Source organism: Bacillus sp. IT-79MI2 (assembly GCF_949768135.1).
Classification (GTDB): domain Bacteria; phylum Bacillota; class Bacilli; order Bacillales; family Bacillaceae_G; genus Bacillus_A; species Bacillus_A pseudomycoides.
The window spans coordinates 1-115,343 of record NZ_CATKPV010000044.1 but is presented as its reverse complement, the minus strand read 5'-3'; the positions used below and the strand labels follow the sequence as shown (position 1 = coordinate 115,343).

At 35.9% G+C, this 115,343-nt stretch carries 101 protein-coding genes, 2 pseudogenes and 1 riboswitch (1 of these 104 running past the window's edge); of the genes and pseudogenes, 30 read left to right on the top strand and 73 right to left on the bottom strand.

Translation table 11 applies throughout. The annotated features are described in order from the left end of the window. The 5 genes in view from ACM6HU_RS03340 to ACM6HU_RS03320 are tightly spaced (at most 18 nt apart) and all read right to left on the bottom strand, a layout consistent with a single transcriptional unit that may run on beyond the window. Positions 1–2,087 carry the 5' portion of a non-ribosomal peptide synthetase gene (locus tag ACM6HU_RS03340; protein WP_275857841.1) on the bottom strand. Its footprint begins 4,342 nt before the window's first position, so only the first 2,087 of its 6,429 coding nucleotides appear in the window; it begins with the start codon at positions 2,085–2,087; the stop codon falls past the left edge of the window. After that, positions 2,087–6,733 carry a non-ribosomal peptide synthetase gene (locus ACM6HU_RS03335; protein ID WP_275857840.1) on the bottom strand — a complete coding sequence of 1,549 codons (4,647 nt, stop codon included), beginning with the start codon at positions 6,731–6,733 and terminating at the stop codon, positions 2,087–2,089. Before ACM6HU_RS03335 ends, ACM6HU_RS03340 begins: the two co-directional genes overlap by 1 nt. 14 nt (positions 6,734–6,747) lie before the next feature. Then, complete coding sequence (locus ACM6HU_RS03330; RefSeq protein WP_414847988.1) at positions 6,748–12,543, bottom strand: amino acid adenylation domain-containing protein; 5,796 nt, start codon at positions 12,541–12,543, stop codon at positions 6,748–6,750. Positions 12,544–12,561: 18 nt separating this feature from the next. After that, positions 12,562–13,464 (bottom strand): hypothetical protein, encoded by a 903-nt coding sequence (locus ACM6HU_RS03325; RefSeq protein WP_275857838.1) that lies wholly within the window; start codon positions 13,462–13,464, stop codon positions 12,562–12,564. Further along, on the bottom strand, positions 13,464–14,813 hold the full coding sequence (locus ACM6HU_RS03320) for a tryptophan 2,3-dioxygenase family protein (protein WP_275857837.1): 1,350 nt from the start codon (positions 14,811–14,813) through the stop codon (positions 13,464–13,466). The genes ACM6HU_RS03325 and ACM6HU_RS03320 overlap by 1 nt, the downstream gene beginning before the upstream one ends. 1,472 nt (positions 14,814–16,285) lie before the next feature. Between ACM6HU_RS03320 and ACM6HU_RS03315 the strand changes: the two genes are divergently transcribed. Next, positions 16,286–16,738, top strand: coding sequence for a GNAT family N-acetyltransferase (locus ACM6HU_RS03315; protein WP_098873592.1), 453 nt, complete (start codon positions 16,286–16,288; stop codon positions 16,736–16,738). Positions 16,739–17,101: 363 nt separating this feature from the next. Here the strand turns inward: ACM6HU_RS03315 and ACM6HU_RS03310 are convergent, their stop codons facing one another. Continuing rightward, complete coding sequence (locus tag ACM6HU_RS03310) at positions 17,102–17,737, bottom strand: hypothetical protein (RefSeq protein ID WP_414847987.1); 636 nt, start codon at positions 17,735–17,737, stop codon at positions 17,102–17,104. Positions 17,738–17,883: 146 nt separating this feature from the next. Here ACM6HU_RS03310 and ACM6HU_RS03305 point away from each other — a divergent pair. After that, positions 17,884–18,587: pseudogene (locus ACM6HU_RS03305) on the top strand (IS6 family transposase). A 518-nt stretch (positions 18,588–19,105) separates the two neighbouring features. After that, positions 19,106–19,867, top strand: a complete 762-nt coding sequence (locus ACM6HU_RS03300) for a CsxC family protein (protein ID WP_275857835.1) — start codon at positions 19,106–19,108, stop codon at positions 19,865–19,867. 624 nt (positions 19,868–20,491) lie between these two features. On the opposite strand, the gene ACM6HU_RS03295 is transcribed toward ACM6HU_RS03300, so the two are convergent. The 10 genes from ACM6HU_RS03295 to ACM6HU_RS03250 form a co-directional block, all read right to left on the bottom strand. Further along, complete coding sequence (locus ACM6HU_RS03295) at positions 20,492–20,863, bottom strand: hypothetical protein (RefSeq protein WP_275857833.1); 372 nt, start codon at positions 20,861–20,863, stop codon at positions 20,492–20,494. Between the two features lie 275 nt (positions 20,864–21,138). After that, positions 21,139–22,590, bottom strand: coding sequence for an MFS transporter (locus ACM6HU_RS03290; RefSeq protein WP_275857746.1), 1,452 nt, complete (start codon positions 22,588–22,590; stop codon positions 21,139–21,141). A 356-nt stretch (positions 22,591–22,946) separates the two neighbouring features. Beyond that, positions 22,947–24,170 carry an L-2-hydroxyglutarate oxidase gene (lhgO, locus tag ACM6HU_RS03285; protein WP_275857747.1) on the bottom strand — a complete coding sequence of 408 codons (1,224 nt, stop codon included), beginning with the start codon at positions 24,168–24,170 and terminating at the stop codon, positions 22,947–22,949. Between the two features lie 72 nt (positions 24,171–24,242). Continuing rightward, positions 24,243–25,181, bottom strand: coding sequence for a glutarate dioxygenase GlaH (gene glaH, locus ACM6HU_RS03280; protein ID WP_275857748.1), 939 nt, complete (start codon positions 25,179–25,181; stop codon positions 24,243–24,245). Between the two features lie 341 nt (positions 25,182–25,522). Further along, entirely contained in the window at positions 25,523–25,780 is a 258-nt protein-coding gene (locus ACM6HU_RS03275; protein ID WP_077295161.1) for a hypothetical protein, read from the bottom strand. 110 nt (positions 25,781–25,890) lie between these two features. After that, positions 25,891–26,031: a hypothetical protein gene (locus ACM6HU_RS03270; protein ID WP_016133150.1), complete on the bottom strand. Its 141-nt coding sequence runs from the start codon at positions 26,029–26,031 to the stop codon at positions 25,891–25,893. A 196-nt stretch (positions 26,032–26,227) separates the two neighbouring features. Then, positions 26,228–26,581 carry a DUF3870 domain-containing protein gene (locus ACM6HU_RS03265; RefSeq protein ID WP_275857749.1) on the bottom strand — a complete coding sequence of 118 codons (354 nt, stop codon included), beginning with the start codon at positions 26,579–26,581 and terminating at the stop codon, positions 26,228–26,230. A 35-nt stretch (positions 26,582–26,616) separates the two neighbouring features. Beyond that, positions 26,617–28,059, bottom strand: a complete 1,443-nt coding sequence (locus tag ACM6HU_RS03260) for an aldehyde dehydrogenase family protein (RefSeq protein ID WP_414847986.1) — start codon at positions 28,057–28,059, stop codon at positions 26,617–26,619. 23 nt (positions 28,060–28,082) lie between these two features. Then, positions 28,083–29,411, bottom strand: coding sequence for a 4-aminobutyrate--2-oxoglutarate transaminase (gabT, locus tag ACM6HU_RS03255; protein ID WP_016113295.1), 1,329 nt, complete (start codon positions 29,409–29,411; stop codon positions 28,083–28,085). 16 nt (positions 29,412–29,427) lie between these two features. Continuing rightward, complete coding sequence (locus ACM6HU_RS03250; protein WP_414847993.1) at positions 29,428–30,876, bottom strand: amino acid permease; 1,449 nt, start codon at positions 30,874–30,876, stop codon at positions 29,428–29,430. A gap of 438 nt (positions 30,877–31,314) precedes the next feature. Between ACM6HU_RS03250 and ACM6HU_RS03245 the strand changes: the two genes are divergently transcribed. Then, a complete protein-coding gene (locus tag ACM6HU_RS03245; RefSeq protein ID WP_016113293.1) occupies positions 31,315–31,461 on the top strand; it encodes a YflJ family protein in 147 nt (48 codons plus the stop codon). Between the two features lie 13 nt (positions 31,462–31,474). Beyond that, positions 31,475–31,783, top strand: coding sequence for an IS66 family transposase (locus tag ACM6HU_RS03240; RefSeq protein WP_267864774.1), 309 nt, complete (start codon positions 31,475–31,477; stop codon positions 31,781–31,783). Between the two features lie 117 nt (positions 31,784–31,900). On the opposite strand, the gene ACM6HU_RS03235 is transcribed toward ACM6HU_RS03240, so the two are convergent. Beyond that, the gene (locus tag ACM6HU_RS03235) at positions 31,901–32,854 is read right to left on the bottom strand and encodes a TRM11 family SAM-dependent methyltransferase (protein WP_033671809.1); all 954 of its coding nucleotides are present in this window, start codon (positions 32,852–32,854) and stop codon (positions 31,901–31,903) included. 514 nt (positions 32,855–33,368) lie between these two features. Here ACM6HU_RS03235 and ACM6HU_RS03230 point away from each other — a divergent pair. Genes ACM6HU_RS03230 through ACM6HU_RS03220 form a run of 3 tightly spaced genes read left to right on the top strand, consistent with a single transcriptional unit; the run spans position 33,369 to position 37,124 of the window. Next, complete coding sequence (locus ACM6HU_RS03230) at positions 33,369–34,916, top strand: spore germination protein (protein WP_016113291.1); 1,548 nt, start codon at positions 33,369–33,371, stop codon at positions 34,914–34,916. Between the two features lie 4 nt (positions 34,917–34,920). Continuing rightward, the gene (locus tag ACM6HU_RS03225; RefSeq protein ID WP_016113290.1) at positions 34,921–36,009 is read left to right on the top strand and encodes a GerAB/ArcD/ProY family transporter; all 1,089 of its coding nucleotides are present in this window, start codon (positions 34,921–34,923) and stop codon (positions 36,007–36,009) included. Positions 36,010–36,020: 11 nt separating this feature from the next. Next, complete coding sequence (locus ACM6HU_RS03220; RefSeq protein WP_016133157.1) at positions 36,021–37,124, top strand: Ger(x)C family spore germination protein; 1,104 nt, start codon at positions 36,021–36,023, stop codon at positions 37,122–37,124. A 223-nt stretch (positions 37,125–37,347) separates the two neighbouring features. On the opposite strand, the gene ACM6HU_RS03215 is transcribed toward ACM6HU_RS03220, so the two are convergent. Then, positions 37,348–38,397, bottom strand: a complete 1,050-nt coding sequence (locus ACM6HU_RS03215) for a M42 family metallopeptidase (protein WP_016133158.1) — start codon at positions 38,395–38,397, stop codon at positions 37,348–37,350. A 158-nt stretch (positions 38,398–38,555) separates the two neighbouring features. Between ACM6HU_RS03215 and ACM6HU_RS03210 the strand changes: the two genes are divergently transcribed. Next, positions 38,556–38,759, top strand: coding sequence for a hypothetical protein (locus ACM6HU_RS03210; protein WP_016113287.1), 204 nt, complete (start codon positions 38,556–38,558; stop codon positions 38,757–38,759). A gap of 45 nt (positions 38,760–38,804) precedes the next feature. On the opposite strand, the gene ACM6HU_RS03205 is transcribed toward ACM6HU_RS03210, so the two are convergent. From ACM6HU_RS03205 to ACM6HU_RS03190, 4 genes are all read right to left on the bottom strand, one after another. Beyond that, the gene (locus tag ACM6HU_RS03205) at positions 38,805–38,990 is read right to left on the bottom strand and encodes a hypothetical protein (protein WP_000431742.1); all 186 of its coding nucleotides are present in this window, start codon (positions 38,988–38,990) and stop codon (positions 38,805–38,807) included. A gap of 40 nt (positions 38,991–39,030) precedes the next feature. Further along, entirely contained in the window at positions 39,031–39,357 is a 327-nt protein-coding gene (locus tag ACM6HU_RS03200) for a nucleoside triphosphate pyrophosphohydrolase (protein WP_003195533.1), read from the bottom strand. A gap of 56 nt (positions 39,358–39,413) precedes the next feature. Next, entirely contained in the window at positions 39,414–39,737 is a 324-nt protein-coding gene (locus ACM6HU_RS03195; RefSeq protein ID WP_016113286.1) for a hypothetical protein, read from the bottom strand. Positions 39,738–39,806: 69 nt separating this feature from the next. Then, on the bottom strand, positions 39,807–40,595 hold the full coding sequence (locus ACM6HU_RS03190) for an enoyl-CoA hydratase (protein WP_016113285.1): 789 nt from the start codon (positions 40,593–40,595) through the stop codon (positions 39,807–39,809). 274 nt (positions 40,596–40,869) lie between these two features. On the opposite strand from ACM6HU_RS03190, the gene ACM6HU_RS03185 reads away from it, so the two are divergent. Beyond that, a complete protein-coding gene (locus tag ACM6HU_RS03185; protein WP_016133160.1) occupies positions 40,870–42,270 on the top strand; it encodes an O-antigen ligase family protein in 1,401 nt (466 codons plus the stop codon). A 56-nt stretch (positions 42,271–42,326) separates the two neighbouring features. Here ACM6HU_RS03185 and ACM6HU_RS03180 read toward each other — a convergent pair whose 3' ends face one another. Then, on the bottom strand, positions 42,327–43,805 hold the full coding sequence (locus ACM6HU_RS03180; RefSeq protein WP_016113283.1) for a SulP family inorganic anion transporter: 1,479 nt from the start codon (positions 43,803–43,805) through the stop codon (positions 42,327–42,329). A gap of 205 nt (positions 43,806–44,010) precedes the next feature. Between ACM6HU_RS03180 and ACM6HU_RS03175 the strand changes: the two genes are divergently transcribed. Next, positions 44,011–44,481: a hypothetical protein gene (locus tag ACM6HU_RS03175; RefSeq protein WP_016113282.1), complete on the top strand. Its 471-nt coding sequence runs from the start codon at positions 44,011–44,013 to the stop codon at positions 44,479–44,481. A 34-nt stretch (positions 44,482–44,515) separates the two neighbouring features. On the opposite strand, the gene ACM6HU_RS03170 is transcribed toward ACM6HU_RS03175, so the two are convergent. From ACM6HU_RS03170 to ACM6HU_RS03160, 3 genes are all read right to left on the bottom strand, one after another. Then, positions 44,516–46,072, bottom strand: a complete 1,557-nt coding sequence (locus ACM6HU_RS03170) for a fatty acid--CoA ligase (RefSeq protein ID WP_016113281.1) — start codon at positions 46,070–46,072, stop codon at positions 44,516–44,518. 591 nt (positions 46,073–46,663) lie between these two features. After that, a complete protein-coding gene (locus ACM6HU_RS03165; RefSeq protein ID WP_016113280.1) occupies positions 46,664–48,154 on the bottom strand; it encodes a coproporphyrinogen III oxidase in 1,491 nt (496 codons plus the stop codon). A 139-nt stretch (positions 48,155–48,293) separates the two neighbouring features. Next, positions 48,294–49,166, bottom strand: coding sequence for a Cof-type HAD-IIB family hydrolase (locus tag ACM6HU_RS03160; protein WP_016113279.1), 873 nt, complete (start codon positions 49,164–49,166; stop codon positions 48,294–48,296). A 135-nt stretch (positions 49,167–49,301) separates the two neighbouring features. Between ACM6HU_RS03160 and ACM6HU_RS03155 the strand changes: the two genes are divergently transcribed. Then, positions 49,302–49,916, top strand: coding sequence for a DNA-3-methyladenine glycosylase (locus tag ACM6HU_RS03155; RefSeq protein ID WP_016113278.1), 615 nt, complete (start codon positions 49,302–49,304; stop codon positions 49,914–49,916). A 26-nt stretch (positions 49,917–49,942) separates the two neighbouring features. On the opposite strand, the gene budA is transcribed toward ACM6HU_RS03155, so the two are convergent. The 4 genes from budA to ACM6HU_RS03135 form a co-directional block, all read right to left on the bottom strand. Beyond that, positions 49,943–50,701 (bottom strand): acetolactate decarboxylase, encoded by a 759-nt coding sequence (gene budA, locus ACM6HU_RS03150; RefSeq protein WP_016113277.1) that lies wholly within the window; start codon positions 50,699–50,701, stop codon positions 49,943–49,945. A 21-nt stretch (positions 50,702–50,722) separates the two neighbouring features. After that, positions 50,723–52,411, bottom strand: a complete 1,689-nt coding sequence (alsS, locus tag ACM6HU_RS03145; RefSeq protein WP_016113276.1) for an acetolactate synthase AlsS — start codon at positions 52,409–52,411, stop codon at positions 50,723–50,725. 392 nt (positions 52,412–52,803) lie between these two features. Continuing rightward, positions 52,804–53,157 carry a YlbF/YmcA family competence regulator gene (locus ACM6HU_RS03140; protein WP_016113275.1) on the bottom strand — a complete coding sequence of 118 codons (354 nt, stop codon included), beginning with the start codon at positions 53,155–53,157 and terminating at the stop codon, positions 52,804–52,806. A 533-nt stretch (positions 53,158–53,690) separates the two neighbouring features. After that, entirely contained in the window at positions 53,691–54,848 is a 1,158-nt protein-coding gene (locus ACM6HU_RS03135; protein ID WP_033671373.1) for a DUF445 domain-containing protein, read from the bottom strand. 765 nt (positions 54,849–55,613) lie between these two features. On the opposite strand from ACM6HU_RS03135, the gene ACM6HU_RS03130 reads away from it, so the two are divergent. After that, positions 55,614–57,002, top strand: a complete 1,389-nt coding sequence (locus ACM6HU_RS03130) for a YheC/YheD family protein (RefSeq protein WP_414847985.1) — start codon at positions 55,614–55,616, stop codon at positions 57,000–57,002. A gap of 18 nt (positions 57,003–57,020) precedes the next feature. On the opposite strand, the gene ACM6HU_RS03125 is transcribed toward ACM6HU_RS03130, so the two are convergent. After that, positions 57,021–57,266: a hypothetical protein gene (locus ACM6HU_RS03125; protein ID WP_016113272.1), complete on the bottom strand. Its 246-nt coding sequence runs from the start codon at positions 57,264–57,266 to the stop codon at positions 57,021–57,023. Positions 57,267–57,685: 419 nt separating this feature from the next. Here ACM6HU_RS03125 and ACM6HU_RS03120 point away from each other — a divergent pair, with 419 nt between their 5' ends. Further along, entirely contained in the window at positions 57,686–57,883 is a 198-nt protein-coding gene (locus tag ACM6HU_RS03120; protein ID WP_003195499.1) for an alpha/beta-type small acid-soluble spore protein, read from the top strand. A 48-nt stretch (positions 57,884–57,931) separates the two neighbouring features. Here ACM6HU_RS03120 and ACM6HU_RS03115 read toward each other — a convergent pair whose 3' ends face one another. From ACM6HU_RS03115 to ACM6HU_RS03090, 6 genes are all read right to left on the bottom strand, one after another. Continuing rightward, positions 57,932–58,666, bottom strand: a complete 735-nt coding sequence (locus ACM6HU_RS03115; RefSeq protein ID WP_077295149.1) for an amino acid ABC transporter ATP-binding protein — start codon at positions 58,664–58,666, stop codon at positions 57,932–57,934. A 31-nt stretch (positions 58,667–58,697) separates the two neighbouring features. Further along, entirely contained in the window at positions 58,698–59,396 is a 699-nt protein-coding gene (locus ACM6HU_RS03110; protein WP_016113270.1) for an amino acid ABC transporter permease, read from the bottom strand. Continuing rightward, entirely contained in the window at positions 59,383–60,183 is an 801-nt protein-coding gene (locus tag ACM6HU_RS03105; protein WP_077295147.1) for an amino acid ABC transporter substrate-binding protein, read from the bottom strand. Before ACM6HU_RS03105 ends, ACM6HU_RS03110 begins: the two co-directional genes overlap by 14 nt. A gap of 72 nt (positions 60,184–60,255) precedes the next feature. Continuing rightward, on the bottom strand, positions 60,256–60,528 hold the full coding sequence (locus ACM6HU_RS03100; RefSeq protein WP_414847984.1) for a hypothetical protein: 273 nt from the start codon (positions 60,526–60,528) through the stop codon (positions 60,256–60,258). Between the two features lie 254 nt (positions 60,529–60,782). Beyond that, positions 60,783–62,783, bottom strand: a complete 2,001-nt coding sequence (locus ACM6HU_RS03095) for an ABC transporter ATP-binding protein (protein WP_077295145.1) — start codon at positions 62,781–62,783, stop codon at positions 60,783–60,785. Next, on the bottom strand, positions 62,780–64,534 hold the full coding sequence (locus ACM6HU_RS03090) for an ABC transporter ATP-binding protein (RefSeq protein ID WP_077295143.1): 1,755 nt from the start codon (positions 64,532–64,534) through the stop codon (positions 62,780–62,782). The genes ACM6HU_RS03095 and ACM6HU_RS03090 overlap by 4 nt, the downstream gene beginning before the upstream one ends. 843 nt (positions 64,535–65,377) lie before the next feature. Here ACM6HU_RS03090 and ACM6HU_RS03085 point away from each other — a divergent pair. The 3 genes from ACM6HU_RS03085 (at position 65,378) to ACM6HU_RS03075 (ending at position 70,208) form a co-directional block, all read left to right on the top strand. After that, positions 65,378–66,817, top strand: a complete 1,440-nt coding sequence (locus tag ACM6HU_RS03085) for an NADP-dependent glyceraldehyde-3-phosphate dehydrogenase (protein WP_016113266.1) — start codon at positions 65,378–65,380, stop codon at positions 66,815–66,817. Positions 66,818–67,174: 357 nt separating this feature from the next. Further along, a riboswitch (Lysine riboswitch) is annotated at positions 67,175–67,357 on the top strand. 151 nt (positions 67,358–67,508) lie between these two features. Then, complete coding sequence (locus ACM6HU_RS03080) at positions 67,509–68,933, top strand: amino acid permease (protein WP_016113265.1); 1,425 nt, start codon at positions 67,509–67,511, stop codon at positions 68,931–68,933. A gap of 69 nt (positions 68,934–69,002) precedes the next feature. Beyond that, positions 69,003–70,208, top strand: coding sequence for an ABC transporter permease (locus ACM6HU_RS03075; protein WP_077295141.1), 1,206 nt, complete (start codon positions 69,003–69,005; stop codon positions 70,206–70,208). Between the two features lie 88 nt (positions 70,209–70,296). On the opposite strand, the gene ACM6HU_RS03070 is transcribed toward ACM6HU_RS03075, so the two are convergent. The 4 genes and pseudogenes from ACM6HU_RS03070 to sigI all read right to left on the bottom strand — a co-directional run bounded on the left by ACM6HU_RS03070 (position 70,297) and on the right by sigI (position 75,888). Next, positions 70,297–73,641, bottom strand: coding sequence for a glycosyltransferase (locus ACM6HU_RS03070; protein ID WP_077295139.1), 3,345 nt, complete (start codon positions 73,639–73,641; stop codon positions 70,297–70,299). Positions 73,642–73,801: 160 nt separating this feature from the next. Next, positions 73,802–73,987 (bottom strand): annotated as a pseudogene (locus tag ACM6HU_RS03065) (IS6 family transposase); the annotation flags it as partial. Next, a complete protein-coding gene (locus tag ACM6HU_RS03060) occupies positions 73,983–75,173 on the bottom strand; it encodes an anti-sigma factor domain-containing protein (protein ID WP_077295137.1) in 1,191 nt (396 codons plus the stop codon). The gene ACM6HU_RS03060 and the pseudogene ACM6HU_RS03065, both read right to left, overlap by 5 nt. Further along, entirely contained in the window at positions 75,166–75,888 is a 723-nt protein-coding gene (sigI, locus tag ACM6HU_RS03055; RefSeq protein WP_077295135.1) for an RNA polymerase sigma factor SigI, read from the bottom strand. Before sigI ends, ACM6HU_RS03060 begins: the two co-directional genes overlap by 8 nt. Positions 75,889–76,493: 605 nt before the next feature. Here sigI and ACM6HU_RS03050 point away from each other — a divergent pair. Beyond that, positions 76,494–76,697, top strand: a complete 204-nt coding sequence (locus tag ACM6HU_RS03050) for a hypothetical protein (protein ID WP_016113258.1) — start codon at positions 76,494–76,496, stop codon at positions 76,695–76,697. Between the two features lie 60 nt (positions 76,698–76,757). Here the strand turns inward: ACM6HU_RS03050 and ACM6HU_RS03045 are convergent, their stop codons facing one another. After that, positions 76,758–78,017: an MDR family MFS transporter gene (locus ACM6HU_RS03045; protein WP_088093929.1), complete on the bottom strand. Its 1,260-nt coding sequence runs from the start codon at positions 78,015–78,017 to the stop codon at positions 76,758–76,760. Positions 78,018–78,123: 106 nt separating this feature from the next. Here ACM6HU_RS03045 and ACM6HU_RS03040 point away from each other — a divergent pair, with 106 nt between their 5' ends. After that, positions 78,124–79,875, top strand: coding sequence for an SgrR family transcriptional regulator (locus tag ACM6HU_RS03040; RefSeq protein ID WP_016113256.1), 1,752 nt, complete (start codon positions 78,124–78,126; stop codon positions 79,873–79,875). Positions 79,876–80,164: 289 nt separating this feature from the next. Here ACM6HU_RS03040 and ACM6HU_RS03035 read toward each other — a convergent pair whose 3' ends face one another. Both ACM6HU_RS03035 and ACM6HU_RS03030 read right to left on the bottom strand, forming a co-directional pair. Continuing rightward, complete coding sequence (locus ACM6HU_RS03035) at positions 80,165–80,719, bottom strand: NAD(P)H-dependent oxidoreductase (RefSeq protein WP_016113255.1); 555 nt, start codon at positions 80,717–80,719, stop codon at positions 80,165–80,167. 74 nt (positions 80,720–80,793) lie between these two features. After that, the gene (locus tag ACM6HU_RS03030; RefSeq protein ID WP_016113254.1) at positions 80,794–81,375 is read right to left on the bottom strand and encodes an ester cyclase; all 582 of its coding nucleotides are present in this window, start codon (positions 81,373–81,375) and stop codon (positions 80,794–80,796) included. Positions 81,376–81,541: 166 nt separating this feature from the next. Between ACM6HU_RS03030 and ACM6HU_RS03025 the strand changes: the two genes are divergently transcribed. Then, a complete protein-coding gene (locus ACM6HU_RS03025) occupies positions 81,542–81,880 on the top strand; it encodes a winged helix-turn-helix transcriptional regulator (protein ID WP_016113253.1) in 339 nt (112 codons plus the stop codon). 522 nt (positions 81,881–82,402) lie between these two features. Here ACM6HU_RS03025 and ACM6HU_RS03020 read toward each other — a convergent pair. The 8 genes from ACM6HU_RS03020 to ACM6HU_RS02985 all read right to left on the bottom strand — a co-directional run bounded on the left by ACM6HU_RS03020 (position 82,403) and on the right by ACM6HU_RS02985 (position 88,134). Then, complete coding sequence (locus tag ACM6HU_RS03020; RefSeq protein ID WP_016113252.1) at positions 82,403–83,605, bottom strand: MFS transporter; 1,203 nt, start codon at positions 83,603–83,605, stop codon at positions 82,403–82,405. 279 nt (positions 83,606–83,884) lie between these two features. After that, entirely contained in the window at positions 83,885–84,463 is a 579-nt protein-coding gene (locus tag ACM6HU_RS03015) for a TetR family transcriptional regulator (RefSeq protein WP_033671375.1), read from the bottom strand. A gap of 130 nt (positions 84,464–84,593) precedes the next feature. Then, positions 84,594–84,908: a DMT family transporter gene (locus tag ACM6HU_RS03010; protein ID WP_003195471.1), complete on the bottom strand. Its 315-nt coding sequence runs from the start codon at positions 84,906–84,908 to the stop codon at positions 84,594–84,596. Between the two features lie 2 nt (positions 84,909–84,910). Next, the gene (locus tag ACM6HU_RS03005) at positions 84,911–85,264 is read right to left on the bottom strand and encodes a DMT family transporter (RefSeq protein WP_016113250.1); all 354 of its coding nucleotides are present in this window, start codon (positions 85,262–85,264) and stop codon (positions 84,911–84,913) included. Between the two features lie 80 nt (positions 85,265–85,344). Continuing rightward, entirely contained in the window at positions 85,345–85,923 is a 579-nt protein-coding gene (locus ACM6HU_RS03000) for a TetR family transcriptional regulator (RefSeq protein ID WP_303745121.1), read from the bottom strand. A gap of 421 nt (positions 85,924–86,344) precedes the next feature. Continuing rightward, positions 86,345–86,800 (bottom strand): N-acetyltransferase, encoded by a 456-nt coding sequence (locus tag ACM6HU_RS02995; protein WP_098116854.1) that lies wholly within the window; start codon positions 86,798–86,800, stop codon positions 86,345–86,347. A gap of 309 nt (positions 86,801–87,109) precedes the next feature. Next, the gene (locus ACM6HU_RS02990; protein ID WP_016113247.1) at positions 87,110–87,439 is read right to left on the bottom strand and encodes a hypothetical protein; all 330 of its coding nucleotides are present in this window, start codon (positions 87,437–87,439) and stop codon (positions 87,110–87,112) included. 200 nt (positions 87,440–87,639) lie between these two features. Further along, positions 87,640–88,134: an Lrp/AsnC family transcriptional regulator gene (locus ACM6HU_RS02985; RefSeq protein ID WP_016113246.1), complete on the bottom strand. Its 495-nt coding sequence runs from the start codon at positions 88,132–88,134 to the stop codon at positions 87,640–87,642. A gap of 391 nt (positions 88,135–88,525) precedes the next feature. Here ACM6HU_RS02985 and ACM6HU_RS02980 point away from each other — a divergent pair, with 391 nt between their 5' ends. Next, positions 88,526–89,437: a DMT family transporter gene (locus ACM6HU_RS02980; RefSeq protein ID WP_098116855.1), complete on the top strand. Its 912-nt coding sequence runs from the start codon at positions 88,526–88,528 to the stop codon at positions 89,435–89,437. A gap of 51 nt (positions 89,438–89,488) precedes the next feature. On the opposite strand, the gene ACM6HU_RS02975 is transcribed toward ACM6HU_RS02980, so the two are convergent. From ACM6HU_RS02975 to ACM6HU_RS02930, 10 genes are all read right to left on the bottom strand, one after another. After that, on the bottom strand, positions 89,489–89,974 hold the full coding sequence (locus ACM6HU_RS02975; protein ID WP_016113244.1) for a DUF6241 domain-containing protein: 486 nt from the start codon (positions 89,972–89,974) through the stop codon (positions 89,489–89,491). A gap of 84 nt (positions 89,975–90,058) precedes the next feature. Continuing rightward, positions 90,059–90,463, bottom strand: a complete 405-nt coding sequence (locus tag ACM6HU_RS02970; protein WP_016113243.1) for a nuclear transport factor 2 family protein — start codon at positions 90,461–90,463, stop codon at positions 90,059–90,061. Continuing rightward, the gene (locus tag ACM6HU_RS02965; RefSeq protein WP_016133178.1) at positions 90,463–90,711 is read right to left on the bottom strand and encodes a hypothetical protein; all 249 of its coding nucleotides are present in this window, start codon (positions 90,709–90,711) and stop codon (positions 90,463–90,465) included. Before ACM6HU_RS02965 ends, ACM6HU_RS02970 begins: the two co-directional genes overlap by 1 nt. Before the next feature lie 295 nt (positions 90,712–91,006). Further along, the gene (locus tag ACM6HU_RS02960) at positions 91,007–91,411 is read right to left on the bottom strand and encodes a DoxX family protein (RefSeq protein ID WP_088093931.1); all 405 of its coding nucleotides are present in this window, start codon (positions 91,409–91,411) and stop codon (positions 91,007–91,009) included. A gap of 200 nt (positions 91,412–91,611) precedes the next feature. Then, positions 91,612–92,673 carry a DUF871 domain-containing protein gene (locus tag ACM6HU_RS02955; RefSeq protein WP_016113241.1) on the bottom strand — a complete coding sequence of 354 codons (1,062 nt, stop codon included), beginning with the start codon at positions 92,671–92,673 and terminating at the stop codon, positions 91,612–91,614. A gap of 56 nt (positions 92,674–92,729) precedes the next feature. Further along, complete coding sequence (locus tag ACM6HU_RS02950; RefSeq protein ID WP_016113240.1) at positions 92,730–94,094, bottom strand: PTS transporter subunit EIIC; 1,365 nt, start codon at positions 94,092–94,094, stop codon at positions 92,730–92,732. 23 nt (positions 94,095–94,117) lie between these two features. Continuing rightward, positions 94,118–95,002, bottom strand: a complete 885-nt coding sequence (murQ, locus tag ACM6HU_RS02945) for an N-acetylmuramic acid 6-phosphate etherase (protein ID WP_016113239.1) — start codon at positions 95,000–95,002, stop codon at positions 94,118–94,120. A gap of 161 nt (positions 95,003–95,163) precedes the next feature. Further along, the gene (locus tag ACM6HU_RS02940) at positions 95,164–96,027 is read right to left on the bottom strand and encodes a MurR/RpiR family transcriptional regulator (RefSeq protein ID WP_016113238.1); all 864 of its coding nucleotides are present in this window, start codon (positions 96,025–96,027) and stop codon (positions 95,164–95,166) included. Positions 96,028–96,056: 29 nt separating this feature from the next. Further along, entirely contained in the window at positions 96,057–96,386 is a 330-nt protein-coding gene (locus ACM6HU_RS02935) for a hypothetical protein (protein ID WP_016113237.1), read from the bottom strand. A gap of 128 nt (positions 96,387–96,514) precedes the next feature. Next, on the bottom strand, positions 96,515–97,642 hold the full coding sequence (locus tag ACM6HU_RS02930; protein ID WP_016113236.1) for a cation:proton antiporter: 1,128 nt from the start codon (positions 97,640–97,642) through the stop codon (positions 96,515–96,517). A gap of 242 nt (positions 97,643–97,884) precedes the next feature. Between ACM6HU_RS02930 and ACM6HU_RS02925 the strand changes: the two genes are divergently transcribed. Then, the gene (locus ACM6HU_RS02925) at positions 97,885–99,288 is read left to right on the top strand and encodes an amino acid permease (protein WP_016113235.1); all 1,404 of its coding nucleotides are present in this window, start codon (positions 97,885–97,887) and stop codon (positions 99,286–99,288) included. A gap of 31 nt (positions 99,289–99,319) precedes the next feature. On the opposite strand, the gene ACM6HU_RS02920 is transcribed toward ACM6HU_RS02925, so the two are convergent. The 3 genes from ACM6HU_RS02920 to ACM6HU_RS02910 form a co-directional block, all read right to left on the bottom strand. Further along, complete coding sequence (locus ACM6HU_RS02920) at positions 99,320–99,469, bottom strand: RpiR family transcriptional regulator (protein ID WP_229165982.1); 150 nt, start codon at positions 99,467–99,469, stop codon at positions 99,320–99,322. 23 nt (positions 99,470–99,492) lie between these two features. Continuing rightward, positions 99,493–99,696 (bottom strand): hypothetical protein, encoded by a 204-nt coding sequence (locus ACM6HU_RS02915; RefSeq protein WP_033671378.1) that lies wholly within the window; start codon positions 99,694–99,696, stop codon positions 99,493–99,495. A gap of 138 nt (positions 99,697–99,834) precedes the next feature. Next, the gene (locus ACM6HU_RS02910) at positions 99,835–102,324 is read right to left on the bottom strand and encodes a LamG-like jellyroll fold domain-containing protein (RefSeq protein ID WP_098116856.1); all 2,490 of its coding nucleotides are present in this window, start codon (positions 102,322–102,324) and stop codon (positions 99,835–99,837) included. Positions 102,325–102,796: 472 nt separating this feature from the next. Between ACM6HU_RS02910 and ACM6HU_RS02905 the strand changes: the two genes are divergently transcribed. Further along, the gene (locus ACM6HU_RS02905; protein ID WP_016113232.1) at positions 102,797–103,501 is read left to right on the top strand and encodes an HAD family hydrolase; all 705 of its coding nucleotides are present in this window, start codon (positions 102,797–102,799) and stop codon (positions 103,499–103,501) included. Between the two features lie 105 nt (positions 103,502–103,606). Here ACM6HU_RS02905 and ACM6HU_RS02900 read toward each other — a convergent pair whose 3' ends face one another. The 5 genes from ACM6HU_RS02900 to ACM6HU_RS02880 all read right to left on the bottom strand — a co-directional run bounded on the left by ACM6HU_RS02900 (position 103,607) and on the right by ACM6HU_RS02880 (position 106,571). Continuing rightward, positions 103,607–104,212, bottom strand: a complete 606-nt coding sequence (locus ACM6HU_RS02900; protein WP_016113231.1) for a DedA family protein — start codon at positions 104,210–104,212, stop codon at positions 103,607–103,609. Positions 104,213–104,222: 10 nt separating this feature from the next. Beyond that, positions 104,223–104,504 carry a YkvA family protein gene (locus ACM6HU_RS02895; protein ID WP_016113230.1) on the bottom strand — a complete coding sequence of 94 codons (282 nt, stop codon included), beginning with the start codon at positions 104,502–104,504 and terminating at the stop codon, positions 104,223–104,225. Positions 104,505–104,746: 242 nt separating this feature from the next. Beyond that, positions 104,747–105,301: a spore coat protein gene (locus tag ACM6HU_RS02890; protein WP_016113229.1), complete on the bottom strand. Its 555-nt coding sequence runs from the start codon at positions 105,299–105,301 to the stop codon at positions 104,747–104,749. Positions 105,302–105,400: 99 nt separating this feature from the next. Further along, positions 105,401–106,180 (bottom strand): DUF2935 domain-containing protein, encoded by a 780-nt coding sequence (locus ACM6HU_RS02885; RefSeq protein WP_016113228.1) that lies wholly within the window; start codon positions 106,178–106,180, stop codon positions 105,401–105,403. A gap of 19 nt (positions 106,181–106,199) precedes the next feature. Beyond that, positions 106,200–106,571 carry a VOC family protein gene (locus tag ACM6HU_RS02880; RefSeq protein ID WP_033671368.1) on the bottom strand — a complete coding sequence of 124 codons (372 nt, stop codon included), beginning with the start codon at positions 106,569–106,571 and terminating at the stop codon, positions 106,200–106,202. A 111-nt stretch (positions 106,572–106,682) separates the two neighbouring features. On the opposite strand from ACM6HU_RS02880, the gene ACM6HU_RS02875 reads away from it, so the two are divergent. The 4 genes from ACM6HU_RS02875 to brnQ2 all read left to right on the top strand — a co-directional run bounded on the left by ACM6HU_RS02875 (position 106,683) and on the right by brnQ2 (position 109,311). Further along, positions 106,683–106,898 carry a spore coat associated protein CotJA gene (locus tag ACM6HU_RS02875; protein WP_016113226.1) on the top strand — a complete coding sequence of 72 codons (216 nt, stop codon included), beginning with the start codon at positions 106,683–106,685 and terminating at the stop codon, positions 106,896–106,898. A gap of 8 nt (positions 106,899–106,906) precedes the next feature. After that, the gene (locus tag ACM6HU_RS02870) at positions 106,907–107,170 is read left to right on the top strand and encodes a spore coat protein CotJB (RefSeq protein WP_003195420.1); all 264 of its coding nucleotides are present in this window, start codon (positions 106,907–106,909) and stop codon (positions 107,168–107,170) included. Between the two features lie 12 nt (positions 107,171–107,182). Then, positions 107,183–107,752: a spore coat protein CotJC gene (cotJC, locus tag ACM6HU_RS02865; RefSeq protein WP_003195416.1), complete on the top strand. Its 570-nt coding sequence runs from the start codon at positions 107,183–107,185 to the stop codon at positions 107,750–107,752. Positions 107,753–107,991: 239 nt separating this feature from the next. Further along, positions 107,992–109,311 carry a branched-chain amino acid transport system II carrier protein BrnQ2 gene (gene brnQ2 / locus ACM6HU_RS02860; RefSeq protein WP_098116857.1) on the top strand — a complete coding sequence of 440 codons (1,320 nt, stop codon included), beginning with the start codon at positions 107,992–107,994 and terminating at the stop codon, positions 109,309–109,311. 111 nt (positions 109,312–109,422) lie between these two features. Here the strand turns inward: brnQ2 and ACM6HU_RS02855 are convergent, their stop codons facing one another. From ACM6HU_RS02855 to ACM6HU_RS02845, 3 genes are all read right to left on the bottom strand, one after another. Next, entirely contained in the window at positions 109,423–110,427 is a 1,005-nt protein-coding gene (locus ACM6HU_RS02855; protein ID WP_098116858.1) for an ABC transporter permease, read from the bottom strand. A 3-nt stretch (positions 110,428–110,430) separates the two neighbouring features. Then, positions 110,431–111,291 (bottom strand): ABC transporter permease subunit, encoded by an 861-nt coding sequence (locus ACM6HU_RS02850; protein WP_016113223.1) that lies wholly within the window; start codon positions 111,289–111,291, stop codon positions 110,431–110,433. Between the two features lie 106 nt (positions 111,292–111,397). Next, entirely contained in the window at positions 111,398–112,132 is a 735-nt protein-coding gene (locus ACM6HU_RS02845) for a TIGR02206 family membrane protein (protein ID WP_016113222.1), read from the bottom strand. 234 nt (positions 112,133–112,366) lie between these two features. Between ACM6HU_RS02845 and ACM6HU_RS02840 the strand changes: the two genes are divergently transcribed. Genes ACM6HU_RS02840 through ACM6HU_RS02830 form a run of 3 tightly spaced genes read left to right on the top strand, consistent with a single transcriptional unit; the run spans position 112,367 to position 115,322 of the window. Further along, positions 112,367–113,467, top strand: a complete 1,101-nt coding sequence (locus ACM6HU_RS02840) for an efflux RND transporter periplasmic adaptor subunit (RefSeq protein ID WP_414847983.1) — start codon at positions 112,367–112,369, stop codon at positions 113,465–113,467. Continuing rightward, positions 113,464–114,138: an ABC transporter ATP-binding protein gene (locus ACM6HU_RS02835; protein ID WP_016113220.1), complete on the top strand. Its 675-nt coding sequence runs from the start codon at positions 113,464–113,466 to the stop codon at positions 114,136–114,138. Before ACM6HU_RS02840 ends, ACM6HU_RS02835 begins: the two co-directional genes overlap by 4 nt. A 26-nt stretch (positions 114,139–114,164) precedes the next feature. After that, positions 114,165–115,322, top strand: coding sequence for an ABC transporter permease (locus tag ACM6HU_RS02830; protein ID WP_414847992.1), 1,158 nt, complete (start codon positions 114,165–114,167; stop codon positions 115,320–115,322). Positions 115,323–115,343 lie beyond the last annotated feature (21 nt).

The window sequence follows — 115,343 nt, the reverse complement described above, 5'->3', positions numbered from 1 at the left end:
TTAACTATGCACACCCTAAACAATGGCCCTTCTTTCAGATCAAATTTGTACTCTGACTCCTCTAAAAGTAATTCTTGTTTCATTCTCCCTTGTTCACTCTTATTGTGATGTCTCCAATCTAAAACAGGGATATCAAGGATTAATTTTTCATGAATAGTCTGTACAGGTCGATATCCATTCAAAGCAAAAGTTGCTCGTAGTTGCTCATGTCTATCAATCATACTTTGAATAACGCTTTTAAAAAGCTCCAAATCTAGTTTTCCATGTAAAACCATAGCAGCTGGAAGATTATATAGAGTTTGATCTTTATGCATTTCATTCAGAAAGAATATGCTTTGTTGAGAACTCGATAAGGCATAAGTTTGTTGTTTAGGCAAACTAGCTATATTCTTAATTGGAGATTTATTTAATTCGTCTTTTATTTCCTTTTGAAGTTTTTTAATCTCTACTGTCACGTTCTCAATATTTCTTAACTTAAATAGATCAGCTAGTGTAAAATCAACAGAAAATTCTTTACGAATTCGCGCCTGCAATTGAATAGCGTTAAGCGAATCTCCTCCCAATTCAAAAAAGTCATCCTTGAAATCAACATCTTTCACGCCCAAAATTTCATAAAAGAAAGAACGCAATACCTCTTCAATATTAATATTAGATTTTATTTGTAAACTATTTTGTTGCACATCATTATTGTTAATACTTAAGGTATGGGGTACTGTACTGTTATTAACTACTTCTGTTTTCTGATTTATATTATATACTTTATCTGAAAATGGATATGTTGGTACATGTACCCGTCTGTGTGAATAGTCAGCACCCAATGCTTGTAAGTCCACATCAACACCATAGGCCCAGGCTTTACCTACCATGGAAAGTAACATATACCACTCTGGCTTTCGAGCGTCTAATGATTTTAAAAAGAGACGATCTCCTTCAACTTCTTTTATAGCTAGATTATGCAAAATAGGTTGCGGACCTATTTCTAAAAATACATCCATGTCAGATTTATCAAGCCACTTTAAGCCTTTTAAAAATTGAACAGGATTTCGTAACTGCCTACACCAATAATCACTCCCATCAATAGTCTCCATTAATTCACCTGTTAAATTAGATACTATAGGGTACTTTAGCGGTTTCCAATCAATGTTTTCTAAGTGTTTAGAAAACTCCTTAAGCATTGGCTCCATCATGAATGAGTGAAACGCATGAGACACAGAGAGCCGTTTACAAATTCCCCCATCCTGCTCCCATCTTTTACATAGACTATTCACGGATTCTAGAGTTCCAGAAATCACCACTTGATTTGAACTATTAATAGCTGAAATCTCGACGAGCCCATTAGTAAAATTTAAATAAGGTTCTACCTCTTCAACACTAGCAATTAACGAAGCCATCGCTCCTTTTTCACATAACTCATGCATCAATCTACCACGATGCATGACCAGCAGTAAACCCTCTTCCAAGGTAAGGCTTCCACCAATACAAGCAGCAACGTATTCTCCTAAGCTATGACCAATCATTAGTGACGGTTGAATCCCCCAAGATATCCACAACTTCGCCAAAGCATATTCGATAGTAAATAAAGCTGGTTGAGTAATTCGAGTATCATTAAGTTCCTTTCCAAGTTGTTCAGAAAAAAGATATTGTAAAAATGGCTGAGGAAAATATTCTTCTAAAATTTTTGCACATTGATCAAATATTTCTCTTACCACAGATGAACTTTCGTACAAGGTTTTCCCCATACCACTGTACTGTGAACCTTGTCCAGTAAACATAAACACTACATTTTTCTTTGATTTTTTATTTGCATAGAACGTATCCGGAACATTACCATTGGTTCTAGAGATTTCTTCGCATAGCTGAGACAACTCTTTGGTACTGTTAACAGTTAGAGCTATACGGTGATCAAATATTCTCTTACCAATTTGATATGTATACGCTAAGTCAGACAATGACTGTTTTGGTTCTAAGAGGAGATGCTTAGAAAGTCGGTCCGCAACTTGACCCAACTCATACGAATTCTTGGCAGAAATAGGGAACAGTTGATAATTAGGGGTTTTTCTTACTGTCTGAGCATTATCTAATTGCATTAATTCTCTTCCTTTCCTGACATTACTTCTTCTAAGATAACATGTACATTTGTCCCACCAATTCCAAAGGAACTTACTCCTGCTCGACGCAGTTTATTATTAGTACCCCAAGGAGTCTTACTAGAGCAAACATAGAAAGGGCTGTTAGCGAAATCAATCTCAGGATTTGGCTCCATATAATGTAGGCTTGGTGGAATTTCTTTATATTTCAAAGCGAGCGTAGTTTTAATTAATCCAGCAATACCTGCTGCAGAACCAAGATGGCCTATATTTGTTTTAACAGAACCAATCCCACAAAATTGTTTTTGATTCGTTTGGGATCGAAACACTTTAGTTAGCGCTTCTATCTCTATAGGGTCACCTAATTTCGTACCCGTTCCATGTGCCTCAATATAAGAGATACTGTCAGGACTGACATTTGCAGCCGCCTGAGCTCGAGCGATAACATCAGCTTGTCCTTTTAAGCTTGGAGCTGTATAACCTATCTTCATATTTCCATCATTATTGATTGCTGAACCTTTAATTATAGCATATATTGAGTCACCATCTTCCAATGCATCACACAAGCGTTTTAATAAAACAACTCCGCCACCGTTTCCTTCTACAGTACCTGCCGCATCTTTATCAAACGCTCTACAATGTCCATCGGGTGAAAGAATAAAGTTTGGTTCATACAAATAACCAGTCTTTTGTGGAAACCTAATTGATATTCCTCCTGCCAATGCATAATCAGATTGTCCAAGTATTAAACTTTGGCATGCCATGTGTACAGAGACTAGAGAGGTAGAACAAGCGGTATCTACTAACATACTTTCACCAGTAAGATTTAACTTATATGACACACGAGTAGTTAAAAAGGTCGAGCGAGACATAAGGTCTTTTTGGAACTGATCGGCAATTGATACGTCTCCTGACGTTTGTGAAAGATATGTACCAGTTGCACATCCCGCATACAAGCTAACAGGCCGGTCTAGTGTATCTAAGTTATAACCTGCGTTTTCAGCTGCTTCCCATGCACACTCAAGGAAAATACGATGTTGTGGATCCATATACTTAGCTTCCTGTTCGGATATCCTAAAGAATTCTGGATCAAAGGAGAGTGCATTATCAATAAATCCCCCTGCACGTACGATACTGTTGAATAACTTGGGATCTTTATGGAAAGAAGCTGGATCAAGATCCTCATCTGAAATTTGACTAATGCTTTCCTTACCATTACGTAGATTTTCCCAAAATTCATAAGGATTATTAGCTCCAGGAAATCGCAATGACATCCCAATGATTGCAATAGATGTGTCTTCATCTAACCTTTTCCTTGGCGCATTAACTAAAGAAATAACCTTCTCGTTCGGTAATTCCTGAGTAATCAATTGACTAAGGGCACTAACTGTCGTGTACTGGAAAAGATCCATTATGCGAATTTCTACATTTAGTTCTTGTTTCAGAGCTGTTTGAACCTTAACTACCAATAGAGAATGACCACCAAGGTCGAAAAAGTTATCTTCAAGTCCAATACGATCTACTTTAAGAAGACGCTTCCAGATTTCTGTAATTTTGATTTCTACCTCTGATTTTGGTTCTTTATATTCCCCCCTAAAGTATGTTTCTGCAGTTGGAGATGGTAATTGATGTCGATTTACCTTACCGTTTATATTAAGTGGGAGGTCGGTTAAGGGTATCAAATAACTAGGAACCATATATTCAGGTAATTCACTTTTCAAAAAGTCTCTAACCTCTTTTATCTTACTCTTTGGCCATTGAATGACGTTAACCTTATTATCAATGTGCAATTTTTTTGTATCTTTAGGTACAAAATAAGCTGCCAATCTCTTTCCATCATCTGAATTATTGATTACCGTGACAAAACATTCCTGTACCATCGTCGATTTTCGTAATACGCTCTCTACTTCACCAAGTTCTACTCGCTGACTTCGGATTTTCACCTGATTATCATTACGACTAATAAATTCTATATTCCCATTTTTTAAACGCCGCGCACGATCACCTGTTTTATAAAGGCGAGCTCCAGGTTTCTTAGAAAACGGATGCGGTATAAACACTTTTCCCCCACGTTCTTCATCATTTAAGTAACCAAGGGCAAGCCCCAAACCAGAAAGGTATATCTCACCTACTACGCCATATGGGACCGGTTCAAGATTGTGGTCTAGAATATATATTTCCGTATTTGATACAGGTTGTCCAATCGGTATTGTCCATACTTGTTCATCAACCTCATGTATTGGAAAATAACAGGAAGTAAATGAATTTTCTGTTGGACCATAAGTATGTAATAGCGTACCTGGTTTACAATACTTTAGCGCTTTTTTTATATGCTGTTTGGATATAATTTCTCCTCCAAAAATCACCCTGCGTAATGGTGTTAATGACTCTGGTGCATCTTCAATTAAGCGATTAAGGAGGGGAGTAGTTACTAATAAAGTAGTGACACCGTGTTCGTAAATATTTGTACACAACTCTTTTGGAGCAAGGACAATTTCCTTTTTGATTATTAGCAGCGTACTACCATTACATAATGCCCCCCAGATTTCAAATGTTGCACCGTCAAAATTCAATGGAGAAAGCTGAGGTATCACATCACTACTATTCAAGTTTACAAAATTTGCTTTATAAACTAATCGAATTACACCTACGTGAGGTAATTCAACACCCTTTGGCACACCAGTTGATCCGGATGTGTACAGCACATTCGTTAAATTATTTCCATTTATTAAAGTTGGCAAATTATCTATCGATTCACCCTCTATACTTTTCCAATCTTGATCAAGCAAAAAGTACTCGCCAGCATAGTCAGACAACAAGTGTTCTAAATGAGATTGGGTCAATACTACAGATGCCTTAGAATCCTCAATCATGTAATTAAGGCGCTTAACAGGATAACTTGGATCAAGTGGTATGTAAGCACCACCTGACTTTAGAACTCCTAACATCGAGACAATCGATTCAATTCCTTGGTCACATAATATTACTACAATTTTGTTCGCGCCTATACCACGCGACTGCAACCAATGTGCTAACTTGTTAGCACGGGCATTTAACTCCGCATATGTTACTTGATGCCCCTCAAACTTTAGTGCAACGTTTAGGGGATGTAATTCCGCTTGCTTTTCAAACAATTGATGAACGCATAATTCCTTTGGCAGCGGATTTGTTGTTTGATTAACCTCTATTGTTAGCTCATGCTTTTCTTTTTCAGAAAGTATCGGAATTTGATATATACTTTCTGTTGGATTTTTTACTATCGATTTGAGTAATTGTTCCATATGCTTTAATAACAAACCAATGGTCTTACTTGAGTAAAGGTCTGTTCGATAGTCTATTGCCAACTTCAATCCGTCAATATTTTCAGTAAAGCCGAATCCAACATCAAACTTGACCGTCTTCACTGAGACTGGCATACTCTTAACCTTTACATCTCCTAATTCCATAGTTTTTGAAAGATCAGCATAAGTCATAATCGTCTGAAAGATCGGCGAACGACCTAATTCTCGCTCAGGATTAAGTTGTTCAACAAGTAATTTAAATGGGTATTCCTGATTATCTAATGCTTGCAGAGACTTTTCTTTTACGTACTTAATTAAGTCCACAAAGCTTGTATCATCTTCGATATTACACCTTAGGGGTAATGTATTAACAAAGTAACCAATTGTATTGGAAATTTCATCTCTAGTCCTTCCTGCAACAGGTGTACCAATAATTAAATCCTTTTGGCCAGTGTAACGTTTTAGTAAAAGATTAACGGCTGACAAAAGTAACATGTTCATGGTAACGCCATTTTTTTTACATAAATTATGCAACTCTTGAGTTAATCCCGAACTAAACTTCAACTCTCTTGCATCACCTTTATATATTTGCTCTCTTGGACGTATAAAATCTGTTGGTAATTCTAAGCTAGGCAGATCACCTGTTAATTCGTTAAACCAGTAGTCTCTCTGATTATCTAATGAACCACTATTTATACGCTCATTAAACCATTGTACATAATCAGTAAAATCAGTTGTTATATCAGGTAGTTTAAGGCTCTTATGCTCATTATAAGAGCGATAAACTTCAGAAAGTTCTTGTAAAAATATATTAACTGACCATCCATCAAAAACAATATGATGAATATTGATTAATAATACATAGCTATCTTCCTTTTCTTTCAAAATTTTAACTCTAATAAGGGGCCCTTTTTCCAGATCGAATCCAGTACTCAATTCTTCTTCAATTAGAGCATCACACTTAGCTTTTCGTTCTTCAGTTTTGTACTTTGTCATATCAATTAATTCACATTTTAATTCCAAGAAATCGGCTATAACCTGTACAGGCTCTCCTTCATACTCTTTTATCGTAGTACGAAGTGCTGCATGACGATTAACAATAAACTGGAGGGACTGCTCAAGAGCCCCCAAGTTTAGTTGTCCTTCTAGTCGATAAATAAATGGAATATTATACATAGTACTGCCAGGGTTCAATTTATCAAAGAACCATATTTGTTCCTGTAACGGAAGTAGAGGATAATGATTTTGTTTTGGATATGATTTAATTAAGCAATACATTTCTTCATATCGTCTTTTGATTTGATCCGGTGTTGGCATTTTATCAAATGTTAATTTTTCCCCTTTATATGTTACAGATACTGTCATTCCATGTCCCCTCCTTATTCTTTATACTCTCGAACATTAAAGGCCCCCTCTGGGAGTACTTGGCCCTCATATTCTTCTTGTGAGAGATAGAACGTTGTTATCTCATCACCTATATAAATATCAAAAGCGTATTGAATCTTTTGAACTCCCTTTTCCGACAAAATTAATTTTTTTTGTTCAGCAACGCTAGGATGAGTAAAAACGTCACGGTAAGTCAGTTTCGCACCATATTGGCTGTTAACTCGATTAATTAGACTCATTGCGTTTAAGGAGTGTCCACCAATTTCAAAAAAGTTATCATAAACACCTATCTCATTAACTGATAACACTTCCCTCCAAATATTCACTAATTCTTGTTCAATAGTAGTCTTAGGTGCCACATGTTCTGAGCTGAGATCGAACTGTTTAGGATCAGGTAAAGAACTTCTATCAACTTTTCCATTTTGAGTCATTGGCATTTTATTAAGGTTGATAATGCGTGCAGGTATCATATATTCAGGTAAGAACTGTTTTAATAAGCTATGCCATTCGCCTCTTGACCGAGTAACGTTAGTTTCTACATATGAAATTAGTTGTCTTTCATTTTCATTATAGTGATGGACTATAGTAACACAGTTACGTACATCATCTTGGCTTGCTAATACTGCATCTATTTCTCCGAGTTCAATCCGGTAACCACGTATTTTTACTTGATGGTCAATTCGCCCAAGGTATTCTAATTCGCCCTCATGGTTATAACGTGCCAAGTCCCCAGACTTATATAAAAGAGTTCCTTTCAACTCAGGAATCGAACTTTCCACAAACATTTCGGAAGTCTTTTCTGGATTGTTAAAATAGCACTTAGCAAGCCCTCTACCAGCAATATGAATCTCACCAACAGCCCCATATGGAACTAGCTCTCCTTGCTTATCTAGCAAGTAAACTTGCAAATCGTCAAGAGGGTAACCGATGGGACTCCCCTGCCACAAAACGTTTAGATCTTCTTCAGAAATCTTTCTATGTGTACAATGAATGGTTGTCTCTGTAATTCCATACATATTTACTAATTCTATTTGTTTATCATAGCGATTCATCCAAGAACGTAAGCGCTGAACATTAAGTGCCTCTCCACCAAATATTACGTAACGAATATGCTGTTCCAAACTAGCAGACGATTTGTTAGCATCTGCTTCAATAAGATTATAGAAAGCTGAAGGCGTTTGATTTAGTACTGTAACACGCTCTTGAGTTAAAAAATTCAGAAAATTAGCTGTTGACTTTGCCAATTCTTGTGAAACAATGACTAAACATCCACCGTGCAGTAATGCACCATACATTTCCCACACTGAGAAATCAAAACAATAGGAATGGAACATAGTCCAAACATCTTGAGAATTAAAATGAAATTTACTTTTAGCAACATCAAACAATCTTCCTAAATTAGCGCGGGTAATAATAACTCCCTTAGGTTTACCAGTGGAGCCAGACGTATAAATCATGTAAAGTGGATCATCCAAAGAGTTAATCTTCGTGAGATTCCAATTAGGCTCTTGTTCCATCATCTCGAGATTATTATCCAGATTCAATATATCCCCTTTAAATTGATTCAATTGTTTGTGTAATTGTCGATGAGTCAAAAGGATTTCAGCTTCACTATCTTCGATAATATAATTGATTCTCTCACTCGGATAATCAGGATCCACCGGAATATAATACCCACCAGCCTTGACCACTGCCAAAATACCAATAATCATTTCAATGGAACGGTGAAATAACAAAGCTACAGGTGTTTCAATACCTACATTTCGTCTACGTAATCCATGTGCGAGCTGGTTTGCTCTTTCATTTAATTCTTTGTACGTTAATTCATGATTACCGAAGCGAACTGCTATTTTTTCAGGATTTGTATTTACTTGACTTTCAAATTCTCCCTGAATATTAAGTATTTTCTCAATATACAAATTTGAATTATGCATATCTAATAGTTGTTGACGTTCTTTCTTAGAACAAATCGGTAATTGACCAATTTTACATTGAGGATCTTTGACGATATTGCCTAACAATGTTTCAATATTGCTTAGAATTCTATCCATTGTTTCCTTTTTAAACAAATCTGTGGAATATTCTAAACTTACAGAGGTAGAATTCTCACACTCATCCAAGTACAATGTAAAATCAAATTTAGCGGATGTCGCTGAAGGATTCACACGATAAGTTTTCAAATCTCCAACGGTATATTTCAAATTAACATGCTCTTGAACGAACATAACTGAAAAGATTGGATGATGACTAAGGTCTCTGTTTTTTACCAATTCTTCAACCAATTTATCAAATCCATATTGTTTGTGCTCCAAATGGGATAAAACTGTTTCCTTAACTTGCTTGAGATGATCATTAAATGATTTCGAATCAGAAACATGTTGTCGAACTGGTAAAACGTTAACGAACATACCTATTAAATTTTCTGTGTCTTGATATGTACGATTTGCGACCGGCGTCCCCACAATGAGATCCTGTTGCCCTGTATAACGATATAATAGCGTTTGAAATGCTGAAAGTACTAGCATATACATAGTTACTTCATGCTCCCGGCAAAAATCATTAAGTGCGCTCGTGAGTTCGTATGGAAATTCACGAGAAGTACTCGCACCGCGATATGATTGTATAGGTGGACGAGCAAAATCCGTTGGAAAATTTATAACCGGTAACTCTCCCTGTAAGTGATCCAACCAATAAGCACGATCTTTCTCCAATAGTTGACTGTCGATTGACGAATTTTCCCAAGCGGCATAGTCTACATACTGAATAGGTAATGCATCAAGTTTTTGGGTACTCCCTTTGATCAAGTAAGTATAGTTTATGTCTAATTCATTAAGAAAGAGATCAGTTGACCAACCATCGAACACTATATGATGTACATTAAAAAGAAAAAGGTATTTGTCGTTTGAAATCTTGAATAGAGAAGTATTAAATAAAGGGCCTTCTTCCAAATCAAAAATCCTATTAGACTCTTCCAAAAGTAGGTCCGTTATTAATTGTTCTATATCTTGTTTACTTCTAGATGTCCAGTTTCCTTTTTTTAATGAAACTGACACATTCTCTTTAATTTTTTGTACTGGCTGACTTCCTTCCATTATTATATTGCTACGTAAAATATCATGTCGGTCCACAATCATTTGAAGAGCCGTATGAAACTTATCCACCTTAACTTCACCATTAATTTCCAAACAAATAGGGACGTTGTATAAAGTACTATTTGAAATCATTTGATCAAAATGCCACAAACGTTTTTGTGCAAAAGATAATTCATAACTCTCTTGCTTTTGTAACCTTGAAATGACATTATTAGGTTTGCTTAGTTCCCTTTCCCCCATCGATTTAAGGAACTCCGCTAAATCTTTCACTCTTGGATATTCAAATATATCACGTTGAGAAAGTTGAACCCCAAATGTTCTATTAATATGCGTAATTGCCTGCGATGCCTTTATGGAATGTCCACCAAATTCAAAAAAGTGATCATATATACCAATGTGCTTTATATCTAAAACATCCTGCCAAATTTCAGCTAATGTCTTTTCTAATTGTGTGACCGGGGCAGTATAATTGAGATTAGTCCTTTTTTGTTCATCAGGTTCAGGCAGTGCTTTTCTGTCTACTTTACCAGTAGCCGAATATGGAAACTCTGACATCAAGATGAGATACTGTGGCAACATATAAATAGGCAAAGACTCCCGAAGGTATTTCCATATCTCTTTTTCTGTTACATTATCATGAGGAATTATATAAGCAATTATTTGTTTTTCACCTTGCCTATTTCCCTTTGACATTACCACCACTTCACGAATGGAGGTGAATTCTAGTAATACAGTTTCAATTTCTTGTAGTTCAATACGATAACCTCGAATTTTCACTTGATCATCCTCACGACCGAGAAATACAATATTCCCGTCAGGAGAGAAACGACCAAGATCACCTGTCTTATAAAGAGGATAATCGGATATTTGCGGATGAAAAATAAAACGCTCCCTTGTTAGTTCTTCCTTGTTTAAATAACCACGCGCTATCCCTGGTTCGCCTATATATATCTCCCCAGGCACTCCAATTGGGACATGGTTAAGCCTTTTGTCCAAGATATGAATTTCACAATTTGGCAAAGGTTTTCCTATCGGTAACGGTTCTGGAATATTATTACTATCTTTAGATGACCAAGCGGTCGAGCATACCGTCGATTCAGTTGGACCGTAGGCATTTATAAAATGTACATACTTACTCCATATTTTTGCTAATAAAGATGGACAAATCTCCCCCCCTGATACAAGACATTCTAGATGTGGAGTTTGGCCAGGTGTTAATTGGCTAATCATAGAAGGAGAAAGCACCGCGAATGTGATTCTCTCTTTTATAATTAAATTTTTTAATCGAGATGGGTCCTTCAATTCTTCTGAAGGTGCTAATACAATGGATGCCCCGTGCGCCAGAGCAAAAAAGGTCTCCATAACGGAAACATCAAATGAAAATGATGCGAATTGTAATATACGGCTATCCCGATGAATTCCAAATAACTTAACTTGAGCCATTACAAAATTACAAACACCTTGATGTGTAAGCATTGTACCTTTTGGTCTGCCGGTGGATCCAGAAGTATAAATAATATAAGCTAAATCGTTAGGCATATTGTTCGATTTTAAGCGATTACTCGCTAAAGTTTTTAAACGCTCATACTCCGATTCAAGTTGAAATACTTCACCTGTAAACTTAGCCAAACGCTTATTCAAGTGTTTCTCTGTAATTACAATGGCTGGTTGACAATCATCTAGTATATATTTAAGTCGTGATTGTGGTAAATCAGGATCTAGTGGAACATATACAAATCCTGCCTTTAAAACTGCTAATATGCTAATAATTTTTTGCTCAGAGTGTTCTAAAAACAGACCAATTTTGGTCCCTTTATCATGCCCTCTTGCCCGTAACATATGTGCCATCTGGTTAGCTCGTGTCTCAAGTTCTTTGTAAGTAATGTTTTGTCCTTTATGGCGTACTGCAATAGAATCAGGCGCAGTGTCTACCTGTTGTTCAAATAATTGATGAATTGCGAGAGTCCTTGGATATGGGATAGCCGTATCATTAAACTTAGCAAGCATTTGTTTTTCTTTTTCACAAAGCAGAGACAAAGAATACAATTCAGTTTGCGGGTTATCCGAAATATTTTTCAATAAAGTCAGAAAATTATCCGCCATTCTTTCAATTGTTTCTCTTTCATATAGTCCAGAGTTGTAAACCCATTGTAAATAAACCTTACCTTCTGCTTGTTTTACAGTTACTCCTATTTCTAAGCTAGAGTGTTTTTCAAACATGCGGATGTTATCTTCTGAAATAGCATTATTAACATTAAAACCGACAGCAGGAATAGAGTCTGAACAGTTTCCAGAGTTGAACTCCGTAAATCCCTCCATATTTATATAGGGATAATCAGCCTTAATTTGACCAATTAGTTCAGATATTGATTTATCTGGTTCAATTACAATTTTTAAAGGAATTAAGGTTTGCAAACCACCTTGAAAGCCTACTAATAAATTTGTTTCACGAGTATATCGATGCAAGAAAACAAGGTATGTTGACAAAAGGATCCCTGTCATTGAGATATTATGTGTCTCACTTAACACACTTAAACGAGTTGTTAGACTTGGAGAAAGAGCACTCTCTTCTAATGAACACACATTTCGCTTATGGTTAATACGAGAATAATCAGTAAATAACTTTAACGTAGGCAAAGTTGAACTTTCTTTTAATGCTTGCAAATCATTATCCTGTTCCATTAAATCTTGTTTCATAGTCTCCCTCCTATTCCTTTAATAGAAATCTTTATCGTTTTTTGACTTCATGTGTTGATAAACGACATCGGGAATCTTCCACAGCTCTGGAAAAAACGGTGCCACTGTAACACGTTGTAAGTCAGTTACAGGACGCCCTCGTAAACTAGTTGGAATCCCAAAATCATCTTCGTTTTTATCTGTATCCTTGGTATTACCATAGGGACAGCTTTTTGATTTTCTTACATGATGGTCCATCAATTCTATTGACTCTTCTATATGTGCTGATGCTCCACCCAAGTGTCCCCACACCATTCGCAAATGCAATTGTTTCCATTCCATCAATTTAACATCAAATTTTTGAATGCCATCATAGACATGTGATAACAAAGCTAATCTGTCAGGTAATATACTTATCCTTTCAGTATCCGAACGTAATATGGCAAAACTTTTTGGTGTGTAACCATGTTCTTTTAAGGCCTTAACAAGTTCTTTCCACAGGACTTTCGTCACCAGTTTTAAATTTCTCATCCCAGGTGAATCAAATCCAGTTGCCCCTTCTGGTAACTTTGCACGCATCCTAAGTAAGCTAGATTGCGTCAATGTATTAACAAATACCCTTAGTGCTCTATAAGGAGCGTCTGCCAACAAAATTATACGCTCCATTAAACTATCAGCTCGCGAATAGTCTTCGTTTCGTAGTGCCTCTATAACGGCACGGATTTCAAAGTGAATAGTGTACCATGTTAATTCAGTTTTTATATGTTGAATTTGAAACAGTCGTTGATCATGGTCAATTAACTCATCTTCCGGTATTAAAACATCTAACACTTTAGAAATCCCAGAATCTTCTTCATAGACAGTTTCTCGAGCATATTCAAAACGAAGTGACCGTTCATTCTCTTTTGGATTCATGTATTTCTTATTTTTAATATCTTGCATCAATTAATGCCCCCTTCATAACTTTGCAGGAAAGGAAATAGTGGGGCTTCTACATACATCTTTAAATATGGAGTCCCCAGAGTGTCACCTGTACCACGCTGTGATCCAAGCATTTTTATAGCTATTTTATAATGCATATTTTTCCACAAAAGATATGACTTTTCGAATAAATTCATACTTCCCAAAAATCCTTTAAATTCTTCATTCCACTTTACTTCTTCATCTTCTAAATGAACTTTCAAAATATCTTCGAAATTCACTATTTCATTCAAGTTATATTTATGCTTTAATCTTGGAACAGCTTGAAAGGCAGGCGAATTTAATCTTTCCTTTTTGGGATGTGCGGCTAATAATTCTATCATTTTAAATTGCTCTGATTGAATTGCACTTGCCCCTTCAGTATATATACGAAATGCTGAGAAATTCTCTTTATCCATCGTCATGAGTATACGAATTATAGAAATATTACCTTGGAAAACTTCAGCCAATGATTTCATTACAATCTCTGCATCGGAGAAAGAACCATTACGTATATAATCTTGACAATTAAGAAAACCTTTAATTACGATACTGAATAGCATTTCGAAGCCCTGTAATGTTCTAATAAAAACATATTCATCGTGAACCGTCCAAACCGGCATCATTGACACCTTAAGTGCTAAAATCACATTTGGGGGTATCTGATTCTGAATTGTATAGATAAAATCTAAAGTAAGTTTTCCTAGTTCAGTTGGAAGCGGAGAGTCTACAGCTGATTCCTTTTTCCAATGACTAAGAAGGTCTTCTAGTGAATCAGGAGTTCTCACTTTTGTTGTAAAAGAAGAATATATACGAATCGAATTAAGAGAATGCAAGATTCTTTTCTTTCTCTTCTGTTGGGGTATTAAGAGCTCCCGGAATCGCTTTTCTTCATCTAGAAGTGTTTCGCATTCGAACCGAATAATATCACATAATATAGCAAGCAAATGTGATATTCTTATTTCCAAATGGGCTGGATAACCTATATTATTGTCCTTCATTAACCCCTCAAGGACATGTGTACCAATATAAGATCTATAATTATACTTCCCTTCGTATTTATCTAAAAGTGTGGACAAAAAATCTATTAATTCGTTTTTTGATTCTCCTTCACCTGAGACATTTTCATTCAAATAATCCTTAATTAATTTCAATTCATAAAGTACTTCTTTCGATACAAAATGTTTTCCTTGAGCATGGTAGTGCTCTAAAACCTTTTTTACTGGAAATATATCAAGGGATTCCAAACGCTTAGAATCATTTTCATTAATTAACCTTGTTCGATAATCAACCAGGACTTCAATCACACTTTTCTCAACTTCTGTTCGCAACAATATTTCCACCTCGCAAATTCAATATAATAAGATAATTATATATAATACCCTTAAATATTTTCTTTATTTTTAGATAACTTTTTATATAAAATACTTTCTTTATTTTTAGATAATTTTTTATATAAAATATTTTCAGATGATTCGAACAACGAATTTATTATATCAAATGGTTTATCATTTGTAAATTTTTTCTTTTTTAGAATTTTTATTACAGAGCTACCACCCCCATGATGACTTATCCTTTAATTGATTAATACTATTATTTCAAATCCCACTTTTATTTAGGATCTTCAATAAAGACCTACAAAGGAACGATGTTATTTTTTAAAAATTAAAATTATCAAAATAATAATATTACTTTAAATGGGATAACTAATAATTAAAAACAAATATTGACCTTATCATTAACGTTCTAAAGTTGCTTCATTTTTTTGTCAAGATGCTAGTTGATCCTTGATCTTAAGCTGAGAAATCAAATAATCCTTGTTCAGGAATAGCAATAAACATGGGATCTTATCTTAGGCTACCAGCATACTTATCCGTTTAATATCCAGTAACATGTTGATAAAGTGAAACTTCCATCAGTGGGGGTCTTATTTCCCACCTACCTTCCTTACTTTCTTTCTGAATCTTTAGGTGGAGATCTTACGGAATATACTTTTCACATGATAACAGTCGTGTTATAGTGGGCGGTATTCTTCACTGAATCGTTAAGCACCAACTATAGTGCGAATTAGTTCCCTTAACCCAATCATTTCACCAACCAATTTATACAATAATAGTCCTGAGAATCAATAGTTAAATTATAAATGCTAGTTTACAAATGTACACTATTGATTGAATAAATACGTTCAAAAATGATTGGAGAATTCTAAGAAAACTATTGCTACTAAGCCATTTTAGCTAAAATATATGTATAAGAATGTCTTTTGTACTTTGTTTTTTACTTCTTCATGCATGTAGTTGAATGGAATTTGTATAACAAAACTGTTTCAACTACATGCATGACCCAACTAAAGCGTTAGTGCAGATCTAGAAACAAACAATTTCTGTCGATATTTAAAACATTTCTGTACATCTTTACACAAGCGAAACTGTATATTTTAGAATAATCATTTACAGTTAAATCACCACCATTAAATTTAAATTTTTCCTGTTTATTGAAATCTATCATTTGATTAGGTACACTAGTCATAGAAAGTTGCTCCTTCGTATGTATTGGTTCGTTAACTATGAAATTACTAAAAGTTGGACCTCTTTTCATATTTTTTGTCTTTCACCATTTTGATGATAAGTTATATTTACAGCAATCCGTTTCATCACTAGAATTTTATGGTTGTCTCTTTAAATTGTGAAGATTTCAGAATTTAAATTGTAAGGGGAGTTGAGTATCTATAATTGTACATATTTGTATTAATGATTGGCTTGGTTTATAAATTTTTTATATAAATAAAGGAGGAGTTTGAAATATGGAACTTCAAACTAAAAGGCTTAAATTGATCGCTTGCAACCCAGATTTCGTATCAACAATTTCATCTGAAGAATATGAAATAGGAGAACACATAGAAGAACATCTAAACGAACTAAAAAAAGACCCTACTATTTTAGGGTGGGGAGTTTGGTTTGTCGTAAATAAACAGAATAATAGGATTATTGGCGATATCGGTTTTAAAGGTAAACCTTCCTTGGAGAACACAGTGGAAATAGGGTATGGACTTGTTCCTTCTGCTCAAAAAAATGGATATGCAACAGAGGCAGTAAAAGCAGTTATAGAATGGGCTTTTACATCTAACCAAGTAAATAAGGTAATTGCTGAATGTCTAGAGGATAATATCCCCTCTATAAGAGTTTTAGAAAGACTAAAAATGAATAGGGTCGAACAAAAAGGCAATATGCTAAAATGGGAATTAAAGAATATTTAATTTAGTCTAGAGGTTTTTTCTTTCCTTAACAACAACGTGCCAGCTGCTTGTCGCACCTTTTTCTTTGCAACTAGCAGTTACACACAATAATAAAGAACCTTATATAGGGCATTATCGTGAGGTGATGTCTGATGGGACCCTATAACGCTGTACGAAAATAAAGGAAAATCCATACTTTGGATAGGCTACACTGAACTAAACAAAAAATCAAGATCAAGTAGACTACCACCAACATAATTAGAGGAGAATCTACATGACAAAGAAAGTACAAGCCTCCGCCATGGTTCTGCGTAGGTTTGTACTTTTGTAATCTGATTTTTTAGTATTAGATTACCTATATCATAACATATGATTAACTACATTTTAATCTAGTAAGTTGAATTTCAAATTGACAATTAAATCTTCTAGTTTTATTCCCGTAATACTACAATATTCTTTTAAATCAAACCATATTCTATCCCATGGATCCATTTCTCTGATCTCGCATACAGGACCGCTACAATCTGTAATGAAATAGTCTTGGAATGGTTCGGTAATTAATCTATACTTTTTTAATTCATCTATATTTTTACCCATTTGATTATTATTTAAATTTAAAACCCCTTGAATCTCATCTAGTGATACAAATCTTCCATCCAACCGTTCGAGCATTGTGCAAAACACTACTCTTCCTTCTGGAATAATTTTCATCAATGTTTGATTAACTATGGAAGTTAACGCCTCTATGGTTCCCTGCAAATCTTCCTCACAAATCTCCCATTTTAACGCGTTATTTATTGCTTCCAAAGAATTCGGTGGATAAAATTCTTGATTCTTTGTTATATCTGTTATTAATTCCTTATTCATATCATCAAACAGATTTTTAAATTTCGCTTCATGTTTCGCCTTCATTTCTTGCATTTTTTCCACGGTATAAACTTCGGTGTTATCGGTAGTCTTATGATGTTCATAGCACAATAGCATGAGATTTGATAACGCTCTTCTGTCATCGTTTGTCATACTAGGGTTAAACCTTTGTCCACCCTCACTAGCTGCTTCAATATGACAAATTTGGGTTCTGGTGCAAAAACTCCAAAACTCTTGCAAGTAATCTCTTAAACTTGGACATACTGATAATATTACTCTAAAAAAGGTGTGTGATCAGTATGGAAAAGGAAAATTTATTCAAATGGAAGCATTATCAGCCTGAACTAATCTTATTAACAGTAAGGTGGTACCTACGGTACAATTTGAGCTTCCGTAACCTAGTGGAAATGATGGAGGAAAGAGGATTATCCATTGCTCACACAACGATTATGCGCTGGGTTCATCAATATGGACCTCAATTAGAAGAGAAAGTACGACATCATCTTAAATCAACAAATGATTCATGGCGAGTCGATGAAACTTATATTAAAGTAAAAGGGCAATGGATGTATTTATATCGTGCCGTTGATTCTGAAGGGAATACCATTGATTTTTATCTAAGTAAATCAAGAGATAAACAAGCAGCCAAGTGCTTTTTCAAGAAAGCCTTGGCTTTTTCGTACGTTTCTAAACCTCGCGTGATAACAGTAGATAAGAACCCTGCCTATCCTGTAGCAATTCAAGCGTTGAAAGAAGAAAAACATATGCCCGAAGGCATAAAGCTAAGACAAGTTAGATATCTCAATAATATAGTGGAACAAGATCATCGTTTTATTAAGAAACGTGTGCGTTCTATGTTAGGATTCAAGTCTTTTGACACGGCTACATCCATTCTTGCAGGAGTAGAAGCCATGCATATAAAAAAGAACAGATTGATTTACGGGATCAGTCTGTTCAAAACCAGAAAGAATTCATCCATCAATTGTTTGGGCTAACAGCATAAAATACAATTCCGCTAGAAATATATGCGCTATATTCTCTTTTATTTTATCTTTGCACCAGAACCCAAAAAGGCTCGTTATTGGTCAAAATAACCCTCAGCGCAAGAAAATTCTGGCATCTTAATAATAATTGAATTAGTTACAAAAATTATGGTTTTTGGTAAATATCTATTAAAATCATTGCTTGAATCATGCGGAATCGAATGGGTTATTACATTTTATGTAAGTTACTTTTCACTTCACGGTACGATTGCTCCTTCTACCCCTATAATAAGAAAAGGAGATTTATTTAATTATATATAAGTGTAAAACAAGTGTCCGACGCTCGTTCCACACTATAATATATGCTGTCCTATTCAATATAGTGCAATGAATTTTAAGTAATCTAATTTAGTTTTTCTTATTTCAAAATGAGAAAAATAACTATTATACAAGCCCGCACACAAATAGATATATTAAATATCATATTAAAGTAGGTATGGAAACACTCAAAAAACAAAAATAAACGGAGGTTTTTTAATTGAGTGAACAAGAAAACAAAAACAATCACCATAAAGATTGTAAGGTTAAAGCGGAAACACAAATTCCATTCAGTGATACTCCAGCAACGCCTCTTCTTACAAGAAATCCAATAGTTAAAATTCCAGTTGTATTAGCAGAAAGAACACTTCAAATTGTAGTAGAAGCAAATATCCCACTTCATCCACCAGCAGTAGAAATTAAAAGAGTATTAAAAGATGTATTTTTACAACAATGTAAACTAGTACCTGTTGAATATGAACCAATTGATGGAACAGGGTATTTACGAGTAACAAGAGCAAAATTGTTTGTAGAAGGTTTTATTCGTAAAAATATTGAATATGCTGCTAAAGACTGCAATGGAGTGATTCATGACAAAATTGCAAAGGTTCGATTCTCTGGTTTTGCTGACTTAACTGCAAATGACTTTTCTTCTAACCCAATCATAGCTTTTTCTTCAGAAAATAAAGCTCGTTTTATTAATCCAAAAAACACTGATGTTCCTCGTCTAGATAAATTCTTCTTTGAAAATAATGTTTTCTATAATGAACAGCCATTTTGTGAAATAATTAGTGCAGAATTTTATGAGCTTGATTTCTCACCATGTGATAATGATCATGATAAACATCATGGAGAATCATGTGGTAAACATCATGAAAAAACATTTGACCACTTACGTGAAAAAATCGTTCTTGATCTTACTTTGAAAGTATTACAAACTCAACAAGTAAGAATTGGAGGAACTGGACAATCTAGCTGCTAATTAAGAATTCTCATTAATATTCTTAAATCAAGTCAGTTATTTTGCAACATTTCATGCACTAAAAAAAGAAGAATCCCATATTCTTTTTGGGATTCTTCTTTCTTATTTAAAGATTGCTCACACAAATGATCTGCACATCAATTCATCTTTGATATACAGATCATTTGTATGATAATTTTTATAAATAATTGCTAAATAGTGAACTTACATTACTGCTTTTAAAAGTTCTTGAACAAATGGAAGTGCTCCACCTACAAATTTTAAAACTGTCATTGCGATTGCCATGTTATTTCCTCCTCTTTTTTCGTATTAAGGTATGATAATTTTTATAAATAATTGCGGAATAATGAACTTACATTACTGCTTTTAAAAGTTCTCCTACTAATGGAAGTACTCCACCTAAAAATGATAAAACTGCCATTGCGATTGCCATATTATTTCCTCCTCTTTTTTGAGTATTAAGATGTGGTAAATCTTTATACTCTCATTATAGTAAGCGCTTATTATATCAATATATATTTATATGCAATATTACATATAGAGGGCAACGAAATATCACATTTTCACATTAAGACATGTATTGGAAATTAATTGTTCCCTAAAACAAAAAAATGAACTGAATTCTCATAGACAACTGTAGTGAGATAAATTTTTTGTTTTGGGGTACTCCAAAATATTAGGTTGATGGGCATGGTATTTTAAAATCTTAGCTTGATGGGTATGCGGCAGAACCCCTACAAGAACAGAAGCATCCTTAACGAATTGAATCGTAGGTAGTAGGATACTGTACATCCCCCTTACACGCTTTATAGAATGTGATTTAAAAATAAGTCGATAGTTTGTTACATATAACTTTCCGCCAATAGCTTCATGTTTTCTAAAAGGACTATATTTAATTTTCTTCATACCAAAGTCTTTAAAATCAATAATTGCATTCGCTTTCCGCTCCATAACAACTCTTTCCCCTTTAAACAAATCCTGTTGTTCTAACTGCATCACTATCCCCGCCCTTTCCTTTCAAATTTCACATTTTTCTACACAACTTGATTATACTCATCTTTTTCCATTTAGAGAGTATAAATTTTAAGCTGAACAACAGAATCAAACAAAAAATTTCATATAATTAAAATGAACGAAACAAAGTGAAACAGAATAAAGAGAAAGGTGACTTTTCGTTCAAAATTGAACGAAAAGTCACCTTTCTTGTTTTGTATTCAGTGGTCTCCTTTAATAGGAGTCTTTTTTTATATTGAAAATTCAAACAATCATTATTACAATTGTCTCTCTGCTTCAATTTCCAGAGATTCTTCATGCCACCAAAGTGCTTCTTCTGGGTCTTGCTTCGCTATTTCGTGTGCTTCTTTTTTCGTTTCTACAGTCGGGTACGAACCTTTCAATGCACGACCTGACGTTGTTATAAATAGTAGGCTAAATACAATGAAGCCGATTAAGCTGACACCAGTTAAATAAAATGCGGGTGCAAGTGCATTTCCAGTAGCATGAACGAAATATGAACATACGAGCGGTGTTGTTCCACCAAATATGGATACGGAGATATTAAATGATATCGAGAGTGCGCGATAACGTACATCTGTGAAAAAGAGAGATGGTAATAAGGAAGGTAATGTTCCTTCATAAGAACTAAGGAAGAAACCTAAAATAAAGATACCTATAAAAATAGCCGCAATATGTCCATTACCGATTAGTAAAAAGGCAGGAATTGAACATATTGTCAAACCGAGTAATCCGAATTGTACTACACGTTTATTACCAACTTTATCGCTTAATTTCCCGAAATAAAGCGCCAGTGGAATCATGAGTGCCATCGTAATTGAAATGATGATTAAACCAGTTGTTTCTTTGATTTTTAATATTTGTGTTAGATAAGAAGGGATAAAAGAAAGGATCATATAGTTAGTAATATTAAAGAAGGCAACAATTACTGTGCTTAGCAGGAAGTCCTTTTTATGATATTTTAAAATATCGATAAACGGAATTTGTTCATTGTCTTCAGATTCCTCTTGTGCTTTTTCCATCTTTTGAAAGATTGGAGATTCGTCTAAATGACGGCGTAAATATAAACCGACCAAACCAATTGGTGCAGCAATTAAGAAAGGAATACGCCATCCCCAACTAAGCATTTGTTCATCTGTTAACAATAACGTCAAAATGGTAACGATTACCGAAGCAGCAATGTAACCTGAGAGTGTTCCAATTTCAAGACCACTACCGAGTATACCACGCTTTTTATCTGGAGAAGATTCTGCGATATAAACCATTGCACCTGAATATTCGCCTCCTGTGGAAAAACCTTGAATCATTCGAGCAACTAATAATAGTATCGGTGCCCAAATACCAATTTGTTCATAAGTTGGCAGCAGTGCGATGAATAATGTAGAAAGCGCCATTAAAATAATAGTCGTACTTAAAACAATCTTTCGACCATATTTATCACCAATTCTACCAAAGAAAATACCTCCAATTGGTCGAACTAGAAAGGCGGCAGCAAATGTACCGAATGTAAGTACAAGTTGGAGACCACTATTGTGGACACCCGAGAAGAATAATTGACTTAAAGTAACCGCTAAATACGCATATAAGCCAAAGTCAAACCACTCCATTGCATTCCCAATGCCAGTAGCAACAACAGCTTTCCTCGCTTGTTTAGGATTAACAATATTCACATCTTGAGGTCCAAAATCTAAATCATTTTTTTGTTGCATATAATAAAAACAGCTCCTTATTTAATTTAAAATCATTAAGCACACCTTCTCTTATAGAATAAATTCAATACGAAGCACTTAAGGAAAAGCACCCTCTCCTTACCTGATATTATTGTTTCATAAAATCAATTCCTTGTCTAACGACATGTAGTGTAAGTTAAGTGATAAAGCGCTTTCACAAAAGAAAATACGCCCTATAAATATTCCGAAAATATCCGTATACCTCCTATTTCATACCGAAATATTGAGTATTCTTCTCCTATATCAGTTATTTTCCAAATATATCGATTGTTTCTCAACATATATCCGTAATTCAATAAATTTCGTTATTTACCAAAAAAAAATAAAAAGCTACCTCAAAAAGTAGCTTTCGACAAGGAAATTCGGTCCAAAATCACATCCGGCACCTTCCCCACAATCTCCTCCCCAATTTTCAAGCTAGCCGTTGCCGCTGGAGACGGGGCATTACAAATATGCATAGAGTTTATACCCGGGATAATGCAGAAGTCATCTACCATATTCCCATTAGATAGAATCGCCTGCGCCCTTACACCAGCGTGGGTTGGAACGATATCTTTCTCTGTAAGTTCTGGTATGAGACGCTGCAAGCTTTTGAGAAAAGATTGTTTACTGAAAGAACGAATCATTTCCTTCATGCCTTCTTTCATGTTTGGCATTGCCATTTTCCAAAAGCCGGCGTATGTCATTGTTTCCATGAAGTCTTTTATGTTAAAGTCTTTTTTTGTGTAGCCTTCGCGCTTGAAACTTAGTACTGCATTTGGCCCTGCATGTACGTCCCCATTTATCATTCTTGTAAAGTGAACACCAAGGAACGGAAAGTCTGGGTTTGGAACAGGATAAATTAAGTGTTTTACAAGATGGCGCTTTTCTGGAACGAGTTCGTAATATTCGCCTCGGAACGGGACGATTTTCATGTCTGTTAGTATTCCTGTTTTTTGGGCGATTCGGTCGCTATGTAATCCGGCGCAGTTAATGAGAAATTTCGTTTCAAAGGCGCCTTTGTTTGTTTCGATTGTAACGAAATCTTTGGTTTCAAAAATTTGTTCTGCTTTCGTGCCTAAGTGCACTTCTCCCCCATTTCCCTCTATGAACCGTGCAAATGCATGACTAACTCCTTTATAATCGGCAATGCCGCAAGATGGAACTCGAATGGCTCCTAATCCTTTTACATGAGGCTCGATTTCCGCTAGTTCTTCTTTGTCGATTTTCGAAATATGCAACCCATTTTGCAGGCCTCTTTCATACAGATTATGTAAAAGAGGAATTTCTTCTTTTTCTGTCGCCACGATCACCTTGCCGCACATGTCATAGGCAATGCCATTTTCTTTGCAGAACTCCACCATCGCTGCGTTTCCTTCTTTCGCAAATTTCGCTTTATAGCTACCCGGTTTATAATAAATACCGGAATGAATGACACCGCTATTATGTCCTGTTTGATGATGCGCAAGTTCGTCCTCTTTTTCGATTACTGCGATTTTGGCATGAGGAAATTTTTTCGTTAAGGCCATTCCAGTTGAAAGGCCGACAATTCCTCCGCCGATAATTAGAAAATCATACATTTAACTTCCCCCTTATGTCTGTATCCCCTATATTAGGAAAGGCAGGCCTTTTTGAAAGGCCCGCCAAATCTATTATTTAGAAAAGCAACCACGCTGACGCATAAGCTCTCTATATAAATCTTTGTTTTTCTCAAAAGGAGCGCGCCCGTGCATCCAAAATAGATTGTTTAATAGAACTAAATCTCCAACTGGTAATTTTAATGCATGCGTTGCTGGAGAGTTCTCCACAGAGTATGATAATTCCTTCAAATATGTTGCCTGTTCAATATTATCTGGATAAGCGAATTGGTCAATAAAGCAAATACATGGTGCGTTGTTTACATCGAAAAATGTTTCACGGTATACGATTTCTTGTGCGTTTTTACTTGGAGGTGCTTTGTACGTAACTTTTACCGATGCGAGTGGATGCTTGCGAAATTTATCAAGCTCTTCCCAATCATCTAAATGAAGTAAACGTGATTCACCGCCTACTGCATTCTTTTCCTCAAATTTCATCATAAGGAGCCAATCTGTCGGTTCGTCAACAAATGTCCCGTCTGTATGAAGAGTAAATAATCGATATGCTTGGCGAAGGTAAGAATCACTGCCATCTGTATCTTTCACATTAAATCTCGCGTAGTACGTTCCTGTCATTGCATCAAAGTTAGGTGTACCAATTAAATGTGTTAATGCCGTTGCAAATTTCACATAGTCTCCTGCATCTATCGTTTCGCCTTGTACACCGATTGTAAACCCGCCCGTTTCACGGTCATGAATAATACCGCGAACATTTTCCATAAACGATTCACCAAAGAATTTTTTCATTTGATCAGCAAGGATAAAGCGAGAATACGGAATATATTGTAAGGATTGCTCCGAATGTTCTTTTACCTCTGCGAAAAATTGTTGAAGCAATTGCTGATCTAATACAATATGATACAACCGTTTATGTTCTGGATGAGGAACAATTTCATACCCCTCATATTTCTTTGCAAACTTCATCTTCACTTCTTGTTTCGTAATCACTGACATTTTATTTCCTCCTTTAGTTTAAATAAACGAAAAAGCCAGTCATACGCATCTACAATGTAAAAAATGTAGAAAACGTACAACTGGCTTTAAATTACGAGTGTTCTTTAATCTCTTAAAGTACAGTAATAATAGACAGTTTTTTTATGAAAATATGTGCAAAACAGAAAATGAAGATCGGATATAGAGAAGGCTAATTTCTCGTATGGATCTTATCATTTTATAATTAAATGATAATTCAAAATATTTACACTGTCAATATGTTTTTATCAGTTATTTTATCGTTCGTGTACTGTGTAAAAATAATAAAGTCGTTGTTTAACTCTTATCCACCTAACACTTCATTATCCATAATACTTAATTTCAGCGTTTTCTTTCTTTGCTCGAATCGTAATTCTTCCAGTGAATTGTGGTGGATTTTCATAATCTTTTTCAACTTCATCAAACATGGCTTGTAAAATTGATTCTAATTCACCTAATGTAGTATCTTTTGATAAACCATTTACTCTTGCAATTTCAATACTTTTATAAGCACCATCAACATTTACTAGCTCTTCTTCACCGAATCCTTTAACTTCAAACTCTACTTTCATTTTCTCCATATCATTCCCTCCTTCTGAAAACTGCCCTTTAGTAGAAGAGCAATCCTACTTTTATTGTATATGAAGCGGTAAGAGCTAGCACTATATTTATTTATTATAATTCTTGTATTTTAAAAACCTTTCTTCTCCTTTGACATGTACTTTTCATTTTCTTTCTCCCGGCCACATGCTTTACACATGTTACAAGGTTTCACCACACCATTTTCCGTACATCTTCTTTTTTGTTTTCCACCTTGATTTAACTTTGACATTTTTTAGCCTCCTCATGTTTTAAAAATAAAAAGCCAGCTATATTCCGCTCACCAAATAAGCAGAAATATAACTGGCTCTCGTTTATGAACGTTCTTTACAAAGTAAAGTGCGATACAGTGAAACTTTAATCAGTGGGGGATTTTTCATCCCCCACTGATTATTAGTTGAACCAATCGGGCTTTTACGGGCAGTTTGTTATAGATTTGTTTCTTCATATTCTTCTTGTGGCTTTTCGCCGTTTACATAGCTTGTATATTGGCGGTACAAATCTTTTACCGCACTAATAATCGCATTTTGCGCTTTTCCTTGATAGTGATAAGAGATTTCTTGAATGATCTCTTCAATGCCATCTTGTAAACTATGCCCTCTTAATATTTGAGCAATAAAGTCTCTCCCATGTTCGGTGGCAAGGGTACATGACGCTTCAATAATAACGTGATATTTGAGATCTGCCTCTATTGTAATTGTTAATGTTTCATAGACACTGCGTACAGCCATCCCTTTCGGAAGTCTTGAGTGTCCTGCCATGAAAAAAGTACCTTTACGCATGTTCATCCCCCATTATTATGTGTTTATTCTATAACTCATACTTGATCGATATATACTGTCTTCACTCGTGTATAAAATTCTGCAGCTGTTTTTCCTTGTTCACGCGGTCTATCGCTAGAATTTTTCATGCCGCCAAACGGAACTTGCGGCTCCGCTCCTGCTGTTTCTGAATTGACATGGACCATTCCAACTTCCATATCATCAATAAACTGCTGGGCTAGGCTGAGATTATTTGTACAAACAGATGCACTCAGTCCGTATTCTGTATCATTCGCTAAATGAATCGCTTCTTGATAATTGTTCACCTTAAACAAACAGATAACAGGACCGAAAATTTCTTCTTTCGCAATTCGTGCATCTTGCGGTACGTCTTCAAAAATAGTCGGTAGAACATAATATCCTCGTTTTAACTCATCTTCTTCTGGTGCGCTACCTCCGCAAAGTAAAGAAGCCTCTTTCTTTCCTACTTCAATCATCGCTAAAACAGAGTGCTGCTGGTTCTCGGATACGCATGGCCCCATAAATGTATCCTGTTTTAATGGATTTCCAACTTTAAGAGCCTTTGTACGTAACAGGAGCTCATTTCGAAATTCCTCATAAATGTCATCTTCAATAATTACTCTGCTTGTCGCTGTGCATTTTTGTCCTGTTGACATAAATGCACCTCTTATCACAATATCGACTGCTTTCTGGGTATCAGCATCCTTTAATACGACTAATGGGTTTTTTCCTCCCATTTCTAACTGCACCTTTTTCCCGCTTGCAATCGCGGTTTGCTGAATGGTTTTTCCGACGCTATTCGAACCAGTAAAGGATATCGCTTTTATATCAGGATTTTCTGTTAATTCCGTTCCAACGACTGAACCTTTGCCAAACACACAATTGATAACTCCAGCAGGAATTCCTGCCTCATGAAAAGCATTCACAAGGTGATAGACTGATTTCGGCGTAATTTCAGCTGGCTTTATAACAACCGTATTTCCATAAATCAGCGCCGGAGCCATTTTCCATGCTGGAATTGCAATTGGGAAATTCCACGGCGTAATGAGTCCGACTGGTCCAACCGCGACGTGCTTACTATAGAGCATTGTTTTCGGATTTGCAGAAGGAATCATTTCTCCTACCGGCTGATTTGCTTCCCCCGCATAGTACTCCAGAATACTGATTGCTCGCTTCGTCTCCCCGATTCCTTCGGCAAGCGTCTTTCCTTCTTCACTCGTTAAATCTTGACCAATTTCTGCCACTCGTTCTTTTAAAATCGCTGCTGCTTTCCATAAATAACTTGCCCGCTCTTGAAACGATAGCCCTTGCCAATTTTGAAAAGCTTCTTTTGCAGATGCGATAGCTGCCTGTGTATCATCTGCTGAACTTAGTGGAAATTCCCCTAACACGTCTCCGTTATGCGGATTATAATTTTTCGAATATTGATTCGTAGATGGCTCTTTCCACTGGCCATTTATATAATTTAAAAACCTCATTTCTCTGCCTCCATCATCGTTTCCTATTTTGATAGTTTCGCAATTGCCGTTTCAAGAACATGAAGCCCTTCCTCCAGCTGTTCATCTGTTATAACAAGAGGCGGTAAGAAACGAAGGACATTACCATAAATACCAGCGCTTATTGTGATTACACCTTTGTTATGTGTTTCTTGCATAATCGCTTTTACTTCTTCTGCTGCTGGTTCTTTCGTATTTCGGTCCTTTACAAGCTCGATCGCCGTCATCGCCCCAAGGCCTCTCACATCTCCAATTAATTCGTATTTCTCCTTCCAGCTATGGAATACTTCCATCATCCGGCTTCCGATTACCTCAGCACGTTTTACTAACTGCTCTTCTTCAATTACATCTAAAACAGCAAGTGCAGCTGCGCAAGCAACCGGGCTTCCCGAAAAAGTGCCGCCAAGTTGTCCTGGCCCAGGCGCATCCATCAATTCCGCTCTTCCTGTTACTGCGCTAAGCGGCATACCTGCAGCAATTGATTTTGAAAATGTCATTAAATCAGGAGCAACGCCAAAATGATCCATTGCGAACAAACTTCCAGTACGAGCAAAACCCGTTTGAATTTCATCAGCAATCATGATAATTCCATATTTATCACAAAGGTTTCTGACGCCTTGTATAAACGTTGCACTTGGAACAATAAATCCACCCTCACCTTGAAGCGGTTCCAAAATAATGGCAGCGATATTATCACTTGCCACTTCCTCTAACATAAAACGTTCGAAATACGCTAAAATTCGCCCATCTACTTCTTCTTTCGTCATGCCGTCTTCCGCGCGGTAATAATACGGATAAGGCAGCTTGTATACATCTGATGCAAATGGACCAAATCCATGCTTATAAGGTTTTACTTTACTCGTAAGAGACATTGTCAGAAGTGTCCGCCCGTGATATGCACGTTCAAATGAAACAACGGCACTGCGCCCAGTAGCTTTCCTAGCGATTTTTACAGCATTCTCTACTGCTTCAGCCCCGCTATTTGCAAACATTGTTTTTTTCTTAAAATCTCCTGGCGTTAATTCATTCAATCTCTCAGCCAACTCAATATAGCTTTCATACGGCGCTACATGAAAACAACTATGAATAGAAGATGCCACCTGGCTTTGAATGGCTTGTACTACTTTCGGATGACAATGCCCGACATTTTGCATACCAATCCCGCCTGCAAAATCTATTAATTCATTGCCATCTACATCCGTAATGATTGCCCCTTTTGCCGACCCGACATATAACTGCGTAATATTATAAGGACCCTCAGGCACCGCATTGTTTCTTCTCTCATGTAGACTATCAGATTTTGTCGTTACAATATTTTGCTTTTCTTTTAACATGGAACATTCCCCTTTCTTACTCCTTCTCTAAACTAACTTTCGAATCTTGTATAATCGTAAAATCTTCTTTTATTGGCACTCGCTTATTTCTATCTCTTAGGAAATAGATTACGATTACTACGGCAGTCGCTAACATCGTCATATAAAATTGCATACGCATATCCGCTATAAACGCTTGTGCAACAAATATCGTAATGATCATCGCAAGTGTTGCATATGTGAGATAAGGGAATAACCACATTTTCACCTTTAGTTTCCCTGGGTCTTCTCTTTCAGCTTTTCTTCTCAACCTGATATGAGAAACGGCAACGAACATATACATCAGCATCGTAACGCCGCCTGAGCTATTCGCTAAAAAAGCAAATAGTTTATCAGGAGATATAAACTTTAGCATGGCACAAATGAATGCGAATACGATACTTGCATAGATCGCCCAAACTGGTGTCCCTCTACTATTTAACTTGGAGAACATTAGAGGGGCATCTCCTTTTTTCGCAAGTGAAAATAACATACGAGAACTCGTGTATATTCCGGAATTCATAACCGAAAGGAGCGATAGAAATACGACCCCATTCATGATTTCCGCAGCCGCAGGGATTCCTGCCATCTGAAATAAACTTGCATAAGGCAATTTCAATAATTCTGCATTGTTCCACGGCATAAAAATGACCAAAATCGATACAGACCCTACAAAGAAAATCATAAGACGCCATACAACACTGTTAATCGCTCTTATTACATTCTTCTCTGGATTGTCAGACTCTCCGGCCGCAATCGCTGCTACTTCACTCCCCGATAAAGAGAAAGAAATAAACACAACGCTAAGTAGTACTGGCATAATTCCTTTTGAAAAAAAGCCCCCGTTTTCAGAGATGATTGAAAGATCCGGTCTATCTACATTAGGTACAAGTCCAAAAATCATAGAAACTCCTAAAACTAAAAATGCAAGAATCGCTACCACTTTAATAAGCGCTAACCAATATTCAAACTCCCCGTATAACTTCACTGAATAAACATTTGTCATTGTCATCATGATAATCACGAACAAACTCGCTAGCCATGTTGGTATGGAAGGAAACCAATTATTGATCATCACTCCTAACAATACCGCTTCGATTGCGATAATAATGAGCCAATTGAACCAGTATAACCAACCGATTGTGTACCCTGCCCAAGGTCCAATTGCCTTATGTGCATATGTTGAGAATGAACCACTATCAGGGTTTACCGCAGCCATCTCCCCGAGCATCCGCATCACAAGTACAACCATTAAAGCGCCAATGATATAGGACAAAATGGCCGCTGGGCCGGTTGATTGAATAATTGTCCCACTTCCTACAAATAATCCGCCCCCGATCACCCCGCCAATTGAAATCATTGTGATATGCCTGGTTTTCAAGTCTTTTTGCAGTTCCTTTTTTTCTTTCACCAAAAAGATCACCAACCTATAAGTATTTATTTTCATAAATCCTTCTATTAGAGTGAACATACATAAGATCGAAACATCGCCCATGATTGATAACGCTTTCTTAACATCTTCTTCTAAATCGGTCTTCTAATAAGCATATGTAACGCTCACCCTTTTCCTATTTATAGGAAAAATAAAAAGAGCCAGAAAAACAATGTAAAGAATTACATTGGATTTTACTGTCTCTATCCTTATGGCTCGTCTTCCTGCTAAGGAAGTTCAAGTGGAAAGAAGCCAATCATCCTCGATTAAATTGAACGAAATCATATCCGGGCATGCAGAGAGGCTAATCACTGTCATCCGATAATAAACTAATAATAATACAAATAGACTGAATATTCAACATTTATTTTAAATTCAGTTATATAGTATAAAAAAAGAAATTTATAAATTCTAAAACATATACTGTTTAAAAGCAAAAAGGAAGTGATCTCCATGTATTTTGGAACAAAAGGATGGTACGTAGCAGAACTAAAAAAATTAGGAGTTCGTTATTTGGACGGAAAAAAATTAGAAAGCTATCGTGCCCATGTTTTACGTAATTTATTAGCGGAAAAGCAAGAAGAACTCAAAGAAAAGTAATCTATTATGATTCATCGATAAAACGATATCGACTGTTCTTTCGAATATATCGACCGTTTCTCACCATATTCGGAATGCGTTTGTCCCGTTTGGCAACAATCAAGCAGAGCGTGACTTGCGAATGGCCAAGGTAAAGGAAAATATCTCTGGTACCTTTCGAAACGAACAGGATGGCGTTGTATTTTGTCGCATTCGCAGTGTAGTTTCTACGATTAAAAAACAGAAACAATCCGTACAAGGCAACAAAAGAAGGCATGCCTCCTTTTGTTGCCTTCCTAGTAAACTATCTAACACTAGGCTAAGCAGTTACTACAAAGCTTAACAAGTAAATACCCTTAATCCTAGAATAGAAGATTTAACAATTCCTTTGAGTAATAAAGAAAAAAGTGATTGGCATATATACCAATCACTTTCCTTTTTTCATTACAAAAGACTTTCTCTATTCACAAACAAGAATTTCCCTAGAAAATGTCCCTTTTTTAGCTATACAGCGGTCTGTAATTTCAAATCCAGCTTCTTTAATCATGTGATCCATTGTCTCAATGGTTACAACAATTACTTTTTTCGCAAAACGACGCGCATGTGTAAGAATTGAGAATTGATCTTCTGGTGTCGCATGTGTAAATAAATTGTACGGCATATCGATAATTGCTACATCGTAATTAGTTGTGACATCCGCAATCGGCCCTACCGTTACGTCTCCTTCAAATCCAAAATGCGCAATATTCTCTCTAGATCCAATTACAACAAGAGGATTTATATCCCGGCCCACGATGTCAATTCCCATGGACAGTGCCTCTACCAGTACCGTCCCTATACCACAACACGGGTCAATCGCCTTGACTCCATCAGGATTTGGCACAGCGATATTCGCAACAGCTCTCGCAACACGTGTGCTAAGTGACGTAGAATAGCTGCGTGGTTTTTTCACGTGATGATACCAAACAGCTTCACTTTCAATATATTCTCCAAAATACCAACGACCACCAAGAGGAACAATTCCAAATACACGCTCTGGATGATGCACGTCCGCTTCCCCTTCAATCTGCATGCCGATTTCTCTCTCAATTACACGCCGCTGTCCGTATTCTATTTTGTTCGATTCATTGAGATCATTAATTTTAACAAAAATAACTTTGAATGTAGCTCCTGCCAAATCAATTTGTTCTACTTGTTCTAAAATATTTGCCAAGTCGTCTCCTTCATACATCACTTCGATTCGTTCTTTCATAAACGGACTTCGACTCGGCTCAATTTTGACCTTACTTTTCAAAATGTTAACATGAGACTCAACTCCAAAAAGAGAGCGCATCTCCATATAACATAAAGATCGTTCATCTTCGCGGAATGCATACGTATATATAAATGCCGGTGTTGTGCTGTGATTATTCAATCTGTTCGCATCCTTTATCATTTTAAATTGTTCTTCCCTATCATTCTCAGTAGCACCATATAACATGAAATATATGAAAAAGGGACGAATAAGCCGAGGCAACTTTGTCTCTTTTTATTAGTTCTTTTCATCGGATTCTTTACTTATTAAAGAATATTTTATTTCTAGGAATTAGCTCGTATTCCTAACTCCTTACAATCGCTCACATACTTTTTTAATAAAGTTAAATGATATCATATGATTCAAACAAAGTGAAACTTTAATCACACTCACCTATCCTCTTTGCTTTTGCTGAATTTCGAAGCGGGAGTCTTACTGCCCGCGAATAGCGGAATAAAAAAAAGTATTTCTTTCTACTAGTCATACAGAGAGAAATACTTTTTTATTTTGGAAATTTGGTTACTGGACATCTATAGTAATAATTCTGGCGTTGCCTCTCTAGTTATTAGGATATTTTTTCTTAATATATACATACTAAACATACTATAGAAGGCACGTAGAAAGTGAGGGAGTCATGGCTAAATTTCTGAAACGGTTAAAATATAGAGGTAATCCTAAGTCATTTTCAATACAAGACAATACTCATTTTTCGAAAAAAAATATAGAGGACTCCCTCTTAGACGCTGATTTATCGAAAAACATAGCTGATATTCAGAATGTATTTCGTCAAGCACCTGATTTAGTGATTCGTCGGTTTCAAATGACAGCAGATGGATTAGAAGCAGCTTTAGTGTATTTGTCTGGATTAACAGATAAACAATTGATTCAACATCACGTTCTAAATCCTTTAATGAATAGTGCTTTTGATACGAATACGGAACTTCCAATTACATTAGGACAGATTAAAATTATTAATACGTGCAGTCAGATTGAAAATGCTATTTTTGGAGGAGATAGTGTTTTATTAATCCACGGCCGAACAACAGCGCATCAATTGGATACGAAAGGATGGCCACAAAGAAATATTGAAGATGCTCATAACGAGATAGCTCTAAAAGGTGCGCATCAAGGATTCACAGAAACTGGAAGTCAAAATATCGCAATGATTCGAAGATATATTCCTCATCGCGAATTAATGATAAAAGAAATAATAATTGGTATACGAAGCAAAACGAGGATTTCTATTTTATATTTGGAAGATGTAGCTTCTGAAGATGTGCTGAAGGAATTAGAAACACGGATTCAAGATATTACGGTCGACGCTGTTGAAAGTACTGGTGAACTTATCGAATTCATTGAAGATAACCCGTACTCACCGTTTCCACAATTTATGTTAACTGAAAGACCCGATGTGGCTGTATCTCATATTCTCCAGGGAAGATTTGTGATTGTTGTGGATCATTCCCCTAGTGTATTAATTGCCCCGACAAATTTTATATCTTTTTTTCAAGGAATTGATGATTACGGGACACGTTGGTTAGTTGCCTCATCTATTCGTATACTTCGTTTCGTCGCTTTTATGATTGCTCTATTTTTACCTGCGAGTTATGTTGCGTTTATTTCCTTTAATTTTGAAGTCATTCCTGTAGAGCTTTTTTTGTCTATTGCGGAATCAAGAACGCGTGTACCATTTTCTCCAGTTATGGAAGCACTGCTTATGGAAATGACATTGGAAGCGATGAGAGAAGGGGCTTTACGGCTGCCTACTCCGATCGGTCAGACAGTTGGAATTGTAGGCGGAATTATTATTGGACAGGCTGCTGTTCAGGCGGGAATTGTAAGCAACATTATGATTATCGTTGTTGCTATTACAGCCATCGCTTCTTTTATTATCCCTAATTATGATATGGGAGCGGCAGTCAGACTTTTACGCTTTCCAATGATGCTATCAGCTTCCCTATTTGGAATTGTAGGACTTGTTATCGGGTGGATGACATTAATTGCGCATCTCATCAGTCTTGAATCGCTAGGTACCCCTTACGGAACTCCGTTAGCACCGTTTCGCTTTGCAGATATGAAGGACGCTTTTGTACGCTTTCCTTTATGGGCGATAAGAAGTCGTTCTAAAGGTACGGGAGCCACTCAATCTATTCGACAAGGAAAAAACCATAATAAAAGGTGAAACTATGAAAAAATATGCCTATAATGACATCACTCTTATGCAGTATATTTTTTTAATCAATGGAATGCAGGTGGCCACTGGAGTTTTATCTCTCCCACGATTGCTTGCAGAAAAAGCTGGAACAGATGGATGGATAGCTATACTTATCGGCTGGGTATTCTCCACAATATCAGGTATTTTTATCGTGAAAACAGCTGCAAGATATCCCGAGGACACGCTTTACGACATTCTTATACGATTATTCGGAAAAATAGTAGGGAAAGCACTCGTTGTTATTTACATGATATATTTTGCCTTTTATTCCGGTACTATTCTTGTGAACGCTATGCTTTATCTTAAGGGATGGCTTCTTCCGAAAACGCCTGACTATATCATTATCTTTTTGTTTTCGATTCCTACCTTTCTTGTTGTACGCAACGGCCTTCGTATTATAGGGCGGTACTCTGAACTTACTTTTTATATGATGCTTTGGATTCCGCTGTTTTTTTTGATACCGCTAAAAGATGGCGGAAGCCTGCTGCCCTTCTTTCCGCTCTTAAAAGAAGGGTGGAAACCTGTATTAACAGCTGTACCGACCACTATTTTTGCTTATTTAGGGTTTGATATTGCGTTCTTTTTATATCCCTTTTTACAAAAAAAACAGTATGCAGTCCATGGAATGGTTATTGCAAACACTTTAACGATGTTATTTTATTTATTTGCTACTATTATTTGCTTTTCCTATTTTAGCCCCGATAGCATTACACAATTTAACCAACCGGTACTAAATTTACTTAAAGTAATTGAATTTCGTTTTTTAGAACGTTTTGACATGATTTTATTGGCTGTTTACTTAACCGTTGTTTCCACAGCCTGGATTCCTTGCATATACTGCGCTGTATTTTGTTCGAGCCAATTACTTGGGAAACAAGATCACAGCTCTCATGTCGTTGTTCTATTATTGCTCATTATCGGCTTCGCATTTTGGACTCGTCCTAGTTGGAATCAAGCCGAAACTTGGCAACAGGTAGTATCGAATGCTGGATTAGGATTGACGTATATATCACCTATCATTTTATGGATGTATAGCTGGGTATATGAGAAGTCTCGCTAGGGGGGGATACATTGAAAAGAAAAGTACTATGTTGTATTTTGTTATCGGTGTTCATGATGACTGGATGCTTTGATCAGACAAATGTTGAAGATGTTTCCCTTACCCTTATCCTTGGTATCGACTTAGATCGTAATAATAATTTATTGGTATATATATCAAGTCCTGTTTTTAATAAAGAAGCAAAAGTAAAAGAAGAAACTACTGGTGTGAAATCTGTTACAATTCGAAATTCTAGAGACAAATTTGATGCTACAGTTATGGCGCTAACCTCGGGAAGTAAAACACAGGTTATTTTAGTTGGAAAGCGGCTAATGAAACAAAAAAACTGGGAAAATTACCTCGATCCATTTTATCGAGACCCCAAAAATACAGTTACCACACGAGTTGTTGCTGTAGATGGACCTGTTTCGGACGTCATCTTTTATCACCCAAAAGATAAGCCCCGACTTCCTTTATATTTAACAAAACTAGTTGATACCGCCTATTTAAGAAATATCGCAGTAAAAACAACTCTTCAAAAATTACATGAACAAGTAGCAGACAAAGGGATTACAGCAAGTATTACTGAGATGAAAAAAAAGAATAAAATATGGGTGACAGGTACAGCTTTGTTGGATGAAAAAGGAAGGTATAAATTAACGCTAAAATCTGATGAAAACAAACTATTACGCATTTTGCAGCAAGAAACGAAAGGTGAGTTTCCATTTACAATTGCAATTAAACTAATGTCGGATAGCAAGGATAAAGATTGGATAAGCTTTAGTGCCCAAAATATTAAAGTAAAGACAAAGGTTAAGTATAATAATCATTTTATATTTAATATAGATGTAAAGATGAGAATCGGTATTACAGAACGACTTTTTTCGTTCAATACAAGAAAGGACGCAGCAAAATTACAAAAAGCTATTGAAACTAAGCTGGAAGCTGATTTCAAGCAATTAATAAAGAAAATACAAGCTACCAAAATCGATCCGATTGGGCTTGGGCTATATGCAAGAACTTACACGTATCCAGAATGGAAAAAAGTCCAAAATAGATGGAATAAGGCATTAGCAAAGGGCGATGTAAACGTCAAGGTAAATGTAGAAATTGGTGGGATGGGAACGATTAAGTAACATGAGCTCAACTAAGATTCGTACCAAAATTGCAAGCCCCTTCAATTTTAGAAAGGTTAATTTCTTTACTAGCTGTTTTTTCATAAAAAAACCTTCACATGTAGTATGTAAGAAGATTCCCTCATAAGTTATTTACAAATTGTAGGTGAGGAATATTTGATGCTTACTCCGACAACATTCGCCATACAAAAGAGGTTACCCGATACCAGGTAACCTCTTTTCGTTATTCTCCAATCAACTCCGACATTACATAAGCAAATACAAGCGCCTCCGTATGTGCAATCGAACTCTCATGTGTACGCTCAAATGCATGAGAAGAATCAATTCCCGCTCCAATTAGTGCGTGTTTCACATCAAATCCTGCGCAGATTGCTGCGGATGCATCTGATCCGTAGTATGGGTAAATATCTACTTTATATTCAATGTTGTTTGCTTTCGCAAGTTCAACTAAATGCTTGCGTAAACCGTAGTGGTATGGCCCGCTAGAATCTTTGGCACAAATCGATACTGTGTATTCATCTGATGCTTGACCATCTCCTAATGCTCCCATATCGACAGCTAAGTATTCTACTGTTTCTTCTGGGATGTTGGAATTACCACCATACCCGATTTCTTCATTATTAGAGATTAAGAAATGTGTTGTGTATGGCAATGTAATGTTTTCATCTTGTAATCTTTTAATTAATTTTAGTAGAATTGCCACGCTTACTTTGTCGTCTAGGTGACGTGATTTTATGTAGCCGCTCTCTGTAATTTGGACACGTGGGTCGAATGAGACAAAGTCCCCTACTTCGATTCCTAGTTCACGAACTTCATCTGCTGAAGATACGCGCTCATCGATACGAACTTCAATATTTTTTTCATCACGTTTTGCTTCACCTGCGTCTTTGTATACATGGACAGATGTTTGGTGCATTAAAATTGTACCCGTATATGTTTTTCCGCTCGCTGTTTCGATTTCGCAATATTCTCCTTCAACAGAGTTCCAGCGAAATCCGCCAATCATCGATAAGCGAAGGCGACCGTCAGATTTTATTTCTTTTACCATTGCACCTAAAGTATCAACGTGAGCAGTTAGTAAACGATGCTGCTCATCGTTCTTCCCTTTTAACGTTAAAATAAGAGCACCTTTATTGTTACGCTTCGTTTCTACATTCCACTCTTTTACGTGGTTTTCAATAAAGTTAATGATTTTTCCTGTATTTCCAGATGGGCTTGGAATGGAAACAAGCTGTTTAATTAATTCCATTGTTTCTTTTGCATGATGTGCCAATGCAGTCCCCTCCACTTTGTTTTTCTAATATTCAGTATACCTAAATTATTACAAAACCTCTACTAATAACGATGGAGATTTTTGTATATTTTACTTTTACAATTACATAATTATGGTAAAATGTTTTATAGTACATTTAACAAAGGGGATTAATTATAATGAAAGTAACGAAAAAACATGTAGAAATTGCATTAATTTGGTTTTTATCATCTTTGCTTTGTTTACAGGTTTCTTATGTTCTTCATACCTCTACTGCGATTACAATTGGATGGATGCTAACCGGAATATTTTTTATCATTGGTCTTTTTGTAACGAAAGTAAAACTAGCAAAAGCAAAACAGCAAAAAGCTCAACCTTTCTAGAAAAGGGTGAGCTTTTCATCTATATATAGTTATCAATTATCTTAACTACTTATTTTCCTGCTCTACTGGCTTGCTGAAAAAGTCGTTTAACAGCCGATCGTACAATTTCGTGTTTTTCGGTATGTTATACAATTCTCTATTCCCGTCAAGTTTCATTTGTAAAGCCCCTGTTTCTGTGTTTAGCCATAGACGATAATCCCCAACTTGATACAAATGTTTGCTGTTTTCCATGTAATGTTCTCCCTATCTAAAATAGATACTCTCTATCAAACTACTCCTCCGAAACATCCAGCAAATAAATTCCTCTTTGGAATCCACCGCGTTCTTCTTCTTTTTGCTTACGAAGACGCTCAATATCTTCAAATGTTGCGCCTTCTGCACGCGCTAGTGAGATGATGACTTCTAGTGCATCAGCCAGTGAATCTAATGCGTGTTCACGTTCTTTCATTGAGGCGAATTCACGAATTTCCTCTGTTCCGATTTTCGCTAATGCTTGTATGTATGCTTGACCAGTTAATTTTTTTGAAGTATATGTTTTTCCAGACATTAAAATCTTTTCTGGAACGAGATCTCTAACTAGTTTATTATAAGTTGACATAGTTCTACCTCCACCAAAATATCATACTTATACTATAGCATAGCTTCTTCCTCTATTTAGTAGCATCCGAGCTCTGCTTGATAGAAAAACCATCTCTTCTTTACACACGCACTAATCATATCAATCCCTGTTCCATGAGCTTGTACATGCGGAAAGAAGTAATGGTCTGATTCATTATTTTCTGTTCCATACAATGTTTGATAAGCTGCAGGAAGTGCTTCTTTCTCTATATTTCTTTCTTTCGTAATCTCCCCTCCTATAGCGACCTTTGGATACCCTTCAAAGAATAAAGCTGTGCGAACAGCAAGCGTTGGTGTGCTATGTAGAGCAAAATAAATAAGTGGTAGTAAACTGATTATACATATAATTTTTCTTTTCATCTTTTCCCTCATTACTTAAAAAAGTGCTAACACAATTATACTAAAATGTGTTAGCACTTTCTTCCTTTTTTATTCCCCTTTAAACACTGGCGGACGTTTTTCTAAAAATGCAGTAATTCCTTCTTTATGGTCAGCTGTTTTTCTCATCGCGTATTGTCCGCGCTTTTCAAGCTGAAGCGTTTGTTCTAAATTCGAACGATTGACTTCACATAGAATTTGTTTTGTTTGAATCATGGATTTAATTGGTTTTTGAAGCCATTCATTTATTTTTTGTTTCACAGCCCCTTGGAAGTTTTCTCCGATAACTTCGTCAATTAACCCAAGCTCTAGCGCTTCTGTTGCTGGTAACTTTTTACCTTCCCAAATGATTTGTTTTGCCATATTTTCACCAAGACGTTTTTGTAAGAAGAAATGCCCCCCGCCGTCTGGTATTAAAGCGATTCCAATAAAATTCATCGCAATGATAGATGAAATGTCTGCCAATACATAATCAGCTGTTAACGCAATACTTAAGCCAAGCCCCGCAGTTGGGCCATGAATTGCACTGATCACAAGTTTTGGCATTGTATATAACGTTACAACAACTTCTGAAATAGTATTCATAATACTTTCAAAGCGGCTTTCATCATTACTTGAAAGCATAGATTTAATGTCTCCACCCGCAGAAAAGCCACGTCCATTCCCGCATAATACGACAATATGCACTGAACTTTCAGCTACTTCTTTCAGCTTTGCTAACAATTCTTGCAGCGTAGGTTCATCTAACGCATTTAATACTTCTGGGCGATTCATCATAATCGTTGCTACTCGTCCTTCATATTTCACAACTACAGACTCGGCTTTGCTTTTTACTTCCATTATATATCCCTCTTTCTTCCTTAAAGATTATACTTATATAATTAAAGAAAAGAGGTGTAAAACCCTTCTTTTTTCGTAATTTTCTGTCTAATGCACTCGAAAATTTATATATTCCCTATTATAATGAAAGAAAATAACTTCTTTTCAAGAGATTTTCCGCATAGCCTCGTCTATTTACCATTATAATAAAATGGTGTATTCTTATGTTGATGTATCAAATAGACATAGAAATTCGTTCATCCAATCACGCGAAAATGAAGAAATGGAGGAAAACATGGTTAACAAGTTGAAACAAACGAATAACTACTTCCCACATTTCCTGTTACTATTCATCGTGTTGCAACCAATTTTAGATTTATTAACATCTTTCTCTATCTATACATTACATATGAGTGCGACAGTCGGAATTGTAGTAAGATTTGCCTTTATGACTCTCGCTTTAGGATATCTACTTTTCAATTGGAAACAACCTGGTAATAAGAAATATATTTTCTATCTAGTCTTGCTTGGTATCGTACTTGCTGCTGGGCTTGTCAACAATATGATCGTCAAGCACCCCGTTTCTTTTGGCGAGGAAATTAAATTCATTTTGAAAAGTACATATCCAGTCGTTTTATTGTTTGGATATATTCTTGTATTTAAAGAACTAAAAGATAAACAGTATGCTTCTGATAAACTCATTACATATTTCTTATATGCAACGTTAATTGTAAGTATGGTTATGATTGTATCTATAGCATCCGGAACAGATTTCTCAAGTTATTCATACGAAAAAACCGGCTCTAGAGGATGGTTCTTCGCGGGAAATGAATTGAGTTCTATTTTAGCAATCACGTTCCCAATGGTTGTACTCTACTCTGTACAGAAAACAACTTCTTTTTCTAAAGTATACTACTGGATTCCAACAATTTTAGCGATGTATGCCAGTATTATGGTCGGAACAAAAGTGGGCTATGGAGCAATTATCCTTACACTAGGCGTTGCACTTCTCTTTTCTATTATTGAATATATGATGCAACGTAAAAAAGTAGGTAAAGGAATTACACATCTTGTTAATATCTTTGTTGCTCTTGTTGTACTAGGTGGTTTATTGGCAGTCACACCACTTACTCCTATTGCAAAAAATATGGGCATTCATTTACAAATATATGAAGATAAAAAATTAGCAAGCGAAGAACAAGCAAGAAGAGAAGGTAAAGTAATTACAGAGGATCCTGAAGAAGCCAAAAGACGTGCAGAAGGAAAATTAACAAGTGGAGAAATGAATAGTTTAATTTATAGTGACCGTGATAAATTCTTACAAGTGTATAAACAATACTATAAAGAGGCCCCTACATCACAAAAGTTATTCGGTATGGGATACGCAGGAAACTATAAAGATAAAGATGCAGTTAAACTAATTGAAATGGACTTTCATGATTTATTCTTTTCATTTGGAATCATTGGTTTTCTGCTTTATCTGTTACCATTTGTTTATTTCGGCATTCGATTATTCATTCGCATCATTACGAATTTCAAATCCATTATAACTGTAAGATATATGCTCCTTGCCAGTGTGCTAGTACTAGCACTAGGTATTGCCTTTACGGCTGGACATGTATTAACCGCACCAGCTGTTAGTATTTTCTTTGTCGTAATATTAGCCTATGTCATTGTTGATTTGAAAGCAGATTAAGAAAACTCTACAAGCAGCATCCAATTATGTGGATGCTGCTTTTCATCATTACAATTCTACTTTTCTTTCACCATTTGTAACTTTTTTCTTTGTTCATCATTTGCCAAACTTAGCAGCGTCTTTTCAACATGCGGTTGTAAGCGCTCAAGCGTTACACTTGCACCCATTTTCTCCGTATGATCCACAAAGTTTAATAGCGCCATCGCTCCTGAAGTATCCATATACTGCACGTCATTCAAACGTAATGTCAAATGAGATTTCACTTCTTGCAAAGAAGAGAAAATACGGTCAACAGATAAAAAGGAAAGCGGTCCCCGAATCATATACATTGCCTCTTGCCCTTCTTCTTTTATAATAGAAGCTTTTCGTTCTTTACATTGCACCATATATAAAATGAAGGAAAGCACTATGCCAAACGCAACCGCAATCATTAAATCAAATTTCACTGTAATCACCATCGTTAAAAGCATAACGACAGTATCACCTTTTGGGGCTACACGCATCTTTTTCATGCTATCCCAGTCAAACATTCCGATACCTGTCAAAATTAAAATACCCGATAGTACTGCAAGTGGAATATATTGTACAACTGTACCAAGCCCCATAATGAAAATAAATAAAATGATGCTATGCATACAAGCTGACAATGCTGTTTTCCCGCCACTTCTTATATTCACAATCGATCTTACAGTTGCTCCTGCTCCTGCTAATCCGCCAAATAATCCACTCATGATATTCCCTAACCCTTGGCCAATCAATTCTTTATTACTTTTATGGCGCGTACCTGTTACGTTATCCATCACAACAGATGTTAATAAAGAGTCAATTGATCCTAATAAAGCAATACTAAGCGCTGGAAAAATAAGTTCAAGAACTACTGATCCACTAAAAGGTGGTAAGTGAAGAGAAGGCACCGCTTCTGGAATTGCTCCAATTTTTTCAATCATCTTGTTTAGCGGAATCGTTCCCACAATAGGTAATTGAATCGTAAGTCCTTGTAATACATGCGAAAATAACGGCAACGTTGCTGTAACCCCAACTAATGCAACTAAGCTCGCCGGAATCGCTTTAATCCACTTTCCTGCAACAAGCATAACGAGAATGGTCAAAAGAACCAGTAAAAAACTATTCTTCACATGCTTCATTTCACCTAAAATAATAATAAGTGCAATTCCATTCATAAACCCTGAAACGACGGAATATGGAATATAGCGTATATAAGATCCAAGCTTGCATACACCAAATAAAATTTGAAACAACCCGCCCATCATAAATGCGATAAAACTCGCTTCGAGTCCATGAGTTGCGATAACTCCTGTCGCAATCACCGTAATTGGACCTGTAGGACCTGTTACTTGCCCTGCTGTGCCACCAAACAACGCTGCAAATAATCCCGCAAAAATCGCACCATACAATCCGACTAACGCCCCTTCAGATGTCCCCGTTGCGGCAATCCCAAATGCAATTGCGAGCGGCAGTGCAACAATCGCCACGGTAAAACCCGCTAAACATTCTTTTGCTATTTTTTGAACCATAAAAAAACCACCTCTGTATAATGTCCACGTTCCATTGTAACGGGAGAAAGGCGCATTCGTCAGTACCTTTTAGAATAAACTCTTTACAGTATCGTGAAGTAACCGCCTTCATTTTTCACATTCCCTTCTCGCTAACGCTTTAGAAAAAAATCCCCCTATGCTATAATGAACGGATTAAATCTTTTACTATATATTTGGAGGCAATATGCTAACTTTTGAAGAAAAATTATCGATTATCGAATCTTTCCCGCAATTAGAAAGAAAAAATGTATCATTAAAACGTGTGAACTTTCACTTTGAAGAAAGTCGCTTAGACAAAAAGAACGTTGTTTATCATTTACATCCAAATGGGAATGGTTTCGTATACGCTAGCGGCATTCGCGGCTATAAAACAGACGATAAAGGCATGGTTAACATCCGTGAATTTTCAGCAGACGAACTACGCTCATTAATCCAAAAATCAATTGAACTTCTATCCCAAGAGCCCGAAGAAGTAGTCGCACAGGCTGCACCTACTAAAGAAGAAGAATGGCATAATGAAGACGGCCATATTCTTACTCTTATCCAAGAAGACGATATGTGGAATGTGTACGCAGGTAATAACTTAGACGGAACATTCAATTCTTATCCAGAAGCTGCAGAATACCTTGATGAAGAAGGTTTCTCACGCAAATAAAAAAATGCCTTTCCAAATTGGAAAGGCATTTTTTTTATTGTTTAGCACCTTTTAATGACTCTCTAAGTACAAATTTCTGTAGCTTCCCACTCGCATTACGAGGAAGTTCATCTGCAAATACGTAGTGGCGTGGTCGTTTATAGTCTGCTAATCCATCACTTTCTTTACAATATTTTTCTAAATCTGCCGCTGTAATATGTTCATCCTTTTTGACCACTACCGCAACAACACGTTCACCCCATAGTTCATCCGGTTCACCAAGTACTGCAACATCCAGTATACTAGGATGACTATGCAAGAAATCTTCAATTTCACGCGGATAAATATTTACTCCACCACTTATAACCATATCGTCAACACGATCTGCTACATATAGATAACCATCTTTGTCAAAATAACCGAGATCACCTGAATGGTACCATCCTTTATACATAGACTTTGCTGTTGCTTCTTCACGATTATGATATCCTGCCATCATAGTTGGTCCACGTGAAATAATTTCTCCCACTTCATAAGGTGGTAACACGTCATCTGGTTCTGCCGGCCCCTCTTCGTTCGGTTTTACAATTCGAATTTCGTGACTAAAACAAGGCGTTCCAGCTGAACCAGCTTTCGTAATTTGATCTTCTTCTACTAAGAATGCAATAACGGGACCCATCTCTGTCATTCCATAAATTTGAACAAGATCGATATGCAGACGCTCTTTACATTCTTTTACGAGCGCTGGTGCCATCGCAGCTCCGCCATATACTCCAATTTTCATCGACCGTAATTCATATTGTGATAAATCCTCTTGTAACAGCATATTCCACATCGTTGGTGCTCCAAAAAATGTTGTAATCTTTTCCTTTTGAATTGTATGTAAAACCGTCTCTGTATCAAAGTGATGTAAAATGATATTTTTCCCGCCAACTTGAATTCTTGGTATGATACCAGCATTTAATTCACCGCAATGGTACAGCGGTGCTACTACAAGGCCAATACTATCACGGTTATATTTTAAGAAATACGTACAAATCATACTATGTTCAGCCATATCACGATGACGATGTAGCACCCCTTTTGGATGACCCGTCGTACCGCTCGTATAGAGCATCGAACAATAATCTGTTTCCTCAACGACAATATCCACTGCCTCAGATGAAGCTGCATTTACCTTTTCATGATAAGAAGCAGCGTATGAAGGCGCGTCATCTTCTATGTACCAAAAAGAACTATTTGGGAAATCCCGTTCAATGGCAGCAACTGTCTGTTCAACGTCTTTTTCAAATACAACGACTTTTGAGGATGCGTCCATGAGGATATAAGCTACTTCTTTTGCTTTTAAACGGAAATTAATCGGATTGAAAATCGCACCGATTTTAGCACAAGCGAGATAAACGTTTACAAATTCATGACAGTTATATAAATAAACAGATACAGTATCTCCTTTTTTCACACCTTCTGCTAATAATGCTTGCGCCGTCTTATTGATCTGTTCATCCCATTCTTTATATGTCCAACGAATGTTCTTTTCTGGTTCTACTAACGCTTCTTTATTTGCATATTTCCCTACCGTTAAATCAAAAATCCTCCCAATCGTCATATACATGTCAAAATATGCCCCCTTTTAACTTTCATAATTCTATCATTTCGTCTATAAGTAGACATTTCCTCTACATTTTTACCTTCTTTTTCTGATCATTCTCGACATCGTTTTACAAATATATATCCATTTTGATTTGTAGGCATACACGTATCTGCTATGAAAACAAAAGGAGTTCTCCGCTCATTTTCTCCCTTTTCTTTTACTTGGCTTGGGGCTAAAAAACAATGATCTCTTCTATGCATGGACGGATTCTCTCTTCCATCCAAAGAATGATTTTGAGTTACTTGTTAACAAATTTGGACATTCACTTGACCCGTATTTTCCAAAAGATTGGGATGAGCGACTTAAACTTTTTAAAATATTATTTAAACAATAGCTCATTTATATAAAAAAGAGACTGAAACCTAAAAACTCGCAATATGCGAACCTTTAGGCCAGCCTCTTATCCCGCTTTAACGGGCCGTAATACTCCCACCTTAAATTTTAGCAGAAGCCAAGAAGTTAGGTGTGAGATAAACTGCCCGTAAAAGCCCGATTGGTTCAACTAATAATCCATGGGGGATGAGAAAAACCCCCACGGATTAAAGTTTCACTTTAAGAGAATAGCTCTTTTAAAATTTCAAGCTTATCCTCTGTATATTTGATATAACCATCATTATATGATTTCGGATCTTTCGGATTTGCAAAATGCGTAATTGCTCCTGTCTCTGGATGAACAAATTTACTTGATGCACCGCAGCCAAGACCGATAATAGATTGTACTTCTTCCATAATCACGATATTATAAATACTTTCTTGCGATGGCATCGCATAGCCAACATTTTCTAAGTTACCTAAAATGTTCTTTTGGCGGTATAAATAATATGGTACGTAGTTATGATTCTTCGTCCACTCTTCAGCCTCATGCATCATCGCTGTAATTTCTTCACGACCTGCCACTTTATATTTACGCTTATTTTGCGTCATTTCAGAAGCACGCTTAAATGATAATGTGTGAACTGTTAATGATTCCGGCATTAACTTTTCCGTTTCATCTAACGTATGTTTAAAAATATCTAGCCCTTCACCTGGAAGACCAATAATTAAGTCCATATTGATATTGTTCATTCCCATTTGACGTGCTAAATGATACTTTTCAATCGTTTCTTCCACCGTATGATGGCGCCCGATTGCTTTTAACGTTTCTTGATGGTACGACTGTGGATTAATACTAATGCGGTCGATATTCCATTTATTTAATACTTCTAGTTTTTCTGGCGTAATCGTATCAGGACGACCTGCCTCAACTGTTACTTCGCGTACTTCTTTCACATCCGGGAACGATTGGTACATTTCTTCATACAACATGTCCATCTCTTCTGCTGTAATACTTGTTGGCGTACCGCCTCCGTAATAAATCGTTGTAACCTTAACACCTTTTTCTTTTAGGAACTTACCAATTTCACGGACTTCGTAGTGTAAGCCTCCTAAGAAAGAATCAACCGATCCTTGACGTCCATTAATCGCATACGCTGGGAATGTACAATATGCACATTTTGTCGGACAGAACGGAATACCGATATAAATACTTACTTCTTCTTTCAAACGATATAAATCTGGAACAACCGCTAATTGACAGTCCACGATGCGCTGCAGAAGTTCAATTTTTTCTTCATGAATTAAATAGCTTTCACGAAGTTCTTTATGCGCTTCTTCTTTTGACATGCCATTTTGAAGCATTTTATGAAGAAGTTTCGTTGGACGTACTCCTGTTAAAATCCCCCAACTTTGCTCAATTCCAGTTAGCTGTTGCAAGACAGAAAGATACACATATGAAACAACATGTTTTACTTGTTTCACACGTTCTTTTTCTACTGTGAAGGAAGATAAATCTTTTTCAAACGTTTCTTCATATACATTTCCAGTTGCAACGTCTGTTAAACGTGCTGAAGCTGTCACGTTTCCTTCTATCTTTATTTCAACAATAAGATTCGCATCTTCTTTCTCAAATCCTATCGTGCTTTCTTCAAAAAATAAGCCGCTAATATTTTGTAGCGGACGTAAAAAACGATCATCTTGTAACGTTTTTATTGAAATTAACAACACTTATCACCTTTTCATTTGTAAACTCTCTTTAGTTTACTTGAAGGGTGACTAGAGGTCAATATAGAAGCTTTTCCTCATTTTCCCGGAAAGACAAACACTAAGAAACGCAGCTTTCAGGCTGCGTTCTTTCGTCATCTTGTCACCATTTATGAACCTGCGAGTGATTTTTTAAAAATGGAAGTGGAAATTGCTTTCGAAAATGTTCCTTAATCATATATTCCACTCCGTTTTCACTATTGGAACGTGTAATCCAATCTGCTGCTTGCTTCAATGGAATAGGTGCATCTCCCATTGCAACTCCTAATCCAACGCCCGCGATGACATCTAAATCTTCCAAACTATCTCCAATTGCCACCATTTCATTCAATTCAATCCCAAGGTGTTCCCCTAATAATTGCAATCCTCTTAATTTCGATACATGAAGCGGAAGAATTTCTACCCTTCCCCCATCGGATTCTATATACTCGACATTTTCAAATGCTTTTTTCAACGTTTTAAGCGCGCGTTCTCTTTCTCCTCTACTTGCAAAGACAACATCAATTTTCGGAGCTGTAACAGGTTGATCACGCAGTACGTCACCTAATGAATCTACAAATTGAACAGGATAAAATAACGGATCCGAACTTGATAATACAGTGCGCGCAATTAAGTTTGGTGTATTCCGCTCACGGTTACCAATAGAAAAACGTTCATGTGAAATACGGATATTACATTCAAAATGTTCAAGCACTTGCACGATATTAAACGTTTTTTCCTCTGATAATCGGTTTTGAACGAGTGGTTTATCTAATGAAGCAGAAATAAAAGCACCGCTATGCGTAATTAATATAGAATCTAGTTTTAATGACTTTGCTATTTTATGAGCCGATTGAAAGTGCCGACTTGTAAACAGCGTAACATATACACCTTTTCGTTTGACAAAATCAATAGCTTCTCGTGTTCCTTTTGATATCTTCCCATTTTTCTGCAGGAGCGTCCCATCTATATTAAGAGCCAACAAGCGATAAATCACGTCGCATTCCTCCTCTTAGCTGCTTTTACTCTATCCATAATTTATGAACTAAATTTGTTAATTAGAACGAGTTAGAATTTCGTACACAAATTTGGTTTAATATATACGTATATCATCAGTAAAGGAGATACCAATATGAAAGCACCTCCTTCCTTTTATGAGGGCGATACATTAGAAATTGCTAAAAATTTACTTGGTCATAAACTTGTACATATAGTAGATGGAATAAAACGAAGTGGATTCATTGTAGAAGTAGAAGCGTATAAAGGACCAGATGATAAAGCGGCACATAGCTATGGAGGAAGACGAACCGAGCGAACGGAAGTTATGTTTGGCGCACCAGGACATGCTTATGTATATCTCATCTATGGTATGTATCATTGTTTTAATGTCATTACAGCTCCAGTTGGTACCCCGCAAGGCGTTCTGATTCGGGCATTAGAGCCAGTCGATGGAATAGAAGACATGAAAATGGCACGTTACGGTAAAACAGAGCTTACGAAATCACAATACAAAAATGTAACGAACGGACCTGGAAAGCTATGCCGCGCACTTGGCATTACTTTAGAAGAACGTGGCTTATCCTTACAAGGTGATGAATTATATATTGAATTGGTGCCAGAAGCAGAACACCTATCTTCTCAATATGAGATTGTAACAGGCCCACGCATCAATATTGGCTATGCAGAAGAAGCTGTTCATTATCCTTGGCGGTTTTATTTTAAGGGACATCCATTTGTCTCTAAATGAAAAAGAAGCCAAATTGGCTTCTTTTTTTACTCTGCACCTTCCGCAGTCGCAATATCATTTTCAAGATTTTCTCTAGATAAATCAGCTGCCATAAAATCAGCTGTTTCTGGAAGTGCTAAATGCATATGTGCTTTTTGACAAATTTCGATCGTACAGTTTTCTACAGTAAAATCAAAAACATGTCCGCCTCCGCTTCGTTCATCATCAATATAATGTAGATGGAAACCGGCTACTCCAATACCTTGCGCATAATCTGGTGTCCAAAATCCTGCCATTGTTCCTTTCGTATGAGAGAAAGAAAAAATCGGCTGTGATTTTGTCACTTTTACAAGTGGTGTATATGGTTTTTCTTGACGCGGAACGGTTCTTGTTCTTACTTCACGGAATGTTCCATCCATGCGAATACCATAAAATAAGTTTTTACTTGGCATTAATTCCTGTAATAAAGATTCTACTTCTTCACGATTCATTGGACGATCAATTGTATAACTCATTTCTTTTTCAAAAAATGTTACAGTGGCAAACGGTGTTGTTTCTTCCGGTGCTACCATTTCTGCAGAACCATCGGAACGTAAATGGTAAAACTCCCCATCAAAAGCAATCATTTCACCATCTAATTCATCAAACGTACCGATGCCAAAATCGCCGTGCTCTTTTAATTTATCAAAGTTGATAATGCCATCATATATACCATCCAATAAAGCTAGCATTGTTGATGTTTGATATACCTCATTATTCGTTTTCATCTTTTTCGCATCAATATCTAATAATTGTGCAATACTCATGTCTATTCTACTCCTTTACCATTAGTTCAATTGGTTTGGTAGTAATTTTTCACTTAATTTAATGTTATCGCGGTAATCAATTGGAATATCAACAATAACAGGGCCTTCTGCTTTCAATGCTTCTTGTAATACCCCTTCTAACTCTTCTGGAGAATTCACACGAAGTCCAATAGCACCGAAGCTTTCTGCATATTTTACAATATCAACATCACCAAATTCTGTCGCTGATGTTCTGCCGTATTTCATCATTTGTTGGAAGGCAACCATATCATATGTACCATCTCTCCAAACAAGATGTACAATTGGAGAATTCAAGCGTACTGCCGTTTCTAATTCCATTGCAGAGAATAAGAAACCACCATCTCCAGAAACAGAAACAACTTTTTTACCTGGTTCCACCAATGTCGCTGCAATTGCCCAAGGAAGTGCAACACCTAACGTTTGCATACCGTTACTAAACAATAAACGGCGTGGCTCATAAGAACGGAAGCATCTCGCCATCCAAATGTAATGTGAACCGATGTCACATGCAACAGTTGTTTCATCATCAATTAACGAACGAAGTGTACGAATGACTTGCAGTGGATGTGTAAGCCCTTGTGAATCGCGAACTGGCACTTCGGCTTGCTCTGATAATTTCGCACGTAATTGATCTAAAATAGCTTCTGATTTTGTTGACAAGATAAGTCTTGGTAATTGCTCTGCAATGCTATCTACCGTTAATGCAATATCACCAATTAATTCACAATTTGGTTGATAGTCATGGTCAATATCAGCTTGATGATCGTCAAGATGAATAATCGTTCTGTCCCCTAACTTATTCCAAAACTTCGGATCATACTCAATTGGGTCATAACCGATAGATAGAACAAGATCAGCCTCTTCTAATAAAATATCGCCTGGTTGATTACGGAATAACCCAACGCGTCCAAAGAAATGACCTTCTAATTCACGTGAAATTGCTCCAGCTGCTTGATACGTTTCAACAACCGGCAATTGTGTATCAGCAATTAACTCACGAACTGCTTTCGTTACTTCATTTGTGCTCGCTCTCATACCAAGTAAAATAACTGGTAATTTTGCAGATTTAATTTGTTCTACAACTGCTGCAATTTTATGTGTGGGAGCGATACCAAGTTGCGGCTGAGAAAGCGTGCCAATAGATGACACGGACGTTTCAGCAGTCATAACATCTTGTGGCAGACTAACAAGCGTTGCTCCCGGATGAGTAGAAGTTGCACTGCGGAATGCATTTGTAAGTGCTTCTGGCACATTATCAGGATGCTCTACTTCTACGCTATATTTTGTGATTGGTTCGAATAGTGCAGCATTATCCATAGATTGATGCGTACGTTTTAAACGATCTGTACGCGGCACTGCACCCGCTAAAGCAACAACGGGATCACTCTCTGCCGTAGCAGTAACAAGACCTGTCGCTAAATTTGATGTCCCTGGTCCCGATGTAACAAGACATACCCCTGGTTTCCCTGTCAATCTCCCAACAGCCGCTGCCATAAATGCTGCGTTTTGTTCATGACGACAAACGATTAACTCAGGTCCACGCTCTTGCAACACATCAAACACAGAATCAATTTTTGCACCTGGAATACCGAAAACATGTGTAACTCCTTGTTCGATTAAACAATCGACAACAAGATCGGCTCCTTTTGTTGTTGTTTTCACGTTGTTTGCTTTTACTTCTGTACTCAAACTAATCATCCCTTTATGTCAAAATCGTGTACAATAAAGCTAGTTATTATGTAAATCACTCATATATTACATATTGTTAATTAACTTGGTGTAATATATCTTGTTGATTATTATATTATAAACGTATTACTTTTCCAACAATATGAATTCGAAATTATTTTGACAATAAAAAATGAAAACCCTTACATGCATCTTCTTATATCAAAATAATATTTTTTATAAATTTTTCCATTTATATTACATATTTTTAAAGGTTTTCTCAACAAATATTCCTTGCCCTATCTTTACTTTATTCCCTGTAAAACTTTCTTTTTATGCAATTGATTGAGAAAAGGAACTTCTGCGAACTCCATAAAAAAAAGACGCTTCCCTCTCAGGAAACGCCTTTCTCATTAAGCTTGATATGCAGTATATAATTCTTCAAGTGGCTTCATAATAATTTTGTTAATATCGCCGATTACAACATTTAAGCGTTGCTCTGCTTCCATTAACTTTACGATTTTTGGATCTTGTTGAATAAGCGCTACAACTTCTTGTGCTTTTTGGTTATCTTCGTCTGTAATTTCTTGTCCTTGCATCATCTTTTGTTGTAAGCCCATTTGCATTGTACGGAATTGATCAAACAGTTGTTTTGATGCCGCATCCCCTTGTACTTCTGCATAACTTGCTTTTAAAGCTTGGAAATCTGTATTTTCTGCAATTGCTTTTTGTAATTCATATGCAACATCATGAATGTTTTTTGTCATTGTATTTTTCCTCCTTTAACGGGCTTGGTCTATTGTCCCCGCCCTTTGAGTGCCTTTTGATACGCACCTTCTTACAATAACAAACTATGCACGAGATGTGAAGAATTTTCACTTTATTTATTAGTATGTATAAGTACAAATTGAAAAACAGATTGAAAACCTTTCTTTTTAGGGTGGAGAGAGCATCCGCCCATGCATAGAAGCGGTCAGTTCCTTTTCCTACCCCATGCCAAGTAAAAACAACAGGAGAAGGCGAGTGGACATCTCCTGTTGTTTTCATAGCCGTAACTGAGATGGTGAGAAAGCAATATATATTGAAAAAACCGATTGAAAACCTTTCTTTTTAGGAGTGAGGGCGTCCGTTCATGCATAAAAGCGGTCGGCCCCATGCTATGTGAAAACAACAGGAGAACATAAGTGGATGTCTCCTATTGTTTTCATAGCCGTGATTTGTATGTTGAAAAAGTAACATGGATTTATATAGACAAAGCGTTACATTAGAAAAAGCAACATGGATTTATATAGACAAAGCGTTACATTAGAAAAAGCAACACTATACCTTGAATCAAACCTATTGTTCCCCCTAACAACGCTCCCAAATATGTAATCATCTTCAATTCACTCTTCGTAATTGATAACACAAGATCTTCTAATCTCTCTGTTGAGAATGTAGATACTTCTTGTTGTACGATTTCAGCAAGACGTAAGTTTTTCAAAATCTGTTCAGTATTGTTTATCCCCCATGCTAAACCTTTTTTCACTAAACTTGGAATCATTGTTTGTACAACTTTTTCCCGAACTGGTTCACACACTTTTTGAACAGACTGATTGAAAAATCCTCTTACAGTTCCCTCTATTTTAACTGTTGATAGGATTGACTTTACAATCGTTTCTTTCTCTATAAAGGAATCTAGTTCCTTCACTTCTCTTCCCTTTAATTTCTCCCACTCTTTTTGCAGTACATCACTTAAAAGTTGCTTCGTTCCTTCTTGTCCTAAAAACTTAATCACTTCTGGCTGCAGACGATCGACTAAACTTACATTCCCTAAAAACATACCTACTAAATTTAATAATGTACCTCGTGAAACAAAAAAGTCATCAATCATTTTGGCAAGACGCTCTTTTCCCTCTTCACTTTCAAAAAAGCTTTTACCTCTTTCTAAAATAAATGATGCTACATTCGGAAGCATTTGCTCCACTTTTTCATGAACAGAACTAGGCAAAGCTTGTTCCCACGTATATGTATAATATTGTGATAAAAACGTCTCAATTTTTTCCACAATCATACTTTCAATTTTTTGAATTGTCTTCCCTTCCACATGCTCCAAGCCCCATTTTTCTAAAACCTCTCGTAATGATTGCTCATTCACCAAAATTTTATCTATCTCTACTTGTCCCCACTGAATAAGCTCTTGCTGAAAGTTTTCATCTGTTAATTTCTTCCCGATCCCTTCCGGTGTTAACAAATGATCCACGACCATTTTTCCTAATTGAACAGCAAGTTCATCACGACGCTTCGGAATCAATCCTGGTGTAAACGGTACTCGAAACTTTCCAATATAAATAGGGCGATGCGGGCGAAATAACATTTTTATCGCTAAATGATTCGTATACCCACCAATTATTGCTCCTAATCCTGTCGTTGTTAACATATTTAACCACATATTCATTACACAATACCAGCCTTCCATTTCTCCAAATATATATATCTTACTACAACCTGTTACAAAAACAATACACAACCAGCCATTTATCTTGAGATACACTGATTTTCTCCATCCATCAGCTACCTTTTGCGATTTCTCACGGCTTAAGATGCAAACTAACTACCACAATTCCCCAAAACCCAATCACTGCCATGACGAACAAAAGATGACCTCCACTCGTTTTCACTTGGCATGGGACCGAAAAAGAATCCGACCGCTTCTATCCATGGACGGATCCTCTTTTCCCTCTAAAAAGAAAGGTTTTTCCATTTGTATGTACATAAATCCATTTCGATTTTTCCATACATCAGTCACTGCTATGAAAACAAAAAGTGACCTCCACTTATTTTCTCCTTTTGATTTCACGTGGCGTAGGGCTAAAAAAGGCCCTGACCGCTTCTATGCTTCATCGGATGCTCTTACCTCTAAAAAGGAATGTCTTTCAATTTGGCTTCTCTCGTCCTAAAACATAGATCATCCAAAAATAGAATATCGTTATCCGGACAACAGTATAATGATATGGAAGCATGTTTGCAATGTACTGAAGCTATTCTCGCAATTGCACAATAGAAATACAAAACAATTGAGCAGTTCTCTCTTCTCTTTTTACATAATGGATAAACTAGAGCACTTAGGATTATATATGCGAATGCGAAAACAGCATGATTATTCACTGGCCGAAGAAGCTTCCCACGGCCCATTACGGTTTAATCGATTTACACCGTAACTGAAAAAGGAGTGACTATTACATTGAAAGATCATATTTACACATTACAAATTTCTATCGATCATCCAAGATCGCTAACATTGCCCTATATATTTTCTAGTACTTCTCCCCTTACATTTCTTTCCTTCGGCACACGAAATACGACATGTGAAAATATTGAAATTCATTATACTTATGCTCACGAAATTATAATTGGCGAACAAATTGCGAAAGAACTTTATCTTCCATTTCCAACTACCGTGCATGCTTTCATTCAAAATCAAACACTTATATTTGGACCATTGATTGGTATTTTCACAACAGGTTTTACAGAATCAGCTGCTAATCCAATTGGCAATCGTTCCATCAGTTTCAAGGAGTTACTGATCCCACCTCACTCTTTACATCCATTTGTTTTCTTATTTGGTGCACAACATATAAACTGGGATGAGGAAACAATTGATGGATACTTTTTTAAAGGGGAAAACTGGATACAATATAAAGTTCCTTTTCCAAACGTTATTTATGATCGGCTACCTAATCGAGAAGCAGAACTTTACAAACCTATTATCAGAACAAAAAAACGATTACAAACGAAGTACACCATTCCATGGTTTAACCCAGGTTTTTTTAACAAATGGAATATACACCAGCTGCTTACAAATGAAAAAACAGTCGCTTCTCTGTTACCTCAAACAGAAACATTTCAGCACTTCGAGCAAGTAGAGAATTTCTTATCATCATATAAACACATTTATATGAAACCTGTGCATGGTAGTTTTGGACGAAATATTTATCAAATTTTTTATTCCACTTCAGAAAACAGTTATTATTGTCGTTACCGCGAGGCAGGGCAGAATAAATTACGAAAGTATCACTCTTTAGAAACACTTATCAATCATGTTATGCAAGGCCATGATTTAAAAACATTTATTGTTCAACAAGGAATTGTATTATTACGTATAGGTGGGCAGCCAGTAGACTTTCGTATTCATACAAATAAAAATCGTTTTGGAAGTTGGAGAGTCAGTGCCATCGTTGCAAAAATCGCCGGGAAAGGCAGTATGACAACTCATATAGATAGCGGCGGAGAAGTAAAACTACTCCAAGATATTTTTTCTGATGCAACGGAGCGTGTTCGAATCACGAATAAATTGACAGATGCAGCCTTGCGACTAAGTTCTATTTTAGATCAGCAAACGGAAGGAAATATTGGAGAAATTGGTTTTGATTTTGGTTTAGATAAAGATGAGAAGATTTGGCTATTTGAAGCCAATTCCAAACCTGGAAGAACTATATTTCAATCCGAAACACTACAAGAATATAGTGAACTGACGAGACAGCTATTTTACGAGTACGCCATGCATTTAACAGAACATCATCTTTCTCGTCCGAAAGGGCTATTACCAGAAGATAAAACTTCCACCCTATAATAGGTGGAAGTTTTTTTATTACACCAGTTTCACCGTTAATTCAGTTTGTGTACCACACGTCCCGCAATAGAAAACATGAACACAATATTGCTGAGAATTCTCCCCTGTTAAACTGTCTACCTCTATTAATAAATCTTGATCCATATATGCGCTATAAGCATCTGTATAATCTACAACTTTTCCATAATCTTGGAGTACATTCAGGCAACTTTGACAAGAATATACTTGAGCTTCCAGTGCATTGCAAAGTGGACATATTCCCATTTATAACTCCTCCAATCCTAGAGGTTTCATATTTACGATTAGTGTGACCTTCTTTTAGAAAAATACAAATTAAAAAAACGAAATAAAATCCTTCTTTTTAGGTGAGAGAGAGCATCCGGCCATGCATAGAAGCGTTCAGATCCTTTTCCTGCCCCATGCCAAGTGAAAACACAGAGAGAAAAAGAGTGCAGGTCACCTTTAGTTATCCATAGCTGTAACTTATATGCTGAAAAATCAAAATCGGTATATATTTTTACAAAATTTACAAATTATTAACTCGCATATCTTTCTACGTAACATCCATACTATGAGTACATTCACTTCAAACGATGGATTAGCGCCAAACGAGGCGATAATCTGGTTCAACTCCAGCTAATCCAACCAAAAAAATTTCTATACTTTAAGGAGGATATATTCCTATGGCAAACCAAAACAATCCATTAGTAGTACCAGGTGCAACAGCTGCAATCGATCAAATGAAATATGAAATCGCTCAAGAATTTGGTGTACAATTAGGAGCAGATTCTACAGCTCGTGCAAACGGTTCTGTTGGTGGCGAAATTACAAAACGTTTAGTAGCAATGGCTGAGCAAAGCCTTGGCGGATACCAAAAATAAATATATATGGCAAAAAAGGTCTCAAGCATTCGCTTGAGACCTTTCTTTCTACCCTAGCATTTGTAAAAATCGCTTCGTTCGTTCTTCTTTCGGATTTGTAAATACCTCTTCTGGCGTACCTTCTTCCACAACAACGCCACCATCCATAAAGATAACACGATTCGCAATTTGATGAGCAAAGCGCATTTCGTGCGTTACAATCACCATCGTCATTCCTTCTTGTGCAAGTTCCTTCATTACCTTTAGGAACTCTTGTACAAGTTCTGGGTCTAACGCTGATGTTGGTTCATCAAATAATAAAACTTCTGGTTCCATCGCAAGCGCACGAGCAATTCCAACGCGTTGTTGCTGGCCACCAGATAGTTGGAATGGATATAACTCCATTTTGTCACCAAGTCCAACCTTCTCAAGGAAATATGTCGCTTTTTTCTTCGCTTCTTCTTTCCCTACTTTTTTCACTGTAACAAGCCCTTCCATTACATTTTGGATTGCTGTTAAATGAGGAAATAAATTATGATGCTGGAACACCATACCTGTTTGTGTACGAAGATTTACAATATCTTTCTTCGTTACTTTTTTAGAGAAATCCAGCTCTTTGTCACCAATGCGAACAATACCTGCATTTGGTGTTTCTAATACATTCAGGCAACGTAAAAATGTTGTCTTACCAGATCCAGATGGCCCAATAATGACAACAACTTCACCTTTCTCCACTGATAAATCAATATGCTTTAGTACCGTGTTATCACCGAAACTCTTTTGTAAATGTTGAATTGAAATCATAAAAACAAAAACTCCTTTTATAAAAGGATTATTATTTAAGCGTATAACGCTCTGAACGTTTTTCTAATATTTGTTGCACGATAGATAATAAGAAACAAATCGCCCAATAAATAAGACCTGCTTCAAAATAAACAATTAAAAATTCATAGTTCATTGCTGCAATTTCCTGTGCTTTTCGAAACAGCTCTGTTACTAAAATTAATGATGCTAATGAAGTATCCTTCACTAAGCTAATAAACGTATTCGAAAGCGGTGGAATCGATACACGTGTCGCTTGTGGTAAAATAATGCGTTTTAGCGCCTGTGGATATGTCATCCCAATTGTATATGCTGCTTCCCATTGCCCTTTTGGAATAGACAAAATAGAAGCACGAATAATTTCAGATGCATATGCACCAACATTTAATGAAAAACCAATAATAGCTGCTGGATATGGATCAATCTCAATGTTAAGAGTTGGAAGTCCATAGAAAATAATAAACAATTGTACAAGAAGTGGTGTTCCGCGAATAATAGATACATAGATACGAGCAATCCATTGTAGTAGGCGGCTACTTGAAATACGTGCTAAAGCAGTAAATATCGCCAATATAATACCGATCACAAATGTGATAATCGTTAATGGGATTGTCGTGAAAAGAGCACCCTCTAGCATAGGCATGAAGGATGCTTGCATAATATCTACCCATGTAGATAATCGATCTGTAATCAATGCATTACTTAGATACATTTTCACCGAACCATTTTTTCGTTATTTTGTCATACGTACCATCTTTTTTCATATCTTCTAACGCTTTATCTACTTCTTGTACAAGCTTATCGCTACCTTTACGGAATAAGAACCCACTTTGTGACGCTTCTTTTTCTGTTGCTGCAATTTTAATGTTTGCATCTTTTTTCGTTTGTAAATAGTTTAACACTGATAATTTATCATTGATTGTGAAATCAACGCGACCTGTATTAAGTAGTTCTACTGCTTGACTAAAGCCTTCTACCCCTTGAATCTTCGCACCATTTTTCTTTGCAAGATCCGCATAGTTACTTGTTAAAGACTGTGCTGCTGTTAATCCTTTTACATCTGTAAATGAAGCAGGTTTATCTTTATCCTTTGCAACGACAAGTGCTGCTGAAGAAGAAATATACGGTTTAGAGAAATCATACTTCTTTTGACGATCTTCACGAATTCCGACTTCATTCGCAACCATATCGAAACGTTTTGCATCAAGCCCTGCAAGCAAGCTATCCCATTGTGTTTCTTTAAATACTGGTTTCACACCGAGACGTTTTGCAACTTCTTCTGTTAACTCAACGTCAAATCCAGTTAATTTTCCACCTCCATCATGGAATGTAAACGGTGGGTATGTACCTTCTGTACCAACAACGAATTCACCGCTTTTTTTAATTTGTTGCAATGCATCTTGACTAGTAGCTGTATCTTTTTTCTCTTCTTTGCCACAGCCCGCCACAATACCGACTGCTAGTGTAGCTACTGCAAGCACTGAAAATAATTTCTTCATGATATTAGTCCTCCAAGTATTCTGATAGGAATTTAAAAACTATATTGATTGTATGCAATCTTGAACAATTTTTCAATGAAAATGTTCGTCATTAGTGTATCCTTTTTTTTCATAATCAAACAACATGATATAAAATCGCCACATACAAAAAATAAGTAACATTTTTAAATATAGCACTTCTAAGAAAAAAGGTAAAACAATACTTACTTTAAAACAAAAAACCTTTCTTTTTGGTTGGGAGAGAGCTTCCGCCCATGCATAAATGCGAGCAGGGCCTTTTTTGCCCATGCCGTGTGAAAACAAAAGGAGAAAATGAGTGAAAATCTGCTTTTGTTTTCGTAGCACCGACTTATTTGTTGAAAAATCAATATGGATTTATATATACAAAAAAGAACTTGCTACCATAGCAAGTTCCTTTAAGAGTCTAATACACAATACCCGATCATTCCGCACAGTAATAAAAAGAAAGCAATGTTAAATGTAACTGTTAATTCTTCCATCTTTATCTCCCCCTTGCTTCCAACATATCACATGGATAAGGAAAGAGATGGGCGCATTTGTAAACATTACTTTAAAGTTTCCTGAACATTTCGTGAAAGTTACGCACTTTGACTTCCTTCTATTTGCGTTTTATACATTTCATAATAACGACCCTTTTTCTGCATTAATTCTTCATGTGACCCTTTTTCAAGAATAGTGCCCCGATCGAGCACAATGATTTGATCTGCACTCTTAATTGTGGAAAGGCGATGTGCAATGATAAATGTTGTTCTTCCTTTCTTTACAACTTCTAGTGCCCCCTGAATCATCGCCTCAGTCTCTGTATCAATACTTGAGGTCGCTTCATCTAACACTAAAATAGCAGGATCAAATGCTAACGCACGCGCGAAAGATATAAGTTGGCGCTCCCCAGTCGATAGGGTACTTCCTTTTTCCGTAATTTCTTCTTCTATATTGTTAGCAAATCGCTCTGCCCCTACATCGTGCAGTGCTTTTATAATTCGAGCCTTTGAAATCCTTGGATGTTCTAAGCTTACATTCGATGCAACTGTACCACTAAATAGAAATGGATCTTGCAGTACAATCCCCATATGCTCACGGAGTGCCTGCTTTGGTATCTCTTTCACGTCACGCCCATCAATTGTCAGTTTTCCTTTTTGAAACTCATAAAATTGGAAGAGTACATTCATAATGGAACTTTTCCCCGATCCCGTATGACCAACAAGGGCCACCGTCTCTCCTTTTTTTGCCTCGAAAGAAATATTTTTTAACACTTCATCTTTCCCATTATAAGAAAATGAAACATCATCAAATCGAACATTTCCATTAAGACGTGGTATACGTTCCTCTTCCACTACTTCGCCCTTTTCATCCAGCAGTTCAAATACACGTTCCGATGCAACGCGCGCTTGCTCTAAATTCGCAAGCTGGTTTACCATATTTGTAATGGGTGAGAAGAGCCTTGTTAAATAATCGACGAATGCATACAGTATCCCTAAAGAGATAATCCCAGCAGCGCTCAAAGAGGCACCACCAAAATACCAAATAACCGCCGTAAAAGCAATGTTGCGTAAGACACCTACTAAATTATGCGATGTCGCTGCATTTAAATTTAAAATTTTATTTTGGTACTTAAAGTAATCTTCATTTAATTCTTCAAATTCTTTCTTTGTTGCACGTTCTTGACGAAATGCCTGGATGATAGGCATTCCTTGGATGGATTCATTCACTGTTCCATTAATATCTGATAACCGAGAGCGCATCTTATGATTGTACACAGAGGCATATTTTCTATATACAACAGCCCAAACAATTAAAATTGGTACGATAATTAAACATAACAGCGCTAATTTCATATCAAGTAAAAATAAAGCAATAAAGATTCCAATAATATAAATAAAACTAGAAACAAATGTCGCTAAAACTGTTACATATAACTCCCGAATGGCCTCCGTATCATTCGTTACACGCGATACAATTTTCCCTGCTGGTAAATGGTCGAAATAACGAATCGGTAATGTTTGAATATGAGAAAAGACATCTTCACGCATAATTTGAATGATTTTATTAGATGCTTTCTGTAAGAAAAACTGTTTACCATATGCAAATAAAGATACAACTAACAATAGTGCAAAATATCCTCCGCCAAGTAAAAGTAATCGTTTCATCTCAGGTTCATAAAACGAATACACTTCTTTGGTTGTTAACATTTTTGCTTTATACACTTGCGTTGCTTTTCCACTTTGAACTGTAATAACATCTCCCTTTACAGAACGTGTTCCCTCTGCTGCAACCTTATTAGGTACAAAATAATAAGTGAAACCAACTTGTATAATACGAACTTCTTTTCCTTTTTGTTCACCTTGTTCAAAGCGGTCGCTTCGCTTATACCAATCTCCGTTATAAAGTACGGCATCGTCCCCTTGCACTGTTTCATGCCATGGTTTCTCAATACCGACAATATGATCATCAATCATTGTCTTTGCTACAAATGGACCTGCAAGCTCTGCAATAACGAAAATAAATAACATTGCAAGTGCCACAAAAATGGTTCCCTTTACTTTCATAGCGTATTGAAATAACCGTTTTCCAACACTCATATTTTCACCTCACCCTCTACGTTTTCGCCCTGCTGTCTTTCAAACTGCTCCGCATACCAGTCACCATTCAAAATGAGCCTATCATGTGTTCCCTCTTCGATAATTTCACCATTATCCATAACGAGAATCCAATCAGCATGCTGCACAGCTGACAGGCGGTGCGTTGTTATAATTGTTGTTTTTCCGCTTCTTTCTCTTCGTATATTTTCAATAATTGCTGCTTCCGTCCTGGCATCCACAGCTGATAATGAATCATCTAAAATTAAAATTTCTGGATTTTGAATAACTGCTCGTGCAATCGAAATTCGCTGTTTTTGCCCACCAGATAAAGAAACACCTTTCTCTCCAACAAGCGTCTCTAATCCTTCTGAAAGGAACTCCAAATCTTTTTTGAATGCTGCGATTTCAATAGCCTTTTCAAGTTCCTCCTGACTTGCTTCCCTGTTTCCAAATAAAATATTTTCACGTGCTGTTTTTGAAAATAGAATATGCTCTTGTGGTACATATCCAATCCAGCTTCGTACGTTTTCAGTCGAAATTTCACCTAGCGCAACATTCGACACTGTAATATCCCCTCCTCCAAGTGGATACTGGCGAAGAAGCTGACGAACAAGAGTCGTTTTACCACTTCCTGTTTTCCCAACAATGCCAAGCGTTTCTCCTTGTTTTAATGAAAAAGAAACATTTTTCAAATTCAGCTCAGGTGAAGCCGGATACGAAAAGGAAACTTTATCAAAGTCGATATACTCTGGTTCGTGTACACGCGTCGGTTTTTTCACGTTCTTCACGTCAGGCTCATACGCCAACGTTTCATTGACACGATCTAACGAAGCATTTCCGCGCTGCATGACATTTATTAATTCACCAATCGCAAACATTGGCCAAATCATCATCCCAAGGTAGACGTTAAAAGAAACAAGTTCGCCAAGCGTAACCTTCGATTGGAAAACTAAAAACGCTCCATATACAAGACCAATCAAATAACTAAGACCAACTAGCATCTTCACCGTCGGCTGAAACAGTGCATCAATTCTTGCTACTTTCATATTTTTTTCATATACATCTGTTCCTAGTTGATGAAATCTTTGCTCATCAGCTTTTTCCTGTACATATGCACGGATAACACGCACGCCTGCAATCGATTCAAGTACTTTATCATTCATATCTCCAAAAGCATCTTGAGCAATCGTAAAGCGTTCATGTAACTTCTTCCCATATATATTCATCGCATATGCCATAATCGGCAAGGGCAGAAGTGCCGCAATTGTAAGTTGCCAACTGATTGAAAATCCCATCATAAAAACAATTGTGAGCATATATAAACTAGAATCAACAAGTGTCAAAATCCCAAAACCAGCAGTCATAGCAATCGCCTTTAAATCATTTGTCGCTCTCGCCATTAAATCACCAGTACGATTTTTGTGATAAAAGGTCGGCGTCATTTTCAACAAGTGCCCCATAAATTTTGAACGCATCGTTTTTTCAAGCACGAATGCACCGCCAAATAATTGGTGCTGCCATACGTAGGTGAGTACATACCCACCAACTGCCGCTCCAAATAAAATCCAAACATACTGTATAATCACTTCGTTTGTTAAAGAACCTACTTTTATATGATCAATTGTTAACCCAATTACTTTCGGAGGAATTACCTCTATTACATTTACAATTAGAAGCACTCCAATCGCGATGCTATACCTCTTCCAATGTTCTTTAAAAAACCATGTTAACTTTTGTAATACTGAAAACAATGAAATCTCTCCCTTCTCGATCTTGTTTCAGTCTATTTCTGTTATCCACTATCAAAAGCCCCTGCTTTTACACCGTACCAATTGTACTGATTCACCATATCTTCTCACCTTCCGTATTTTTTCTACCCCGCTATTTGCGGGCAGTAAAATCCCCACCTCAAGATTCAGCAAGAAATGAGAACGATAGATAAGGGGATAACTGCCCGTAAATGCCCGATTGGTTCAACTAACCATCCGTGGGAGATAAATCCCCCTTACGGATGGAAGTTTCACTTTATCGAAACCATACAAAGTATGGAAACAACCAAAATAGAGACAAAAAAACGCATACCGCCGCTTGACGATATGCGAGAAAACGCATAAAAGCGTACGTTACGAAATACGCAACGTACGCTTTTTTTGAAAACAAAAAAGCACTATCTTTCCGTACGGGTTGCGTAATGATATGAATGTTTCCCACCATGTAATCCAACTAAGCCAGTCATATTTACCATTACAATCATTACGCGCACCCCCTTCATTTATTTTCCATTTTTAATTTTATAACTTTATCAACTTTTCTGTCAATTGTTTTTTTCATTATTTTACAAAACAAACTTTTATCACAAAAAATAAAAGATGTACAATACCACTTCGATACTCGAAAAAATTATCTATCGATATTATTATAGATAATCCTATATTTCACTTACAAATAAGGTAAACCCCTTTAAGAAAGGGCATACAAAATAAAAATCATATAAGAAATCGTTTCCATAAACATTTTGTTTGAAAAATATTCTCAAACCCCCTACAATCACCATATACTCACTCTTACAAGTTGCTATTTTAGGAGGACAAATCATGACAACTAGCAATACGTACAAATTTTATTTAAACGGTGAATGGAGAGAAAGCTCTTCTGGGCAAACAATTGATATTCCATCACCATATTTACACGAAGTAATTGGTAAAGTACAAGCAATTACTCGCGGGGAAGTTGACGAAGCAGTTAAATCAGCACAACAAGCTCAAAAAGAATGGGCGGAAGCTTCTCTTCAAGATCGTGCAAAATATTTATATAAATGGGCTGATGAGCTTGTAAATATGCGAGATGAAATTGCCGATATCGTAATGAAAGAAGTCGGTAAAGGTTATAAAGATGCGAAAAAAGAAGTTGTTCGTACAGCGGACTTAATTCGTTACACTGTAGACGAAGCACTTCATATGCATGGCGAAAGCATGATGGGTGATAGCTTCCCTGGTGGATCTAAATCCAAGCTTGCAATCATTCAACGTGCACCACGTGGTGTTGTTTTAGCAATCGCACCATTTAACTACCCTGTAAACTTATCTGCTGCAAAACTTGCACCAGCTCTTATTATGGGGAACGCTGTTATCTTTAAACCAGCAACACAAGGCGCAATTAGCGGTATTAAAATGGTTGAAGCTCTTCATAAAGCAGGTCTTCCAAAAGGACTTGTAAACGTAGCAACAGGACGCGGTTCTGTTATCGGCGACTACTTAGTAGAACATCCTGGCGTAAATATGGTATCGTTCACAGGTGGTACAAACACAGGTGCTCACTTAGCGAAAAAAGCTGCTATGATTCCGCTTGTATTAGAACTTGGCGGTAAAGACCCTGGTATCGTACGTGAAGATGCTGACCTAGGGGAAGCTGCAAAACATATCGTTAGCGGCGCATTCTCATACTCAGGTCAACGCTGTACTGCAATCAAGCGCGTGCTTGTACATGAAAATGTAGCGGACGAGCTTGTTAGCTTATTAAAAGATCAAGTGGCTGAATTAACTGTTGGTTCTCCAGAACAAGACAGTACAATCGTGCCATTAATCGACGATAAATCTGCTGATTTCGTTCAAGGATTAGTTGACGATGCAGTAGAAAAAGGCGCTACAATCGTAATTGGTAACAAACGCGAGCGCAACTTAATTTACCCAACATTAATTGACAATGTAACAGAAGATATGAAAGTTGCTTGGGAAGAGCCATTCGGCCCAATCCTTCCAATCATCCGTGTTTCTTCTGATGAACAAGCAATTGAAATTGCGAACAAATCAGATTTCGGCTTACAAGCAAGTGTCTTCACAAAAGACATTAATAAAGCATTTGCAATTGCAAACAAAATTGACACTGGTTCCGTTCAAATTAACGGACGTACAGAGCGTGGTCCTGACCACTTCCCATTCATCGGCGTAAAAGGTTCTGGTATGGGAGCACAAGGTATCCGTAAGAGCCTTGAGTCTATGACACGTGAGAAAGTAACTGTATTAAACTTAGTTTAATATTTTAGAAGCTAGTCTACAGCTGTAGATTAGCTTCTTTTTATATTCTTTCATTCTCCTATTCACTTATCTAATATGCTTTAGGATCACTGTTCATTAACCAATCCATTACATTCTCAAATAAAGTTACAGAATAATTATGTTGTTTTTCTAGATTCAAGTGAGACAAAATATCAAAAATATTTTTTTCATTAGTTTAACACACAGATTAACAGAGCCTATTTCTAAAAAAACCCCTCTTCTTTTAATGACAAATTGTTCGCTATAGTCTGATTATTACTATATCCATTGACGTATAAAAATTCATTTGTTACCCTTGATTATGTTAATTTAATACATAAATCCTCATTCGTATCTCGGTGAGGTAGAGGTTGCAGTCATTAAGAGTATCATTTCAGGAGATGTAGTGGCATCGATGAATGAATGGGAAAGGAATGGTTGCCGAAGTAAGAAATGCCCACTGTGCATTCTTGCTGGGTCTGCTATTTAATAAGTGCAGAACTGTCACAAACAATTTGTTTGTGGAGAGCTATCGAGAGGTATGTCGTGGGTTTCCTATAAGATAGAAAGCACGTAGCGACAATTACACGTGCTTTTTTTGTTTTGTATGAAGCTTACCTTTCTTCCCTTTTTGGAAGACATACATATCTCCTCGCTTGACTTGGTTATACTAACTTTGGAGGTATTTTTTATGCAACAAAAAAAATGGGGTTTTTGGGTACTGACAGCATTCGTTGTCGGTAACATGGTTGGCGCTGGTATTTTCATGGTGCCAAGTACGTTAGCACAAACAGCAAGTCCTCTCGGTGTCACTTTAGCTTGGTTAACAACAGGGTTTGGTGTTTTAATGCTAGCTCTTGTTTTCGGTAATTTAGCAATTCGTCGTCCTGATTTAACGACAGGACCACAAAGTCATGCATATGCACTATTCTCATCACCAAAAAAGAAAAAAATGGCTGGTTTCAGTATGGTTTGGGGCTATTGGGTTGCAAACTGGGCAAGTAATGTCGCTATTATTACATCTTTTGCGGGATATTTATCACTCTTCTTCCCGATTATGAAAGACACACGCCTATTATTTTCGATTGGCTCTTTCGATATAGAAGTTGGAAAACTAATTACATTTTCTATTTGTTCTGTCTTACTATGGGGAACACATATGATTTTAACAAACGGTGTAAGCGGAGCTGGGAAGTTAAACTTCTTAGCAACAACAACAAAGGTGACTGGATTCCTTCTATTCATTGTTGTGACTTTGTTTGCATTTCAAGCTTCAAAATTTGGACAATGGTATACACCAATGATTGATAAAGAAGGCGTGTCACACGGACTGCTTTCACAAATAAATTTAGCTGCACTTACAACACTTTGGGCATTTATCGGTATTGAATCAGCTGTTTTATTATCAAACCGAGCTGTTTCTCCAAAAACGGTAAAACGAGCAACTGTAGCAGGTTTATTACTAACAGTTGCCATTTATTTAGGAATTACCATTTTAACAATGGGTGTTCTGCACATTGATAAACTTCAAACTTCTGAACGTCCATTAGCTGATGCATTAAATGCTGCAATGGGCCACGGCGGTGGGAAATTAATGGCACTACTTGCTCTTACTTCCCTATTCGGCTCTATCTTAGGCTGGATTTTATTAAGCTCAGAAGTACCTTATCAAGCGGCGAAAGAAGGATTCTTCCCTTCCTTCTTTGCAAAAACAAACAAAAAAGGAAGTCCAATTTATTCACTAAGACTGACAAATATTATGTCGCAAGTCTTCCTTTTCTCAACTTTATCAGGGACAATTGCTGAGGCCTATACATTCGTTATTACTGTCTCAACCTTAGCTTACTTAATCCCTTATCTCGTTTCACCAATCTTCCAATTAAAACTCGTTGCAACTGGTGAAACGTATAAAAACGAACCCGGTTCACGAATTATGGATGGTATTATCGCAGTCATTGCACTTTGCTATGCACTGTGGGTCATTAAAACTGGATCCTCAGATATAAAAACATTCCTTCTTGGAATTGGCTTATTTGTAATTGGCTTTGCATTTTATCCATTAATGAATCGCGATAAGAAAAAAAATGAAGAAAATAAAAACGAGCAAATTGCTTAAAGCAATTTGCTCGTTTTTATTTTTGTATAAGAAAGAAACCTATATAATAGAAGACAGAGGTGAAAAAACATGTCAATCGAAACACTATGGAGCACTCGTTTCCAAAAGCATATTCAAAACGTCATCATGTACTTTGCGCGCATGATTAGCGGTCTACTATACAGTTTCATCTTCGTCTCATGCATTGGTGCGTATTATTACGCCAAGTTTCTTAAAACATCTCCTTCTAAAGGCATTTCATTAATCATCATTATATCTCTGCTTACCATCATGATAACGAGATGTAAGGTTCGTACTTTTATCCAAAAGCCTGACGCTGTCTATTTACTGGCACTCGAAGAGAAATTAACATCTTATTTCAAACAGTCTCTTCTATACAATTATGTCATTCAACTTTTCCCATTGCTATTTACGTTTCTAATCATTACACCGCTAGCAATGCAAACATTACAGACAACCGTTCCATTCTTATGTACAATCTTTTTCATTTTAATGTTAATAAAAGGTTGGAACCTATATATCAATTGGATATGGCGTGATCAATATAACAGTCAAATCTGGTTTATCATTCGCTTCACTTGTAATGCACTCATTCTTTACACGCTCTTTCAGTCCGTATCAGTTGTTCTATTAGGTGCGATGCTATTACTTCTTGTCTTCCTACTTGTTTATACAACAAAACAGCCAACAAAACGAATTGGATGGGAATATATAATTGAGCAAGAAGAAAAAATGGACATGCACTTTTACCAATTTGCAAACTTTTTCACCGATGTCCCGCAGCTGAAAAAACAAGTAAAACAAAGAAAATGGCTAACAAGTTGGCTAGAACCTATATTACATAAAAAACAATCTACTTTTTTATATTTGAACACTTTATCATTCTTACGTGCGAATGATTATTTTGGTATATATATTCGATTGACTAGTATCGGTTCTTTTATTTTATATTTCGTACCGAATGTATTTGCAAAAGGCGCTATTACTTGTTGCCTCTTATATATGAGCTCTATGCAATTGCGTGCCTTATGGAAATATTTTCCAGGAAATAATATTGTAGCATTATATCCGATTTCATTTGAAGAAAGGGTACGTCAATTTCTTAACCTTGTATTTTCATTAGCAATCGTTCAGCTAGTGTTATTTTTCATTATTATATTCGCTGCACTCCAGCAGTTTTTACTTGTTCTTTCAACTATTATAGTCAGCATATTTTTTATCAAATTTATTATCTTACCAAGAACCAAAAAACAAATTTCTTCATCGGAAATTTAAATGAATGATTGTGTATTCTGAAAGAAAAAAACAGAAAGTTTAGCTAAAGAAGCTACTAGTAAAAAAAGAGAGCAGATTATCTGCTCTCTTATGATGCCTCATTATGTTCAGAGGAATGCTTAACACTCCCCATTCTCTTCAGTTTATTCCATCCTACCGCTACCCCTCGAATAGATGAAAATACAGATTTAATTACAACATAAGTCATAAATTGACGATAAATAAAGCGTTGTAAAATTAACCAGGCTAATGGTTTAGGATTCTCTTTCTCTAATTTAAATGCAAAAAGAGAAGCGAGAAGATCCATTGCAAAGAACACAAGATAAAACCCTAAAACTTTTAGAGGATTACTACCAAATAGCCCTATAATCATTAATATATCTGCTAAAGGAGCAATGAATTGCAGGACATATTGGAATAACCACATATTAGGTAATGCAACAAACCCTAATGTTTTATGCTTTGGGTTAAACAGTGCTTTTCGATGTTTCCAAAGACATTGGAGTGTACCATACGACCAACGATATCGTTGTTTAATGAGGCTTTTCACATCTTCAGGTGACTCCGTATAAGCATATGCTTTTTCTTCATATACAATTCGATGTCCTTGACGTAAGAATGTTATAGTAAGATCCGTATCTTCTGCCAGTGTATCTTCGCTTAAATATCCAGATTCAACTACATTCTTTTTACGCCATGCTCCAATAGCTCCAGGAACTACCGTGATACAATCCAACTCATCAAAAGCTCTGCGTTCTAAATTAAATCCTGTAATGTATTCAACATGTTGCCAAGTAGTTAACAAATTCCGTCTATTTCCCACTTTGACATTGCCTGAAACTGCTGCTACATTATGATCTTCAAAGTGTCTAATCATTAGAGAAATAGCATCTTGCGCAATAATAGTATCCGCATCTAAAGTGACAATGATTTCTCCTCGTGATTTTTGAAATCCTAAATTCATTGCGGATGATTTCCCACCATTTTCTTTCTGAATTAAACAAACTTTAGGATGTTTATGGAATGCTTCTTGAATTACTTTTGACGTACCATCTTTCGATCCGTCATCAACAACAATAACTTCAAATTCTCTATAATCACTATCCAAAATTGAGCGAATCGTCTTGGTAATAACCTTCTCTTCATTATATGCTGCTATCACAACACTAACGAAAGGTTGATAAGACGAATTAGTAAATAAACGAGATCTTGTTTTCCTTTTTTGCTTGAATGCAAAATAAATTAAAAATAGGAATCGGAAAATACCTAATCCAATAGCAATATAAAAAATAGTTGTTAATATATGCTTAGAATACCCCGCTCCTGAAAAAACAGCTTTGTTGTAAAGTAAATATTGCTTACCCTCAGAAGAAACGGGAGGCATTACTTCATCTCGTTCTTTATCCATTAAATCTGAAATTGTTACAAAACTATATCCATGTTTTTTAAGGTCTTTAATAATAATTGGTAGCGCCTCTACTGTATGGGTACGATTCCCTCCTGCATCATGAAGAAGAATAACATTTCCCTCCCCCTTATAAATGGGATTAAGAGCACGCTTTACCAATTCATTTGTTGAGGGCGTCGCCCAGTCCTCAGGATCAACTTTTTCTGCCACCATTGTATAGTTCATATTTTGTGCACGCAAAATAGGCAATATTTCATTTGATGAATCCGGATCAGCACCCGCTTCATATGGTGGCCTAAATAAAACCGTAGAATGTCCAGTTATTTCCTGAATCAGGCGCTGAGTTGTATTCAGTTCTACTTTTGTTCGTAGTAAAGACGTATCAGCTACGTTAGGATGTTTGAAGGTATGATTGCCAATTTCATGGCCTTCATCGTATATTCTTTTAACAAGACTAGGATTTAGCTGGGCGTTTTCACCAAGTACAAAAAAGGCTGCTTTTATTTTATACTCTTTTAATATATCTAGAATTTCCGGTGTGTATTTAGGATCTGGCCCATCATCAAATGTTAGTACTACTTGTTTTCCTTTTGGTTTTCCGTAGCGCTGCACTTGATATGCAGATGGTAGTGATTGATATACTTCATCTGTAAGATAGCCTTCTTTGCTTACTTTAAAATCTCTCAATCCATTTTTCTTTGCATTCTTAATCTGTAAAATTTCGCCTTGTCCAGAATATTTTACTTCATCTAAACTAGCGATTTTATGTAATGTGTCAGAATTTTTTTGTACCTCTATAGGATCTTTTAAAGCTTTCCATACAGTAGGATCTTCTGCTCCTAATCTCCATAATGCAACTCCCTTTGCATTGTTGTTCATTGCAATTTTTACTTGATTATAAAGAGTAACACCATCTAAGAACCAAGCAGTATGTTCTTTCGCTCCTTTTTTATATCGAAAATAAGGATTTCCACTAATCTTATCCCATTGAATTTTTATATTTGAATCATGAGCCATTGTCATAACTTCTGAGAAAGTTAAAGACTTCGCAGGTTTTTTGCTATTTACTTCCCAATCATATCCATAGTTACCGAAAGCAACTATAAGTTTCTCAGAGGGAATGTTTAGATCATTGAGCGTATGTTCAAACCATTTATTTGAAGCAATTGGTCCTGGTGTCCCTGCTCCATAGTGCTCATCATACATCATTACAATCATACGATCTATTACTTTGGCTAATGCACCATAATCAAAGGCTTTATCATTAGCAGGGACATCTTGCGTTACGAGCAAATGATGTTTGTGAAAGACCGTAGTAAGTTCTTTCATGAAATTTGTTAATTTATCTCTATCGCCTTCAGGTATTGACTCAAAGTCAATATTAATACCTGCAAATTGATTCTCTTCAATTCGCTTTACTAAATCATTAATAAACTTTGTCTGTACATTAGCTGGATCATTCAGTAACTTATGAATAAGTTTACTATCAGGACCAGAAGCTTCTTGCGTATAGTTAGTAAGCAAAGGCATAATTTTTACATGATTTTTTTTTGCTAACTTTACAATCTCAGGTTTAATCTCACTACTAATTGTTAAGTTTGCTTTTAAGTGATACCATTCTGGTACTAACATGGTTAATGAATCAATATTTTCTTTTAAAGAAGCAGTACTATTTTCATCCCAGTTTACATAAAAACCATAAACTTCTTTAGGTTGTTCGCCATTGCCTGTTGAATTTTCATTATTGCTTATTTCGGTATTAGAAGATTTGAATTCTCCCTTCTTTAACTGCTGGTCGCTGAGTTTTTGATTAATAGGTACAAGTTTAGTATCTTGCTGTACAGAAGGATTCATATTTGGAATTTCTGGTGTTGAAAAAATACTTCGAAAGAAAAAATAAAATACAATACTTATGCTAACTATTGAGATACATAGAAACCAACTGAAAGCTATTTTTCTTCTTCCTTTAGGATCATAAAAAACGGGTTTTGAGTTATCTTTCTCTTGTTGAATTTTTTTCTCCATTATTTTTTTACATACTCCTTTTCTTGTTATTCTGAATACAAGAATAAAATATTTTATTCTAAGTACAACGCAAACTATTTTAATAGATAGACTTCTAGGGTTTTGGTGCGAAAATAACTTAATAGGAATATAGAACAGTAATTTCCTGTTAACTTTGAGATCAAACGACTAATCCAAATAACTTATGAATGACTTCAACCTCATTTGGGGCAAATTTCACCCTTTGTTTGGTGAAGTTGCCCTTTTTCATCATATGCATGGCTTCGATACCTCTCAAAATCAAGGTTGCTGTACGAAATGACTTCAATCCTAACATGGAACGAACCCTCTTCTTCAATATTCTATGGATTTTTCTTTTCTTTCCCCTGATGTTGCGTGTCAGGAACGTTTTTGTCCTCTTTTTTATGCCCGTTGTTTTCGTTTATATTGCCTTTATTTTCTTGCTGAGACTCTTTATTTTCTTGTTTATATCCTTTTCCGTTGTTTTCTTGCTGAGACTCTTTATTTTCTTGTTTATACCCTTTTCCGTTGTTTTTTTGCTGAGACTCTTTATTTTCTTGTTTATACCCTTTACCGTTGTTTTCTTGCTGGGACTCTTTATTTTCTTGTTTATACTCTTTACCGTTGTTTTCTTGCTGAGACTCTTTATTTTCTTGTTTATACTCTTTATCGTTGTTTTCTTGCTGATGCCCATTATTTCCTTTTGATTGCTGGGGTTGCTGTTCCTGGGATTGCTTTTGTTCTATTTGCTCTTGCTTCTCATATCTTTCTTCTTTTACAGGAGACAAATTCGATGATGCATCGGGTGATGACTTTGGTTGCGAATGTATCTCCTGAGGGTGTTCCTCCTGATTAGACGGCGGTGCAGGAGGAGTAAGCGATTTCTTCTTCTCATTCTCTTGCTTTATATAGACACCTGTGCCGACTCCTGCTTTCTTGGCATTCTCTCGCACTTGCATCGTACTACTTTGATATACGACTGTAACATGTTTTGTCTCATACTCTTTCTTTAATTCTTGCATAGCCTTTTCCAACTGTGGTTCTAGCGACTTGTCCTTTGTAACAGCTGTTAGCATAATTTGCTTGTCATTCGTTAAGTATCCATCCTCTTGACTTTGCTTTACAATGGTACGTACTACGTCTTGCAAAAGTTTACTTTTCCATCGTTTCATTTCTTTTAAAATGCGCTTTCCATCATCATTACAAGCTCGCAAATCTATAACACGAAGATCCTTTGTTACGCTCGCCTCTAAACTTGGATTAATATCAATTGAGACATAAGCGAGTGCTTTTTCTTCCGGTTGGTTGTAGAAAAACAGAAACACACATAGAAAACAAGCAACAAGTAATGATGCAGGCTTTAAGAAAGAAGGGATTGAAAAACGCGGTACTCTTTGTTCTTGTTCGTTAAACGAGATTTCCTCTCCAATCATATAAGAGTGCGATTTTCTTTTAAACGTAATAAACTCTCCATCTGGAGTTAAAACAACTACACTATGTTTTTTTATATCCATCACAATCCCTTTATTCATCATGCTTCCCCCCTCTTATATAATCAAGAATATATGTATAGTTGTTTGCAAAGATAATACACATTGCAATAATGTATTTTCTATGCCGCTCCAACGTTTTACGACTTGCCCTAACACGCGGTTCAATGTGTTTAAGCGGTAACTTTTTCTTTCGAAACAGCTCTTCCATCATTTTCTCTTCTTTTATAATAATCTTTACAATTTCTATTAAGTGCTCACGCGTATCACGATGCTTTGGAGATTCCTTAGCAAGCTCTGAAAATGTGATTTTAAACTCAGCTAGTACAATTTGAAAATGAAGAATCTCCTCCTTACGGTTTCTGTTTTCCATCTCTTTCATATACTCCGTAAGCGATACCTGCATTTCTACCATTTCCTCTTGCTGGTCTTCTTTTAAAAAGACGAGATTATGCTTAGACTCCTTGCGTATATAGTCAATTACATCCCTTTTTATAAGAAGCTCAGCAAACGCTAGAAAAGATTTTCCTTTTTTATATGAATACTGTTCAATTGCTTGATTAAACGCAAACAATCCAATGCTGTATTCATCATCCTGCTCCGTAATATACCGGCGGCAGACAGACGAGATTGATTTTCGAATAAAAGGCCGATACTGTGCGATAAAAGCTTCCTTATCTCCTCCGTTGTTTTGTATGTTAAATACGATATCTTCTATTTTCGGTTTTTTTATGATCTTCATCACTAAACTCAACACTAGTAATCCCCCTCCCTCCTTTTGCTTCAAATAGCAAAATGGTCACTAAAGAAGTGACCATTTCATCACATTTTCTTACTACTTTTCTTTGTGCTTGTCTTCTTGCTGTTGTTCATGTTTTTCGTGACCGACTTTTTTACCGTTGTCTTGATGATCATTCTTTTCTGTTTGACCCTTTTGGTTTGATTGCTCATGCTTCTCATAAGAAACAGCCGGTTTATGTGCTGGCTGTGTTACTTGTTCTGGTTGTGCTGGAGTTACTTCTGTATTTTGATCTACTTTTTTGTTTTCTTTTGCAATAGCGTCCGCTTGTTTTTCTTGCTCTTTTTCTATTTTAGCTACAATCTTTGAAAAACTCTTCTCTATATTTTTGGTAATTGCAGCTTTTGCTTTCCTTACTATATATATTCGGGGGGAATAAAAATTTTCTGGGGGTCAAAAAAATATTTTTTTATAAAATAGATAAACAATTTTTTCCAAAAATAAAAAGCTGACAATTTCATCAACTTTTTCATAGATTCATATGTAAAAATACTCGCATTCATTTTATCTCGGTTCTGGTGCAAAAATGTTTGATCACATATATAAAAGATGGGAGCCCTACGATGAACAACACTCAAACTTTAACGCCCCCAAGTAACTCTGAGGAAAACCAAAGAAATATTAGTTTGCAAACATTAAGGGTCATTGGACTCATTGTATTAATTAGTGGTTATACCATTGTCACACTCTCTGAAGTAGGTGAACTGAAGAACCTTTTAATGAACCCAAGCACTAGCAATACATTAGCTGAAGTAGACGTTTTTTAGAAAAAAATGGTATATAAAAAGCGAATCATTATAAAAACGATTCGCTTTTTGTATATGTTCTTATCCTATATGAGGTATGTTTTCTTCACGGTATTCTGTCCTATTAATTGCTTTTCTAAATAATAAAATACTACTTACACCAATTAAAAAATAAACAATACTCATTCCCCATGATGCAATGAATGAACCAAGCATAATTCCTAATGCTCCATTCATTTTTGCCACCTGGAATACCATACCATTGATTGCCATATAAGAGCTCCGTGCATCATCTGGAACCATATCAGCCATAATGGATTGACGAACTGGCACATACATCATCTCGCCAACCGTTTGAAAAAGCCCCGCTATTAATAAGATCCACAAGCTACTACTTGATCCAAGTATTGTAAATCCAATTGTATAGATAAATAAGCCAACATATAATATTTTCAAATCATTAAAACGCTTCATCATTTTAATCACAAGTGCTGAAAATAAAACAATCAAAATCGTATTCTCCGCAGAAATCCAGCTTAGCATGCGGATACCTGTTAAATCAAAGGTTCCGTGATTTCCAAATACGAAATGCACCGTTTCAAATTCCTTTTGCAAGCGTACACCTAAATAATTATTGATCTGAAATTCTAATGATAATGTACCTATACTGGCTATACAAAAAATTAAAAAAGTTCGATCTGTCATCACAACTTTATAACTTTCAACCATTTCCTTTAGTACGTGCTTCTTTTTTATAATTGGCCGAGCGACATATACTTCTTCCATATATACAGCAATTAAATATAGCGTCAGCAGTGCTACCACTGTTAATAATACAAATAGTTGCAAACGATAATGTTCAAATAATAGACCACCAAAAATCGCTCCAATTGCAATAGACAAGTTAATTGCCCAATAATTAATACTGTACATTACTTTTCTATTCTCCGGTGTACTCACATCAATTAACATCGCCTCTGTTGCCGGATTCATAAGTCCTGAACCAAGGCTATTTGTTAGCATAAACACAAAAGTGAGCCAAGGTGAATCTACATAATTTGAATTCGCAATTCCCATACAAGCGATAGAAACTACTTGTATCACTTGCCCTATAATCATAACCTTTTTTCGTCCTAATCGATCTCCAATATAACCACCATAAAGCCCAATGACGAGTGCCGCCATTACGTTTATTAGTAATAAAACACCTGCAAGGACACTCCCGAGCTTTACTGAAAAATAAATCGCCATAAACGGGAAAATCATTGTTGATACAGTGCGTGTTAAAAATGATGTTATAATTCTAATTTTTATATTTCGATGCATACTCCAAAATCCCATTGTTTCTTCCCCCTTATGTGTATTCATTTTACTTTGAAAAAGTGGAAGAAAAAGGTTAGAATATTCTAAAGAATTTCCCCTTTTATTGGGAAGGAGTCGTTTAAACATGAAAGTGATGGACTATTATATTCAACTACGATTGCATGATCCAGAAAAACAGTACATGCAAAATAGCTTGCAAGAATTAGCCAATATTTTATATTGCAGTACAAAAAACGTAAAAATTTTACTTAGAAAAATGAATGAAGAAAAATTAATTACGTGGACACCAGGACGAGGACGGGGAAATAAAAGTGAAGTTCTCTTTCTCCATACCATTTCAGAAGTGGTTATGCCCTATGCGGAATCTCTCTTACAGCAAGATAAATTAAAAGAGATATTTCTTCTTTTAAAACAACCATTTCCTGCTTCCCTCCGAAAAAGCTTAGAAGAAAAACTACAGCAGCATTTTGGATACCAACCTTTAAACGATATGTATGACGTGCTAAAGATACCTTGCTCGCGAAAAATACTGCCACTTGATCCAGCATTTGCAGCTGTAACAACAGAGAGTCATCTCATTAGTCAAATTTTTGATACATTAGTGAATTACAACTACAACACAGAAGAAATTGAGCCACATCTCGCACATACATGGGAGGTTAGTGACGATCAACTTACCTGGACCTTTTATTTACGAAAAGGCATCCATTTTCATCATGAAAGAATCTTATCTTCTAAAGATGTTCAATTTTCATTTGAAAGATTACAACGTGTACACTCTCCTTATGCCTGGTTAACTGAAGAGATTGTGCAGATTGAAACACCATCACCACTACAAATAAGCTTTCACCTCCGAAAGCCGAACTTGTTTTTTCTGCATTATGTAAGTTCAATGCAATTAGCCATTTTACCGCATGATGTAGAAATACAAAATCATTATTATATGGGGACGGGACCTTTTAAATTACATAGTTATTATGAAGATCAAGTTGTATTAGAAGCATTTACAAATTATTTTAAAGAGCGTGCGTTACTTGATCGAATTGAGCTTTGGCGTATTCCGGAACATGCACAAATACATACACATTATGAACTACCAAATACTAAACATACAAAAGAACACGAAGTACAAATAGAAGAAACCGGGTGTATATATTCCGCATTTAACTTTACAAAGCCTGGTCCACATCATGATATTTATTTTCGAAAAGCTTGGAGAGAAATATATGACGTTGAATCGATTATTCGTGATTTAAAAGGTATGCGGACTATCCCCGCATCAAGCTTCTTTCCAAGTCGAAGCCGAGAAGCAATGAAACAATCTTATTCTTTATGCAAAGCAAAGGAATACCTGAAAAAAAGTACATATCAAGGTGAAACTATACATATTTACTTTTTCTCTTTTAAAGATAGTGCTCATGATGCAATTTGGCTAAAAGAGCGTTGCCAAAGCTTAGGCATACAAGTGGAATTACACCCTTTTCCTGTCTCAGACTACTCGGATCGTTCTATTGATCAAAACGCCGATATTATTTTAATGGGAGAAGTTTTTGCTTCTGATTTAGAAATCGCCTTTTTAAATGTATTTAAAAATAAAAGCTGCTTTATCAATCGCTTTATGCATCCTCACTATCAAAAACAGATTAATTGTTTACTAGATACATTCTTAGCCGAAGAAAATAAGGAACATCGTTATAAACTTATATACGAAATTGAAGAATTCCTTCGAACGGAATATATCATTTTATTTAATTATCATGTTCTAAAAAAGAAGATCTACCCATCTTCTTTAAAAAATGTAACGATCGATTCTTTTGGCTGGACGGATTTTTCAAAGCTCTGGATTCATCCTACAGAATCAGCTAAAGAGTATTGAAATCAAATTACTTAACCATTTATATATATTCATTTTAAATTTCCGACATATAAGTCGCGGTTATGAAAACAAAGGAAGTTCTTCACTCATTTTCTCCTTCTGTTTTCACATGGCATGGAGCTAAAAAAGGAACTGACCGCTCCTACGTATGATCGGATCCTCTCTCCCGCCTAAAAGAAATGGTTTTATGTCGGTCTTTCAATCTGCATCTCTATAATATGGATAACTTGCATAACCGTAAAACCTCAATCTTCAGATTGAGGTTTTACTAGCTATTTATTTTTAAAATTTAGGAAAGGTTTACTACTTCTTTTAAATGTGTTTCCAGTTCTGCTAAAAACATATCAATATTAGGATTTTTGACTACATCATAGCACGCAAAACTCTTTAAAGGACTCATACCAATAAATTTCTGTACTCGGTGCAAATGACCAATTGCTTCTTCTAAACTCTCACCTTCAAAGAATTGTGTGGAATTCTGAAATGCTGTTTTAGGTGCATTCCATGTAGTGGAAAACATGTATTGTTTCTCTGTTAATAATCCTCCTGTTCCGTATTGATCTCCTCCTTTAAAAAAGAGGCCGTACTCATATACTTCATCCATATACGTTTTAAATAATCCTGGTACACTAAACCAATAAATCGGTGTTTGATAGATGATAACATCCGCCCATAAAAACTTTTGTTGTTCTTCCTTAATATTGTATCCATCTTGAATAATCGTTGTTTTCACATGATTCTTTTCACTGAGTAAACTGACCATGTGATCAACCAATGTTTGATTTAATTTCCCTCCGTCGGCACTATATTTTTGATGACCATTTATGATTAGTATGTTTTTCATAGTTTTCTTCCCCTTTATCTGTTATTGATTGAATTGCATATATCTAAATCCACATTTTTTCGTACCGCTATCATTTAATTCTCAGCTACTACTCCAAGTTGTTGCATAAGAGTAAGATTGTCCTCTAAATGCCAGTCTTCCGTAATTTTCCCATCCTTAATACGTAAAATATCAATGGCAAAAAAGCTAATCGGCTTTCCATTATGCGTTCCTGTAAAGGATAGACGAGCTGTGACCTTATCACCAACCACTAATAAATCCTCAATCTTGCAATGTATATCCGGAACGACTTTACGAAAGTTTTTTGCAGCAAATGCTAAGCCTTCAGGACCTTGCGGGCGCCCTTTTGGCAACGTATTATCAAAAAATTTCTCTGTAACGGTTTGTGGAATAAGCTCCTCATTGCCAGTATCCCAAAATGCATAAAAACGTTGGGCTGTATGAATCATTGCTGTAGCATCTTTTTGACTTAATGAAGGATCGATTGTCATTGTTTTAGGTTCTGGCGAGCCTTTCAACAATTGAATTTCACTTTTAGAAGCAGACGTTTTTGTATTACTGCACGCAGTAAGTATGGTACCGATTATAACAATACAAATTACGAGAAAACTAAATGACCACCATAACTTTTTTGTTTGATTTTTTATTTTCATCATAGTCACCTCCTTCGTTTAGAAATCATTTGTGGTTCCTAACGCTATTTTATATGCAGTAATTTCCCTTTTGGAAGTAGTGATATTTTTTTCATATAGTTACTAAAAAGATAGTTTTGTGATACTATAAAGCAAATCAATTCAAAAAATTTTTATGGAGGCTATTTCCATGAGCAATATAGATCCGATTGTATTAACGAAAGGTTCACCTGGTATACCTTGTCCTATTGCAAAAACACTCGACGTAATTGGAACAAAATGGACATTTTTAATTATTCGTGACCTTCTTATTGAAGGAACATTGCGCTTTAGTGATCTACTAAAATCAATGGATGGTATCAGCCCAAAAACACTCTCACTTCGCCTTAAAGAATTAGAAAGTCAAGGTATTGTAACAAGAAAGGTTTATCCTGAAGTTCCTCCTCGAGTGGAATATACCCTCACGGATAAAGGGAAACAATTAGAAGGTATTTTTATCGAATTAAAGCGCTTTGGGCTAACTTTATAAAGTGGAACCTAACTTCTTTGCTTGCACTGCATTTTGAGGGGGAAAGATTACTGCCCGCAAATAGTAAGATAAAATAAAAAGGAGATGATCGCCTATACACAAATATGTGGCGGTCAATCTCCTTTGTTATTTATCTTTGGATGATAGGGATGCTCAATCGCTGGATATACAACATTCAAAACTATAATCGGCATTATGAATGCAAATCGCAAATGAGGGATGTTTTTTGATTTGTATAGCATTCTTGAAAAGTGCAAATGTTAAACCGTTTTATATTTTGAACTTGGATCTGGTAAAGTAATCCATGTTTTTATTTCCTCTCTATATCGTTTTTTAACTCGTATTATCAATCTATCACTATGTAATTTACACAACACATCAAACTTATTATTTTAAAAAGAGACTACAAAAGTGAAAATTTATTACAGCTCTTTCTATAGATTTATAAAAGCTCCTTCAAATTTCGAAGGAGCTTTTTTCTTATTTTTAAGATGTATGTAAAAATGTAACTCTACTTATTTTTTATTTCGCTAAACTTTCTACCATTTGCTTTTCTTTCCACATGACTGTAATACCGATGCCAATAGCCATAATAAAAGCAGAGAAAAGATACGGATAGTGGATGTTTACATCAAATAGTATTCCTCCCATAGCCGGCCCAACAATATTACCTAAGCTTGTATAGGTTGAGTTCATTCCCGCAACAAACCCTTGCTCTTTCCCAGCTGCTTTTGATAAAAATGTTGTTAATGCAGGACGAAGTAAATCGAATGCGAGAAAGATAAAACAAGTTACAGCTAATACTACCCAAAAATTAGAGATTAAGGTGGATACCACCGCTAATATTGCACCTGTGATTAAACATACTTGAATCAAGATTTTTTCACCAAGTATATCTACTAACTTTCCAAACATAAATATCTGTACAACAACACCAAAGATTGAGCTTATTGTAATAATGGTGGCAATATCCTTCGGTGTGAAACCAAATTTATGATCAGAAAACAGACTAAAAACAGTTTCATATGCTGATAACCCAAAAGCGAGTACAAATACAATAACAAATGCGATAAAGTAAAGTGGATTTAGTGATTTTTTTAAATCTCTAATAAAGTTTGTTTGCTTCGTATTAGCAGAAATTTCTGCTAGCTGTTCCGTTGTTAACGGCTCTTTAAGAATAAATATTGAAGAAACGCATGCGAAAAAAGCAATGGCTGCCGCAAAAAAGAATGGTATGCGCACACCATATTCTGCAATAAAACCACCGATGCCAGGTCCGATAATAAAACCTGTACTAATAGCAGCAGAAAGATATCCCATCGCTTTTGGTCGTTCTTGAACTGATGTAATATCTGCAACATATGCCGTAACACCAGGCATAATAAAGGCTGCACTAATTCCTCCTAACATCCTTGATATATAAAGCACCGATACATCCGTTCCCAAACCAAAGATAAGTTCTGAAGTACCAAAAATAAATAAGCCAATTATGATAATTTTCTTCCTGCCATAACGATCAACCCATCGTCCTGTTAATGGTGACATAAGTAGTTGTGCCACTGCAAATACGGCAACAAGATAACCCATCGTTTTTCCTGATAATTGCATGATATTCATAAATGACGGCATAACTGGGATGATGAGACCAATTCCGAGAAATGCAATGAATACATTACTTAGAAGAATGAGTAATACCATCTTTTGTTCTTTTATTGATTTCTTCATGTATTAACACCTCTTTCTGTAAAAATCATTGATGTGAAATTCTTCCCGACAATAATACCCAAGAGGTTTTTATTAGCGAAGATTCTTCATCCCTACAAACAGCAAGACAAAACAACATCACAAGTTATATCCTCTATATGGATTGAATGATGAGATTTATTTATAGTATTTACCTCTTACCTTATTTTTCATAAAATCCCTACTCGAAGTGACTGACTATCATTCATTTTTAAACAAAATGAACCCATCTCTTTACTAGTAATGGATTCACCTAACTGTTTATTCCCGAATGTCCAATGCATGTGTTAAAAAGTCTAGTACTTCAGCTTTCTGAAGATCAGCCTGATCATCCTTTTTATGATCATATAAATAAACCTGTTCCGCTGCAGATTCAACCAGAGCAATAAATAACTTTGCAGTTCTTTCAGCGTGAATAGAATTACGAATTGCACCTGCATCTTTTGCTTCATTTAAGAATTGATTTAGCCACATATAAAGAGGTTGATATACAGTTTCCCATTCTTTTATATGCTCAGTTGATGCAAGACCAGCATACATTAATGCTTGTATTTCACGATATTCCGCTATAAAGTCAAAAACAGCATCTATCACTTGCATAACTTTCTTTGAAAAAGGTTCATTATTCTGTACTCGTTCTTTTACTGCATGTATCATCTTTTCAACCATAACTTCTGCTATTGCAGGCATAACAGATAATTTAGAAGGAAAATACAGATAAAAAGTTCCTTGAGCAATACCAGCCAATTTTACGATATCAGAGATCTTTGTTTTTTCAACGCCTTTTTCCTGAAACACTTCAATAGCTGCATAGACAATTTTCTCTTTTTTATTCATGATTTGAGTCCTTTCACACGCGTATTGAATGACCGTCACTCATTCTATATGAAAGATTATTGTACTGTCAACAATAGAGTATAAGACATTACTACTCCTCCTATACGATCTTTTTAACAAGCTTGTTCTATCTTTAAGAAAGAGCCTTTAAACCTGTCACTCCGCATACAATAAGAGCCACACTAATCATACGTGCCTTACTTTTTGATTCTCCAAAAAAGAACATATTTAACAAAACAGCTCCGGCTGTTCCTATACCAATCCAAACCGCATAAGCTACACTTATCTGCAAAAATAGGAAAGATGTATATAAAAATGCGAAAGACATACCAAATCCACCTATATAAATCGCTCCATGCGTTACTGTTTTATCCTTACTATACATTTTAAGACCTACTACACCAACCATTTCACAAATCGCGGCACAAAGGACAAAAATCCATCCCATCCTTAAGCAGCTCCTTTCATAACTTCTTCTTCTACTTCTTTGTTATCGGCTAACTTCAGGCCAATAACGCCAGCTACTATCATAACTATAAAAAATAATTTCCCTAGACTAAAACTTCCACCAAAAAGAAAAACGTCCATTAAGAAGGTTCCCACAGTTCCTGCTCCAGCAAAAACGGCATATACTGTTCCTGTCGCAAGATGTTCACATGCTTTAGAAAGCATATGAAAATCAACAACAATAATCCCTAGAATTATTGCCCAATGCCACCATACGTGAGCAGTATTAAAACCAAACACCCAAAAAACTTCAAAAATACATGTTAATATTACATATAACCAAGCTTTATTTTTCATATATTCCCACCTCTTATGACTGAATGTCATTCATTGTTAGCTTGAATGTATCCATCTTGCTATAACCAATGAATGAATATTTATTTTCTTATATCCAATGCATGCGTTAAAAAATCCAAAACTTCAGCTTTTTGTAAATTAGCTTGATCCTCTTTTATATGATCATATAAATAAATTTGCTCTGCTGCTGATTCAACTAAAGCAATAACAAGTTTTGAAGTTCTTTCAACATGAATAGAATCCCGTATAACTTTAGCATCCTTAGCTTCTTCTAAAAAGCCTTTTATCCAAATGTAAAGAGGTTGATATAGACTCTCCCACTTTTTTATATGTTCGGTCGATGCTAAACCGACATATATTAATGCCTGTATTTCGTGATGTTCTTTTGTAAAATCAAAAATCGCATCTACAATTTGCGAGAATGTATCTAAGAAAGAAGAGCTAGCTTGTACTTTTTCTTCAACTGCACATATCATCTTCTCAACCATAATTTCTGCAATAGCAGGCACTACGGATAGTTTTGAAGAAAAATATAAATAGAAGGTTCCTTGAGCAATACCAGCTGATTTCACAATGTCCGAAATCTTTGTTTTTTCAATCCCTTTTTCCCTAAAACATTCGATAGCAGCATATACAATTTTTTCTTTTTTACTCATTATCTACACCCTTCCACGAAATAAAATGACTGAATGTCATTCATATTTATTGTACATTGATGATTTATAAAATGTCAATCATCCCTTTTTTTGATAATTGTTCTTGTTCATACATATATTTAAAAATTCCATAAGGTGAAACTTTAATCAGTTGGGGTTTTATCCCTCACTGATTATTAGCCATCACCAATCAGGCTTTTACGGGCAGTAAGACCCGCGAATAGCGGGATAAACAAAGATTCTAGGAGTTTTTAATTAAATCCCTGAAATTAAGAGCATCCTGGAAGGGGCCTCTCATTATTTAAAATAAATTTGTCACTGGAACTACTCTTCATGTTGAAGGTGGACATACATTAATTTAATTAACGAGGAGGCTATCCCCTCCTCCTTCTGTTTATCTCAATTATCTATTTCACACTAAATCTCATGTAACATACCGAATCATAGCAACTTCATCACAACAATCAAATTTCGGACAATGCCGACAATCAACCCACACTTTTTCAGGTAGCGATTCCTTATCAACCAAATCAAATCCACACTTCTTAAAAAATGCAGTTTGATACGTTAAGGAAATGACCCTTCTTACCTTTATTTTAGAAGCCTCACTTATTGCATGATTGACTAACCTACGCCCTAACCCTTTACCTGCATATGTATCCGATACGACTAATGATCGTATTTCGGCAAGATCTTCACCTAAAACATGTAAACCAGCAACTCCCAAAATCTCCTCTCCCTCTTTCACAGCATACAAACACTGTAAATACTGATAAAGGGACAAAAGTGAGCGCGGCAGAACAACTCCCTCTTTCGAATATATTTCTATTAAGTTATATATTTCTTTCACATCACTTGTAATCGCGTTAGAAATTTGCATAATATATCTCCTTAACATAAATATTCATAACTTATAATGTATAATAATTCATAAATTTATATAATAATACACCCACTTCTTAAACACGTCAATTATTATTCTGAATTTTTCATATAAAAACAAATACCGATTTCTTCTATATAACCAAGTCAATTTGGGACCATTTGCTTAACATACTACTAAAATATTGATCTAATGCGGGTTAAAGCCAAGTTTGAGATGTAGAAAGGCATATATGATGATTTCAGCGTGTCAAAAATCTAATTATAATACGGTTAGAAATGCATAATAAAAGACCTCAACTAGAGGTCACTTTGAAACGATAACTTGATTTTTACTTTTGAGTAGAAAGAAAATCCACCATACGAATAAAAACAAATAACCTATGGTCGTGAATATAGACCAAATAGCTCCTTGTTGTAATTGATTTATTAAATGTTCAAATTCATCCATTCCTTCCGCTCTTCCAATACTATTTATCAAACTAATTATTGGAACTGTTATAGCAAAAACAATGGCTAAAATGGATAAACTTTTCATTTTCTTTCGTATAACACAAAATATTGCAGCCCCTAATGTTATTAATAAAAATGAATAATATATTGCCCAAAACCAATTAGGAAGAGTCTCCCAATACATTTCCCCATCCCCCCTATTTACATTATTTAAGATCCTATTTATTGGAAATAATATAGCATATACATCACGGCTATGAAAATAAAAGAAGACCTCCTCTCATTTTATTCCTTTGTTTTCACATGGCATGGGGCTAAAAAAGGCCCTGATCGCTTCTATGCATGATCGGACCCTCTCTTCCATCTAAAAAGTGGTTTTATATCTCATTCAGTACTTGTTTTCGAATCTCTTATTGGTAATACTGTAGAATACTTAATTTCACGCAGCGCTAAACTCGTTTGTATTCGCGTAATCCCAAGCTTATTTAACTTTCTAATAAAACGCTCCAACTCTTTACGATCTCTGTTTGCGACCTTTAATAGGTAATCATACTCCCCTGTTAAACAATGACATTCCAATACTTCCGGCATAGATTCCAGTTCCCTTTCCAATACTTCAAGCTTTTCAGATTGATGAATATTTGTACTCATAAAAATAAAGCATAATAAATCAAATCCAAGTTTCTCTTGATTTAAAATCGCGACTTGCTTATCAATAAACCCTTCCCCTTCTAGCCTCTTTATTCGTGCATGCATTGCAGCCGGTGATAAATTAACACGACGCGCAAGTTCGGCATTACTTACTTGTGATTCCTTTTGTAAAATATCTAAAATTTGTACGTCCAAATCATCTAACACTTTAATAACAGATGACTCCATAAAAATCCCCCTTTTTTCTTACCGACGATTCTTCGAAAAAATGCATAATAACCCTAGTGAAATTAAATAAAATTCCGTAATTACAAACCTAAACAAAACATTTTATTGAATTTTCACCATTATACAAAAGAACATATTAGATAACAAAGAAAAATGCTAAAATTATTTACAATCCATACGATATAAATCCATTTTGTGTTTTCAACACATAAGTCACTGCTATGAAAACAAAAAAGGACATACACTCATTTTCTCTTTTTGTTTTTACTCGGCATGGGGCTAAAAAAGGATCTGACCGCTTCTATCCATGGACGGATTCTCTCTTCCCCCAAAAAAGAAAGGTTTTTTATCAGTTTTTCAATTTATACACTAATAAAAGGAGTTCCAAACTATGCCTTATTTTTATGTCTTTTTATTATTGCTAACAAGCTTACTATGGGGGGGAAACTTTGTTGTTGGAAAATCACTTGTCGATCATGCTTCTCCAATGACGCTTACAAGTTTAAGATGGCTGATTGCGATTGTTTGTCTCTTACCGATTGTTTGGTTTAAAGAAAAGAAACTTCTTCCACCGCGCGCTACAATTCTTCCCTTACTACTTATGGGAATCACCGGCGTTGTTCTCTTTAACATTTTTCAATTCTTAGCGTTAGAACAAACATCCGCAACAAACGTTGGACTTATTTCTACGTTAAACGCGATTTCAATTGCACTATTTTCGTCTTTATTCTTAAAAGAAAAAATAAATATGCTTCAAATCTTATCTATGATTCTTTCTTTTTTTGGTGTAATTCTCGTCCTTTCAAAAGGAAATATCGCACTGTTATTTTCATTACATTTTAATAGTGGGGATTTGTGGATGATGGCTGCGGTTTGTATTTGGGGTATCTATTCTGTTTGTAGTAAATGGGCAACAAAAACAACTACGCCAATGATGGCAACTTTATATTCTGGTATTTTTGGTGTCATTATATTGCTTCCATTTAATATACCAAGCTTTACTGTTTCCAATATTAATGCTTCATTTATCACTTCACTACTATATACAGGCTTAATTTCAACTGTAGTCTGTATGGTATTTTGGAATATTGGTGTTCAAAAATTAGGAGCAACTACATCAGGAATTTTTCTAAATTTTAATCCAATTTTCACTGCCATTTTAGCGTTTCTTTTCTTAGGAGAAGAACTAACTTGGATCCAAATCTTTGGGACTATCACTGTTATTACTGGCTGTTATTTATTTTCTCACTTTAAAACAGTTGCTCATCAACCTAGCCAAACTTTAGTACGGCAGCACTCTTAATAGATCAACATCGCCATTATCTTTAACATAATGGCGATGTTTTTACATTCTTCACTTTTTACTTCTCATTTCTTTTAAATACTGCTGTTCTTCTGCTGGTGATAAACGTTCTGTTGCCTTTCCAGTATCCCCGCCTTGAATTTTCCACAAGAAGTTATGTTCCTCAACTGTTTGCGAAAAATCCTCTTTCTCCCAGCGGTCTAAAATAGCAAGTAGCCTTGTTTTATTATTAAAATTTTTACTACTCTCTACAGCCCTCTTCGTATTATGAATTTCCTTTTTCGTCATTTCAATAAATCCCCATTTCTCAGAGGATTTTACTTTTTGATGTACCATCTTATGCATAATAGATATAATTTCATCTTCACTAACTCGCGGCGTTTCTTCCACTACCTTCTTTTCCTTTTGAGCAATTACTTTCTGCTCCTTTAAACGTTTATCCTCTACTTCGACATACTCAAGAAATTTATAAGCGCCAAATATAACACCCATTACAATTACGATAGTCGTAATCGTCCCTATTATCCATTTTTTCATATTATGTATTTTGATATCTCCTCTAATTGTTACTAAAACAAATGGAATCGCCTACAAATAGCCGATTCCATTTGTTTATCATTTTTAAGCTTTCATCGCTTCTCTAACAACGTGACTATCCACATATTGCTTGAACTTCACGATTTTTCCATTCTCAAGTTGCCATACATGAACGAACTCTGCTTCAAATGCTTTTCCAGTTTCTTTATAGACTCCTGAATACACACCTTCAGCAATAATAACGTCTTTTCCTTTTACTTCATGGTACGTATTTACATTCGCTTTATAATCATCCCATTCTGATCCTAAACGACTAAATACATTTTCCATTACTGCATCTACACCAATATACGTTCCACCATATGGAAAACCAGCTGCCTCTGTCCATTCTACTTTTTCAGAAAGGGCTTCTACTAGATGTTTTGCATTTGAAGAAGATGGTCCTTCATATGTGCTTCGAATAATCTCTAAATTTGTTTTTTGTCCCATTATTTTTCCCCTCCAAACGCATTTTCTGCTAAAACAAGTCCAATTTCCCGTTCCTTTACATTTGGAAACCGTTCCTTCATTGCAGTTTGAATTTCTTCACTTGAAGGATTCTTCGAAGGTACTTCATCAAATGGCACTAAGTATTTACGAGTATGTTCAATTGCATCTTTCTCTCCATAAATAATCGTTGATGTAACTTGAAAGGCTTGTTCAGATCCTGTAAAGACTTCTACATGTAATTTTGACATGTTGTTTCCTCCGTTTTTCTATATACATTTACACTTTTATTATTTTATATTTCCTTACTTGTTATAATCACTCTATATTGTAACTAAAGTAGTTACAAATAAACCAAAAAAATATGCTATCTATTTACAACTCATACTTCATTGCTAAGTACTTAGTTGTAATCATTATAGTTACAACTAAGTGCCAAGTCAATACTTTAATATCAAAAAAATTCCCCAGCAAAATAGATATATACAAAAACACTGTTCTTTTCATAAATCTTCTTCAGAAAAGAACAGTGCTTTATATAATAATTTATTTTGCTTTGAGTACTTTTCCTTTTAAGAAACGATCTACATACCCTTCTGCTTTTACAACAAATAAATAGGCACCCATTGCTAATAATGCAAGATCTAATTCATATCCAGGATTCTTTCCGTCTCCTAATAAACCAGCTGCTCCGTTTACCTTTACAATTGCACCAACTAAGATAAGAGCAAATAATAATCCCACATATCTAACACCTAAGCCAATGATTAATAATAGACCACCAACTAATTCAAATGTTGCAACCCCATATGCGAGACCACCTGGTAAGCCAATGCTTGTAAACCAACCTGCTACATTATCAATACCTGATTGAAACTTTGCTAAGCCATGTGCAAAGAATGTAACTCCTAACACGATACGAATAATTAAATTACCAATATATTGATTCATTCTGAACTCCCCTTTTGTTTTGTTGTACAAAACTTTTTTTCACAAGACAAAACAATACATTGTTTCTTTTTATTCGTCAAATACTTTTTTTAAAGAAAATAAAAAAACATTACCCCTTTCACGGATAATGTTTCATAAAAAATAGCGCTCCTTCAAGGCTTAACATGTGGAAATGCATTCGAAAAAACATCAATGATTTTCTATTCTTTCGAGATAAGTTCAAATTTCTTTCCTGCATTTACGTAAGACAATAATGATAAATCTTCTTCAAAAACCGTTCCAATTACATTCACCTTTTCATTTTCTGGTAAATCATTTATAACAATTTGCATTTCACCTGCATATCTACCGTACAGTTCATTATCAATTGTAATACTCCCTATCTTTCTTTGAACTGTATTCATCGCTGGTAAAATAACAGTATGTCCTTCTCTTGATTCTACAGAACGAATGACATCACGCGCTGGATCAAGCCTATTCGTATGTACTCGCTCTACTGTTTCTAATACTTCTCTTTCACTAATCAGCAGTTTATAACGTATTGGAATAATCCCTTTATTTGCACTCGCAATTTCTTGTACACTTTTTAAGCTCCCACTTATATCTCCAATTAGTACTTTATCAACGAAGCAGTCTTCCACAAGTTCCAAATATGCCTCAAGTGGGCGCATATATCGGTGTTTTTCTAATGTAGGAAGCCCTTCATATAAAGGTCCTCTTTTTTCACCATCACCTGGAATAAATGCCATTGTTTTTATACCGCATTCACGCAAAAATTGATTTTGCTTTTGTAAAAATGATTTAGCAAGCCCTGTTTCAGGACGTGGATAAAAATTATGCCATGCTTCTACACAATCTACTCTCACACTTTCCTCAAGAAGCTCATTCCAAAATGATTCAGTGATTGTACTAGCATTTAATGCAATCTTCATCTTATGTGATATACGTGCAATTTGTTTCGGGTCTATACCATAATCAATGCGTAAACCAGTAATTCCCCACTCTACTAGCTGTTCCACATTTTCATACGTAATCCCTAAATAGTGTAAAGAACTTGGTGAAACGTCCACCATCAGTTCCATCTCATATTTTTCCGCTTGCTTCCCAAGTATTTGTATTAACTCCTTATAAGCCCTAGGATCATCTTCCGGAATGTGAAGAGAAGTGAAAATAGAAGAAAAACCGTATTTCCTTACCGTTTCCAACCATTTTTCTTGCTCTTCTATCCGGTCCTTTGAAAGATAAACAGATACTCCAATCATAGCAATCTCTCCTTTTGTCTCATACGAAGAAAAAGAGGAGGAAAACCTTCCTCCCCCTACAGATGCTCCGCCATTTCTTCTTTAAATCCAAAGAAATACGTAAAGATAAAACCAAATGCATAAGCAATAACAAGACCAAGAAAATATAGTAAATATTTATTATCAGCAATTAACGGAATTAATGATAACCCTGATACACCGATTCCGAGTGAAGCCGTTTTCATAACTGCCTGGAATGCACCGCCAACAGCTGCCCCTAAACAAGCCGTAATAAACGGTTTACCAAGTGGTAATGTGACCCCATATAATAAAGGTTCGCCAATTCCTAAGAAACCAACCGGTAGTGCTCCTTTAATTACATTACGAAGACGCTTATTTTTCGTTTTTACATAAATAGCAATCGCTGCCCCAACTTGCCCCGCTCCTGCCATCGCTAAAACCGGTAGTAATGGTGTTACATGAGTTTGATTAATAAATTCCATGTGGATAGGTGTTAGACCATGATGCAGTCCCATCATAACGAGCGGTAAAAATGTTCCTGCGAGTACAGCTCCTGCGACCGCTCCCCCGACATTTAAAATTGCATTAATACCACTTGTAATTCCATCAGATAGGAAACCAGCCACTGGTTGAATTGCTAACATCGTTACTAAGCTTACAACTAGTACCGTAATAAGCGGAGTCACTATAATATCCACTGCATTCGGTACTGCCTTTCGTACTTGTCTTTCCACTACAACCATAAGCCATGCTGCAAAGATTACAGCGAATAATCCACCGCGCCCCGGCACCATTGCTTCACCAAATAGTTTCACATTTGCCATAGCTGGGTTGAAAATTAAAATACCTGCAATCGCTCCGAGAACCGGAGTTCCGCCAAATTCTTTTGCCGTATTCCAGCCAACTAGAATACCTAAGAATGTAAAAATACCACCGCCAATTAAAAGTAACATTTGCAGCCATGTTGCATTTGGATCTGCCCCCGCATTTTTAGCAAAGTTAGCGACACCATTTATAATTCCTGATGCAACAAGTCCAGGGATTAACGGAATAAAAATACTCCCTATTTTTCGTAAAAAGCTTTTTACCGGTGTATTATTTTTTTTCTTGATTGCTGATTTCATTTCTTGGCCAAGATCTTCAAGATGCTGATCAGCAACTTCCCCAATTCGTAACCCTGTCAAAGTCTCCATTTCGGCTGCTACTTTATTCACAGTCCCTGGCCCAACTACAACTTGCAATGTTTCATCTTCAATCACACCCATGACACCGTCTACTTTTTTCAAAAGTTCCATATTCACTTTACTTTCATCATGAAGTGTTAGACGTAACCTCGTCATACAATGTGCAATACCACGAATATTTTTCGTTCCCCCAAGTTGCTCTGTAATCTCTTTTGCCATCCGCTGTTCTTTCTTCATTGTAAAACCCCCCTCCCCACTTTTTATAATGCCTTTTTCACAAATCCTTTCGCATCTGTTAATTTTCCAAGTGCTTCCCCATATTCACACTGTAGTAATATCATGACAATCGCAGCTTTCACATTACGATCTGCTTTCTTGTAATAAATCTCTGCTTCCTTATAAGCTATTCCTGTCGCTTCCATAATAATTCGTTTGGAACGCTCGACTAACTTTTCATTTGTCGACTGAACATCAACCATTAGATTCTTATAGACTTTCCCTACGCCAATCATAGAAGCAGTTGAAATCATATTCAGTACTAACTTTTGTGCGGTTCCGGCCTTTAAGCGTGTAGATCCTGTTAACACTTCTGCACCTGTCTCTACTTCCACACTAATTTTTGCAAATTTACTTATCTCTGCTCCCTTATTACAGGAAATGCTAGCTGTACTTGCTCCCGTAGAATTTGCATATTTTAGTCCACCAATTACATAAGGTGTTCTACCACTTGCAGCGATTCCAATAACAATGTCCTTATTACTTAACTGAATCCCCTTTAAATCATCTACTGCAAGATCTTCTCGATCCTCTGCACCTTCCACAGCCTTAGTAAACGCTTTCGATCCACCTGCTATAAATCCTTGTACCTGTTTCTCATCTGTTCCAAATGTCGGTGGACACTCGACAGCATCTAAAATTCCCAAACGTCCGCTTGTACCAGCGCCAATATAAATTAATCGTCCACCATTTTGAAAAGATGAAACAACACTTTGAACAATTTTTTCAATGTGTTCGATTTCATTTTCAACCGCTACAGCGACTTTACGATCTTCTCGATTCATTGTTTGTAAAATTTCTCTTATGCACATCTCGTCTAAATTCATTGTATTTTCGTTTCGGTGTTCTGTTGATAAATTCTCTAACATATTCTCACCTTCTTTGAAGTTTTATTTCACGCTTTTATTATAACTTCGTGAAATTCAAAATCAATATTTATATTATATTTTATGAAACACAATTTCTTTTTATAACAAAATTGTGTCTATTTAACCAAAATAAAAAGATGAGTTTCATCTCATCTTTTCCTTTACTTCAATTTCCGTAATCGCACTGCTTCTTCTCTTGTTTCTGTAAATTTATCCAATACTTGATTACCTATTCTATTAAATGTAATCACATACAAAGCATCAATTATATTAAGTTGCGTCATTCTTGAAGCAATACTTGCGATTCGATGATCCTGCTCTACGTCTGGCATACAAAGACGTATGGATGACTCTTTATATAACGGAGACGATTGATTGAGTGTAGTAATAGCAATCACAGTTGCTCCTTGTTTATTAGCATACTGCGCCATTTCTAGTACATCCTTCGTCCGGCCAGAAGTTGAAATGGCGACAAAAATATCCCCTTCTTCTAGATTGGTCACAAGTGGCAACATCATATGAAAATCAGATAGCATCATAGCCGTAAACCCTAGACGAGTAAACTTATACGCTCCATCCATTGCTGGCGTAGCTGATCCACCCACTCCATAAAATAATATTTTCTTTGCTCCTAAAATGGCATCTGCTGCTTTTTCTAACTCTTTTTTATCAATAGCAGTAATACTCGCTTCAATCGCAGCCTTATTGACATATGTAACTTTATTGAATAAATCAAACGGTCCGTCTTCTGTATTCATCACCGAAAAATCATTAATATTATAATCAGCAATTGTTAATTCTCTAACAAGCGCTAACTTAAAAGCTTTAAAACTTCCTATACCAATCGTTTTACAAAAGCGTACGACACTTGCTTCACTGGATCCTGCATTATTAGAAACTTCTCTTGTCGTTAAATTAGGAACAATTTCTGCATTCTCCATAATATACTGAGCAACCTTTTTTTCAGCTGGTGAAAATTGATCCATGTAATGTTCAATTTTAAATAATAGTGTTGACGGTTTCACCATTCATCCCCCATTCTTTACGGTTGCTTTTATTTTTCATATCCTAATTCCATATCTTGCGAATCATAAAGATAATAGACATCTTCACCAGGAGGATGAAACACATTTACAATTCGATCTCCTTTTTGATAGACCGTCCTTTCTCCTTCCGACCACTTCTTTTCCCATCCATTTATCCAAATTGCAGCATCAGGCAAAAAGGAAGTGTATCTATATCCTTTCAAATCATCTCCTGCAATATAAGAAGAGAAAACAGAAACAGGAAAATCTTTAACTTTTGATTCTTTTCCTAATGTAAATGGTAAACACATTAAAAGAATTACAACTACACATATAACTTTTTTCCATGTAATCTTCATTCATTTTTCTCCTTCCAGTACTAAAGCACACATAAATTTTAACACGATTATTACTTCGCCACTCTACACTATTACTATTTTTTATATTCATAAAAAAAGCTTATCCACATGAGATAAGCTTTCTTACCTTAGATAAAATACTTCTTCAATAACGGTGGTGTAATAATCGTAGTGAGTATAACAACAATTACAATGGCTGTGAAATTTTCTTTCGCCAATAAATTCGCTGCAAGTCCATTTGCTGCAATAATAAGTGCTACTTCTCCACGCGATACCATACCAGCCCCAATGCTAATAGAAGACTTTAAGCTAAAACCTGTTAACCTCGCCCCTAAGCCAGATCCCACTAATTTTGTAATAATAGCAATGATCGTCATGATGACAATAAACCAAATTTGGTTTCCAATACCTTGAAATGTAATCTCCATCCCGATGCTAACAAAAAAGATTGGTACAAAAATCGCATAGGCAATCGGCTCTATTTTATGTTCTACTTCATGTTTATATGTTGTTTGTGAAATGGCAATCCCTGCAGCAAATGCACCAATGATACCAGCAATCCCCATTTGCTCACTATAGTAAGCAAATGAAAAACAAATAATAAGTGCTGCACTAATTAACGCCTCTGACACACGAAGCGGCACCAACATTTTCATAATCCACGGAACCACTTTCCATCCAATGAAAACAATACTTACGAAAAAAATGATTTTCTTAGCGATAACAAGTGTAATACTCACATCTTGTGTGCCTAAAAAACTCATAACAAAGGCCAATAAAATAACAACGATAACGTCATCAAATACAGCAGCCCCTAAAATCGTTGTACTTTCCCTTGTATTCATTTTCCCTAAGTCTCGCAATGTTTGAACAGAAATACTCACTGATGTTGCACAGAGCAGTAATCCTAGGAAAATGGCATGTGATTGTAACATCCCAAATGCGAGTCCCGCCAAATACCCGCCAAGGAAAGGAAAAATGATACCTCCCATCGCTACTGCGAATGAAGATTTCAAATTACGATTTAATTCCTCCAAATCAGTTTCTAATCCTGCCATAAACATGAGTAACAAAACACCAATTTCACTAAGTTCATCAATAAGTTCAGAACTATTAATAATTCCAAAAACAGCGGGACCAATAATAATTCCAACAATTAATTTTCCTAGTACCGATGGTTGACCAAGTCTCACACTAATATCACCAGCTAATTTCGTACAAAGTAAAATAACGACAATTTCAAAATAAAACAGCATAATATCTTCTCCTACTTTATAAAATACATCTATTTTTGGTGTTAGTTTTTCCTTACATCTAAGATTTTATTTGTTACGTTTTTATTTGACAAAATATTCTGAATTGTAATAAAATTACTACAGCAATTCTATATTTTTTATCAAAGCACACAACTGTACCTCTATTCACTTATAAACTATTTTGTAGTGGGCTCATATTATATTCGCAGTTGTGAAGATTGAAGAATGAAGGGAGAGTCCAAGTGAAATCATTATTACGAAAAAAACCACTTACTACTGAATCACCACGACAATTAGAAAGAACGTTAACCGCATTAGATTTAACCTTTTTAGGAATTGGAGCTATAATTGGAACAGGCATTTTCGTCTTAACAGGTATTGTTGCGGCCAAACATTCTGGTCCTGGTATTATGCTATCTTTTCTTATTGCCGCATTTACCTGTGCATGCGTGGCCTTCTGCTATGCAGAATTTGCTTCTTCTATCCCTATTTCAGGAAGCGTTTACACATATGCGTATATGACAGTTGGAGAAGTCGTTGCCTTCATTGTTGGCTGGTGTTTAATGCTAGAATATTTACTGGCAGTTGCGGCGGTTGCTGTCGGATGGTCAGGATATTTACAATCGTTACTTTCCGGATTTAATATTCATCTACCCGCCATTATCGCCTCGGCCCCTGGAATGGGAAAAGGCGGAATAATCGATTTACCAGCTGTATGTATTTTACTTTTTATTACACTGCTTCTTAGCTTCGGTGTACGCGAAAGTGCTCGCATTAATAATATTATGGTATTAGTTAAATTAGCAGTGATTATTGCCTTTATCGTAGCAGGTGCAAAATACGTCAAACCGGAAAATTGGACACCGTTTTTACCATTTGGATATGATGGGATTATTACAGGTGCAGCAACAGTATTTTTTGCTTTTCTAGGATTTGATGCCATTGCAACAGCTGCTGAAGAAACGAAAAAACCACAGCGAGATTTACCAATCGGAATTATTGGTTCCCTTCTCATTTGTACGGTACTCTATATGATCGTATCCTTTGTTTTAACAGGGATGGTTCCTTATACACAACTAGACGTTTCAGATCCAGTTGCTTTTGCGCTTCATTTTGTTGGTGAAGACACAATTGCTGGGTTATTAGCTGTCGGTGCAATGACTGGAATGACGACCGTTCTTTTAGTCGTTATGTATGGACAAGTTCGCGTTTCCTATGCAATGAGCCGTGACGGGCTACTTCCAAAAGCATTAGCTCGCGTAAATCAAAGAGTTAAAATACCTCTATTAAATACGTGGATTACTGGCATTGCAGCAGCTTTATTAGCAGGATTACTAGATTTACATCTACTTGCAAATTTGGTGAACATCGGTACACTAACAGCCTTTACATTCGTTTGCTTTGCTGTACTTATTTTACGCAAAACACACCCAGATTTAAAAAGAGGCTTCCGTGCACCATTCGTACCTATATTACCAATCGTTGCAATTTGTTGTTGTCTCTATTTAATGATTAACCTTTCTGCAACAACTTGGAAAGGATTTGCTGTTTGGCTTGTCATTGGACTATGTGTATATTTCTTCTACTCTAGACGTAATAGCCATTTACTGACCAAAGAAAATAATGGTGAACAAAAAAAAGCATGAAAAACAGCTCGCTATATTAGCGAGCTGTTTTTCATTCGAGTTTGTTTTTTGTTAACGTTTGTAGAATGAAAAATATGCCGATGCAAGCTGTAAACCAGGCCCAATTTCCTATTGATGACGAGTAATTTACAATACCAATCGTAATTACAATCATCATTACGATTCGTACACAAGCTTCCATTTTTGCATATCCATTCTCCTTTATTATTTTGTTTCCTTCTTTTTCTTTTTCCATGCAGTTACACTATCAAAGAAAAAGTTAATGAACAACGCTCCTAATCCTGCTAATAGAAAAGTCATTAAAAACAGAACCCATTTGCTTTTATCTTTCAAAAAATAATATCCAACAAGGAGCACAACTGCAATCCATACATATTCAAGAATTCTTTTTAGCTTTTTCTCTTCCAAATCTTTCGCCCCTTTATGTTTCATCTCTCTTTATTGTAACATGAAATAATATATCGGCGGAATCGCTACATATATCGGCGATACGACATAAATTCCTACTAATAAAAGAAGCTCGCCCAAGGCAAGCTTCCCATTCTCTTACTCATTTACACTCTTTTCAACAAGCTGCATCGCATATTCTAATGTACGATTCATTGTTTCTACATACTGATCTTTTACTTTTGTATCTTTTACTACAGATTCTGCTACTTTGATTTTTTCTTCTAATGCTTTCACTGGACTTTCTTGATATTGTCCTGGTTCTTGCCCTACTTGAACTTTCGCTAATAAAGCTTTTGCTGCATCGATTGTTTTTTGTAATTTCTCTTTTGGCGTTTCTGGTTTTTGGTCAACTACTTTTGATTGTATAAATGTTTGATGTGCTGTTTTTAAACTCTGATATGCCCCAACTGCTTGCTCACCTGTCGTCACCATATTTTCAAATACTGCTTTTGCTCCATTATAACTTGTTTGTAATTCTGTAAAGGCAGCTTGTGAATATTGGCCCGGTTTTTCACCGAATTCATAAGAACCGGCTAATGTTTCTTTTGCTTTACCAATCTCTTCATATAAAGCATTTAATTCTTCTAGTTTTGTGCGATTTGTAAACTCATTGTATGCCGCTACTATTTCAGATGAAGTAAGTGCTTTACTATATAATTTTGCAAGCGCAACTTGTCCATGTAATGGAACTCCACCGTTACCATCGCTTGTTGGATCTGCACCAATCGCGAATGGTACATTCGGATGATACACTTTACCTATCACTGGCTGACTATTTACTTTTTTTCCATCTACATAGATTGCTAATTCATTTCCATTATACGTTCCTGTTAAATGATATGTTTTATTTGCCTCTAATTGTGTACCTATACGTTTATAGCTACCACCAATATGAGCCCATAATTCTACATATCCAGTTCCAGTAGATTCAAATCCAATTCCGCCGCTCTCTGTATTTTCCATAATAGCTTGACCGCGAATTTCATTCATAGAAAATACTGTTTCTAATGTAAATGTATTCGCCACTTTCTCTTTTTGCGCTGCTGAAAACGGGATATAACCAAATGTATTTGCTTCACCATTTAATTTCATTACATGCTTTTTCAATGCTTTATCATATTCAATTGATACATTACCTTTTACATCGCCTTTACTTCCAAATGGTGAGTTGTCTTTAAATATACCATCTAAAAAGTTAACATCAAATACATCCGCCTTTGGCACTTTCACATTAGGATCAATAATTTCTTTTTTTGTTGTTACTTCTGCTTGTAATGGCTGTTCACTTTCATTTTCGAATGAATCGATCGCAACTGCTTCTAGCAGGTATGTTTTTCCACTATCTAGCCCACCTAATGTAAACGTAAGTTCTTTCGGCACTGGATCACGATAAAACTCTGAGAATGCTAATAGCTTATTTTTGATTTCCCCTGTTTCTTTATCTCTTGCTTGCAGGCGATAAGAATGAACAAGTAGATTATCTACTGCTTGCGGGAAAGTCGCTGTTACTGAACTCTCAGTTACATTTGAAACTTTTAACTTTGCATTTTGCTCGAAAGATGGTTTTTCTTTATCACGGTTTTCCACATGTTTAAACGATTCTTTTTTAGCTGGTAATTGAACTTTCCACGGTTCACCTGTCCAAGAATTCGTGTGGAAATCACGACGATTAATTGTTACTTCTTTATCGTCTACCTCTACTAATAAACCTTGGCTTAAATCGCTTGCACCTGGCGGAATATTACCTTGAACTTTCCCGCCCTCTACTTCCATATAACTTACTGAAGATGTTCCAACAGATGTAAAGTCTTTTTGATGAATGGATCTTGGATCATCTAATGGATAGTGCGAATGACCAGAGAATGTAATTGCTTGCGGATAATCTTTTAATACTTCATTAATTTTTGCACTGTCCTTCGTTCCCCATTCATGACTACCATACACAGTTTCTTTAATGTGTTGGTGCAAGAACACGAAAATTGGTTTTTCTGGGTCATCAGCTTTTGCCTTTGCAATTTCTTCTTTCAACCAATTAATTTGTTTATCAGAATAATATCCATGTGTCGTTCCATCTTCTGGTGACATAACAAGGAAGTGATATCCCTTCACGACTTTATGATAATAAATAGATTCCATTCCTGTCTTTTCTAAGAAACGTTTTTGTGCATCCCCTGCCAATAAACCATTCCAGTAATCATGGTTTCCAAGTGAATTCATTCTCACTGCATCTTTATTTGCATATTGATTATACACTTGCATAAAACGATCATATTGCTGATTAGACCCTGAATCTGTAAAATCACCAACGATAACAAATGCGTCTTGTTTTGGCGCAAGTGTATTAAACTGTTCAATCGCTCTTTTCCAACGGAACGTATCATCTGTTCCGCTATTTTTAATATGTACGTCACTTACAACCGGAAAGACAAGTTTTTTCTCCTGCGGTTTTTCCTCTTGTTTCTTCTCTTCCGTTTGTGCGAAAGTGTTCCATGGAAACGATACAAACGCTAAAATGAAAACTGCTAATAATCCAATAAGACCTGTTACCTTCTGAAACATATTCCTACTCACGTAAATCCTCCTCATATGTTTGATTCAGTACAAGGATTATTGTATCTAACACATATTAACCTCGTTTAAATGAATAATGAAAAATATTACATCTTTGTAAATATACAGTCAGTTTCCTGTAAAGTTCCACAACAGCTATATAAATACAAATAAAAAACGACATAAAACCTTTATTTTTAGGTGGGAGAGAGCATCCGGCCGTGCATAGAAGCGGTCAGATCCTCTTCCTGCCCCATGCCAAGTTAAAACAAAAAGAAAAAAACGAGTGCAGGTCACCTTTTGTTCTTCATAGCCGCAACTTATATGTTGGCAAATCAAAATGGAACAACTACATATCACTCATATATAGTTGTTCCATTTAAATCTCTATTAGACTAAATAGTAGATATGATGTCGATTAGCCCTACATGGAATATACAAAAGGATTTAACTTTACAATCTAGAAAAAGTATTATGTGATAACCAAAAGATGTTTGGAGGATAAAATTTGATTTTCTTTGATATTGATGGCACTTTACTAGATTATGATTATGCTGAAAAACAAGGCATTATAGACTTTTTTCATACACAAAGGGAATTTTCACACTTAGAACCAAAACCATTGATTGAACTATGGAACAGGATATCAAGTGAGTACTTTCAATTATTCCTTGATGGATCCCTATCCTTTCAAGAGCAAAAACAAAAACGGATGAAAAGGATATTTAAAAAGGTTAATCTAACTATTTTAAACGAAGAAGCTGATCAAAAATTCGGACTGTATCTACAACATTTTCAACGTAATTGGACTGTCTACAATGATGTAAGGAAATGCCTAGATTTTTTGAAGAACAAAGGGTTTGAACTAGGAATCATAAGCAATGGTGATTACAACCAACAAGTTCATAAACTTAAACAAATAGGGATTCATCATTATTTCTCTCATATTATTACATCTAGCCAAGTTGGAGTTGCTAAACCAGATTCGAAAATATTTAAAGAAGCAGCAATTAGAATGAATCAAGACACTAAGGAATGTTATTATGTAGGAGATCGCTTAGATACCGATGCAGTTGGAAGTAAAAATGCTGGGATGACAGGGATATGGATTAACCGTATAGATGATAAAAAGCATAAGGATATTATTACCATACATTCGCTATCACAATTGGAGAAAGCTATAAAAGTAGATTTTAATCACACAAAAAGATAGTCTATGTTAACAAAAGGTGCTTTCTGTATATGAAAGCACCTTTTAAGTCCCATACTTTTTCTATCGTCTAAAATACCTTTAATCAAACAATAGTCTCATCATCTTTCACATTGACTCCGCTTTATTTTTCTTTTTCAAAAACTTGAAAATAAACATTCCTATCACAATGAAACAAACAACCCCTAGTATCGGTAATGTATATTGTTCAACAATTGCCCCTGCCTTTTTCCAATGAGGTCCTAATTTCAATCCCACATATACATATAGCGTTGTGAGTGGCAACATCGCTACAAATGTGTATATGTTAAATTTCCAAATGTTCATTTTGGCGATTCCACATGGAACTGAAATAAGTGTACGAACCCCTGGAATAAATCGGCCAAGAAACGCCACAGCTGGTCCATATTTTCCAAAGAAATGATCTGCTTTTTGAATCTGTTCTTCCTTTATAAAAAAGTATTTTCCATATTTCAGTAATAACGGTCGACCACCATAATAACCGATTGCATATAGTGTTAGCGGCCCCGTCGTTCCTCCGATCGTTCCAGCTAATACTGCGAGCCAAAAATTCATATCTCCTTCGTATACCCAATATCCAACAAGCGGCAACACAATTTCTGCTGGAATAAACTCAAATGTTAATGCTAGAATTACACCAAAATAAGAAAACTGCTTTAAATACTCAATCACATCTAAAATAAACTGCTCCATTTATGAACTCCTATCCTTTATTTAAATTATATTTTTCTTGTAAGTGCTTCGGTGCCATTTTCACAATTCGCTGTAAAATAAATAAGACAACAGCAATATCATCTAATCCCCCAAAAAACAGTAGAAAATCAGGGATGAGATCAAATGGAAATACGACATACCCAATTAAAAAAACAATGGATAGTATTTTCTTCTGCATAGCGACTTCTTTTGATGTAAAAAAGTCATATAAAAATGGACCAAATCGACGAAAATGAAGCATAAATCGAAATCGGTTTATAAACTTTTTCATTTTTCACCTCTCCTTTTTCTGCATACAAAAAGGACCTTTACCAAATATAGTAAAGGTCCTAAAAAAGACAATAAGGGGCCTTTACCATTGCTGGTAAAGGTCTCACTAACAACAAATCGTTGCCAATAAAGCCGAGGGTTTCTCCCTGTAATGACGACTTTATTGTGACAAGTTACTCCCCTTTATATACGCAATTTTATAAAATTACCTTAAAATATTTGATAGAACTTGTCAATCTTTTTCTATTGTTGAAGTAACTGATACATACTTGCTATCGCTTGTATTTCAGAACTTGGTGCTGGTGATAGCTGATAATACCCTTTCTTCACCATATACTGCCAAATGTCATAAGCATGGTGACTACTATTTAAAAAGGTATTTTCTAAAAGCGTTCTTAGTTCTGGATTCGCACACTCTAATAAAGAACCTGCACAATTAAATGCAGAAGATTTTTGATTCAGTAAATATCCAAGTGCAATTGATCGATCATTAGGAGGCTGCGCAGCCATGCTTGGTGTAACTGGCAAATACTTTTGTGAAGGTGCCTCTGTATAAGAAGCTAATACTGGTTTTAATTTAGACGGCTGAAACTTTGATATATTTGGAGTTGTCTCACCTTGTATAAATTCCACCTTCAAATTATAATCTTGCACATGAAGAGGAAGATGATTCTGTAACATTTGTTTCAACTCATCATCCTGTGCTTGCTGTATATATGTAGACATCGTATTAATCGTATTATAGTCTCCTGCTATCAGTTCACTTAAGTCACGTAATTCATGCGTTGCTAATTGCATATACTATTCCCCTTTCTACAATTCTTTTCTAGCATCTCCTAACAAAACAAAAATACTATATAAAAATCCACATCACTGCGGATTTTTATATAGTATAAATTAAAGTGGATTACACTTCGGCATCTCTAATCCTGAAGCTTGTGCTAATTTCAATAAATAATAACATTCTTCCCTTGCCATATGGTCTGCCATTCTTCCAGATATTAAGCTTAATACTTGATTAGATAACTCTAATTCTTCTAATTCGTGAAGAAAACGGGAGAATAGTGTTAATTCTAATGAAACATCTTTTGTAAATTTTTTTAGAGCTGGAAAAGAATGTAGTTCCGCCCGTAAGTAACCTGTCATTTCCACAGCTTTTAAATAAAACTGTTCAAAATGCTTTTCATATTCTTCACTCTTCTCTTTCAGTCGTTTCTCGACCAGATCTAATCCACCTGAAATGGCACCTGCATGACCCGCTGCATCCGTTAGCCAAGCAAGATGATAATGCAATTCATGAAAAACAGGTGGCACTTCTCCTTTTATTAAATATTCTAATACCATTATATACTCTTCCACTTCGTTCACCATATGGTTAATAAAAGTTGGTGTAAAATGAATGACAATTTTTCCTTCCAATTGCTTTTGTATAATATTTAACTTAAATTTTCTAATTTCCTTTGCTACTTTATGTGCATCTTTCGCAAATGCAATCAAATTTACCGTATGAATATTACTGAGAAATCTATCAAATGTTTGGACAAAATACATCGCTTTTTGAATATCTTCACTTTCATTTTGAGCTAAAGCATCTAAAAGAAACTGCGCATGATCGCCAAGAACCTTCAACCAGAATTTATGTTCAAACAACGCGATTTCTTCATACGTACTATTCATCCGGTTAACTCCCCCTTATCTACTCTTTCGGCGCAATTAGAATTCTATACTGGTCAGGATCATGCACAATAATACCTCTTTTCTCCGTTTTACAGCTCTCTAATTCTTGAAATGACACACAATAGAATTCTAATTTTTTTCGTACTTTTTCCATATCACAAAATGGCAAACTAAAATTTATATAAGAAGGCACTTCCTCACTGAAATCCCCGCCTTTTTCCCTATTTAAAACGAAGCAAATTCTTGTTGCACCAACATCATACCAGACGCCAGGCACATGTAATTGTGGTCGGTGTCTACTCGGCTGAAATCCCAAGATACCTTCATAAAAATATAATGTTTCCTTTAAATTTCTTACTTCTAATACAATGCAATTTGTAATAGTCTCCACGTACATTTCCTCCTTGACCCTACTAGTTTTTCTATATGAGTCATAAATAACAATTATGTCTGAATACAATACATAGTGATGAATGTTTCACTTATAAAGGAGGTTTGCATTATGGACAAATTTATGAAATCTTACACACCTTACCATAGTCCAAAAGATCCTTGTCCGCCGATTGGAAAGAGATTTTATTCAACCCCTCCTCATTTATATATGGGATTCCAACCAACTAATTTACCACAATTCCCTCCAAGAGACGCCTTACAAAAAGGCACTTTATGGCCTGCTCTTTATGATTATTATGAAAGCCCCCATAAGAAAGGAAGGTGACAAGAATCGTGACTCAAACACTGCCAGATGAATATTATGAATGGATAAAAGAGTTGCAAGAACTCGATTTTGTATTAGTTGAACTTACACTTTATCTAGATACTCATCCAGATGATGTTACAGCGATAAATCAATTTAATGATTTTTCCTATAAAAGAAGATTGCAAAAGCAAAAAATTGAAGAAAAGTATGGCCCACTCCAACAGTTTGGTAATAGCTACTCTAATGCTCCGTGGGAATGGAGTAAAGGTCCTTGGCCATGGCAAATATAAAGGAGAGAAAATATGTGGATATATGAAAAAAAATTGCAATACCCTGTAAAAGTAAGTACTTGTAATCCAGCACTTGCAAAATTATTAGTTGAGCAGTACGGTGGTGCAGATGGCGAATTGGCAGCTGCTCTCCGTTATTTAAACCAGCGCTACACGATTCCTGATCAAGTAATAGGTTTATTAACAGATATCGGTACGGAAGAATTTGCTCATCTTGAAATGATTGCAACAATGATTTATAAATTAACAAAAGACGCGACCCCTGAGCAGATGAAAGCAGCTGGACTAGATGCTCAATACGCTAATCATGATAGTGCACTATTTTATCACAATGCAGGCGGCGTTCCGTTTACAGCCACATACATACAAGCAAAAGGTGATCCAATTGCAGACTTATATGAAGACATTGCCGCAGAAGAAAAAGCAAGAGCAACTTATCAGTGGCTCATTGATTTATCAGATGATCCTGATATAAATGATAGCCTCCGCTTTTTACGTGAGCGCGAAATCGTTCATTCCCAGCGTTTCCGCGAAGCTGTTGAAATTTTAAAAGAAGAACGCGATCGAAAAATTTATTTTTAATTTTTTCAGCTACACATATCCTATTGATATGTGTATTTTTTATTGTCCATCTATCTTTCCCTAACTTCCATACCAATGTTTTTCCAAAAAGGCATAATTATTCAACTTAACGCATTATTTTTAAAATTATTTAAAATTCCCTGTTGCTTTCTAGTCATCAGACCTTTAAAATTAAAACAGTTACTCGACAAATTATTTGAATTTTCGACAAAATAACATGTAGGAGGATTTTATATATAATGCGTACAACTTTAAAGCCATCGCAAATTCTCTCCATTAGCTTATTGCTATTTGCAGTTTTTTTCGGCGCTGGTAATATGATTTTCCCACCACTTCTTGGGCTTTCTTCAGGAGAAAACATGTGGGTTTCTATTTCAGGATTTATTATTACAGATGTAGGATTATCTTTATTAGCAATTGTCGCTGTTGCTCTTGCAGGTGGTAGTTTTAAAAGTTTAGCGAGCCGTGTTCATCCAAAATTTGCAGCAGTACTAGCTATTATTATTTACCTTTCAATCGGCCCACTATTTGTTATTCCACGAACTGGATCTGTTTCTTATGAAATTGGAATCGCACCGCTTTTTCCGGACCAATGGTATTCCATGTTACTATTTAGCTTTATTTTCTTTACTGTTGTTTACTTCTTATCATTAAACCCATCCAAATTAGTTGATCATATTGGGAAGATATTGACACCAATCTTACTTGGTATTATTGCAATTATGGCAACAAAAGTGATTCTTTCACCAACAGGTTCGTTTGTTCCTCCTGTTGGCGACTATAAAGAGATTCCATTTTTCAAAGGGTTTTTAGAAGGATTTTTAACATTAGATGCGATTGGCGCTCTTGTTTTGTCAACAATTGTCGTAAATGCGATTCGTCAAAACGGTGTAACGGAAAAAGCTTCTATCGCAAAATACACAATTATTTGCGGAAGTATCGCTGCTTTCTTTTTAACGATTGTTTATTTCTTGCTTGGCTATATCGGAGCATCGAACGGAAACCTTGGTCAATTTGAAAATGGCGGTCAGCTATTAGCAACTGTTATGTACCAATTATTTGGGACAAGCGGTAATATTTTGCTAAGTGTCGCAATTATATTTGCTTGCTTAACGACAGCTATTGGTGTAGTCAGTGCATTTGCCAACTATTTCACAACCGTATTAACAAATGTTTCTTATAAAAAGCTTGTATTATATGTTTGTATTTTTAGCTTTATTGTTTCCAATCTAGGACTCAGCTTATTAATCAAAATTACGTTACCTGTGTTAATCATTCTTTATCCAATTACAATCATCTTAATTTTTGTATCATTTATTGATAAATATACAAAGCGTAAACCATCTGTATACATCGGTGCAATGATCGCTGCATTCATCATTAGCTGTATTCATGCTCTTGATAATATGGGAATGATGCCAGCTGCTATTACATCTATTGCAAGCACAATTCCTTTGTATAAATTGGGAATCGGTTGGATTGTCCCAGCAATTATTGGGGGTATTGTCGGATACTTTATCCCGCAAGCACAAACGGAAGGTGAAGTTTCTACTAAATAAAAAGAAGCAAGCATTACACAAAATGCTTGCTTCTTTTTCATTTTCTATCACTTAATACAATGTTTGTATAAGAACGAACGGTTAACATGTAATAACAGTTTCCTAGGCTCTTTACATCGTATGTTTAAATGTAAATAACTCTTCTTTAGGAAATGAAATAGACTTTACTTCTTCTACTTCTTCGTCTTTGTTCATTTCTCCTAACCTTACTTTTGCTATCGCATCCTCTATACTTCTTACAATCATATTCCCTGAGAAGATAGTGAGTCCAAAAAAAGTAATTGGTACGAGCGGGATCCATGGATGCACTGATAGAGAGCGAAAGTATACACCTATTAAACCAGACCATTCATGCGTATAAGAATCTAGTTCTTTTATCATACCTCCAAACCCTACGGTCCCTCCAAAAAACACTTCAAGTAATCCTAGATGTAGAAAGATAATAAGTGTTTGAATAAATTGTTGCATCAATACAAGTACAAACGTCATATATAAATGTGGAAACAGATGTTTCACAACAATACGCCTTCTACTTCCGCCTAATATACGAGCAGCATCTATAAACTCTTCCTTTTGTAATTTCCGCACTTCATTTGCAACATAAAGAGAAATTGTCGGAACCGCCAGAGCAACAAGCAATATGACTTGAAATGATGCTCTCTCAAAGAAACTAGTCGTCTCTTCTCCATTCACAAAACTAGTTGCAAACTGAAGAAAGAAATATGCAATCATAACAGTTGGAATAACTGTAAAGCTATCAAAAAACGCTTCAATTTTTGAAAACCCTCTTTTTACATAGGTTCCTAATATAACACCAAAAAAGACACCTAAAACCACCCGCATCATCGCAATAAAAGCGGATATACCAATAGTCCACTTCGCCCCTTCAATGACTAAATGTAAAAGATCATAACCTTTTCGATCTGTTCCTAATAAAAATTTTGATGAAGGCGAAAATGGTGGAGCTTCTACATTTCCTTGCGCGTCATATTGCAGCGAAACTTGGCGAATATGCCCTCCATTCCACAATGTATTCCCAATGCTAAGTCCAACTAACACGACAAGAAATAAAATACTAAACCAAAACTTTTTATCACGCTTTATATATTTCCACATCTCTTACGCCCTCTCTTTCATCGCATCTGGAACGAAATAATGAAATGACTTAAATAGAACAAAGATCGGGATATAAATAAGTAAGATGCTCATTGTAAAAACTTCAATCGGTTGATAATTTTTAATGAATACAAAAATACCATGTGTGTTAAAAAGCCATTCTATAATATACAAATTTGATAACATAAACCAAATATTTGTTTTCGCAAAAAACAATGTACTAAGCAACACATTCCGCAATACATGACGATTTAAAATATAGAAACGATCAAACCCTTTCGCCCGTGCAAATAAAACATAATCCTTTTCTAATTCTGTTTCAAAGCGAAGTAGTAACAACTTTACAAACATAATCGTAGTGGGAATACTTAAACAAATAATAGGTAAACCCCGAATGGATTCTCCACTTAACGCAGCAATTTTGACAGGTAAAAACCCTGTCTTTTGAAAAAACCATACGACAAGAATTTGCGATCCGATAATAAGAAGAATGTCTGGGATGGACTCAAGAAAAAGCAGAAATGTTTTAATGCGCCGCTGTATATGCGAACGACTTCTCATCATCATATATACAATGCAGAAAGCTATACATAATGAAATAAAAAATGAAGCTAAAAAAATAATCATCGTTTCTTTATAATGAATAAATAGTTGTGGAAATAACGGTCGATTCATCCCATACGTTAAGTTTGGAACATCTATCAGTTTCATAACTGACATCTTTAAAGCCTGTACATACTGTGAAAAATTAATATGTAAGCCTTCGAATAGTTTTGGAAGAGCACCTAAACAAATAATACCAATAACAGAAAGAATAAATTGCACTGTAATCTCTATTCCATTTGAAATCACCTTTCTTGTCATTTTCCCCCTTCTCTCTATACAAATTTCCATTCTATTGATACTCCGCTTTATTTTATAAATAATTTTCAGAATTGTAAATATTTTCTGCGAAAAAAGAACCACTAGATTATGATCCCAGTGATTCTTTATGCACGCGTTTTTCATTTCTAACAAATGGCATATACAATAATAAGCACCCTATAAACGCAGCGATTTCTAATGAAATAATATAGTATGGATGCGGACCTAACATATCAAGTAATGAAGCTGTTTCTGGTTTATACGCCAAAAACATATAATTACCACCGGTTTTATAATTCACAAACGAAACAATTGGAATCAATATGTTTAAAAAAATCATCGTACGCTTGATTGATTGAAAAGTCGGCCTATATCCTTCTACCCATGTCATAAAGAGCGGTGCCAAAATGAGTAATACATGTGCGATGAAATATTCTATGAAGCGAAAATGCGGAAAAGCATATTGTAAGTTTGGAGTTAAAATAGCTTGTGATGCCCCAATAATCCCTGTAAAAAAGACAACTTCATATACTTTATAACTTTTTGTAATAACCATTATTGTTGCTAATACTAAACTAATGGTACATAACTCAAATGGTAATGATGTACTCAACTGAAAAATTCCAGCTTTCACTTGCCACACATCAAGTCCAATTTCACTTCCGATAAATAAAAAGGCAATCGCATATCGTACAGCCATATTCCATTGTTGCTCACGGAGTATGTCTTGAAAATGATAAAGAAAATAAGCTCCTATACCGATAAGAAGTAGTATAATGACATGTTGTTTTGAATACGGAACAAATGGCTCCACCGGAAATGCTCCAAAGTACGTTTCCATATTCCTCACTCCTTTCCTTCATAAATATTATTGTAAGAAAGAAAAGGCTCGTCAACCAATCTGCTCTCCCTCTAAACGAAAAGGCTCCAGATATACAAATTCTCAACCTTATTTCTCTCCATACGCTAACCTTACAAAACTGTAATGTTATTGTAAGCTAAAACGATTTGTCATATTTTCTCTCTCTTCTATACTGAAAACAGATACAAAAACGAGCGAAAAGGTGATAAATAAATGAAAAAGAAAAATAAAGTAATCATTACTGGGTTAGTAACAATTGGAATTGCAGCAGGTTCATATTTTGCTCTTGCTGGCGGTGGCGATGTAGCGAAAGCTTACAGCAGCTATAAAGTATCAGAAAAGCAAATTGAAAATGCACAAAAATTTGGTGGCGAAGTCATTCCAAATGGTATTGAAACAATCGCATTTGATCCTTCAAAAGGAACCTATGAGCTAGCTGTAAAAAAAGGTGATGAAGTCAAAAAAGGACAGCTACTCTTTAAATACAATGATCCTACTATGAAGCTAGGTGTAACGGAAGCAGAAATGCAAAAGAAATTAGCTGATAAAGAAGTAGCATTACTCCAGAAACAAATTGATACAGCAAAACAAAAATTACAAAAAGATAAAAATGCCGGTTCCCCTGGGGAGATGCTAAAAGCAACAGAAACTGAAATCGCACAACTTGAATCACAACTTGAAATAAAAAAATTTGAAGTTGAAAAAGCTGATCAAATGATTCAAACAAACAAAGAAAAACTCACTACACTGTCTGTAACAAGCCCAGCTGATGGCATAATTGAAGAGATTACAAAAAATGCGGATGAAAAAACAGGTATGAGCGGTATTACCCTTCGCACTGCTGGCCCTCTAAAAGTAAAAGGCCAACTATCAGAATATGAATTAGCTCACGTCAAGGTTGGGCAGGAAGTAACCGTTACATCCAAAACTTTACCAGGGAAAAAATGGACTGGTAAAGTCACAGAAATCGGTACAACACCAGCAAAGAGCATGGATGAAAACAAGACAGTATCTAACTATCAATTTATCGTTACATTAGATAATAATGAAGAGTTACAAACTGGATTCCACGTATACGTAACAAGCAAGTCTGGTGAAGCAACTGGTACAGTTATTCCAAAAAGCAGCATTGTGAAAAAAGGTGATAAAAATGTTGTATTTATCGTGAAAGACGGTAAGGCAAAGGAGCAAGCTGTTACTGTTGAATTTGAAACAGATGGCGAAGCGAAAGTTTCTGGCGTAAAAAAAGGTGACCAAATCATCTCTAAACCAGAGAAAGACTTAAAAGATGGTATGGAGGTTAGCGCCCAATGATTGATTTAAGAGGCATCACGAAAGCCTTTCAAAACGGTGAAGAAACAGTTCAAATCTTACATGGTATTGATCTAACACTTAATCAAGGCGAATTCACTTCTATCATGGGGCCGTCTGGTTCTGGTAAATCAACATTAATGAATATTATCGGCTGCTTAGATAAGCCGACAAATGGAACTTATTCGTTAGCTGGACAGAACATTTCAAACATGTCTGAAACGGAGTTAGCTCATATTCGTAATAAAGAAATCGGATTTGTATTCCAAAACTTCATGCTTCTCCCACGTCTCAATGCACTACAAAACGTAGAATTACCTCTTATCTACGCTGGAGTAGATAAGAAAGAACGACGTGAACGTGCTTTAGCTGCACTAACAAAAGTAGGTCTAGCAGATCGTGCCACGCATTTGCCAAATGAATTATCTGGTGGACAAAAACAGCGTGTTGCCGTTGCTCGTGCAATTGTAAATAATCCAAAGTTCATTTTAGCTGATGAACCAACTGGTGCGCTTGATACAAAGACAAGTAAGCAAATTATGGATCTCTTTTACGAATTAAACAAGCAAGGCTCAACAATCATTATGATTACCCATGATCGTGAAATTGGGGAAGCGGCAGCACGCCAAATTGTAATTCGTGACGGAAATATCGTCCAAGATTGGAGAGGTTAATTTTGAACACAAGTGAAAATATACGCATGGCCCTTTCCTCTATCTTCGCTCATAAAATGCGTTCTATTTTAACGATGTTGGGGATTATTATCGGGGTTAGTGCGATTATTACAATTATCTCAATCGGAGATGGAACAAACGCAAAGTTCCGTGAACAAATTGGCAAAGAAAAAAAGAATCAATTTTCAGTAAACTATACAACAGAAGATTATTCGGATATGGATGGGAAAATATCTGCAAGCATGTATGACAATGTCTCAAAAATTTCTGGTGTTCAAGATGTATATCCTGGTGTTAGAGGAAAAGAGAAAGTATATGCCGGAAAAAAAGAATTAGATATTGATATAACTGGTGTAAAAGGCGATTACTTTGAAGATACATCTCGCTTCAAACTTGAGCACGGCAGGTTGTTCACTGCCGCTGATTTAGATAAACCTGAACATACAATCGTATTACACAAAGATGCATTTGATAAATTGTTCCCTTCTTGGGAGGAAGGTTTATATGTTGATATAAAAGGTACTCCTTATAAAGTAGTGGGTGTATATTCTATCAAAGCAATGATGGGTGGCATGGAGTTTAAAGAAGGTGCTATCTCTGCTGAAAACTGGCCTGTTCTATTTGGGAAAAATAATTATGACGGCTTAACAGTAAAAATTGCCCCAGGTCAAGATAAGCAAACTGTGCAAGATGCAGTTGTAAAATCATTAAATGATGCGAAAAAACCAGAGCATACTGGGAAATTCAAAGTACCAAATCCACAAGATGATTTAAAAGAGATTGATAACTTCACAGGCATATTAAAAAGTGTATTCGGTGGTATTGCAGCAATTTCACTTTTAGTTGGTGGTATTGGTGTTATGAATATCATGCTTGTATCAGTAACAGAACGTACGCGTGAAATTGGTATCCGTAAAGCACTTGGTGCAACGCGCGGGAAAGTATTGATGCAGTTTCTCATTGAATCTTGTATCTTAACAGCATTGGGCGGATTCATTGGATTTGTGCTCGGTATTTTCTTCGCTTGGATCGTTGCAATATTCGCTGGATGGCCACTTGTTGTTTCCGTAAAATTAGGTTTAATTTCAGTAGCATTATCTATGTTAATCGGTATTCTATTCGGGTTACTGCCAGCTAATAAAGCTGCGAAACTTGATCCGATTGAATGTTTACGATATGAATAAATAAAAAAAGCTATCCAAATT

Coding starts and splice junctions, on each gene's coding strand:
- ACM6HU_RS03195 (WP_016113286.1), bottom strand. CDS start 39,737: ATGAAAAGAAAAATTATATGTATAATCAGTTTACTACCACTTATTTAT.
- ACM6HU_RS03020 (WP_016113252.1), bottom strand. CDS start 83,605: ATGAAGAAATCAATAAAAGAACAAAAGATGGTATTACTCATTCTTCTA.
- gabT (WP_016113295.1), bottom strand. CDS start 29,411: ATGTTAAAAGAAAAGCAAAATATTGTAACGACAAAATCTGATAGTCTA.
- ACM6HU_RS03230 (WP_016113291.1), top strand. CDS start 33,369: ATGGCTAAATTTCTGAAACGGTTAAAATATAGAGGTAATCCTAAGTCA.
- ACM6HU_RS02995 (WP_098116854.1), bottom strand. CDS start 86,800: ATGCAAATTTCTAACGCGATTACAAGTGATGTGAAAGAAATATATAAC.
- ACM6HU_RS03270 (WP_016133150.1), bottom strand. CDS start 26,031: ATGTCAAAGTTAAATCAAGGTGGAAAACAAAAAAGAAGATGTACGGAA.
- ACM6HU_RS03045 (WP_088093929.1), bottom strand. CDS start 78,017: ATGGGATTTTGGAGTATGCATCGAAATATAAAAATTAGAATTATAACA.
- ACM6HU_RS03200 (WP_003195533.1), bottom strand. CDS start 39,357: ATGTCAACTTATAATAAACTAGTTAGAGATCTCGTTCCAGAAAAGATT.
- ACM6HU_RS03330 (WP_414847988.1), bottom strand. CDS start 12,543: ATGAAACAAGATTTAATGGAACAGGATAATGATTTGCAAGCATTAAAA.
- ACM6HU_RS02850 (WP_016113223.1), bottom strand. CDS start 111,291: ATGACAAGAAAGGTGATTTCAAATGGAATAGAGATTACAGTGCAATTT.
- ACM6HU_RS03190 (WP_016113285.1), bottom strand. CDS start 40,595: ATGGAAGTAAAAAGCAAAGCCGAGTCTGTAGTTGTGAAATATGAAGGA.
- ACM6HU_RS03030 (WP_016113254.1), bottom strand. CDS start 81,375: ATGATGAAAATAAAAAATCAAACAAAAAAGTTATGGTGGTCATTTAGT.
- ACM6HU_RS02990 (WP_016113247.1), bottom strand. CDS start 87,439: ATGTATTGGGAGACTCTTCCTAATTGGTTTTGGGCAATATATTATTCA.
- ACM6HU_RS03120 (WP_003195499.1), top strand. CDS start 57,686: ATGGCAAACCAAAACAATCCATTAGTAGTACCAGGTGCAACAGCTGCA.
- ACM6HU_RS03005 (WP_016113250.1), bottom strand. CDS start 85,264: ATGAAAAATAAAGCTTGGTTATATGTAATATTAACATGTATTTTTGAA.
- budA (WP_016113277.1), bottom strand. CDS start 50,701: ATGAGTATTGCACAATTATTAGATATTGATGCGAAAAAGATGAAAACG.
- ACM6HU_RS03095 (WP_077295145.1), bottom strand. CDS start 62,783: ATGAGTGTTGGAAAACGGTTATTTCAATACGCTATGAAAGTAAAGGGA.
- ACM6HU_RS02885 (WP_016113228.1), bottom strand. CDS start 106,180: ATGAATAGTACGTATGAAGAAATCGCGTTGTTTGAACATAAATTCTGG.
- ACM6HU_RS02950 (WP_016113240.1), bottom strand. CDS start 94,094: ATGAAGAAAGAACAGCGGATGGCAAAAGAGATTACAGAGCAACTTGGG.
- ACM6HU_RS03080 (WP_016113265.1), top strand. CDS start 67,509: ATGCAACAAAAAAAATGGGGTTTTTGGGTACTGACAGCATTCGTTGTC.
- ACM6HU_RS02930 (WP_016113236.1), bottom strand. CDS start 97,642: ATGCTGTTTTATTTTGAAATTGTCGTTATTTTACTTTGTACGAAATTA.
- ACM6HU_RS03260 (WP_414847986.1), bottom strand. CDS start 28,059: ATGAGGTTTTTAAATTATATAAATGGCCAGTGGAAAGAGCCATCTACG.
- ACM6HU_RS03070 (WP_077295139.1), bottom strand. CDS start 73,641: ATGGAGAAAAAAATTCAACAAGAGAAAGATAACTCAAAACCCGTTTTT.
- ACM6HU_RS03310 (WP_414847987.1), bottom strand. CDS start 17,737: ATGACAAACGATGACAGAAGAGCGTTATCAAATCTCATGCTATTGTGC.
- ACM6HU_RS03115 (WP_077295149.1), bottom strand. CDS start 58,666: ATGATTTCAATTCAACATTTACAAAAGAGTTTCGGTGATAACACGGTA.
- ACM6HU_RS03155 (WP_016113278.1), top strand. CDS start 49,302: ATGAAAGCACCTCCTTCCTTTTATGAGGGCGATACATTAGAAATTGCT.
- ACM6HU_RS02855 (WP_098116858.1), bottom strand. CDS start 110,427: ATGTGGAAATATATAAAGCGTGATAAAAAGTTTTGGTTTAGTATTTTA.
- ACM6HU_RS02935 (WP_016113237.1), bottom strand. CDS start 96,386: ATGAAGATTACATGGAAAAAAGTTATATGTGTAGTTGTAATTCTTTTA.
- ACM6HU_RS03185 (WP_016133160.1), top strand. CDS start 40,870: ATGGTTAACAAGTTGAAACAAACGAATAACTACTTCCCACATTTCCTG.
- ACM6HU_RS02840 (WP_414847983.1), top strand. CDS start 112,367: ATGAAAAAGAAAAATAAAGTAATCATTACTGGGTTAGTAACAATTGGA.
- ACM6HU_RS03290 (WP_275857746.1), bottom strand. CDS start 22,590: ATGCAACAAAAAAATGATTTAGATTTTGGACCTCAAGATGTGAATATT.
- brnQ2 (WP_098116857.1), top strand. CDS start 107,992: ATGCGTACAACTTTAAAGCCATCGCAAATTCTCTCCATTAGCTTATTG.
- ACM6HU_RS03140 (WP_016113275.1), bottom strand. CDS start 53,157: ATGACAAAAAACATTCATGATGTTGCATATGAATTACAAAAAGCAATT.
- ACM6HU_RS03010 (WP_003195471.1), bottom strand. CDS start 84,908: ATGGGATGGATTTTTGTCCTTTGTGCCGCGATTTGTGAAATGGTTGGT.
- ACM6HU_RS03135 (WP_033671373.1), bottom strand. CDS start 54,848: ATGGAAGGCTGGTATTGTGTAATGAATATGTGGTTAAATATGTTAACA.
- ACM6HU_RS03250 (WP_414847993.1), bottom strand. CDS start 30,876: ATGAAAATAAATACTTATAGGTTGGTGATCTTTTTGGTGAAAGAAAAA.
- ACM6HU_RS03085 (WP_016113266.1), top strand. CDS start 65,378: ATGACAACTAGCAATACGTACAAATTTTATTTAAACGGTGAATGGAGA.
- ACM6HU_RS03245 (WP_016113293.1), top strand. CDS start 31,315: ATGTATTTTGGAACAAAAGGATGGTACGTAGCAGAACTAAAAAAATTA.
- ACM6HU_RS03105 (WP_077295147.1), bottom strand. CDS start 60,183: ATGAAGAAATTATTTTCAGTGCTTGCAGTAGCTACACTAGCAGTCGGT.
- ACM6HU_RS03295 (WP_275857833.1), bottom strand. CDS start 20,863: ATGCAGTTAGAACAACAGGATTTGTTTAAAGGGGAAAGAGTTGTTATG.
- ACM6HU_RS02830 (WP_414847992.1), top strand. CDS start 114,165: ATGGCCCTTTCCTCTATCTTCGCTCATAAAATGCGTTCTATTTTAACG.
- ACM6HU_RS02875 (WP_016113226.1), top strand. CDS start 106,683: ATGGACAAATTTATGAAATCTTACACACCTTACCATAGTCCAAAAGAT.
- ACM6HU_RS03050 (WP_016113258.1), top strand. CDS start 76,494: ATGAACAACACTCAAACTTTAACGCCCCCAAGTAACTCTGAGGAAAAC.
- ACM6HU_RS03205 (WP_000431742.1), bottom strand. CDS start 38,990: ATGGAAAACAGCAAACATTTGTATCAAGTTGGGGATTATCGTCTATGG.
- ACM6HU_RS03315 (WP_098873592.1), top strand. CDS start 16,286: ATGGAACTTCAAACTAAAAGGCTTAAATTGATCGCTTGCAACCCAGAT.
- ACM6HU_RS03210 (WP_016113287.1), top strand. CDS start 38,556: ATGAAAGTAACGAAAAAACATGTAGAAATTGCATTAATTTGGTTTTTA.
- ACM6HU_RS03325 (WP_275857838.1), bottom strand. CDS start 13,464: ATGCAAGATATTAAAAATAAGAAATACATGAATCCAAAAGAGAATGAA.
- ACM6HU_RS02890 (WP_016113229.1), bottom strand. CDS start 105,301: ATGCAATTAGCAACGCATGAATTACGTGACTTAAGTGAACTGATAGCA.
- ACM6HU_RS03170 (WP_016113281.1), bottom strand. CDS start 46,072: ATGTATATGACGATTGGGAGGATTTTTGATTTAACGGTAGGGAAATAT.
- ACM6HU_RS02920 (WP_229165982.1), bottom strand. CDS start 99,469: ATGGAAGCTTGTGTACGAATCGTAATGATGATTGTAATTACGATTGGT.
- ACM6HU_RS03265 (WP_275857749.1), bottom strand. CDS start 26,581: ATGCGTAAAGGTACTTTTTTCATGGCAGGACACTCAAGACTTCCGAAA.
- ACM6HU_RS03225 (WP_016113290.1), top strand. CDS start 34,921: ATGAAAAAATATGCCTATAATGACATCACTCTTATGCAGTATATTTTT.
- ACM6HU_RS02955 (WP_016113241.1), bottom strand. CDS start 92,673: ATGATTGGAGTATCTGTTTATCTTTCAAAGGACCGGATAGAAGAGCAA.
- ACM6HU_RS03180 (WP_016113283.1), bottom strand. CDS start 43,805: ATGGTTCAAAAAATAGCAAAAGAATGTTTAGCGGGTTTTACCGTGGCG.
- ACM6HU_RS02980 (WP_098116855.1), top strand. CDS start 88,526: ATGCCTTATTTTTATGTCTTTTTATTATTGCTAACAAGCTTACTATGG.
- lhgO (WP_275857747.1), bottom strand. CDS start 24,170: ATGTATGATTTTCTAATTATCGGCGGAGGAATTGTCGGCCTTTCAACT.
- ACM6HU_RS03075 (WP_077295141.1), top strand. CDS start 69,003: ATGTCAATCGAAACACTATGGAGCACTCGTTTCCAAAAGCATATTCAA.
- ACM6HU_RS02900 (WP_016113231.1), bottom strand. CDS start 104,212: ATGGAGCAGTTTATTTTAGATGTGATTGAGTATTTAAAGCAGTTTTCT.
- ACM6HU_RS02970 (WP_016113243.1), bottom strand. CDS start 90,463: ATGGGACAAAAAACAAATTTAGAGATTATTCGAAGCACATATGAAGGA.
- ACM6HU_RS02960 (WP_088093931.1), bottom strand. CDS start 91,411: ATGAATCAATATATTGGTAATTTAATTATTCGTATCGTGTTAGGAGTT.
- ACM6HU_RS03175 (WP_016113282.1), top strand. CDS start 44,011: ATGCTAACTTTTGAAGAAAAATTATCGATTATCGAATCTTTCCCGCAA.
- ACM6HU_RS03025 (WP_016113253.1), top strand. CDS start 81,542: ATGAGCAATATAGATCCGATTGTATTAACGAAAGGTTCACCTGGTATA.
- ACM6HU_RS02845 (WP_016113222.1), bottom strand. CDS start 112,132: ATGGAAACGTACTTTGGAGCATTTCCGGTGGAGCCATTTGTTCCGTAT.
- ACM6HU_RS02835 (WP_016113220.1), top strand. CDS start 113,464: ATGATTGATTTAAGAGGCATCACGAAAGCCTTTCAAAACGGTGAAGAA.
- ACM6HU_RS02975 (WP_016113244.1), bottom strand. CDS start 89,974: ATGAAAAAATGGATAATAGGGACGATTACGACTATCGTAATTGTAATG.
- ACM6HU_RS03275 (WP_077295161.1), bottom strand. CDS start 25,780: ATGGAGAAAATGAAAGTAGAGTTTGAAGTTAAAGGATTCGGTGAAGAA.
- murQ (WP_016113239.1), bottom strand. CDS start 95,002: ATGTTAGAGAATTTATCAACAGAACACCGAAACGAAAATACAATGAAT.
- ACM6HU_RS03125 (WP_016113272.1), bottom strand. CDS start 57,266: ATGGGAATATGTCCACTTTGCAATGCACTGGAAGCTCAAGTATATTCT.
- ACM6HU_RS03110 (WP_016113270.1), bottom strand. CDS start 59,396: ATGTATCTAAGTAATGCATTGATTACAGATCGATTATCTACATGGGTA.
- ACM6HU_RS02965 (WP_016133178.1), bottom strand. CDS start 90,711: ATGTCAAAATTACATGTAGAAGTCTTTACAGGATCTGAACAAGCCTTT.
- ACM6HU_RS03335 (WP_275857840.1), bottom strand. CDS start 6,733: ATGACAGTATCTGTAACATATAAAGGGGAAAAATTAACATTTGATAAA.
- ACM6HU_RS02910 (WP_098116856.1), bottom strand. CDS start 102,324: ATGAGGAGGATTTACGTGAGTAGGAATATGTTTCAGAAGGTAACAGGT.
- ACM6HU_RS03040 (WP_016113256.1), top strand. CDS start 78,124: ATGAAAGTGATGGACTATTATATTCAACTACGATTGCATGATCCAGAA.
- ACM6HU_RS02895 (WP_016113230.1), bottom strand. CDS start 104,504: ATGAAAAAGTTTATAAACCGATTTCGATTTATGCTTCATTTTCGTCGA.
- glaH (WP_275857748.1), bottom strand. CDS start 25,181: ATGTCAGTGATTACGAAACAAGAAGTGAAGATGAAGTTTGCAAAGAAA.
- cotJC (WP_003195416.1), top strand. CDS start 107,183: ATGTGGATATATGAAAAAAAATTGCAATACCCTGTAAAAGTAAGTACT.
- ACM6HU_RS02985 (WP_016113246.1), bottom strand. CDS start 88,134: ATGGAGTCATCTGTTATTAAAGTGTTAGATGATTTGGACGTACAAATT.
- ACM6HU_RS03060 (WP_077295137.1), bottom strand. CDS start 75,173: ATGAATAAAGGGATTGTGATGGATATAAAAAAACATAGTGTAGTTGTT.
- ACM6HU_RS03035 (WP_016113255.1), bottom strand. CDS start 80,719: ATGAAAAACATACTAATCATAAATGGTCATCAAAAATATAGTGCCGAC.